Below are 112,562 nucleotides of genomic sequence, written 5' to 3'. Positions count from 1 at the left end.
CCGCCTTCCACGTCCCCGCCACGATCTCCGGCTGGCGGAACACGGCGCGGAGCTGGTCTATGACGGCGCCCTCGATCTCCGCGGCAGGTACGCGGCCTACAGGGCAGGCTCCAGCGCCGTGCTTCAGCACGGTCTGGCTGACGTAGTAGCGGTAGAGCCTGTCGCCCTTGCGGGTGTGGGTCGGTGAGAAAGCGGCGCCATCGGGCCCGAACAGCAGCCCCTTCAGCAGCGCGGGCGTGTCGGCGCGGGTGCGCGCGGCGCGCTTGCGCGGGCTCTCCTGCAGGATGGCGTGGACGCGGTCCCAAATCTCGGGATCGATGATGGCGTCGTGCTCGCCGGGATAGCTGTCGCCTTTGTGGACCGCCTCGCCGATGTAGGCGCGGTTGCTGAGCATGCGGTAGATGTATTTCTTGTCGATCCGGTTGCCGCGCGGCGTCCGGAGGCCGCGCGCGCCGACCTCCCGCGCCAGTTCCGTGCAGGACCCGATCTCGAGGAATTGCGCGAAGATCCAGCGCACATGCGCGGCGCTCTCGTCGTCGATGACCAGCTTCCGGTTCTCGACGCGGTAGCCGTAAGGCGGCACCCCGCCCATCCACATGCCCTTCTTTCGACTGGCGGCGACCTTGTCGCGGATTCGTTCGGCCGTAACCTCGCGCTCGAACTGGGCGAAGGACAGCAGGATGTTCAGCGTCAGTCGCCCCATGGACGTGGTCGTGTTGAACGACTGGGTGACCGAGACGAAGGTCACGCCGTTCCGGTCGAACACCTCGACCAGCTTGGCGAAGTCGGCCAGCGAGCGGCTGAGGCGGTCGATCTTGTAGACCACCACCACGTCGACCAGCCCGTCCTCGATGTCTTCGACCAGCCGCTGAAGACCGGGCCGTTCCAGCGTGCCGCCGGAGATGCCGCCGTCGTCATACTGATCGCGGACCAGCACCCAGCCCTCGGATCGCTGGCTGGCGATATACGCCTCGCAGGCCTCGCGCTGGGCGTGGAGCGAATTGAACTCCTGCTCCAGCCCTTCCTCAGACGATTTACGGGTGTAGACGGCACACCGCAGCTTGCGGACGAGCTTCGATTTTTCGGGCGGCTTCGTCATGTCCGCCCCCTGTGGTTCTTGAGTCCGAAGAACACCCAGCCGTTCCACCGCGTCCCGGTGATGGCCCGCGCGATGGCGGACAGCGACTTGTAGGGGCGCCCCTGCCATTCGAAGCCTTCGGCGGTGACGGTGACGATCTGCTCGACGCCCTGCCACTCGCGCAGCAGCCGCGTGCCGGTGATCGGGCGGTCACGGTCGGCGCGTAGGCTGCGCTTCGTCCTGTCGCCGCCGTCCAGTTTCTCGCCCAGCCGCTCCAGCCGCCGGACCGTTTCGGGCTTCAGCCCGCCATAGGCCAGTTCCTGGATGCGATAGGCGATGCGGCTTTCGAGGTAGCGCCTGTTGAACGGCGGCGGTTCGCTGTCGAACAGATCGCGCCACTGCTTCTTCAAGTCGGGCGTTGAAGTTGTCTTGAGCGCGGCCAGGCGCGCGGGGATGGGGTCGGGTTTGTTCATGCATTTCTCCGGCAAGTTGGAGTTGCATGACGGCATTGGTCGGGCGGATAGTGTAGGCAACTTTCTCCGGTATCGTCATATACTTCGCCCGTCTCCCGCATCCGCAACCGAACCAGCCCGAGCGCCAGCAGGCCGCACAGCTCGGTGCGGCGCTCTGCGGGCGTCATCTGGTCGGGCGTGAGCGGATTGGGGCGCTTCATGTCTTGGTACCCGTGATCGGTGGTGCTGTTACCGATCAAAAGCCACCTGACGGCTGCCGATGGGACAGCCCCATGTCGGAGCGGGAGAAAATCTATTGATGGGCGAGTGCCCCTGCGGGATGCTGCGCTTATAGTTGCCTTGGCGTCTTTAGCGAGAGGAAGTGATGGCCCCTTCATCGAAACGTAGCTTGCGGTCCCTTCAGACAGTAATTGAGAACGCATCACCCGAATCGCTTCGGGGCTTCTTTTTTCAGGACGATGAGAATTTCGTTGCGATTGCCTCGGAGATCGCTGAACCTTTTCAGCCCCTCGAAGAAGAAGACAACGAAGAGAGCCGAAATGCGGTGATCGCAGCGATCAACGACATGAAACCGGAGGTCACGCTTCCTGTCGAAATCGAGGCGCAACGCGTTTTACTTTTGACGAACGGAAAGGGCCCGTCCGCTCTCAAGGTGATTGCCGAAGAGGAACTCTCCAACGAGGAGTACGAAGCTGCGTTCACTCAGCTTGGTGAGTTGGCCGTCGCACTACACGTTCACGCTCATCATCGTCGGGCATTCGATGACGCCGTGAGCTTCCGAAATGCACGCCTATGGCGAGATGGAAAGCTGTACAGCGCATTCGATGTGGATCTCGAGCACCCCAAGCCGGTGGACGCAAACGCGATACCGAAGGAGAAACTCCTCGCTGCTGTGCGGTTGCGCCTCAAGCTTTCCGTAGATTGTGGAATGAGCGTCGTCGACCTCCCGGCCACGGAAGCGTACAAGCCGTCGGTTCTGGTGATTATCCGGATTCCAAAGGACATCACAGGTATTCCCGAACATCTCGACAATGGAGGCAGGCGCCTTCGCTTTCTGCGACCGCAAAAGGAAGTTCTGCTGATCTACACCCCTGTGGAACAAAGGATCGAGATTTGTGCTGATACAGCCCCAGAGCGCGCGTTGGTTTCTGAGTGTTTTGCAACCGAGGTCCTGGGGCACGATGTATCGACGAAGCCGCTGACGTGGGTGAATTACGATCTTTCGCAGTTCTTCAGGACGCTCACGCTTGACCCACCTGCCGTGCCCGGGTTCCTCGTGGACAAGACTGCGCTCGTCGAAATCGAGGTGCGCCTCGCCAGGTGGAAGCAAAGGCTTCGTCTTTCTGTCCCGTTTGGCGACGAGATCGAGAAGACAGCGCAAAGCTACCTGGCGCCCGCCCGCGTACTTCAGCGCGCGTCGGGGATCTCCCGAGCCGTCATCGCGGTGCGCTACCGGCGCCAGGAATCCGACCCTCCGTCCCTCCTGGAGATCACGATCTCCGACCGTAACCGCTGCAGCCTGCTCAGCGATCCCGATCCCGAGCTTCGCAGGCTGGGGCGGACGCTTCTCACCGAGTGGAAGATCCAGCATCCCTTCCGAGACCTCAGCTCCGGCGAGCTCGGCGACTTCCTCCCCTTGCTGCTGGAACTGCATGACCGAGGGGAAGACACAGTCCCCGCAACATTCTTCTCGGAGAGGAAAAGCGACCCGGATCGCCTCGTCGAGGCCAAGCTGATCGTGCGCAAGGACGTCGATGACAGCGTGATCGACGACTTCGACGACGAAGACGTACCACCAGCGAAGGACCGGATGCTCTATGCCATCAGCACGGAATGGCTCGAGCAGCGGATCATCGAGGCTCTGCAGAGCGTGCTGTCAATTCAGGGGAAGCAAGAGATCACAACGAGGCTCTTCTTCATCGGCAGCATGTCCATCGATGGAAAAGATGTTCCCTGCTACCTCGCGCGCGGATTGGGCGAACAGAAGTGGTTCGTGGATGCCGAGGTCCAATTGCGCATGCGATCCGGAGCGGGCCCCGGCATCGTGTTCTGCGGGAAGGATCCCGGCTGTAAATGCATCGCCGCGAACCTCATCATGACCCTTCCCCGGGCCATCGATGGCTCGGCAGGATTTGCCAGCCTCGATAAGAGCTTCGTCCAGACTTTCTTCCGTTCGAACCTCGGACTTGCGCTCGGCGGCACGGCCCTGACCCTCGTGGAAAACGCGGATGGGGAGTCAGGAACACTTCACGTGCCCGGAAAGCCGGAGTTGCCTTTGTTCAGCGAGCAGCAGGTCCACTGTTTCCGGCTGCTGGTCGACGCGAAGAAGAAAGGTCTACCCGGGGTGAAGACCCGCGATCTCATCGACGGTTCGAAGTCGACCGGCATCCAGCAGATGCTTGGAAAAAAGCGGTGGCCGATCTTCCAAGACTACATCGAAGACCTCGGCCAGTCTTGGTGGGGGTTGAAGACAAACTGATCTCTCCTCGATCCATGCCGGGCGTGCAACCGCCCCGTCGATGAACCGTCGATGATTGGGGGGTTAGACGGTCGATGATTCTGTCGGCCAATGGGGGTGCTCACTCAGTCAGAGGAGCACCCCGATGCCGACTCCCTTCCCCCCGCGCCAGGCAGCCCAGACGAGCTGGTCCGGCGCCGCGAAGACCAAGCCCACCACCCACAACTCGGAATGGCGCTGCACGCGCTGTGACAAGCTGCTCGGCGTCTGCCGGGACGGCCGCATGCACCTGCGCTTCGCGCGGGGGCACGAGTATCTCGTGGGCTTCCCGGTGCAGGCCACCTGTCGGGGCTGCGGCACGCTGAACAACGCGACCGCACCCGCGCGCTGACACGCGCTTTCACCCAACACCCTGAAATCGCAGAGACGCGCGACGTCCTGACCTGGCCACGAGAAGGCGCCGGACGCCTGGCCGCAAGGCAGGCGTCCGATGTCCTTCGCGTGGCACGAGATCCGTGATCACCTCATGCATTCTTCTTCCAACCTTCACTTCCAGCGCAGTTTCGACGCCGTCCGGCGTGCGCAGGCTGCCCTCACACCGTTCCGGGATCCGGCGGCCCTGCTGGACGGGCTGCATCGCACGACCGGCGATCCGGCCCGGAAGAACGTGATCCTCGCCGCGCTGGTCGGGGCGGCGCAGGGCGACGGGCCCACGTCCGACTGCGCCCTGACGGTGCTGTTGCTGGCGCTCTGGCCCGGCCTCGACGCCATCCGGCGCCGGTCGATCTGGCGCAGGATCGGCACCGCCGACGAGGTCGCCTCCGACGTGCTGGGGCGCACGACCGAGGCAGTGCGCGGCCTCGACCTCGGCCGCGTCAACTGGATCGCGGCCACGGTGCTGCGCAACGTGGAGCGCGACATGATCCGCGCCCGCCAGCGCGACCAGGCGCGCGAACATCTCGCCAGAGGCGCCGATCCCGACGAGGTGGCGGACAGCGGCGACAGCGGGATCGGCGCGGCCGGGTACGCACAGCTGAACGGCGCCGTGCGGAAGCTGCTCGGCGACGACGCCCTGCTGGTGATCCGCGTGGCGATCGAGGGCTTCTCCCAGGCCGAGATCGCCGTCGAACTGGGGCTGACCGAGGCCGCCGCTCGCAAGCGGTACCAGCGCGCGATGCGCCGGCTGCACGACGCCCTCCAGGAAATCCCCTGAGCCGATGTCCCGAGCCGGTCTCGCCGGTGGCTTTTCCCATTCGAGCGCCCCGAGCGCCTTCCCTCCAACCGAAAGCAGACACGCATGAACCGCACTGCCGATCTGTCGCTCGAGGATTTCAGGCGTCTTCCGGGGCTCTATCGCCGCTGGGAACTGACCGAGGTCTGCGAGCCCAACCGCAACTATCAGATCGAGGACGCCGGCGCCCACGCCGACGGGACGCCGCTCTTGGCGATCTACGTCGCCGAGCCCGCGCCCGACGTCCGCGAGGCCGCGTGATGCGCCTCCTCGATCACCTCATCTCACGGAGAAAAGCCATGCCGGACCAGCCGGACGACATCACCCGTCTTCGCAAGGCGAGCTACGCTCTCGAAGACCTCCCCGAAACCATCGCCTTCCCGCAGCGAGCCAGTGACGAGCCGCGCGAGCCGCTGCCTGTCATCGAGGCGACCGTCGACGAGATCGCCTTCGCCATCGTGGAGGCGGAGCGCGAGAGCACGGCCGCCTACCGCCGCGCCGACGCGCTGAAGCGCCTCTACAAGCTCGCCCGCGAGGCGGGGTGCATCGGCGCAGATCGCGCCGCCACGGCGGTGATGAAGAAGGAGGGCCAGTGATGGCCCTTCCCATCATCGGCGCCGACGAACGGCTCGCGCAACGCAAGGGCATCAAGGGCGTCATCTTCGGCCGGTCCGGCATCGGCAAGACCAGCCTGCTCTGGACGCTGAACGCCTCGACCACGCTCTTCCTCGATCTCGAAGCTGGCGACCTGGCGGTCGAGGGGCTGGAGATCGACACGCTCCGGCCCCGCACCTGGAAGGAATGCCGGGATTTCGCGGTGTTCATCGGCGGGCCGAATCCGGCGCTGCGTGAGGACCAGCCCTACAGCCAGTCGCATTTCGACGAGGTCTGCGGGCGCTACGGCGATCCGGCGGTGATCGGGAAATACGAGACCGTCTTCATTGACTCGATCACCGTTGCGGGGCGGCTCTGCTTCCAGTGGTGCCGCGGCCAGCCCGAGGCGTTCTCCGAGAAGACCGGCAAGCCCGACATCCGCGGCGCCTACGGTCTGCATGGCCGCGAGATGATCGGCTGGCTGACCCACCTGCAGCACACGCGCGGCAAGCATGTCTGGTTCGTGGGCATCCTCGACGAGCGGCTCGACGACTTCAATCGCAAGGTCTTCCAGCCGCAGATCGACGGCAGCAAGACCGGGCTCGAACTGCCGGGCATCGTGGATCAGGTCATCACCATGGCCGACATCCCGGACCCCGGCGGCCAGCCGCAGCGCGCGTTCGTCTGCCAGACGCTGAACCCCTGGGGCTTTCCGGCAAAGGACCGCTCGGGCCGCCTCGACAGGGTCGAGGCCCCGCATCTCGGCCGGCTGATGGAGAAGATCCAGCGCCCTGCAGCGCCTGCCGCCGAACGCCTGACCTGGCCGCCGGTGACCCCGGCCGATCCCGCCCCCGCGCAGGAGCCCGGCCATGGCTGAGCGCACCGCGCCACGCCCGGTGTCCCGATCCGGTCGCCGGGGTGGCTTTTCCCCACTGACGCCGCTGCGCGTCCCACCCTCCAACTGAAAGGAGCCGCGCAATGTCCGGACCCTGGAACGACTTCAACTCCGCCCAATCCAACACCAACGTCATCCCGAAGGGCACGCTCGCCAAGGTGCGGGCCTCACTGCGGCCCGGCGGCTACGACGACCCCTCGCAGGGCTGGACCGGCGGCTGGGCGCGCCGCGCCGCCACCGGCGCCGTCTATCTTGACGTCGAATATACGGTGCTCGAGGGGCCCTATGCCCGGCGCAAGATCTGGTCGCTGATCGGTCTCTACAGCCCCAAGGGCCCGGACTGGGCCAACATGGGGCGCGGCCTGATCCGCGGCATCCTCAACTCGGCGCGCGGCGTGTCGGACAAGGACAACTCGCCCGAGGCGCAGGCGCGCCGCCGGATCAACGGGTTCGGCGATCTCGACGGCGTTGAGTTCATCGCTCGTATCGACATCGGCACCGACACCAACGGCGAGGACAAGAACGAGATCCGCGCCGCCGTCACGCCCGACCATCGCGACTACGCCGCGCTGATGGGCGCGGTCGCGCCGCAGTTCGCCCCCGCCCCGGCGCAGGGCCACGCCCCGCAGCAGCCAACCACGGCCACCCAGCACACCCAGCCCGCCTCCGCCCCCGGCGCCGCCGGTCGGCCGAGCTGGGCGCAGTAAGGGGGATCCCGGCCATGCGCCTGCGCCCCCGCCAGAAAACCTTCGTCGAGCGCAGCGTGGCTGCGCTCGCCTCCCGCGGCAACACGCTGAGCGTGGCGCCCACCGGTGCGGGCAAGACCATCATGCTCTCGGCGGTCACCGGCGAGATGATCGGCGACGGCGCCAAGGCTTGCGTGCTGGCGCATCGCGACGAGCTGACAGCCCAGAACCGCGCCAAGTTCCAGCGCGTGGTGCCGGGCGTGGCCACATCGGTCATCGACGCCACAGAGAAGTCCTGGGGCGGTCAGGTCGCCTTCGCCATGGTGCCGACGCTGGCGCGGGCTTCGAACCTTGCCGACATGCCGCGCCTCGACCTGCTGGTCGTCGACGAGGCGCACCATGCCGTCGCCGACAGCTACCGCCGCATCATTGACCGGGTGCGCGAGGCCAATCCCGACGCCCGGATCTTCGGGGTCACAGCGACGCCGAACCGGGGCGACAAGAAGGGCCTGCGCGAGGTTTTCGACAACGTCGCCGATCAGGTGCGGCTGGGCGAGCTGATCGCCTCGGGCCACCTGGTGCCGCCGCGCACCTTTGTCATCGATGTCGGTGTCCAGGACGAATTGCGGTCCGTCCGCAAGACCATGTCGGATTTCGACATGGCGGAGGTGGCGGGCATCATGGACCGCGCCCCCGTCACCGACGAGGTGATCCGCCACTGGAAGGAGAAGGCGGGGTCCGAAGGACGGCAGACCGTGGTGTTCTGCTCCACCGTCGCGCATGCCGAACATGTCACCGACGCGTTCAAAGCCGCGGGCGTGTCCGCCGCGCTGATCCACGGCGATCTGGCGGCCGAGAACCGCAAGGCGATCCTTGCCGACTACGCGGCGGGGGACATCCGCGTCGTCGTCAACGTGGCGGTGCTGACCGAGGGCTGGGACCATCCGCCCACCTCCTGCGTCGTGCTGCTGCGCCCCAGCTCCTACAAGTCCACGATGATCCAGATGGTCGGGCGCGGCCTGCGCACCGTCGACCCCGAGGAACACCCCGGCATCGTCAAGACCGACTGCGTCGTGCTGGATTTCGGGACGTCGAGCCTCATCCACGGCACGCTGGAACAGGATGTCGATCTCGACGGCAAGACCGAGACCGGTGAAGCGCCGACCAAGACCTGTCCGGCCTGCGATGCGGAGATCCCACTGGCCGCCACCGAATGCCCGCTCTGCGGCGAGGCGTTTCCGCGCGAGGAAGAAGAGGCCGGTGAAGGCGGCGGTGCCGCGCCGTTGTCGGGCTTCATGATGACGGAAATCGACCTGCTGAAGCGGTCCAGCTTCGCATGGGTCGACCTCTACGGCACGGACGACGCGCTGATGGCCACGGGCTTCGCGGCCTGGGGCGGGATCTTCTGGCTGGACGGGGTCTGGTACGCCATCGGCGGGGCGAAGGGCGAGCGCCCCCACCTGCTGGGTGTCGGCGAGCGCACCGTCTGCCTAGCGCAGGCCGATGACTGGCTGAACACCCACGAGACCGACGAAAGCGCCTTCAAGACCCGTTCCTGGCTCCGCCAACCGCCAACCGAAAAGCAGCTCCAATACCTGCCGCCCGAGTGCCGCCACGACTTCGGGCTGACGCGCTACCGCGCCTCCGCGCTGATGACCTTCGGCTTCAACAAGCGCGCCATCCGCCAGCTGATCGACACGGCGGCCTCTCCCGAACGGAGGGCGGCATGACCCATGGCACCCTCCACCCCCATCACGGCCGAGGACCGGCGGCGACTCTGGCATCCGCGTGGAACGCTCTGTGCTGTCTGCCGGCAACCCACCCGTGGTTTTGGCTGGTTCGATCCGCACCGGTCGAAGCGGCCCCGGCCCTCGGTCTGGTTCTGCTCGATGCCCTGCCAGTCCTTCTGGACGCGCTTGGCGCGGGAGCGTTTCGCCATGGTTGACCTGACCGAGGAAGAGCGCGCCGCGATCACCGCCACCATGAAGCGCGTGGCGCTGCTGATGGACGAGATCGGCTGGGCCACTCCGCTCGCCGACCTGACCGAGCCGCAGGTGCGCGCGCTGATCGAGGAAGCTGTCGAAGGCTTCCGTGAAGCCATGTCCGACATCGCCCGGGCGCAGACGCCGGAGGTGCCGTTTTGACCCTCGATTACAACCATCGCCCCAGCTTCGCCGACCGGGTCAACGCTGCCGTCGATCAGGCGCTCACCGCCGATCAGGCGACGCGTCCGCCGCGCGACTATCTCGGCGGCTCGCGCCTCGGCCATGCCTGCGAGCGCGCCTTGCAGTTCGAGTTCACGGCGACGCCGAAGGACGAGGGCCAGGACTTCAGCGGCCAGTCGCTGCGCATCTTCGCCATCGGCCACGCGCTCGAGGATCTGGCCGTCGCCTGGCTGCGCGGCGCGGGCTTCGACCTCTACACCCGCAAGGGCAACCGTACCGATGGTGGCCAGTTCGGCTTCTCGGTCGCGGGCGGGCGCATCCGCGGTCATGTCGACGGGATCATCGCTGCGGGGCCCGAGGGCTTCGGTCTGGCCGTTCCCGCTCTCTGGGAATGCAAGACCATGAACGCCAAGAACTGGCGCGCCTGCGTCAAGGACGGCGTGAGCAAGTCGAAGCCGGTCTACGCCGCCCAGATCGCGGTCTATCAGGCCTACATGGAAACCAGCGTGCCCGGCATCAGCGCCGCGTCCGCCGTGTTCACCGCGATCAACAAGGACACGGCCGAGATGCACCACGAACTGGTGCCCTTCGACGCCGATCTCGCGCAGCGCATGTCCGACCGGGGCGTGCGGATCCTGCAGGCGACCGACGCGGGCGAGTTGCTGCCGCGCATCGCCACCTCGCCCGACTTCTTCGAATGCCGCTTCTGCCCGTGGTCCGAACGCTGCTGGGGGCTGCCGGCATGAGCGACGACGGCATCCTGCATTTCAACCCATGGATGGACTTCAACGACGGGCCACCGTCCGAGAACCCCTTCGGTTGCGACCCCGACCCCGAGCAGATCGCCGTCTTCCTCGACACCGTGTTCAGCTGGTGCGAGGGGCTGATCCCGCTCCGCGGCTTCGTCGACAAGGGTCAGGGCCGGGATGGCAAGCCGCACAACATCTGGATCCCCGCCGACGACACCGCGCCGGGAAAGCTCGCGACCTTCGCCGCATGGGCCAACCGCGAGGGGGCGGCGGTCTACGTCATTCCCGGCACGGTCGAGGAACAGGGCCAGGCCCGCGCCGCCGACGTGCTGCAGATGCAGGCCATCGTCGTCGATCTCGATGCGGGCGACATCCCGGCCAAGCTGGACCATGTCACCCGCCACCTCGGCGCGCCCACGCTCATCATCGAAAGCGGCGGGCGCACGCCCGAGGGCGCCGCGAAGCTCCATGTCTGGTGGAAACTGACCGAGCCGGCCGAGGGCGAGGATCTGGTCACCCTTTGTCGCCTGCGGGGCGAGATCGCGGTGAAGGTCGGCGGCGATACGCATTTCCGCTCGGCGCATCAGCCGATCCGGGTGCCCGGCACCGTCTATCACAAGCACGGCCATCAGCGCCTCGTGCAGATCCGCGAACATCGCGACGTCGAGGTGGATCTCGTGGATTTCGCCGAACGGGTCGCCGAGATGCCGCCGCTGCCGGGCGTGGGCTTCGCCAGCGACGTTGCCGCACCAGCATCGAAGCCGGGCATCGACGCGGTGCTTACCACGCCGGTGCGCGAAGGCGCGGTGGACGACTGGTCCCGCTTCCAGGGGGCCAGCGCCGCCATCGGCCACTACGTGCGCCTGGTGCACGAGGGCCGCCTCGACCCCTTCGCGGGCTGGGAGGCGATCTGCGGCTACAACGCCGCCATGCTGCGCCCGGCCTGGCCGCTCGATCGGCTGCAGGCCGAGTCCGAACGCCTCTGGGCGCTGCATGTGAAGCGCAACGGTCCGCCGCTCCTGCGCGCGGCCAACGCGGGTGCACCGGCCAGCCCGCTGCCGACCTTCACCCTCGGCGCTCTGCTCGACGACACGAGCCCCATGCCCGAGGACATCATCGGTCCCCGCGTGCTGACCCCGGGCGGGCTCCTGGTGCTAGGCGGCGCGCCGAAGGTCGGCAAGAGCGACTTCCTGATCTCCTGGCTCGTCCACATGGCCGCTGGCGTGCCGTTCCTCGGCTTCACGCCACCCCGGCCGCTGCGCGAGTTCTACCTGCAGGCCGAGATCCAGTATCACTACCTGCGCGAGCGCATGCAGCAGATCGCGCTGCCCGCCGCCGTGATCGCCGCCGCGCGCGACACCTTCATCGCCACGCCGAAACTGAAGCTGCTGCTCGACGCGGAGGGCGTCGCCCGCGTGGCCGAGGCGATCCGGGCCGCATTCGCCGACGCGCCGCCCGATATCATCGTCATCGACCCGATCCGCAACCTCTTCGACGGCGGTCCCGAAGGCGGTGGCGAGAACGACAACACCGCCATGATGTTCTTCCTGAAGGACCGGGTGGAGCTTCTCCGCGAGGCGGTCAATCCGGATGCGGGCGTCATCCTCGCCCACCACACCCGCAAGGCCAGCAAGCACCAGGTCAAGGACGATCCTTTCCTTGCCCTCTCCGGCGCCAGCGCGCTGCGGGGCTTCTACACCTCGGGACTGCTCATGCATCGGCCAGACGAGGACAGTTCCGTCCGCAGGCTGGAGATCGAGCTGCGGAACGGCCCCGCGCTGCCGGGCAAGCTGATCGACAAGGTGAAGGGCGAATGGGTCGAGCTGAACCCGATGAACGAGCGCCTGGTGCGCAAGGAGGTCGGCACCAAACTCGATGCCGAACGGCTCCGCAAGCACGATGTCATCCTCGGCATGCTGCTGGATGAGGCGGCGAGCGAGCGCCTGTACACCGCCATGCAGTTCGCCGAGACCTTCGAGAACCGGGGCGGTCTGGGCAGCAAGCATACGATCCGCGAGCGCCTCAGCGTGCTGGCGACCAAGGGCTTCGTGAAGTTCCTGCGCGATCCCTCGGGGTTCGGCTTCCCCGTCACCCGGTCCCGGTTCGGCTACCTCTGCGTCGAGGGCATGCAGTTCGGCGCACCCGCCGATCATGTCGATCCGGCCACCGGCGAGGTCACCACAACCGCCCGTCCGGTCCTGCCCAGCCACTTCAAATGCCCCCAGTCCGGGCTCTGCCTGCAGGTCGAAAACCCCGCAGTCTGGGTCTACCCGGAGGGGCTTGAGGACGACCTAACTCATATGAGTGAGGCCTGACTCATATGACAGCGCCAACTGTGCACTCAACGAAATCAATGGGTTACGGGCAAATAAGAGTTAGGTCCCTGACTCATGCCCGAAGACTTCATGAAGTCTTATTCCGCAATGATTTCAGCCACTTGTCCTCCTCGGAACAGTTAGGTGTCAAACCCCCATACTTCGTATGGGAGGGCCACCCCACAGGGTTGGCCACTCCTCCCATACGTCCGGGCCAGCCGCGCGCGCCGCCGTGACGGTCTGTTGTGCTTTCCGATCCGACGACGGCGGCCCCGTACCGCCAAGCACCAGACCGCCGTCGTCTTCCACCACCATAGGCCACCGGCAAAGGAGACCCATCATGGCTCAGCCGACTCTGATCCCCAATTGCGACGGCGCAAGGTTTGAATCGCTGCCGCTCGACACGCCCCGCAACCGCTGCATCCTCGCGCTCGACCTCGGCACCGCGACTGGCTGGGCGATCCGCGGCCATGACGGTCTGGTCACCAGCGGCACCGTCTCGCTGCGCCCCGGCCGCTTTGATGGCGGCGGCATGCGCTACCTGCGCTTCACCAATTGGCTGACCGAGATCGACCGGCTGTCCGGTCCTGTCGCCGCGATCTGGTTCGAGGAGGTGCGCCGCCATGCGGGCACCGATGCCAGCCACATCTACGGCGGGCTCATGGCCACGCTGACCGCATGGGCCGAGCTGCGCGGCGTGCCCTACGCGGGCGTCCCGGTCGGCACGATCAAGCGTCATGCCGCTGGCAAGGGCAACGCCGACAAGGCCGCCATGGTCGCCGCCGTCCGCGCCCGCGGCTTCAGCCCGGCCGACGATAACGAGGCCGACGCCATCGCGATCCTGCTCTGGGCGATCGAGACGAAGGGAGGTGTCGCATGAGATGGCATCCCCACGGTTACGGCGGTCGCCGCCGGGATCCCGAGCAGGTCAAGCGCGAGGGCTGGCACGAACAGGGCGTCCTCGCGGTCTCCGCCGATGACGACCGCCTCACCTGGCCCGAGCGTGAACTGGTCCGCCAGCTCGGCGAGAAGCTCTACGGCCCTCGTCCTTCCGACAGCGAGGCGCGCCATGGCTGATCGCGAATGGACCGCCGACTGCGTCGCCGATCATTTCGAGGAGGCGTTCCGCACCCTGCGCAAGCTGCCGCCGGTCAAGGCGCAGGGCTACTTCAACACCTGGCCCGACATCGTGCGGACCAGCCGCGAGATCGCGGCGATGGAACCCCAGCCGATGCGGATCTGGCCCTCGGCCGCCGCGATCACCCGGCTCGAGCAGACCTTCGACTGGGTGCTCTGGATCGAGGAGGCGGAGCGCAAGCTGGTCTGGTCGCGCGCGGCCCGTGTGCCGTGGAAGCAGATCAGCGGGGAACTGGGGTGCGACCGCACGACCGCATGGCGGCGCTGGCAGTTGGCGCTGACCAAGATCGCTGCGCGGCTGAATGCGCAGTGACTCCAATGTGTTGCAACACTTTTTCCTTCGACATCTGCAACAGATCCGTGCTATTCCGAAGGCAAGATGGGGAGAGTGCGCTGGAAAGCTCGCTCTCCCCTTTGCGTTGACGGGGGCCACCTGGACCCCGGTATCCAGCGAGGGTCCGGCCGGGGTCCACCCCGAGGCAGTTTCCGGTTCCTTCCTGGCGAGATTCGTATGCTGGCGGGCGAAGCGCGGCGCATCGCCAGCGACAGGGCCGGATTTTTGGGAAGCCACCCCGGCCGGAAGCCACCACGTAACCTGAAATAACAACGCAATAACAGCGCCTTGGCTGGTGGATTCCGGGGTGGATACCCTGGACTCCGGAATCCAGCTGGAAGCCGGTGGACTCCACCGAACCGGGGTCCACCCCGCCATCATCGACAGGATTCCTCATGACCCTCGCCTTCGCCCCCGAGCGGATCGAGCAGTGGCCGCTTGCGCGCCTGCAGCCCTACGCGAAGAACGCGAAGCTGCACGGTGCCGACCAGGTCGCGAAGCTCGCCGCCAGTATGGCCGAGTTCGGCTGGACCGTGCCCTGCCTTGTGGGCGAGGACGGCGAGCTGATCGCGGGCCATGGCCGGGTGCTGGCCGCGACACAGCTTGGCCTGAACGAGGCACCGGTGATCGTGCTGGGGCATCTGACCGAGGCGCAGCGGCGGGCCTATCGGATCGCGGACAACAAGCTGACCGAACTCGGCAGCTGGGACGAGGCGCTGCTGTCGGCGGAACTGAACGAGCTGCTGGCGGAAGATTTCGACCTGTCGCTGGTCGGCTTCTCCGACGGCGAACTCGACAAGTTGTTGGCCTTCGTGCCGGAAGAGGACGGGCAAGAAGGTGGCGCCGGGGGCTCCGTGCCGCCGGTGACCATTCCCGAACCGCCGCGCAATCCGGCTTCGCGGACGGGCGATCTCTGGATCCTCGGCGACCACCGGCTTCTGTGCGGCGACAGCACCAGCCACGACGACGTGCGCCGGCTGATGAATGGTGAACGGGCGGTGCTGTTCGCGACCGACCCGCCGTACTTGGTGGACTACGACGGCTCGAACCATCCAACACGCAACAAGGACTGGAGTCAGAGCTACGGCGTCACCTGGGACGACAGCTCGCAGGGGGCCGATCTCTACGACGGCTTCATCGCGGCGGCCGTGGCGGAAGCCATCACCGAGGACGCCGCATGGTATTGCTGGCACGCCTCACGTCGTCAGGCGATGCTGGAAGCCTGCTGGGAAAAGGCCGGGGCCTTCGTCCACCAGCAGATCATCTGGGTGAAGGACCGCGGCGTCCTGACCCGCTCCCATTACCTCTGGAAGCACGAGCCTTGCTTCATGGGCTGGCGCCGCCCCAACCGCCCGCCGAAGGTGGCCGAGCAGACGCTGCCCTCGACATGGGAGATGCCGTCCTTCGCCAAGGACGAGCGCCCCGACCACCCGACGCCGAAACCGCTCGACGCCTTCGGAATTCCCATGCGCCAGCACGTGGCGCGGGGCGGCCTCTGCTACGAGCCGTTCTCGGGCTCCGGATCGCAGATCATGGCGGGCGAGGCCAATGGCCGCCGCGTCTTCGCGATGGAGATCAGCCCGGCCTATGTCGATGTCGCCGTCGAACGCTGGCAGGCAGACACGGGGCGCGAGGCGATCCTCGATGGCGATGGCCGGAGCTTCGCAGCCGTAAGGGCCGAGCGGCTGGGCGAGGACACAGACACCGACGCTGCCGCCTGATGGCCGTCTATTACAACGATTCCGACCCCGCCGCCTGCGCCTGGCTGCGGGACCTCATCGCCGCCGGCCACCTTCCGGCTGGCGAGGTGGACGAACGATCCATTCTCGACGTGGAGCCGTCCGACCTGCGGGGTTTTACGCAATGCCATTTCTTCGCCGGGATCGGCGGCTGGCCCCATGCGCTGCGCCTTGCCGGCGTGGCCGAGGACCGGCCGGTCTGGACCGGATCGCCGCCCTGCCAGCCGTTCAGCCAGGCCGGGCAGCGCAAGGGACAGAACGATGACCGCCACCTCGCACCCGCATTCCTGCGCCTCGTTGCCGCCTGCCGTCCGGACCTCGTCTTCGGCGAGCAGGTCGCCAGCGCGGCGGTGCTCGGCCCATCTGGCCGAACGGCTGGAACAGCGGCTGAGGGCACGGCTGACTGGGCGTGGTTCGACGCTCTGGCGACTGACTTGGAAGCGGCATCTTACGCCGTCGCGGCGGCCGATCTGCCGGCTGCGTGCATCGGCGCCCCGCATATCCGCCAGCGGCTGTTCTTCGGCGCCGTCGCAATGGAACCCGGCGATAGCTGGCTGGGCCACGGCCTCGGCGCGGGACCACAAGGACGGATCGGAATGTCCGGCGGTGCCGATCAACGCGCTGCTGGGGAGGCAGGTCTGGCTGGCAGGCTGGCCGACACCGATGGCAGGGACACCGGCTACGGAGCGCTACAACGCGGCCGGCAACACCGATGCCAGCCGCAGGACGGTGAAGTTGTTGACCTGGACGGACCCCTCGTCAATCCCGCCGGGGCCGGCGCGACGGACGGCGTCTGGCGAGACCCTGACTGGCTCCGCTGCCGGGACGGACGCTGGCGACCGGTTGAGCCCGGAACATTCCCGCTGGCTGATGGGATACCCGGCCGCATGGGGCTGCTCAGGGGCTACGGCAATGCGATCGTGCCGCCGCTCGCGGCGGAGTTCGTGACGGCCTTTCTGGAATGCCTGTCGGAGGGATTGCGATGCAGCAGAGCCGCCTGATGTCCTTGGCCGAATCCGTGACGAATGTCGTGATCGGCTATGTGCTGGCCATCGCCACGCAGATCGTCGTGTTCCCGTGGTTCGGGATCGAGACCGGCCTAGGTGAGCATCTGACCATCGGCCTTGCGTTCGTCGGCATCTCTCTGGCACGTGGGTTCCTGCTGCGGCGTCTGTTCGAGGCGATCCGGATGCGGAGCGCCAGATGAGCAACCGCCGACCCCGAGGGACGGCGGTCGTTTTCTCATCGGGTCCGCGTGCGTCAAGCGGCGGGCAACTTGTAGACCCGTCCGCGCCCCTCGACCTTCTCGGAGGTGACTTCGAGCCCCAGCTTTTTCTTCAGCGCCCCGGCCATCGCGCCCCTCGTCGTGTGAGGCCTCCACTGCAGGGCGGCGGAAATCTCGTCGATGGTCGCGCCATCCGGCGCGCGCAGCATGGCAATCAGGGTGGCCTGCTTGGTGCCCTCGCGCGGTGCGCGCGCCTTGGGCGCGGCTTCGGGTCCGGTGGGGGTGTCCGGCGCCGGCTCTTCGGTCGGCGCGTCCGTCGCCCCCGCAGGCGCGGTGTCCGCGTCCTCGGGCTCGATTCCGATTGCGGCGAGGCCTGCGTCGGTGGCGACCAGCGTGACGCCATGGCCGTCGCCGGTCTCGCGCCAGACGGACTCACCCTTGCGCAGATCAGTGTCGACCTCTTCGAGGAAGCCCTTGGTGAGCATCGCGCTGATCACCTTGGCGGCGGCGCCACCCCGCAGGCTCTCGGGCAGCGGCAAGGCGATGCGGTCCTCGCGCTGTGCGGCGGCACTGAGGATGATGGCTTGAGTGTCGGAAAGCTGGGTCATCGTCGTCTCCCGTATCGGGGCGCGCGGAATGCGGGCCCTTCTACGAGGCCGAGCCCGCCAGTCGGCGGGCGGGACCGGGAGCGGGTCGTCTCACTCGGCGTGTTCGCCTTCGCTGAAGGCCATGTCGGTGATCTCGCGCAGCTTGGCGCGGTAGTGGTTCAGGGTGCCGACATGGCCCCAGTTGATCTCGTCGGGGCTGGTCTCGAAATGGTCCGCGCTGAGGGCGGCGAGGCGTTCCAGCATTGCGTCGATCTCGGTCTTCGCGGCGATGAAGGCGTCGAGGGCTTTCGTGTTGTCGGTCGCGCGGCGGGTCATCGGGCTGGCTCCGTGGTGAGTTGCATCGTCCTTCTGGAGACACGTTCCCTCTGTCCGCGACGCTTATCAACTCGATAAGCGCATGAATCTGAATGACAATCGGAGCCGTCGATGCAGGGCATGAGCGAGCGCCAGTACGCCGCGCATGTCGGGTTGTCGCGTGGCGCGATCCAGAAAGCGAAGACGGCCGAGCGGCTGGTCCTTTATCCCGACGGCAGCATCAACGCAGCTGCCAGCGACGCGAGGCGTTCCGAGACGACGGACCCGTCAAAGACCCGCAAGCCGCCAGCGCCGAAGCTGAAGCCGGTCCCCGAGGCGGCGGTGGCCGCGGTCGGAGACACGCTCCGCGAACAGGGGCTGGCGGTCCCGGCGGTCGGCGGCGGCACGACCTTCCTGCAGGCGAAGACCGCGAACGAGGTGCTGAAAGCGCAGGAGCGGCGCATCCGTCTGCAGAAGCTGAAGGGAGAGTTGATCGAGCGGGCCCGCGCGCTGGCGCTGGTGTTCCGGCTGGCGCGGGAGGAACGGGACGCATGGGTGACGTGGCCCGCGCGTGCGGCGGCGCTGATGGCGGCCGAGCTCGGTGTCGAGCCTGCCGCGATGCAGAAGGTCCTGGAGAAACATGTACGCGCCCACCTCGACGAACTCGCCGAGGTCCGGCCCGACTTCCGGTGACGATGATAGCCTGACGGACTTCGACGGCGCGGGCGAGATCCTGCGCGCCTGGGGCAACGGGCTGCGGCCCGACCCGGACCTGACCGTTTCGGAATGGGCGGACCGGCACCGGATGCTCTCGGGCCGCGCATCGGCCGAGCCCGGACGATATCGCACGGTGCGCACGCCCTACATGCGCGAGATCATGGACCGGCTGTCGCCCGGCGATCCGACCCAGCGGATCGTGTTCATGAAGGCCGCGCAGGTCGGCGCGACCGAGGCCGGGAACAACTGGATCGGCTTCGCCATCCACCAGGCGCCGGGCCCGATGCTCGCGGTCCAGCCGACGGTGGAACTGGCCAAGCGCAACTCGCGCCAGCGGATCGACCCGCTGATCGACGAGAGCCCCGAGCTGCGGGAGCGGGTGAAACCCGCGCGCTCCCGCGATGCGGGCAACACGATGCTGTCCAAGGAATTCGCGGGCGGCATCCTGATCATGACAGGCGCGAACTCGGCGGTCGGGCTGCGCTCGACGCCCGCGCGGTACATCTTCCTCGACGAGGTCGACGCCTATCCCGCGTCCGCTGACGAGGAAGGCGACCCGGTCACGTTGGCCGAGGCGCGGTCGCTGACCTTCGCCCACCGGCGCAAGGTGTTCCTTGTGTCCACGCCCACCATCCGGGGGCTGTCGCGCATCGAGCGCGAGTTCGAGGCGTCCGACCAGCGAAGGTTCTTCGTGCCATGCCCGCATTGCGGCGCGATGCAGTGGCTGAAGTTCGACCGGCTGCGCTGGCAGAAGGGCCGTCCGGAGACGGCGGAGTATCACTGCGAGGGCTGCGAGACGCCCATCGCCGAACACCACAAGACGGCGATGCTGGAGGGCGGCGAATGGCGGGCGACCGCCACGGCCGCCGATCCGACCACGGTCGGGTATCACCTCTCGGCGCTCTACTCGCCGATCGGCTGGCTGAGCTGGGAGCGGATCGTGCGGGCATGGGACGCGGCGCAGGGGTCCGACGAGGCGATCAAGGCGTTCCGCAACACGATCCTCGGCGAGACATGGGTCGAGACCGGCGAGGCTCCAGACTGGCAGCGGCTCTACGACCGCCGCGAGCGCTGGACATCCGGCACGGTGCCAGCTGGCGGGTTGTTCCTAACCGCCGGGGCCGATGTGCAGAAGGACCGGATCGAGGTCGATGTCTGGGCCTGGGGCCGCGGGCTCGAAAGCTGGCTCGTCGATCACGTCGTAATCGAGGGCGGGCCGGATCGGCATGACGCCTGGTCGGAACTTACCTCGCTGCTGGACCGGTCCTGGCCGCACGAGCGCAACGCGCATCTTCGGATCGCGCGGCTGGCCATCGACACCGGCTACGAGGCCCCGGCGGTCTATTCCTGGTCGCGGGCGCAAGGCTTCGCGCAGGTGTCGCCGGTGAAGGGGGTCGAGGGGTTCAACCGCTCGAGCCCGGTCTCGGGCCCGACCTTCGTCGACGCGACCGAGGGCGGCAAACGCCTGCGTCGCGGAGCCCGGCTCTGGACCGTGGCGGTGTCGACCTTCAAGGCCGAGACCTACCGCTTCCTGCGGCTGGCGCGGCCGACCGAGGAAGACACGGCAGACGGGGCGGCGTTCCCGCCCGGCTCGGTGCACCTGCCGCACTGGGTCGAGAACGAATGGCTGAAGCAGTTCGTGGCCGAGCAGTTGGTGACGGTGCGTACGAAACGCGGCTTTGCCCGGCTCGAATGGCAGAAGCTCCGCGAGCGCAACGAGGCGCTGGATTGCCGGGTCTATGCCCGCGCCGCCGCCTGGATCGCGGGCGCGGACCGCTGGTCTGAGGCGAAATGGCGCGACCTCGAGGATCAGCTCGGGGCGGCCCCCACCGACACCGATCCCGCCGGACAGATCAACCGGCCGGGACAGGCCCCGCAAGGCAAGCGCCGCTCCGACTGGTTCGGGCGGCGTGGAGGATGGTTTTGAACATGACCGACTGGACGGAAACCGAGCTCTCGGCGTTGCGCAGGGCCTATGCCAGCGGCACGACCCGGGTCAGCTACGACGGCAAGTCGGTGGATTACGGTTCGGCCGAGGATCTGCTGGCCCGCATCCGGACCATCGAGCGCGCCATCGCGGGCGTCAGCCGACCGCTGCCGGTGGCGGGGCTGGCGGGCTTCTCGCGCGGGGATCGATGATGTCGGCGACCTGGTTCGATCACGCCATCGCCACGGTGGCGCCGCGCATGGCCGCCCGCCGCGTGATGGCGCGTCAGGCGTTCGAGACCCTGACGCGGGGCTATGACGGCGCGGCGCGCGGGCGGCGGACCGAGGGCTGGCGCGCGCCGGGATCCTCCGCCGACACCGAGATCGGCGTTGCCGGGGCGCTGCTGCGCGACCGAATGCGCGATCTGGTGCGCAACAACCCGCACGCGGCGAAGGCTGTGGCGGTGCTGGTGAACAACATCATCGGCGCGGGCATCATGCCGCGCGCCGCCAGCGGCGACGACAAGCTGGACCGGAAGGTCGATGCGCTCTTCGAACGCTGGACGGCGGACTGCGACGCCGATGGCCAGCTTGACTTCTATGGCCTGCAGACGCTGATCTGCCGGGAGATGGTCGAGGCGGGCGAGGTTCTGGTGCGCCGCCGCCTGCGGCGCGCGAGCGACGGCCTGCCGGTGCCGCTGCAATTGCAGGTGCTGGAAGCCGACTTCCTCGACGCCACCAAGTCCGGAGCCCTCGGCGCAGGGCGCCTCGTGCAGGGGATCGAGTTCGACCCGGTCGGGAAGCGCCGGGCTTACTGGCTGCATGCCGAGCATCCGGGCGACGCCTACGGGGCCTTGCAGAACGGGTTGCAGAGCCGCCCGGTCCCCGCGACCGAGATCGCCCATGTCTACGAGAAGCAGCGCACGCAAGCGCGCGGCGTCCCCTGGGGCGCGCCGGTGATCCGGTCGTTGCGTGATCTCGACGACTATGAAGTGGCCGAACTGGTTCGCAAGAAGACCGAGGCCTGCGTCACCGCCATCGTCTTCGGCGACGACGAGGCGCAGCAGGGTATCGCGCCCACGGTAGTCGACGCCGATGGCAACCGGGTGGAACAGTTCGAGCCGGGGCTGATCGCCTATGCCCGCGGCGGCAAGGACATCCGCTTCAACCAGCCGTCGGCCACCGGCGGCTACGGCGAATACAAGCGCGCGAGCCTGCACACGATCTCGGCAGGCTTCCGCGTGCCCTACGAGCTGCTGACGGGGGACCTGTCCCAAGTGAACTACTCCTCGATCCGGGCGGGTCTCGTGGAGTTCCGCCGCCAGATCGACGCCGTCCAATGGCAGCTGTTCATCCCGATGTTCTGCGCCCCGGTGTGGCGGTGGTTCACGGAAGCCGCATGGGCGGCGGGGCAGATCCCGTCGCCGATCGTGCCTGTGGAATGGTCGCCGCCGAAGTTCGAGGCGGTCGATCCGCAGAAGGACGCGATGGCGAACCTGCTGTCCATCCGCTCGGGCACCATGACGCTGGCCGAGGTGATCGCCCGGCAGGGCCGCAACCCCGACGCCGTGCTGGCCGAGATCGCGGCGACCAACGCCAAGCTCGACGCGCTGGGGTTGGTCCTCGACAGCGACCCTCGCCGCGTCACCAAGACCGGCAGCGCGCAGACCGGCGATCCGGCGACCGATACCGCTGCCGACGACACCAACGCCAACGATCCCTCCGCCGACGCGGAAACCAATCCGGCGCAGGCCGACCAACAGGACTGACCTTCATGGACACGATGATCGAACTGCCGGCCATGCGCCGGTCGGCGGAGCTTGCGCCGAACACGGCCGATGCCGACAGCCGCACCGTCGAGGTGGTCTGGTCGGCCGGGGCCCGCGTCCGCCGCGCGACCTTCTTCGGCGAGCCCTATGACGAGGAGCTGAGCCTCGATCCCGCCCATGTCCGCCTCGACCGACTGAACGCGGGCGCGCCGTTCCTGAAGGTGCACGAGCTCGACACGCTCGACGCGGTGATCGGCTCGGTCGTACCGGGTTCGGCGCGGATCGAGAACGGCCGCGGCATCGCGCTGGTGCGGATCAGCGAACGCGCCGATGTCGAGCCGATCTGGCGCGACATCCAGGCTGGGCACATCCGCGCGGTCTCCATCGGCTACCAGGTCCACCGCTTCGAGGTCTCGAAACCCGAGGCCTCCCGCGAACTCTGGCGCGCCGTCGACTGGACGCCCTTCGAGGTCTCCGCCGTCGCGGTCGGGGCCGACCCAGCAGCGGGCTTCCGCGCCCAGCATCCCCTTCACGACTGCGTCCTTCACCGCCGGGACGCCCCTTCAAGCACGAAAGGACCGACCCCGATGACGAACAAGACCCAGACCCCGGCGAGCGACGCCGCAACCCCCGCCAACACCCAGCCGACCGAGCCGGTCGAAACCGAGGACACCGCCATGACCGAGCCGAAAGCGGCTGCGCCCGAACCGAACGTCGCGGCCAGCGAACCGAAGGTCCAAGCAAGTGAGACGCGCAGCCAGCCGAAGACGCAGGCAACTCCCGCGCCCGACACCGAAGTCGTCGCGACCCGCGCCCGAGAGGCCGAACGAGACCGCGTCTCCACCATCTACGATCTGGCCGGGCGGCTGAACCTCGAGCGCGGCTTCGCCGAGGATCTGGTCAAGCGCGGCGTCAGCGTGGACGAGTCCCGCCGCCTGATCCTCGATCAGGTCGCCGCCAAATCCGACGAGACCCGGACCTTCCCCCATGTCTCCGTGACCCTCGGCGGCCGGGACGAACACATCACCCGCCGCGACGCGGTGGCGAACGCGCTCCTGCACCGCTACAGCCCGACGCTGTTCCAGCTGGAGGACGCCGCCCGGCAGTATCGCGGCATGACCCTGCTGGAACTGGCCCGCGAAAGCCTCGGCAACGCCGGGGTCAACACGCGCGGCCTGTCGCGCGACGAGGTGGCGACGCGCGCGCTGCATTCGACCTCGGACTTCCCCGAGATCCTGTCGGCCGTCACCAACAAGACGCTGCGGCAGGCCTACGAGGCCTATCCCCGCACCTTCATGCTGTTCTGCCGCCAGGTGCTGGCGACGGACTTCAAGGCCATGCATCGGGCCCAGCTCGGTGAGGCCCCGCAGCTGCTGGAAGTCGGCGAGAGCGGCGAGTTCAAGCGCGGCACGCTCGGCGAGAGCAAGGAGAGCTACAAGGTCAAGACCTATGGCCGGGTGGTCGCCATCACCCGCCAGACGCTGATCAACGACGATCTCGACGCCTTCACCCGTATCCCGGCGATGTACGGAAACTCCATCGCTCAGCTGGAGTCGGACGTGGTCTGGGGGATCATCACCGCCAACCCGGCGATGGCCGACGGCAACGCGCTGTTCCACACCACCCACAAGAACCTCGCGGGAACCGGCGCGGCGCTCGACGTGAGCAGCGTCGGCGCGGCCCGTGCCGCCATGGCCAAGCAGACCGGGCTCGACAAGAAGACGGTGCTGAACGTTCGGCCCGCGTTCCTGATCGTGCCCGCCTCGCTCGAACTGAAGGCCGAGCAGCTGGTCGCCCAGAACCTCGTGCCCGCCGCGACGTCCAGCGTGGTGCCGCAGTCGATCCGCACCCTCGCGCCGATCAGCGAGCCCCGGCTCGACGCCGCCAGCGAGACCGCCTGGTATCTGGCGGCCAGCCCGAACCAGATCGACACCATCGAGTACGCCTATCTCGAGGGTCAGCAGGGCGCCTACATCGAGACCCGCAACGGCTTCGACGTCGATGGGGTCGAGATCAAGTGCCGCCTCGACTTCGGCGCCAAGGCCATCGACTGGCGCGGCCTCTACAAGAACCCGGGCGCGTAAACCGCGCTTCCTGAACTCTGACACACGGGCGGTCCTGACGGGCCGCCCTTCGTCTTTCCACGAGGATCCCCATCATGAAAACCTACGTCCAGCCCGGCAACACCATCACCCTGACCGCGCCCTATGCCGTCGCCTCCGGCGATGGCCTGCTCGTCGGCTCCATCTTCGGCATCGCCGCGGGTGCCGCCGCCATTGGCGAGCCCGTCGAGACCGCGCTCGTCGGCGTGTTCGACATCACCAAGGTCGGCTCCCAGGCGTGGACGGTTGGCGCCAAGGTCTATTGGGACGACACCAACAAGCGCACCACGACCGTCGCGACCGACAACACCCTCATCGGCGCGGCCGTCGAGGCGGTGGCGAGCGGCGCCGGCGACACCATCGGCCGGGTGCGCCTGAACGCGACGTTCTGATGAGCGCCTTCGCCGCCGCGCTCAGCGCGCTCTTCGCCGATCCGAACATCGGCCGGGATGCGGTCTACATCGCCGACGGCGGCGCGCCCGTGCTGGTGCGTGCCGTCGCCAGGCGCGCGGATGTCGTCTCCGACTTCGGGGATGCCCGGCTCTGGTCCGAGACCACGCGGATCGACCTGCGCGTCGCCGAGGTGGCGAACCCGCGCCCCGGCGACAGGATCGAGATCGACGGCGACGCCTTCCTCATTCAGGGCGAGCCGGTCCGTGACCGCGAGCGGCTGGTCTGGACCGTCGATCTGAGGCCCGCGTGATGGCCATGAAACTGAAGCTCGACATCGATCCCGACATCGTCGCGATGATGGCGGCGGAGGTGGCGGCCGGGGAGCGCGCCGTCACCGCCGCCATGCGCGAGGCCGGGAACGGGCTGAAGACCGCGTGGAGGCTGCAGATCACCGGCGCGGGGCTCGGCACACGGCTCGCCAACTCGATCCGGAGCCAGAACTTCCCTAGGTCGGGCGAAAGCCTGGACGCCGCAGCGCTGGTCTGGTCGAAGGCCCCGGTCATCGTGGGCGCACATGACACCGGACCGCTGATCCGCTCCAAGAACGGGTTCTGGCTGGCGATCCCGCTGCCTGCGGCGGGCAAGTCCCTCCGCGGCGGCCGGATCACGCCCGGCGAATGGGAACGCCGTCGCGGGCTGCGCCTGCGGTTCATCTATCGCCGGACGGGTCCGAGCCTGCTGGTCGCGGAGGGACGGCTGAACACGAAGGGCCAGGCGGTGGTATCCCGCTCGAAGACCGGCCGCGGCAAGGTCACCGCGCCGATCTTCCTGCTGGTGCCGCAGGTCAAGCTGCCGAAGCGGCTGGATCTCGCACGGGACGCGGACCGGGCGTTGGATGGTGTGCCAGGGCTGATCGTGGCGAACTGGGTGGAAGCGAGATAGTCAGGCACGCGCGGCGGCCTGTTCATTGCCGCGTGCCGAACGGCGGCGGCGGGGTTCCTCGATCTCACCAAGACCCTCGAGCGCCACCGGCGCCTTGCCGGGAAACTCGACCATGAGCTTCAGGCTGCCCCCCATGGCCTGCACATAGCTTGAAAGCGTCGAGAGCAGCAGATCGCTCTGGCGCTCGTATTTCGCGACCGTCGCCTGCTGAATGCCGAGGGTTTGGGCCAGTTGGACCTGCGTCAGATCCTTGGCCTTCCTAAGCTCCTGAAGCGTCAGATATTCGGTGTGGAGGCGGTCGGCCTCGGCCTCGACGCCCGCGCAACGGGCCGGTTCGAGTGCGGCCAGCTTGTCCTTCAGGGTCCGTGCCATGGTCCTCATCCTTTCCGGCTCAAGAGATGGCGGTCGAACCGCTCATCGGCCCGCGCGATCAGCTGCTTGTAGAAGCGCTTCTCGCTGCCACCTGACTTGTCCCCGCCGACGAGCAGGATCGCCTGCCGGTCGGGATCGAATGCAAAAGCGACGCGCCACACGCCATCAGCGGCGTTGCATCGCAACTCCTTCATGTTCGCATGTTTCGACCCGGTCAGGGTGTCGGCATGCGGGCGACCGAGCGATGGCCCCTCGCGCTCCAGAAGAAGGGCGCGGGCGAGGATTGCATCCTGCACCTCGGGCGAAAGTTCGTCGAACTCCGGCTCGAACTCCTCTGAAAACGAAACGGTCCACGGCATACGGTCCTCATGTCTTGGAAGCTATATAGCCTCGAAGCACTAATTTTGCAATAACGGTCCGAAGCGCACCCCACATGCCCACTCCCCGAGAAACCATCCTCACCGCGCTGCACGCGCGGCTTTCGGCGTTGCCCGCCACCGCGCTGCGGGGGGACGTGCTGCCCGAGCGCGTCCCGGCCGAGGGCTTGCTGATCCTGCGCGACGGCGAGCCGGGGGAGCCGGAAGTCACACTGTCGCCCTTGCGCTACCACTACCAACACCGCGCCGAAGTCGAGGCGGTCGTTCAGGGCGCCGCCAGTGATGCCGCCTTCGACACGCTGACCGCCAGCATCGGCACGGCGCTCGCCGCCGACCGGACGCTGGGCGGGCTCTGCGACTGGGTCGAGGCGGAAGCACCGCGGCCCGTCGATCTGCCGGTCGAGGGCGCGGCCAGCCTGAAGGCGGCGGTGATCTCGATCGTCTTGCATTACTCAACTGACGACCCGCTTGGGTGAACCTGCGGCCAGCCTGAAGGCCGCGTTCGGCGGGACGACAGTCCACTGGACTGTCGTCTGATTCGCCTCACTCCCGGTGGTGCTGCACTATTCCACGGCCGACCCGCTCGGCTGATTCAATCGACAACAGGAGTTGAGACATGGCACGAGCCCAAGGGGCGCGGGCGCAGATGGCGCTTGCGTTCGAGACCACGTTTGGCACGCCGCCCGCTGGCGGCTTCACCCGCATGCCTTTCGCCAGCACGTCGCTCGGCGCCGAGCAGCCGCTCTTGAACTCCGAGCTTCTCGGCTACGGCCGCGATCCGCTGGCGCCGATCAAGGACGCGGTGACGGCCGACGGCGATGTCGTCGTGCCGCTCGATGCCGAGGCCTTCGGGTTCTGGCTGAAGGCAGCTTTCGGCGCGCCGACGACGACCGGCACTGGCCCTTGGACGCACGAGTTCCAGTCCGGCGCCTGGACCCTACCGAGCCTCTCCATCGAGACCGGCATGCCGGAGGTGCCACGCTACGCGATGTATTCCGGCTGCGTGCTCGACCAGATCACCTGGCAAATGCAGCGCTCGGGGCTGCTTACGGCCACCGCGCGGCTGGTGGCACAGGGCGAGACGGTGGGAACGACGACCAGCGCCGGAACTCCGGCTGCGCTGGAGTTGAAGCGGTTCGGCCACTTCAACGGGTCGATCACGCGGAACGGCTCGGCCCTCGGCAACGTGGTCTCGGCCGACATCACCTATGCCAACAACCTCGACCGGATCGAGACCATCCGGTCGGACGGCCGTATCGACGGCGCGGACCCCTCCATCGCCGCGCTGACCGGCCGGATCGAGGTGCGCTTCGCCGACCAGACGCTGGTGACGCAGGCGATTAACGGCGAGGCCTGCGAGATGGAATTCGCCTACGTCCTGCCGTCCGGCGAGAGCTTCACCTTCACCGTGCACGCCGTCTACCTGCCGCGCCCCCGGATCGAGATTTCGGGACCGCAGGGCGTGCAGGCGACCTTCGACTGGCAGGCCGCGCGCGACAGCGTGGTCGGGCGGATGTGCACCGCAACCCTGATCAACGACATCGAGGTGTACTGAGAATGCTGACGCTCGACCTGACCAACGCCCCGCGCTGGCACGATCTCGCTCCCGGTGTGCGCGTGCAACTGCGCCCGCTGACCACCGCGCTGATGGTGGCGACGCGCAGCGATTCCGCCGTCGAGGCGGTGCCGAACGAGGCGTCCGACGAGGAACGCGCAGTGGCCTTCGCCAAGGCGCTGGCCCGCCGCGCGGTGCTCGCCTGGGAGGGCATCGGCGAGGCGGACGGCAAGCCGATCGACCCCAGCCCCGAGGCCATCGACGCGCTGCTTGACGTCTGGCCGATCTTCGAGGCCTTCCAGCTGACCTACGTCTCCAAGGGCCTGCTGCTGGAGCAGGAAAAAAACGCCTCCGCGCTCTCGCCGAATGGTCCTTCGGCGGGGGCGACCGATATTGCGACGCCTGCCAAACGGCCTGCGAAGACTGCCCGGCGCGGCTGAACCGTCCGGAAACTCCGGAGGGTTGGCAGGTCTGGGACCTGGTCGGCCGCCTCGGCGGCCAACTCCGGGTTCTGCCCGGCGCAGTGATCGGCTGGGACATGACGGCGGCGCTGGCGCTCGGTGACGCGCTCGGGGTCCCGTCGCTCGCCATGGCCGAACTGCTGCCCGTCATCGAAGCGGTGATGGTCGCCAAACTCAACGAACAGATGGAACGTCCCAATGGCTGAAAAACGCGTCAGCGTCCGCCTTGCGGCGGTCGGCGGCCGGCAGGTGCGCGCCGAACTGGAAGGCGTCGGCGAAGCCGGTGCCCGAGGCTTCGGACGGCTCAGCCGGGAGATGGACGCTGCGAACGCCCGGCTCGCGGCCTTCTCGCGCCGGGTGCGCGTGGCCGCAGCAGCCGCCGTTGCAGCGGCCGCCGCCGCTGGCGTGGCGATGATCCGCTCGGGCCTGCAGACCGTCGATGCGCAGGCCAAGCTCGCACAATCGCTTGGCACGACCGTCGCCTCGATCCAGACGTTGGAGCGCGCGGGCGAATTGGCTGGCGTCTCGATGTCCGGCATCGAGCAGGCCACCAAGGATCTGACGCGCCGTCTCAGCCAGGCGGCCGCCGGGACAGGTCCCGCCGCTGACGCGCTGGCTCGGTTGGGCCTTTCCGCCAACGACCTGATCGCGCTGCCGCTGGACCAGCGTGTGGGTGCGATCAACGCCGCCATCGAGAACTTCGTGCCCGCGGCCGAGCGCGCCGCCGTCGCGGGACAGCTCTTCGGCGAGGAAGGCTCCATCGCAATGTCGCGCATCGATACCGCGACGCTGCGACAGGCGACCGAGGACGTGCTCGCCTTCGGTGTTGTCGTCTCCGAGCAGGATGCCGACCAGATCGAGCGCACGAACGACGCGATCTCGCGCCTCGGGCTGATCTGGCGCGGGCTGTCGAACCAGCTGGCCGTCGCCGCGGCGCCGGCGCTCGAGGCGGTCGCCAACGCCATGGCGGCCATCGCCAGCCGCACAGGGCCGCTCGGCATCGCCATTCGCGGGCTCTTCGACAATATCGGCCGCCTGACGACCTACGCCGTGAGCTTCGCGACCTTCCTCGCGGGCCGCTGGGTCGCCGGGCTGGCCGCCGCCGCCCTGTCGGTCCGTGGGTTCGCCACCGCGCTGGTCGTCTTGCGCGGGGCGCTGATCCGCACAGGCATCGGCGCGCTGATCGTTGGCGTGGGCGAGCTGATCTATCAGCTTTCCCAGCTCGTCGCCCGCGTGGGCGGGGTCGGCGAAGCCTTCCGGCTGCTCTCCGATTTGGCCTCCGAGGTCTGGTCGCGCATCGGGCTCGCGCTCGACGCCGCACTGGCCCGCATGGCGGCCGGATGGGAGGGGTTGAAGGCCGCCGCACTCTCGGCGCTAGACGGCACCATTGCGGGTGTCGTCGGCTTCGGGGACCGCACAGTCGCGATTTTCCAGGGGGCCTATGATGGCGCGGTGGCGATCTGGGGCAGCCTGCCGGGGGCCATCGGCGATTTCGCCTACCAGGCGGCGAACGGTCTGATCGGCGGGGTGGAGGCGATGCTGAACGGCGTCGTCACCCGCATCAACGGCTTCATCGAGACATTAAACGCCGCACTGGCCCTGCTGCCCGAATGGGCGACCGGCGAAGGCGGGGTGCGGATCGGCACGCTCGATCCGGTCGACCTGAGCCGGATCGACAACCCATTCGAGGGCGCGGCAACGGCGGCGGGTACCGCAGCAGCCGATGCGTTTTCCGCCGCGCTCGCCCGAACCTATATCACCCCGCCCGATCTCGGGCTCGGCGCCATGGCGGATGACGCGCGCGCCCGGGCAGATGCCTATCGCGAGGCTGCGGGCATGCTGACCGATGCCGCGACCCGGCCGCTTGCTGCCTGGCAGGCGCTGAAGGATGCCGTGACCGGGTCCGGCACGGAGGCTGAAACCGCGCTGACGGACGCCGCGACCTCCGCCGATGCACTCGCGGCCGGGCTCGACGACACCACTGCCGCTGCCAATGGTGCCGGAGGTGCTGCCCGCGATGCGGGAACCGCCGCTGGCGAAGGAGCCAAGCGTGCGCTGACCGGATGGCAGGCGGTGACGGCGGCCCTCTCGGACTATGCCAGCCGGGCGCGGGAGATCGGTGGCGATATCGGCCAGAGCCTCGTCAGCGCCTTCCAGTCGGCCGAGGACGCGGTCGGTGAGTTCGTGAAGACCGGCAAGCTGAAATTCCGCGATCTGGTGACCTCGCTCATCGCCGATCTGGCGAAGCTCGCGGCGCGGCGCTTCATCCTCGGTCCCATCGCCAACGCGCTCTCGGGCGCGCTTGGCGGCGCGGGCGGGATCTTCGCCAATATCCTGCACGCGGGCGGCATGGTCGGCACGTCGGGCCCCTCGCGCATGGTCCCGGCCATGGCCTTCGCCGCCGCGCCCCGGATGCATTCGGGCGGCGCTGTCGGTCTTCGGCACGACGAGGTGCCCGCGATCCTGCAACGGAGCGAGCGGGTGCTCTCGCGCCGCGAGGCGCAGAGCTACGGTGCTGGCGGCGGGATCAACGTCACCATCATGGCCCGCGACGCCGAGAGCTTCCGGCAATCCCGCACGCAGGTCGCGGCGGACATCGCCCGGGCGGTCTCGCTCGGGCGCCGGGGGATGTAACCCATGGCGTTCCATGAGGTCCGGTTCCCGGACAACATCAGCCGAGGCGCGCGCGGCGGGCCCGAACGGCGCACCCAGATCGTCGAACTTGCCTCGGGCGACGAAGAGCGCAACGCCAGCTGGGCCAATTCGCGCCGTCGCTACGACGTGGCCTACGGTATCCGCCGGGCCGACGATCTAGCCGCCGTGGTTGCCTTCTTCGAGACGCGGAACGGTCGCCTCCATGGCTTCCGGTTCAAGGACTGGGGCGATCACAAATCCTGCCTTCCCTCGGGCACGCCTTCGCCGACCGACCAGGCGATCGGCACCGGCAATGGCGCGACGACCGCCTTCCAGCTGGTGAAGCGATACGCCTCGGGCAGCCAGTCGTGGGTGCGGACCATCACCAAGCCGGTCGCGGGCTCGGTCACCATCGCCCTGAATGGCGCACCGCAGGCGTCTGGCTGGTCCGTCGATACCACGACCGGCGTCATCACCTTCACCACCCCGCCGAGCGCTGGCGTCGCGGTCACCGCAGGCTTCGAGTTCGATGTCCCGGTCCGCTTCGACACCGACGTGCTCGACGTGACGCTCGACCTCGAGCGGCTGGGCTCGATCACCTCCATCCCGCTTCTGGAGATCCGACGATGAACGACGAAACCGGATTTCTGGCGGCAGCGCTGAAGGAACTGCTCGCCTCCACGGCGGTGATCCTCGCCGCCTGGGGCGCGCTCGGGGGGGCGACCAATGCGCTGACGACGAAGATGCGGCTGCGCGATGCGCTACGCCACATCCTGCTTGGCGGTCTGATCGCGGCCGGGATGGGCAGCCTGTCGATGGCGATCATCACCCGTTGGCTCGGCCTGCCGCCCGAGGCGATCCCGGCCGGGGGCGCGGCCGGATCGGCGGCCTATCTGGTCGGCGTCTTCGGTCCCGCCTTCATCGAGGTGCTGCTCGCCCGTCTGCGCCATGCCGGGAAAGGCGATGGCGATGCATGACCTTCTCCGCCTCGCGCGCTCCCTGCGCTGCGACCCGTCCGATCCCGGCCAGGCCTTCCGCCACCGGCTGGGCGTCGGCATCGCCATCGCCGCGCTGATCCTGATCCTCTCGCTTCTGGGGTGATTTCCATGCAGATGACTGACCGGGGGCTGCTGGCCCTCGTCCGGCACGAAGGCATCGTGCCCGGACCCTACACGGATGTGAAACAGGTCTGGACCTCCGGCATCGGCCACACGGCCGCAGCCGGTCTGCCCGATCCCGCCACAATGCCGCGCGGCATGCCCGTTGATCTCGATGCCGGGATCCGCGAGGCGTTCCGGGTATTCCGCGCCGATCTCACGCGCTACGAGGCCGCCGTCCTGCGTGCCGTGAAGGTGCCGCTCGAACCGCACGAATTCGATGCGCTGGTCTCGTTTCACTACAACACGGGCGGCATCGCCAAGGCGGCGCTGACCCGGCACCTGAACGCGGGCGACCGGGCAGCTGCGGCAACAGCCTTCATGGGTTGGCTCAAACCCGCCGCGATCCGCCCGCGCCGCGAGGCAGAACGCGATCTCTTCGCCACGGGCCGCTATCCCGCCGGAACGATCCCCGTCTGGTCGGTCGACCGCAACGGCCGGGTCGATTTCTCGAAACCGATCCGGCGTCTGACCGAGGGCGAGGCGCTGGCGCTACTTCGGCCGTCGACTGCGTCGGTGCCGACGCAATCCGTTGTCGCTCCGCCGTGGTGGCGGAGGCTGTTGGACCACTTCAAAGGAAAGGCAACATCATGAACTGGAACCTTGCGCGTGGGCTGATCTACCTTGCCTGTCTGGCGGCCTCTGGTCTGGCGATGGCCGGGCTGGCGGATTTCGATCTGGCGACCGGCACCTTCGACTTGAGGCCCTTCAACATCTACGCGCTGACCGGCGCTGGCGGCGGTGTCGTCTCGTCCGCACTGGCCTCTCTGGCGTTGCTTCGCGGCTGGGGGCGGAAGTGAAATCCCTCTCGCCCGCGCTGCAGGCCCATCTCGATGAGGGCACGACGACGCTCGGCTGGTGCTGGCGGATCGCCCGGGCTGACGGCGTCACCTTCGGCTTCACCGACCACGACCGCACGCTGAGCTTCGACGGCACGGAGTTCGAACCGGAAAGCGGACTGACCGCCTCCGAGGTGCGCTCGGGCTCGGACCTGTCGGTCGATGCGCAGGACGCGGAAGGCGTGCTGACCTCCGACCGCATCACCGAGACCGACATTCTCGACGGCCGCTGGGACAACGCGGCGGTGGAGGTCTGGCGGGTGAACTGGGCCGACACCGCACAGCGTGTTCTGATGCGGCGCGGGGCCATCGGGCAGATCCGGCGCGGGCGGCTGGCCTTCGTGGCCGAGATCCGCTCGCTCGCCCATGTGCTCGGGCAGACGGTCGGGCGGACGTTTCAGGGGAGCTGCGATGCCGCGCTGGGCGATGCGCGCTGCGGCGTGAACCTTGACGCCCCGGCCTTCAAGGGGACAGGCGCAGTGATCGATGTGCTGCGCGATCGGTCTTTCACGGCATCCGGCCTCGGTAGTTTCGCGGCGGGCTGGTTCGCCTTCGGGCTGGTCGAATGGTCGACCGGTGCGAACGCCGGGCGGCGCGTCGAGGTGCTGTCGCATGATTTGGTCGATGGCATCGCCATCCTGACCCTGCTCGAAGCCCCGGTGTGTCCGATCACGGCGACGGATGCTTTTGTGGCCCGGGCGGGCTGCGACAAGCGGATGGCGACCTGCAGCGCGAAGTTCGCCAATATCGCGAACTTCCGGGGCTTCCCGCACATCCCAGGCCAAGATGCCGTGCTGCGCTACGCCACCAAGGACGGCGGCCACGAGGGGGCGGTTCTGTGACCGCGCCCGTCTCGACGGCCGATCCCGCCCGCGTCATTGCTGTCGCGCGGTCCTGGCTCGGCACACCCTATCACGACCAGGCCAGCCTGCGCGGGGTCGGCTGCGATTGCCTCGGCCTCGCGCGTGGCATCTGGCGCGAGGTGGTCGGGCCCGAGCCGTTCCTGATCCCGCCCTACAGCCGGGACTGGGGCGAGACCGGGCCGCGCGAAGTTCTGGCGGAGGGCGCACGGGCGATGATGCCGGAGATCGCACCCGCAGATGCGCCACCCGGCGCGTTGATCCTGTTCCGGATGATGCCGCGCAGCATCGCCAAGCATGTCGGAATCCTCACCGGCCCCGACACCTTCCTGCACGCCTACGAGCGCCTCGGGGTCATCGAGGAATCGCTGACACCGACATGGCGACGCCGCATCGCTTTCGCCTTCCTGTTCCCCGCACACTGAGATTTTTCCATGGCGACGCTTGTCCTCGGTGCTGTCGGTTCCGCCATCGGCGGGGCCTTCGGTGGCGCGATCCTCGGCTTCTCTGGCGCTGCCATCGGTGGCTTCATCGGCTCGACCATCGGGTCGGTGGTGGACAGCTGGATCGTGTCCTCGCTGGCCCCGGCGCAGAAGATCGAAGGGCAACGGCTGGATTCCCTGCGGATCACGTCCGCCACGGAAGGCGCAATCATCCCGCGCCTCTACGGCCGGATGCGGATCGGCGGCAACATCATCTGGGCCACGGATTTCCGCGAGGAGACGAAGACCACGACACAGGGAGGCGGCAAGGGCGGGGGCAGCGGAAGGGTCCAGACGACTGAGTATCTGTACTACGCCAGCTTCGCAGTCGCCCTGTGTGAAGGCCCGATCACCGGCATCGGCCGGATCTGGGCCGACGGCAAGCCGCTCGACATGACGGGGATCACTTGGCGCTGGTATCCGGGGAACGAGACCCAGGGGGCTGATCCGTTCATATCGGCGAAGATGGGGTCGGCCAACACGCCCGCCTATCGCGGCACGGCCTACGTTGTCTTCGATGAACTGCCGCTTTCCACCTATGGCAACCGCCTGCCGCAACTGTCATTCGAGGTATTCCGGCCACTCGCGGATCCCGACACCGCCGAGGGGCTGGTGAAGGCGGTGACCATGATCCCCGCCTCGGGCGAGTTCACCTATGCGACGGAGGCCATCCGCAAGACCGTCGGCGCCACGATGACGGTCTTCGGCCAGACGACCGGCGGCACGACCTCGGCCGAGAACCTGAATGCGTTGCCCGACGAGGCCGACATCGTCGTGGCGCTTGATCGGCTGCAGGCCATGGCCCCGGCCGTCGAAAGCGTCAGCCTGGTCGTTGCCTGGTTCGGCGATGACCTGCGCGCCGGGAATTGCACGATCAAGCCCGGCGTCGAGGTGGCGACAAAGGTCACCAGCCCCAAGGTCTGGACGGTCAACGGGGTTTCCCGCTCGGCTGCCCATCTCGTCAGCCGCGATGCCGAAGACCGGCCGGTCTATGGCGGCACGCCTGCGGATTTCGCGGTGGTGCAGGCGATCCGCGAGATGAAGGCGCGCGGGCTGAGGGTGACGTTCTATCCGTTCCTGCTGATGGACGTGCCGCCCGGCAACACGCTGCCGAACCCCTATTCCAACAACGCCGCCACGCCGAGCCAGCCCAGCTTCCCCTGGCGCGGGCGGATCACCTGTTCCCCGGCGGCAGGCTACACCGGGACCGCGGACAAGACCGCCGCCGCCGCAACGCAGGTCTCGGCCTTCTTCGGCGCGGCGACCCCAGCGCAGTTCGCAGTATCGGGCGACAGCGTCAGCTGGACCGGTCCCTCCGGCGATTGGGGCCTGCGCCGGATGATCCTTCACAACGCCCATCTCTGCGCCGTCGCGGGCGGGGTCGATGCCTTCCTGATCGGCACCGAGATGCGCGGACTGACGACGATCCGGTCGAGCGCCAGCGCCTATCCCGCCGTGACGGCCTTCAAGGCACTGGCGGCAGACGTGAAGTGGGTCCTCGGCCCGGTCACCAAGGTGGGCTACGCCTCGGACTGGTCCGAGTATTTCGGGCATCAGCCGGGCGATGGAACAGGGGACGTGTTCTTCCACCTCGACCCGCTCTGGTCCGATGCCAACATCGACTTCATCGGGATCGACAACTACATGCCGCTCTCCGACTGGCGCGACGGCTTCGAGCATGTAGATGCCCTTCAAGGCTGGCCCGCCATCCATGATCGCGGCTACCTGCAGGCGAACATCGCAGGGGGCGAGGGCTTCGACTGGTTCTATGCATCCGCCGCCGACAGGTCGGCCCAGATCCGCACGCCGATCACGGATGGCGCTGCAGGCAAGCCATGGGTCTTCCGCTACAAGGATCTGCGGGCCTGGTGGTCGAACCCGCATTTCAACCGGCCAGCAGGTGTCGAGAGCGGCACGCCCACGGCATGGGTGCCGCAGTCCAAGCCGATCTGGTTCACCGAACTCGGCTGCCCTGCCATCGACCGGGGCACGAACCAGCCGAATGTCTTCTTCGACCCGAAGTCGTCGGAGAGCTTCACCCCGTATTTCTCCCGCGGCTGGCGCGACGACGCGATCCAGCGCGCCTATCTCGAGGCCAGCTATCTCTGGTGGGGCCAAGGGGCGAACAACCCGACGTCGTCCGTCTACGGCGGCCGGATGGTGCATGTCCCAGAATGCGCCGCCTGGACCTGGGACGCGCGACCCTATCCGTTCTTCCCCGAACTGACCGGTGTCTGGACGGACGGCCCGAACTGGCGGCTTGGCCACTGGCTGACCGGACGCTTGGGCGCGGTGTCACTGGCGGCCCTCGTGCGCCACCTCTGCCTGCGCGCGGGACTGGCGGAAGACCTCATCGACGTTTCCGGTCTCTGGGGCGCGGTCGAGGGCTATGTGATCGGCGCGCTGGAAAGCCCCCGCGCGTCGATTTCCACCTTGGCACGGCATTTCGGATTCGACGCCATTGAGACCGAGGGCGTGATCCGCTTCGTCAGGCGCGGCCGGGCATCGCTCGCCACGCTGTCCGTCGACGATCTGGTCGCAAGCCGTGAAGGCGAGGCGCTGGAACTGGTTCGCGCGCAGGAGACCGAACTGCCCCAAGCGCTGAAGTGGCAGGTTGCGCGGGCGGATGAGGACTATGATGCCGCGCTGGTAGAAGCGCGGAGGATCACAGTCGACACCACCCGCATCTCCTCGGAAAGTTTCCCGATGGCGATCCCGCCAGAAGAGGCCGAACGCCGCTGCCGCCGTGCGCTGATGGAGGCCTGGATCGGCAGGGAAAGCGCCACCTTCCGCCTGCCGCCCTCGCGGCTCGCTCTCGATCCAGCCGACGTGATCCGGCTGGCGCATGACGGTCGCGAGGTCGAGTTCCGCCTGGTGTCTGTCGCCGACGCCGAAGCGCGCGGGATCGAGGCCGTGCGCCAGGACCGCGCAGCCTACGACCTGCCGCCCGGCAATCCGCGCCCGGCCTCGCTGGCCAGCCCCCTCGTCTTCGGGACGCCGGAAGTGGTGATGCTTGACCTGCCGCAGATCAGCGAAGACGTGGCCGCGCATCGGCCCCTGATCGGCGCCCATGCCAGCCCATGGCCGGGCGAGATCGCCGTGTTCCGCAGCGCGTCCACCGACGGGTTCAACCTCCTGACCACCTTCGGCAGTCGCGCGCGGATCGGTACGCTGGCCTTCGACCTCTTTCCAGGGCCGACCTCACGCTTTGATCTCGGCAACGCACTGGTGGTCGATCTGCTGTCGGGCACGCTGGAAAGCGTGACGGACGTCGCCCTGTTCGGTGGGGCCAATGCGCTGGCAGTCGAGAGCGCCGCTGGCCAATGGGAGATTGTCCAAGCGGGCGCGGTCGAACTGATCGCCCTCGGCCGCTATCGCCTGACCCGCCTCCTGCGCGGCCAGCGCGGGACGGAAATTGCCAGGGGCAACCCCGCCCCCGCAGGGGCACGGGTGGTCGTGCTGGATGCTGCGCTGGTCTCACTGCCCATCGCCGAAGGCGACCTCGGACTGCCGTGGAACTGGCGTGTGGGCCCGGCCGCGCGTTCTGTCACGGATGACAGCTATGCCGCGCTGGGCTTCACCCCGACCGGACGCGGTCTTGTCCCCTTCGCCCCGGTCCATGTCGAGCAGCCATGGCGAACGACCCGCAGCCCCGGCGATCTGACCATCCGCTGGACGCGCCGCTCCCGCGCGCTCGTGGCCGATGCCTGGGAACAGGTCGAGGTACCACTGGCCGAGGACCTGGAAAGTTATGATGTGCAGATCCTCGACGGGACGACCGTCAAGCGCACGCTGACCAGCAGCACGACCTCCGTCCTCTACACTGCCGCCCAGCAGACCGCCGATTGGGGCGCGCCGCTGGGGCCCGGCCAGACGCTGGCGATCCGCATCTTCCAGCTCTCGAACCGCCTCGGCCGCGGCACGCCCGCGTCCGTGACCCTCCAGTTCTGACGGAATTTCCCATGTGCGACACCACGACCCATCTGGGCCTGCCCTACCTTCTGGCAGCCCAAGCGCAGAAGCATGTCACCCACAACGAGGCCCTGCGCCTGCTCGATGCCATGGTGCAGCTCTCGGTCCTCGACCGCACGCGCACCACGCCCCCGGCCAGCCCCGCGGACGGCAACCGGCACATTGTGGCCTCCGGCGCAACGGGCCTCTGGGCGGGATGGGATCTGAACATCGCCTTCTGGGTCGATGGCGCATGGATCCGCCTCGTGCCGCGCACCGGCTGGCTGGTCTGGGTCGCGGCCGAGGGCCTCTTCCTCGTCTGGACCGGCAGCGCCTGGGAGGTGGTGGGCGAGCCGCGCGATGTTTCGGATGCCGTGTTCAGCTTGGTGAACGATGCGGACCCGACAAAGAAGGCCACCTTCTCGCTGGCGGGGATCAGCACGGCCACCACGCGCAGCTTCACGCTGCCGAACACCTCGTCCGAACTGGCGATCCTCGCGGGGACGCAAACTTTCACCGGTAACAAGACGTTTTCGGGGACACTAACAGCATCCGGAACCGTGACGGTGTCTGCGGCCAGCGCCTCGATCGGCACGGCCACGACGACCGCCACCTACGGGATGGGCACAGGGGCCACGACGACGGGCGTGACCAAAACCGTGAACATCGGCACCGGCGGCGCGTCAGGATCGACCACCGTCGTGAACATCGGCTCTGCCACCGCTGGGGCGGGGGGCACGACGGTGGTGAACACGCCCACGGTCACCTTCGCCAATGCGGTGACGCAGGTCGGAATGCCCCAAGCGAACCTGACCGCGCAGCTTCTCGGCCTCGGTGGGGCCACGGCAGACAGTTACAACCGGATTTCGGTGAACACGCCTGCGGTGCTGCTGAACAACGCAGGCGCCGGTATAGAAGCGACTGTGAACAAGGCGGCCGCCGGCAATGATGCGGCCTTCGCCTTCAAGACCGGCTTCTCCGTCCGCGCGCTGATCGGGTTGCTCGGCAACGACGACTTCAGTTTCAAGGTCAGCCCTGACGGATCTACCTTTTTCGACGCCATCCGCATCGACCGAACCAGCGGCCAGGTAGAACTGCCGCAGCCGACGGTCCTGCCGGGCCTCAGCGCCGCGCCGACCCCGCCGCCCGCAGGGAAGGCCTCGGTCTATGCGCGCAACCGCGCCGGGGCGCCGTGGATTGATGTGATGCGCCCCTCGGGCCGGGACTTTCCGCTCCAGCCGCATTTCGGGGTGAACCGCATCGCCAACTGGTCGCCGTCGGTCAGCACCACGATCACGACAGAAGGCCTACCGATCACCTCGGTCGGCACCGTCTCGCATCCGACGCTGGCCGCCACGAACCTGGCCGCCAGCATGCGCCGCTGGCGTCTGACCTCAGCAGCGGTTGTGGACTCGGTGGCCGACCAGCGATCCGCAGGCTGGGCATGCTGGCGCGGGAACGCGGTGGGCCTCGGCGGCTGGACCTTCGTGACGCGGATTTCGCTGACGACACTGCAGGCGACCGGGATGGGGTTCTTCGGCCTCTACGGATCGACCGCAGCGCTGGCCACCACCCTGACGCTCGCCGCAGCCATCAATTGCATCGGCATCGGCTTCCAGCGCGGCACCCACACACGCTGGCAACTGGTCACGAACGATGGCACCGGCGCGCCGACGCTGACCGACATGGGGGCGAGTTTCGCCATCGCGACGGGTGGGGTGCTGACGCTCTTCATCGCCGCGCCGCCGAACGGAAGCTCTGTCTGGGTGCGGGTGGTCGACGAGGTCTCAGGCGCGGTGTTCGAGCAGGAGATCACCGCCGACCTGCCAGCCGCCGCGCAATTCCTGTCGCCGCGGCTGTTCCTGAACACAGGCGCCACGGCCGTTGCCGTCGCCTACGACTGTGCTGGGGCCTATCTGGAGACGGATTTTTGAGCCACAACCGTTATCAGTTCACTAGCGGATCAAGGAACCGATAGCCAATCCCGGGTTCCGTCGCGATGAACCGGGGGTTCGCGGCATCATCGCCAAGCTTCTGCCGCAACTGGCGGATATAAACCCGCAGATACTGGCTGTCCTCGGCATGGGCGGGGCCCCAGATCGCCCGAAGGATCATCTCCTGTGTGACCAGTCGCCCCCGATGGCTCGCCAGCATCCACAGCAGGTCGAACTCCCGCCGCGTGAGGTGAAGGGGTATTCCGTCCATCGTGGCGGAATGATCGACGGCGTCGATTGTCAGCGGGCCAACCGTCAGAACAGACGGCACAACCTCGGTGCTGCGATCACGCAGCAGGCCACGGATCCGGGCAAGAAACTCCTTCACACCGAAAGGTTTGACCACATAGTCCTGTGCGCCCGCATCTAGCGCCTCGACCTTGTCGCTCTCATCGGCGCGGACCGACAGGATCAGGACAGGAACCGGGCTCCAGCCCCGCAGGTCGCGCAGCACGGACAGGCCGTCGGCATCCGGAAGGCCCAGGTCGAGCACGACCAGCGCCGGCGCCTCGCGGGCCGCCATTGCTAGCCCTTCGCGCGCGGTGCCTGCCTCGATCACGCCATAGCCTTCGGCTTCGAGCGCCACACGCAGAAAGCGGCGGATCGGAGCTTCGTCATCGATGACAAGGATACGGGCAGGGACACTCACGCAGCGACCTCGGGGTTGTGGAAGGGGAGTGCCATCACGATACGCGTGCCGGTGCCATCGGGCCAGCCGGTCTCGGCACGGATCGTGCCGCCCATCGCCTCTACCAGCCCTTTGCAGATGGCAAGGCCAAGGCCGGTGCCCGCGCGCTGACGGTCGCCCCCGGCCACGCGGTAGAACATGTCGAAGACACGGGCCTGATCCTCGGGCGGGATTCCGGGGCCGCGGTCTGTCACCGAAAGCTCCACGCGCACTCCCTGCAATCGGGCGGCGATGCCGATGGCGGTGCCCTCGGGCGCGTACTTGGCGGCATTGTCGAGGATGTTCACGAGCACCTGTTCCAGCAGCACCCCGTCGGCGAGGATCAGCGGGAGATTTGGCGCAAGGTCCACCTGCAGATCATGACCGCGCAGGATGGCCTTCGTCCGCGCTCGTGCGCCCCCAACGATCTCGGCCACGTCCTGCGGGGCCAAGCGAGGCTTCAGCGCACCATGGCCGAGGCGCGTCATGTCGAGAAGGTTCTGCACGTAGCGGTCGAGCCTCTCACCCTCCTCGCGGATGTTCTCGGCCAGATCGCGGCGAGCATCCTGGGGCAAATCGGCTTCCGCCAGGTGGCCAGCAGCACCAATGATCGTCACAAGGGGCGTGCGCAGGTCGTGGCTGACCGAGTTCAACAGAGCCGTTCGCAGACGTTCAGTCTCAGTCGCAAGCTGGGTGGCGGCAAGGTCTTCGGTCAGGCGCAGCCGTTCCAGCGCCAGGGCTATCTGGTCGATCAGCGCATCGAGGAGGCGGCGGTCGGTGCGTACGAGCTGGCGGTCGTCGGCATAGGCAATGCCAAGGACGCCAAGCCGCCGGTCGCCAGCAACCAGCGGCAGGAAGAACCACCGGGCGGTGGGCAAGGTGTCCGATCCCCGGCCAGCTGCTTCGCCTTTCTCCCAGGCGAACTGCGCAGCAGACTGGTCGCGGACGTCCAGCCGATCCTCGGGCGGAAAGCCCCCCACCACCCGCAACTCGGCCCCGCGCGGCATCAGAAGCACCGCCTCGCAACGCAACGTCGTCGCCACATGGCTGACCGAGGCCCAGACGACATCGTCAGCCGTGGCTGCGGCGGCGACACGGCGGCTGAAGTCGTAAAGCTTGTTGGTGCGGTCGGCGATGGCGGCCTGTGCATCCACCCGGGCGCGCAGGCGGGCAGCGAGGTTGCCGGTGACCAGCGAGGCCGCGAGGAACAGCCCCAAGGTCAAAAGCTCGCCCTGCCGCGAGACGTGGAAGGTATAACGCGGGTGGGTGAAGAGGAAATTGTAGGCCATGAAGCCCAGAACGGCCGCCGCAAGGGCAGGCCCCAGCCCGCGGCGGCTGGCCACCACCACCACCGCCGTCATGTAGATCACGCTGAGGCTGGCCACCGGAAACAGCTGTTCGGCGGCCCAGGAACAGGCCGAGGCGATGGCGACGGCCAGCACCGCCTCGCCCCATGCCTTTGGCTCTGACGCCAGACGCGGCAGGCGGAAACGGCTGGCCTTCGGCTTTTCGTCCGGTTCCGAGGCGACGGTCACCTCGAACGGCCCTGCCTTGCGCAGGACATCGGTCGCGACGTCCTCGGACGCCCACTTCGCCCAGAACGGCCGGGGCCGCGGGCGGCCGATCACGATGCGGCGGACGTTGCGGGCCTTCGCAAAGTCGAGGATCGCTTCGGCTACGTCGTGCTCTGCCTCCAGTGTCGCCAGTTCGGCACCAAGCCGTTCGGCCAGGCGCAGGCTGCCCGCCAGCCGGTCCTTGTCAGCCTCGGGCAGCGCCTCCATCCGCGCCTGCGCCACGTTCACCGCGATCCATTCAGCGCGCGCCCGGTCGGCGCTGCGCTTGGCCACGCGGATCGCCTCGCGCGCGGCGGGGCTTTCGTTGATGCAGACGAGGATGCGTTCCTGCGTGGGCCATGGCCCGGCGATGGCGTTCGCGGCCATGTGTTCGCGCAGTTGCGCGTCCACCCGGTCGGCGGCGGCGCGCATGGCAAGCTCGCGCAGCGCCGTCAGGTTGCCCTTGACGAAGAAGGACGACAGCGCGCGGGCCGCCTGATCGGCGGGATAGACCTTGCCCTGCTTCAGCCGGTCCACCAGTTCATCCGGCGGCAGGTCGATCAGCTCGATCTCGTCGGCCGACCCCAGCGCGCCGTCGGGCACGGTTTCGCGCACGCGGACGCCGGTGATGCGGGCCACCGTCTCGTTCAGCGTCTCGATGTGCTGGATGTTCAACGTGGTGTAGACGTCGATCCCGGCGGCAAGCACCTCTTCGACATCCTGCCAGCGCTTCTCGTGGCGGCTGCCATCGGCGTTGGTGTGCGCGAGTTCGTCGATCAGCGCCAGATCGGGCTTTCGGGCCAGAAGGCCGTCAAGGTCCATCTCGGTCAGGGCGCGGCCCTGATAGATCACGGGCTTGCGCGGCAGTTGCGTAAGGCCCGCGAGCTTTGCCTGCGTCTCGGCCCGGCCATGCGTCTCGATCAAGGCGGCGACCACGTCGCGGCCTTTCTCCGCCTCGCGGTGCGCATCATCCAGCATCGCCCAGGTCTTGCCGACCCCCGGGGCTGCGCCCAGAAAGACCTTTAGCCGACCCCGCCCCTCACGCGCGGCTTGCGTGAGAAGTGCTTCAGGAGAGGGGCGAATTTCGGCATCGGGGGTCATTCGGTGGCTTGTCCTTCCCCTCCAGCGGGCGGCATCGGAAAGGCTTCGTCAAGCGCGATGTTGGTGAGCAGCACATTCACCCGCGGTTCGCCGTAAAGGCCGAGGAGCGGGCCTTCGGTTGTGGCTTCGATCAGTCGCCGCACTGCGCCCTCATCCACGCCCCTCGCGGCGGCAATCCGACCAACCTGGGCCAGCGCGTTTTCCGGGCTGATGTGCGGATCAAGACCAGAGCCGGAGGCGGTAACCGCGTCGATAGGCGCGGTTGACCCGTTTGCCGCCTCCCATGCCGCGCGGCGCTCTGCGACCGTGGCGATCAGCGTGGCCGAGGTTGGGCCGAGGTTCGATGCGCCGGTTCCGGCAGCATTCCAGTCACTGGCCGAGGGACGCGGGTGCAGGTAGCCCGCCCCGGTGAACGGCTGCGCGATCACGGACGACCCGATGACGGCGCCATCTGCTTCGATCAGGCTGCCATTGGCGACGGCGGGGAACAGCGTCTGCGCGGCGCCGGTCATGATCAGCGGATAGGCCAGACCCGTCAGCAGTGTGAAGAACGCCGTCAGGGCGATGGCGGGGCGAAGGTGGGTGAGCATGTGTCTCTCCTTCAGGCGAGGTTCAGGGCGACAAGGGCCGCGTCGATGGCCTTGATCCCGATGAAGGGCACGATCAGGCCACCCAAGCCGTAGATCAGAAGGTTCCGGCGCAGCAGTGCGGCAGCGCTGGATGGACGGTAGGCGACCCCGCGCAGGGCAAGCGGCACCAGCGCCACCAGGATTAGCGCGTTGAAGATCACCGCCGACAGGATGGCCGAGGTGGGCGATGCCAGCCCCATGATGTTCAGCGCCCCCAGCCCCGGATAGGCCGCAACGAAGATTGCGGGCAGGATGGCGAAGTATTTCGCCACGTCATTGGCGATGGAGAAGGTCGTGAGCGCCCCGCGGCTGATCAGCAGTTGCTTGCCGACCAGCACCACCTCGATCAGCTTCGTCGGGTCGCTGTCCAGATCGATCAGGTTCGCGGCCTCTTTCGCCGCCGGGGTGCCTGCGTTCATCGCCACGCCGACATCGGCCTGTGCCAGCGCGGGCGCGTCGTTCGACCCGTCGCCGCACATGGCAACCAGCCGCCCGCCCGCCTGTTCGCGGCGGATGAGGTCCAGCTTCATCTCGGGCGTCGCCTCGGCGAGGAAGTCGTCCACCCCCGCCTCGGCGGCGATGGCTGCGGCGGTCAGGGGGTTGTCGCCGGTGATCATCACCGTGCGGATGCCCATGGCGCGCAGCTCGGCAAAGCGTTCGCGCACGCCGGGTTTCACGATGTCCTTGAGGTGGACCGCGCCGAGGATTTCGGTCCCTTCGGCCACCAGAAGCGGCGTGCCGCCCGACCGCGCGATGGCATCGACCTGCGCCTGCAAGGGCTGCGGCGGGGTCTTGCCCGTCAGCCGGATCACTGCATCCGTCGCGCCCTTTCGGAACGTCCGGCCATCAGCGTCCAGCCCCGAAAGCCGCGTCTGCGCCGTGAAGGCGACCGCCTCGGCGCCCTTGGGCATGTCGGGAACCGATCCCAGCACCTCACGCGCCTTGTCCACGATGGATTTGCCCTCGGGCGTCTCGTCGGCCAGCGACGCCAGCGCCGCCGCCTCGGCCAGCCGCGCCAGCGCGACCCCCGGCGCGGGGATCAGCGCATCGGCCATCCGGTTGCCGAAGGTGATCGTCCCGGTCTTGTCCAGAAGGAGCGTATCCACATCCCCCGCCGCCTCGACCGCGCGGCCGGATTTGGCGATGACGTTGGCCTTGACCAGCCGGTCCATGCCCGCGATGCCGATGGCACTGAGGAGGCCGCCGATGGTGGTGGGGATCAGCGTCACGAACAGCGCGCCCAGCACGACCACCGGGATCGTGGTGCCGGAGTAGCTCGCGAAGGCGGGCAACGTGACGACGACGAACAGGAAGATCAGCGTCAGACCGACCAGCAGGATGTTTAGCGCGATCTCGTTCGGGGTCTTTTGCCGTTCGGCCCCTTCGACCAGCGCGATCATGCGGTCGAGGAAGCTTTTCCCCGGCTCGGCGGTGACCCGGATGACCAGCCAGTCCGACACAACCGTGGTGCCCCCGGTGACGGATGACCGGTCGCCCCCTGCCTCACGGATCACTGGCGCGCTTTCACCGGTGATGGCGCTTTCGTTGACCGAGGCCACGCCCCGCACCGCCTCGCCATCCGCCGGGATGATCTCTCCGGCGGCAACATGGACGAACTGGCCTGCCCGCAGCGCGGTCGAAAGCGTCTCGACACCCGTGGCGGGATCATCCTCTGCCGCAGCCAGCACCCGCACCCGCGTCTCGGACTTCGTCGCGCGCAGCGTATCGGCCCGCGCCTTGCCGCGGCCCTCGGCCTGGGCCTCGGCGAAGTTGGCGAAGAGCACGCAGAGCCACAGCCAGGCCGCGATATGCAAGGACGTGCCCGCGCCCGGCACGCCGGACAGCAGGTCGCGAAGGCCCAGGATCGTGGTCATCGCGGCCACCACGGCGGTCACGAACATCACCGGGTTGCGCCACAGGCTGCGGGGATCCAGCTTGGCCACGCTGGCCCGGATCGCCGCCGTGTAAAGGCCGCTCAGGTCGGCCGTCTTTTCATGTTTGGACATCTCTGGTGCCTCAGAAACTCTGCCCGGCCAGCCGCGCGGTCTCTTCCGCGATGGGACCAAGGGCGAGGACAGGGAAGAAGGTCAGCGCGCCGAGGATCAGCACGGTGAGGATGAGAAGCGTCACGAACAGCGGCCCGTCCGTTGGAAAGGTGCCTGAGGTGACAGGGGCCTGTGGCTTGCGCACCATCGACCCGGCAATGGCCAGCATCGGGATGATGATGGCATAGCGCCCCAACAGCATGATGATCCCAAGTGCCGTCGTGTGCCATTGCAGCGCCGCGCCCCAGCCGCCGAAGGCGCTGCCGTTGTTCCCGGTGGCCGACGAATAGGCATAGAGGATCTCGCTCATCCCGTGCGGCCCGGGCTCCTGCACCGCCGCCAGCGCCGCAGACACCGTGGCCGCCACAGCCCCGCCCACCAGGATGCCCAAGGGCATCGACAGGAAGGCCAGTACCGCCAGCGTCACCTCGCGCCCCTCGATCTTGCGGCCGAGGTATTCGGGCGTCCGCCCCACCATCAGCCCGGCCAGGAACACGGCGAGGACGACGTAGAGGAGCATCCCGTAGAGCCCCGCGCCGACCCCGCCGAAGATCACCTCGCCGATCTGCATAAAGACCAGCATCACCAGCCCCGAGAGCGGCATGAACGAGTCGTGCATCGCGTTGACCGATCCGTTCGACGCGGCGGTGGTCTGGGCCGCCCAGAGCGCCGACAGCATCGCGCCAAACCGCTGTTCCTTGCCCTCCATGTTCGCGCCTAGCCCTAGGGCGGGGTTCCCCGCAACTTCGTAGGCATGGATCACCGCAAGGCCTGCCACGAACATCACCGCCATGGCGGCAAAGATCGCCCATCCTTGCCGCCGGTCCCCGGCCATGCGGCCGAACAGGAAACAGAAGGCCACCGGGATCAGCAGGATCGACAGGCTCTGCGCCATGTTCGACGAAATCGTCGGGTTTTCGAACGGATGCGCCGAGTTTACGCCAAAGAAGCCGCCGCCATTGGTGCCAAGCTGCTTGATCGCGATCTGCGCTGCGGCGGGGCCGCGTGCGATGACCTGCTCCTGGCCCTCGATTCCTGTTGCAACCACTGCGCCCTGCAACGTCTGCGGCACGCCCTGCCACGCAAGGAACAGCGCCAGCACCACCGATAGGGGCAGGAGGATCCACAGGACCGACCGGGTCAGGTCCACCCAGAAGTTGCCAAGCGTCGCCCCCTTGGGCGCCACAAAGCCCCGGATCACCGCCACTGCCACTGCCATGCCTGTGCCAGCACTGACGAAGTTCTGCACCGTCAGCCCGGCCATCTGGCTGAGATAGCTCAGCTGCGCTTCGCCCGAATAGGCCTGCCAGTTGGTGTTGGTGACAAAGCTGACAGCGGTGTTGAAGGCGAGGTCGGGCGCCATGCCGCCGATGCCGTCGGGGTTCAGCGGCAGCGTGCCCTGCGCCCTGAGCAGGACGTAGAGCACGACAAAACATGTTGCGTTGAAGGCTAAGACAGCCAGCGCATAGGCCCCCCAGCCCATGCCTCGGTCGGGCGCGGCGCCGCTCAGGCGCAACAGCGCCGCCTCGGTCCGCAGCAGCGCCGAAGGCAGGCTTCCGGAATAGACGCGCGCCATCCAGATCGCGAGCATCCAGGCCAGACCAACAAGCGCGGCGAAGTAAGCAAAGTAGGAAAGCAGGGTCATGATGCGGCACCCCTAGAACCGGTCGGGCCGCAGCAGCGCCGCGCCAAGATAGACGAACAGGCCCGCTGCTACGGCGAGCCCTACGATCAGATCGAACATGATGCCGCCCTCACAACCGCTCGGCGGCACGGATGCCGAAGGCGAAAGCCGCGAAAACAGCGAGGCCGAGAACGATGTAGAGAAGGTCCAGCATTGCAAGGCTCCCTAGGTTGCTGTGCCAGACACTGCAGTAGCGCTGCGTAAAGGCTCCATGCGAGATCGTGCCGGATCGCGTAAGGAACGTGTAAAGCGAGCCATCTCAGGCTCTCACGGGCTGGCTCTTGCCGTATCTGAACTCGTCAACGACGACGCGGTCCTGCGGAAGCTGGCCGAGAAGGAGGGCTCTGGAAGTGGAGAAGGTTCGACGTCAGACCCGCGCCCTCCGCCACATTCAGATACTGAATCCGACCAAGGGCCCCGATTGGGGCCTTTTTTCTTTTTGTTTCAAAGGGCGTTGGCAGGGCCTTCCGCCTTTCGGAGACTGGGCGCTTGACGCGGAATGGGTCTCCGAATGGCCTGCGTCTCTCTTCGAGCGCCCCTCGACGGTCACGGGACGGCGTAAAACATCCTCGCATTTCCAATGGGTTGCCGCGTTCATGGGGTCGTCCCTTTCGCGAGATAATCCGGTGGCGGAGACTGACACGAAGGCGCAGGGCGGTCAGAAGGACGGCTCTGTGGCGGCCGATCCCAAGTCCGGCGGCAGCGTTCGAAGCGAGCCAAGACCCTGCCAGAAGTCTCTGATGACAAACAGACTTCGCGCCATAGCCTGGCGCAATGTCGAACGGCGCGTGGACAGATGAAGAGAACGACCTGATCGTCGCGGATTACTTCGCGATGCTGGCCGACGACATCTCCGCGCGCCGCTACAGCAAGGCCGAACACCGTCGCGCGTTGCTGCCGCTGCTGAACGACCGGTCCGAGGGGTCTGTCGAGTTCAAGCACCAGAACATCAGTGCGGTGCTGAAGGGCCTCGGCGAGGACTGGATCCCCGGTTACAAGCCCGCGTTCAACTTCCAGATGACCTTGGTGGATGCCGTGGCGCGGTGGCTGGCGCTGAACCCGGCCTGGCTCGGGCGCCAACCGAGGCTGCAAACCGCCGCTGGCCTACGCGACGCGCGCATTCACCCAACACCCTGAAATCGCAGAGACGCGCGACGTCCTGACCTGGCCACGAGAAGGCGCCGGACGCCTGGCCGCAAGGCAGGCGTCCGATGTCCTTCGCGTGGCACGAGATCCAGGAACAGAACGGGACCAGAACAAGAAAGTGATAACCAGAGTGATAACCCCCTTGACCGTGACGGATGAAAACCCTAGCAAACGCGAGGCTCCGGCGGGTTGGCGGAGAGGTTACGCAGCGGATTGCAAATCCGTGAAGACCGGTTCGATTCCGGTACCCGCCTCCAAGTCTTTTCAAACGCTTGTGTCATATCGGGCTTTTCTCTCATTCCGGCGTTTACAGTTTCGTTCACTTTGCGCCCCCTTTCGCCTGGGCGAGCTTGACCAGAATGCCGTCCGATTCATCGGGCGGGACGTGGGCGTAATGCTCGATCACGGCTGCCGCGTGGCGGACCGACCAGCCCATGTGCGCCGCGATTTCGGCCAGCGTAAGCCCGGCGTTCAGAAGACGGGTGGCGGCCGTTCCCCAGGTGTTCTGAAGTCACGAGTCATATCCTAGAGCTTCGGGTGTCAGACCCGGCTTGTTGCGCCAGCAGCGCAGGTCGTCTGAGGCATGACGACCGGTCATGGGTCGGCCGCGGTCACTCACCAGGATCAACATGCGGTCGGCCGGCATGGTGTCGATCAGCCCGGCCATGGCCGGCATGACGGGGATCGACATCCTTCCAGTGCTTGTTCTACGGCATCTCTTTCGCCCGCCGTGCGGCTTCATGCACCGTCGGCGGGTAGAAAAGTTCCACGCATCCACCTCGACATTGACCGCGTTCGCACTGCCCTGCCGATTGCCATGCACATGGCCGAACAGGTGCAGCCTGCCCTTCCGGGCGTGGTTCCAGGTCATCATCGGATGGTGGCAGAGCGTCACCGGCCGGTTACTGGCGGGGTCGTCCACCTCCACCAGCCATGACAGGCTGACCATGGCAGCGCCTGGATCGGCGGACCGTCGTGCTTGCCGACCACCAGATGCGTGCCGGGCAGTCGGTCGAAGATGCTCCGCAGCCAGTCCTCGTTCTTCGCCTTCGGCCCGAAGGCGAAGTCGCCGACGAGCCAGAAGTCGTCATCCGGCTCGACCTTCTCCCACAGCCGTTCGATCGGCGCCGCCTTCATGTGGCCGGTATCGCGAAGGGACGGCCGGCGCTGGGGATGGGGTCGTCATGCCCGGAATGCGGGTTTACGGTGTATCAGTAGATCATCGTTACAGATCCAGACGGAAGGGAAGCGGCTTGTGACCCGGCAGGGGAGGCGCGGTGAACGCCTATCGGTCGCCGCAGCCATCGATCCAGCCGCCGCGCACCAGCAGCCGGTCAAGTGCCCAAGCAGCCAGCGTGTCGATCTGCCACCGGAACATCTCCAGTGCCGCGAGGTGGTCGCCATCGTCCCCGATCCGGCGCGGGTCTGGGCAGAGAACACCCGCAAACAGTGAATCGAGAATGCGCGCTGCCATGAAATCCGAGGCCGGGTTGTCGCAGACCTCGGAGCCGTCGCCGTTGTCAATGAAGGCCAGACTGCTGCCGAACTGCTCGTGCAGCGTGGCGGCCTGGCCATCGACATCCACGTCATGGAACCCGGCGATGCAGAAGTCGGAAACAAACGCAATTGTAAGGACTAGCCCTCCATCGCGGCGATCTCGGCCCGCTGCTGCTGCATGCGCAGGAAGATGCGCCAGTCGCGCTCGCGCCGGGTCTGGGCAGCGGGATCCGGACGGGTGATCCGGGCAGGGCGGGCGAAGCGGGCACGGGCCGCGCCCAGCCCGCCCATCAGCGGCGCGGCGGCGGCGATGGCGGTGCCGCGCAGCACCGCGTCCTCGGGCTGCCAATGGATCTCGGCCCCGATGGCATCGGCATAGAGTTGGCGCAGCAGGGCCGAGCGCGCCTGCCCGCCGGCCATGGCCAGCGCAGCGGGGGCCAGGCCCATATGGGCGATGACCTGCCGGGTTCCCAGCGCGATCCCCACCGCCGCGCGCCAGTAAAGCCCGTCCAGCGCCGCGGGGCTGCCGTCAAGCGACAGGCCGTGGATGGTGCCGCGCATCAGCGGATCGGCAAAGGGCGTGCGGCTGCCCTTGAAATCGGGCAGCACATGCAGGCCCGCGCCCGGCTCGTTCTCGGCCTCGGCAAGGCGGGCCAGGATCTCGTCATGGCTGGCCGGGCGCGGATAGAGCCGGCGGATCCGCTCCAGCAGCGCGCCGGTGGCGGATTGCCCGCCCTCGCTGACCGCCTCGCCGGGCAGGATGGCGCCGGGATAAGGCCCCCAGAGCGCCGGAGCCGCCGCCAGCCCGGTCGCCATGACGCAGTTCGAGGTGCCGGCGATCAGCGCCGGCATGCCCGGCGCCGCGCCGAGCGCACCGGAAAAGGCGTCGATCAGCCCGACGGCGACCAGCGTCTCGGGTTCCAGCCCCAGCTCGGCCGCGCCCCGCGGCGACAGCGGGCCGATGCGGCTGCCCGGCGGCAGGACCGGGCCCGGGCGCGGAAAATCCGCAATGCCGATCCGGGCCAGCAAGTCCGTCTGCCAGCCGCCACGATCGGGCAGCCAGGGCCATTTCGCCACCGCCGCGCAATGCGAGCGCGCCTCGATGCCGGTGGCACGAAAGGCCAAGTGGTCGCAGAGATCGCGCAGCCCCCGCAGCGCCGCCCAGACCTCGGGCCGGTGGCGCCTGAGCCACATCAGCTTCGGCGTCTGCATCTCGGGCGAGACCGAGCCGCCGGCCCGCACCACCACCTCATGCGCGATGGCGCCAAGCTCGGCCGCCTCGGCAAGGGCGCGGTGGTCGTGCCAGGCGATCACGTCCGGGGCGAAGCCCGGCGCCTCGACCACCAGTGAGCAGGTGGCGTCGAAGGCCAGGGCGCGGATCTGCGCCGGGCTGGCGCCGGCTTGGCGCCGCGCCTCGGCCAGCGCCTCGGCCACCGCCTGCCAGATCTCGGCGAAATCGTGCATGGCCTGGCGGTCGGGACCGGCGATGGTAGAAAAGCCGCGGCTTGCCCGCGCGACAAGCCGCCCCTCGGCGGTGAACAGCCCCGCCCGCGCCCGGGCCGAGCCCACATCCACGGCCCCGATCAGCAACTCGCCCACTCCCCTCAGCGCAATCCGGCCAGAGTTTTGGGCAAATCCCGGGCATGGTCAATCAGCGCGTCCGGGTTTTCGGCGGCAAGCTTTTCCGCCAGCCGCGCCTGCCCGGCATGGCTGCCGCCCAGAAAGCCGATCACCCGCATCCCGGCGGCGCGGGCGGCGCGCAGGCCGGCCGGGCTGTCCTCGATCACCACGCAATCGCCGGGGGCGACGCCCAGATGCCCGGCGGCGAACAGGAACAGGTCCGGCGCCGGCTTGCCGCGTGCCACCTGGGTCGCGGAATAGACATGCGGACCGAACAGCGGCGCCAGCCCGGTCAGCGCCAGCGAGAGCGCCAGCCGGTCCGGCGCGCTGGAGGAGGCCACGGCCCGCGGCCCGGACAGCTGTGCCAGCACCTCGGCCATGCCGGGCATGGGCCGCAGGTCGCGGCGAAAGCGGCGGAACAGCGCCGCGGAAAAGCCGGGCAGCGCCGGCCCAAGTTCGATGCCGTGATCGCGCGCCGCCTCGACGATGGTCGAGACCGAGCGGCCGAGGAATTCGTCATAGATGCGCGCGCTGGTGATCGGCGCCCCCAGCCCCTGCAGCAGGATCTCGAGTTCCGCCACCGCCAGTGGCTCGGAATCGACCAGCACCCCGTCGCAATCGAAGATCAGCCCGCGCACCGCCGCCCAGCCCCCGCCGCTAGCCCTTGAGATAGGCGTCGAGCGTCGCCCGCGTGCCCTTGTCCCACAGCATCGCCAGCCAGCGCGCGAAAGGCTCGGCAAGGCGCGGGTCGCGGCCGGTCGCGCCATAGATCTCGGCCATGCCGAGCCAGGCCGAGGGATCCGAGCGCGCCGCCTGCGCCACCCGCGTCAGGTGGTCCCAGTTCGGATCGTTCGGCGCGATGGCGGCGCCGGTGTCGGTCACGCCGGCGCAATAGCGGCACCAGAGCGCCGATTCCAGCGCCAGCCCCGCGACCGGCTGGTCGCGCTCAAGCCGGTGGGCGATGGTCGGCACGATGAATTTCGGCTGCCGGTTCGAGCCGTCCAGGCAGAGCCGCCGCACCGTGTCGCCGATCTTGGGATTGGCGCAGCGTTCGGCGACCTTGGCGAAATAGGCCCGCAGGTCGGTGCCGGGCACCGGCGGCACGGCGGGGATGATCTCGTCTTCCTCGATCTTTTCCAGGAAGGCGCAAACCTGCGCGTCCGCCATCGCCTCATGCACGAAATGGATGTCCAGGAGGCCGGCTGGATAGGCGATCACCGCATGGCCGCCGTTCAGGATGCGGATCTTCATCAGCTCCCAAGGCGTCACCTCGGCGACGAATTCGACGCCGGCCCTTTCCAGCGGCGGCCGGCCGGCCGGGAAATTGTCCTCGAGCACCCATTGGATGAAATCCTCGCAGAAGACCGGGGCCTCGTCGGCGATGCCGAAATCCTCGCGCACCATGCGCCGCTCGCGGTCGCTGGTCGCCGGAGTGATACGGTCCACCATGGCGTTGGGGAAGGCGACATTGGCGGTGATCCAGCCGGCCAGCTCCGGATCGCTCAGCCGCGCGGTCTCGGCCACCGCCTCGCGGGTGACGTTGCCGTTATGGGGGATGTTGTCGCAGCACATGACGGTGAAGGGCACATGCCCGGCGGCGCGGCGTGCCTTCAGCCCGGCGACGATCAGGCCGAAGACGGTCTGCGGCGCGTCGGGGCGGGCGGCATCGGCGGCGATGGCGGGATGCTTCGGGTCGAAATGCCCGGTGGCGGCGTCGATGAAATAGCCGCCCTCGGTGATGGTCAGCGCCACGATGCGGATCGCCGGATCGGCCAGCGTGGCGACGACCCGCGCGGGATCGCCCGGCGCGATATAGTCCACGATCGGCCCCAGCACGCGGGCATCCGAGCGCGTCGCCGATTGCTCGACCAGCGTGTAAAGATAGTCCTGCGCCGCCAGCGTGTCGCGCATCCGCGCGTCGCCCGGCATGACGCCGGCGCCGATGATGGCGAAGTCCTGCGCCAGCCCCATGTTCATCAGCCGGTCCAGATAGGCGGCCTGATGGGCGCGGAAGAAATTGCCGACGCCGAAATGCAGGATGCCGGGGCGCAGGGCGGCGCGGTCATAGCCCGGCACCGGCTGGCCGAGGCGGTCGAGGGTCTGGTTGCAAAGCCTGTCCATCCGAATTCATCCCGGTTCTGTCATGCAGGAAACAGGGCCGCGGGCGCGACCCCGAAGGGGCGGCGCGCTTACAGCGCCAGCCCCTGCTGGTCGAAGCGATAGACCCGGCCGTCCTGCGGGGTCAGCCAGATGCGGTCGCCGTGACCGACCGGGAACTCGCCCGCCGCCCGCGCGACGATGGGGATGCCGCCGTCCAGCTCGATATGCAGGAAGGTGTCCGAGCCCAGATGCTCGGCCACGCCCACGGTGCCGGCAAACTGGCCGCCGGTGGTGGACATGGCGAAATGCTCGGGGCGCACGCCGATGGCATGGGCCCCCATGGCGGCGGCCGCCTCGCCCTCGATGAAATTCATGTTCGGGCTGCCGATGAAGCCGGCGACGAAGCGGTTGGCGGGGCTGCGGTACAGTTCCAGCGGGCTGCCCACCTGCTCGACCCGGCCGGCGCGCAGGACGACGATCTTGTCGGCCATGGTCATCGCCTCGACCTGGTCATGGGTGACGTAGACCATGGTGGTGGCCAGCTTCTTGTGCAACTCGGAAATCTCGACCCGCATGTTCACCCGCAGCGCCGCGTCGAGGTTCGACAAGGGCTCGTCGAACAGGAAGGCCGAGGGCTCGCGCACGATGGCCCGGCCGATGGCGACGCGCTGGCGCTGGCCGCCCGACAGCTGGCCCGGGCGGCGGTCCAGGTAGTCGGTCAGGTTCAGGATGCCGGCCGCGTGCTGGACGCGCCGCTCCTGCTCGTCCGCCGCCATGCCGGCCATCTTCAGCGGAAAGGCGATGTTCTTCCTGACCGACATATGCGGGTAAAGCGCATAGCTCTGGAACACCATCGCCAGCTTGCGCCGGGAGGGCGGCGCCTGGGTCATGTCCTGGCCGTCGATGACGACCCGGCCCGAAGTCACGTCCTCGAGCCCGGCGATCAGCCGCAGCAGCGTAGACTTGCCGCAGCCCGAGGGACCGACGAAGACCACGAATTCGCCGTCGTTGATTTCCAGGTCGACGCCCGGGATGACCTCGACATCGCCGAAGCTCTTGCGGACCTGTTGAAGCGTGATGCTACCCATCGTTCCCCCCTTTCATTTCACCGCGCCGAAGGTCAGGCCGCGCACGAGTTGTTTCTGGCTGAACCAGCCCAGGATCAGGATCGGGGCGATGGCCATGGTGCTCGCCGCCGAAAGTTTCGCGTAGAACAGCCCCTCGGGGCTGGAATAGCTGGCGATGAAGGTCGTCAGCGGCGCCGCCTGCGAGGTGGTCAGGTTCAGGGTCCAGAACGCCTCGTTCCAGGCCAGGATGACGTTCAGCAGCAACGTCGAGGCGATGCCGGGCACCGCCATCGGCGTCAGCACATGCAGGATCTCGTTCTTCAGGCTGGCGCCGTCCATCCGCGCCGCTTCCAGGATCTCGGACGGGATCTCGCGGAAATAGGTATAGAGCATCCAGGTGATGATCGGCAGGTTGATCAGCATCAGCACCACGGTGATGCCGAAGCGCGTGTCCAGAAGCCCCCAGTTTCGGAACAGCAGATACATCGGGATCAGCACCCCGGCGGCCGGCATCATCTTGGTGGACAGCATCCACATCAGCAGGTCCTTGGTCCGCTTGGCCGGCTGGAAGGCCATCGACCAGGCGGCCGGAATGGCGATCAGGAGACCCAAGAGCGTCGAGCCGACCGAGATGATGACCGAGTTCAGGAAATGCCGGAAATAGGGCGAGCGCGACTGCACCTCGGCATAGTTCTCGGTCGTCCAGTCGAAGAACAGGAATTTCGGCGGACTGGCGATGGCGTCGGCCTCGGACTTGAAGCTGGTCAGGATCGTCCACAGGATCGGGAAGAAGATCAGCAGCGCCACGCCCCAGGCCAGGATGGTGAAGCCCCAGCGGCGGGTGTCGGAAATCTTGCGGGCCATGGTTCTTACTCCAGCGTCTTGCCGATCATCCGCATCAGGAAGACCGCAACGATATTGGCCAGGATGACGGCGACGATGCCGCCGGCGGAAGCGCCGCCCACGTCGTATTGCAGCAGCGCCTGCGAATAGACGAGATAGGTCAGGTTGGTCGAGGCATAGCCCGGCCCGCCATTGGTGGTGACCAGGATCTCGGCAAAGACCGAGAGCAGGAAGATGGTCTCGATCAGGATCACCACGGTGATGGCGCGCGACAGGTGCGGCAGGATCAGGTGGGTGAACTTGGCGAAGGCGCCGGCGCCGTCCATCTCGGCCGCCTCCATCTGCTCGCTGTCCAGCGACTGCAGCGCCGTCAGCAGGATCAGCGTGGCAAAGGGCAGCCATTGCCAGGCGACGATCAGGACGACCGACAGCAGCGGATATTGCGCCAGGAAGTCGATGGGCTGCGCACCGATGGCCTTGGCGATCCAGGCGAACAGCCCGTTCACCGGGTTCATGAACATGTTCTTCCACACCAGCGCCGAGACGGTGGGCATGATGAAGAAGGGCGCGATCACCAGGATGCGCACGATGCCCTGGCCGAACATCGGCTGGTCCAGCAGCAGGGCCAGCAGGATGCCGCCGCCCACGGTGATGACCAGCACGCCCCCGACCAGCAGCAGCGTGTTCCGCATCGCCGTCCAGAAGGCGGGATCGGACAGGAAATACTTGTAGTTGGTCCAGCCGATGAACTGTTCCATGCCGGGCGAGAGCAGGTTGTAGCTCTGGAAGCTGAACCACAGCGTCATGGCCAGCGGCACGATCATCCAGCCCAGAAGCAGCAGGACCGAGGGCGCGACCATCAGGCGCGCGAGTGTTTTCTGATGTCGGGTAGCCATCGGCGCGCCTCCTCACGCGAGCGACGAGATTGACGGATGAGGTTTCCGGGTCGGGAAGCAAGGGACGGGCGTGCCGTCCCCTGCGTGATCGTGACCGGGTTACCGGTTGACCAGGCTCACTTCGGATAGCCGGCCTTGGCCATCTCGCGCTCGGCGATCTGCTGGGCCATCTGCAGTGCCTGCTCGACGCTGGCCTGTCCGGCCAGCGCGGCCGAGAACTGCTGGCCAACGGCGGTGCCGAGCGCCTGGAACTCGGGGATGCCCACCCATTGCGTGCCGATATAGGGCACTTCCACAGTGGTCGGGTTCTTCAGGTCGGCCGACATGATGCTGTCGAGCGTGGGCTTCGCGAAGGGCGCGGCCTTCTGGTATTCCGGGTTTTCATACAGCGAGGTGCGGGTGCCCGGAGGCACGTTCGCCCATCCCTCTGCCGCCGCGACCTGTTCGGTGTAAGCCTTGGAGGTCGCCCAGGCGACGAACTTCTTCGCCGCATCCGGCGCGTCGGTCGAGGACGGGATCGCCAGCGTCCAGGCCCAGAGCCACATCTGCGGCTTCGCGCCCTCGGGGGCCAGCGCATAGCCGACCTTGTCGGCCACGGTCGATTCCTCGGGGTTCGAGACGAAGCTGGCGGCGACGGTGGCGTCGATCCACATGCCGCATTTGCCGGTCTGGAACAGCGCCAGGTTCTCGTTGAAGCCGTTCGACGAGGCGCCGGGCGGGCCGGCCTCGGTCATGATGGTGACATAATCGGTCAGCGCCTTCTTCCAGGCCTCGCCCGAGAATTGCGGCTTCCATTCCATGTCGAACCAGGGCGCGCCGTAGCTCGCCGCCATCGAGGTCAGGAAGGCCATGTTCTCGCCCCAGCCGGCCTTGCCGCGCAGGCAGATGCCATAGACCTCGGCGGATTTGTCGGTCATCTTGCGCGCCGCGTCATAGACGAAGTCCCAGGTCGGGCGCTCGGGCATTTCCAGCCCGGCCTTCTCCATCAGGTCCTTGCGATACATGATCATCGCCGATTCGCCGTAGAAGGGCGCGGCGTAAAGCTTGCCGTCCAGCGACAGCCCGTCGCGGATCGGCGGCAGGATGTCGTCGGCGTCGTAATCGGCGCCCATGTCTTCCAGCGGGGCCAGCCAGCCCTGCTTGGCCCAGATCGGCACCTCGTAATTGCCGACGGTCACGATGTCGTATTGCCCGCCCTTGGTGGCGATGTCGGTGGTGACGCGCTGGCGCAGCACGTTCTCCTCCAGCGTGACCCATTCCAGCTCGATGTCCGGGTTCGCGTCGGTGAACGGCTTGGTCATCTTCTGCATGCGGATCATGTCGCCGTTGTTCACGGTGGCGATGGTCAGCGTCTCGGCCATGGCCGGAACGGCCAGCGCCGTCATGGCGCAAGCTCCCATCAGGCCGCGCAGCATCATGCTCATTCGATTGTCCTCCCCTACGGATCAGCATTTGCTAATGCGATGGGCAAATGCTCACACATTCGCCGCGGGGCTGTCAAGCGAAATCGGCGCGGCCCGATACCCGGGACCGCGCCGACCGATGGTTTTTTGCAGGATGGTGGGGTTTCAGCCGCGGCCGCGATAGGGCGGCACGCCCTGGTCGGGGATCCAGACCCCCTCGGGCATGGGGCCGGTCTGCCAGAACACGTCGATGGGCATGCCGCCGCGCGGATACCAATAGCCGCCGATGCGCAGCCAGCGCGGTTCAAGGAATCCGGCCAGGCGCCGGCCGATCGAGACGGTGCAATCCTCGTGGAAAGCGCCGTGATTGCGGAAGCTTCCCAGATAAAGCTTCAACGATTTCGACTCGACCAGCCAGTCGCCCGGCACATAGTCGATCACCAGATGCGCGAAATCCGGCTGCCCGGTCATCGGGCAGAGCGAGGTGAACTCGGGCGCGGTGAAGCGCACGTTATAGGACACGTCGGCCTGCGGGTTCTGCACCCGCTCCAGCTCGGCCTTGTCGGGGCTTTCGGGCGGCACGGTGGCCCCGCCCAGCTGCTTGAGGCCGCTGTAGATCGTCTCGGTCATGCTTCTCTCCGGATGTCAGACGCCGCGCCGGTTGCCCCAGATCAGGACATGCAGCTGCGGCAGGATGCGCGGTTTCAGCCAGCCACAGCCGACCGTGTTCTCGACCAGCCAGAGCAGCCGGTCGGCCAGGGCCTGCGGATCGACCGGCAGGGCCGGATCGGTCTCGGGGTTGCCGGGCTGCAGGTAGAGCGGCAGGTGGGGATGGCGGGCGGCGACCGCGCGCGCCCAGTCCAGGTCGCGCCGGTCGAAGATCACGATCTTCAGCACCCGCTGGCCGGCACCCTCGCCGGCCTTGAGGCAGCGGTCGAAGGCGTCCCAATCGACCACCTGTCCGCTGGAGGGCGGTTTCGGCGACAGCACCAGCATGGACAGGTCCGCGAACCAGGGCTGCGCGACCGAGCCCTGCGTCTCGCAGGCGAACCGATAGTCCTGCCCGCGTCCCAGCGCGATCAGCGGCGCGAAATCTTGGATCGCCGGATTGCCGCCCGAAAGCGAGACGGTCAGCGGCTGGCCGCCGGACAGGCGCCGCACCTCGGCCCAGACGGCCTCGGCGCTCATCGGCCGCCATTCGTGGCGATGGTGGCTCTCCACCGCATGCGGGCTGTCGCACCAGACGCAGCGATAGTCGCAGCCGCCGGCGCGCACAAAGACCGTAGGCTCGCCGATCAGCGCGCCCTCGCCCTGGATGGTCGGGCCGAAGATCTCGGCAATGCGCAGCGTCATGGCCGATACTCGGCCCAGGTCTTGGGCGTCTCGGAGACCCGGACCGCCACCGTCTCGGGCCAGCGCGCCTTGCACCAGTCGTGGAAATGCCGCGCCATGGCCTCGGCGGTCGAGGGGCCGTCCAGCACGTCGTTCAGGTGGCGATGGTCGAAATGCGTGTCGATATAGTGCTTCAGGGCCGCAAGCTCGTGATAGTCGCGCACGAAGCCGTCGGCGTTCAGCTCGGCCGCGGCCAGTTCCACCACGACGACATAATTGTGCCCGTGCAGCCGGGCGCATTGGTGATCCGGCGGCAGATGCGCCAGTTGATGCGAGGCCGAGAAATGGAACTCCTTGGCGATGCGGAACATCAGGCCCGCTCCCGTTCCGCGATGGCCTGCCGCCAGAAATCCGCGTCCTCATAGGCGGTCGGGTCGGGGATGCCGGCCAGGTGGAAGGCCTCGCGCCGCTCGACGCAGGTGCCGCAGCGCCCGCAATGCAGGGCGCCGCCCTTGTAGCAGGACCAGGTCTCGGCAAAGGGCGTGTCGTGGCGGGCGCCCTCGGTGACGATGTCGGTCTTGGTGCGATGCACGAAGGGGGTCAGCAGCCGCAGCTGCGCATAGCCGTCCAGCGCCGCGTCCTGCATCTGCTGGAACGCCTCGGTGAAGGCGGGGCGGCAGTCGGGATAGATGAAATGATCGCCGCCATGCACGGCGGTCGCCACCGCCTGATCGCCCATCGCCGCCGCCATGCCGAAGGCCACGGTCAGCATGATGGCGTTGCGGTTCGGGACCACGGTGATGCGCATCGTCTCCTCGGCATAATGCCCGTCCGGCACCTCGGCGCCGCCGGTCAGGGCCGAGCCGGTCAGCACCGCCCCCACCCCGCGCATGTCGATGACGTGATGCGGCACGTCCAGTCGCCGGGCGGCGCTGGCCGCGAAATCCAGCTCCTTGCGGTGGCGCTGGCCGTAGTCGAAGGAAATCAGGCGCGAAAGCCCGCCCTGCGCGGCGATCATATGCGCCAGCGACACGGAATCGAGTCCGCCCGAGCAGACAACTGTCGTCTTCATGATGTGACCCTTGTTTTGATGACCGGGTAGGCTGCGACCGGTATGGGCGCCCGACATAGCGGGCTTTGACGGGCGGCGCAACCGCCCGCCCCGTCAGTCGGACAGATCCAGCGCCGGGGTTTCGCCGCTGTCTTCCAGGTGCCAGACCGACTGCCAGCGCCCCTCCCGCCGGGCCAGGGTCAGGTAGTTCCGCTCGGCCATGTAGCGGTGGCGCTGGCCGGGCAGCGGGTGGATGCGGATCGGGTGGCCTGGCAAGGGCGCCTCTCCCAGCCCGGCGAACAGGCCCAGGCTGCGCGCATAGGCCTTGGGCGGCGCGCGATGCGAGATACCCGAGGCGACCAGCTGATGCACGCGCTGCGCATCCGGCCCCATCACCGCGCGGGTGGCCAGATGGATCTCGCCCGACAGGGCGGTGACAGGCGCGTGGGCGCGCCAGGCCAGCACCTCGCGCAGCATGCGCTGCCATTCCTCGCGATGGGCGCGGCTCTGCCATTGGTCGCGCAGGTCGTCCTCGTAATGCTGCATGCGCGGGATCGCCATCATCAGCCGTTCCAGAAGCGACAGGCGTGGCCCCAGCAGCGGCACGCTGGAAACCAGGAACACATGCGCGCCCTGCGGCGCCAGCGCCTCGACCGCCCGCCAGCCCGCCGGGCCCATGATACGGTGGCGGTTGCGTTCCGACCGCAGGTCCGGCGCGGCGATGGTCAGGCCCGGCAGCTCGCGCTTCCAGCTGAGGCTGGCGCCCGAGGCGTCGAGGAACAGGTCGGGAATGTCGCTTTCCACCGCGCCGTGCTGGAACAGCAGATAGGTCTCGCGCGCCACGGCGAACAGGGTCCGGCCTATGGCCGAGCGGCTGCGCTTTTCGGGCAGCGAGCCCCAGCCGTCGCAGATGTCGTGATCATCCCAGACCGACAATGTCGGCACCCGCGCCGCCATCCAGGCATAGCCGCGCGCCTGCAGCACATGCAGGTAGCGTTCCACGAAGCGGCGACGCAGATGCTCGGCCAGATCGGCCAATGCCTCGGGGTCGTCAACCTCGGGCGCCTTGTCGGGCCAGTCATGGCTCAGCGGATGGCCCTGCGTCGCCTCGTCGGCATAGACCTGATCGCCACCCTGCAGCAGCAGGGCGAAGGGTGCGCGGGCGTGGTCGCGCGCCAGCCGGGCCCACATCCGGTTGCGCTCCTCGCCGTCGCGGTCCAGATCGCCATTCTCCTCGCCATTGCAGGAGACGAAGGCGATGCGCAGATCGCCGTCGAATTCGGTCGCTACCTCGTAGTGCTCGCCCTCGAGCTCATAGCCCGGGTCGCCGGCGGCCAGGGTGAAATCGTAGCGCCAGGCGGTGATGCCGGCGATGGTCGCGAGGCGCTGCGGCGCGATCTCGGCGTCCGAGGCGCGCAGGCTGCCCGGCACCGCGTCGTCGCCGCGGATCACGATGGCCGCAAGCCGGATGGCCCGACCCTCGATGCCGCGAAAATGCAGGATCGGCCCGGCCTGTGCCGGTTGTCGTCCTTCGCCCACGAATGTTCCTTCCCGGTTTTTGCGTTGCAGCGAGATATAGGCGCGACGCGGCGAAGCGCAATTCGACGGCGGTGCGACAGCGGGAAATCGCTGGCCCTGCAGCAGGGATCAGCCGCCCTGCCCCAGCCTTTCCATCAAGGCCATCGCCGCCTGCGGATTGCGCTGCTTGCAGCCGCTGATGACGTAAAGGAACACGTCGCGCGGCGCGTCAGCATCGTTGTCGCCGACATGGTCAAACCCCTCGGGTCGGCCGCCCGCAGCCCATATCCGTGCCCGCTCTGCCCATAAATCCAGCGCGGCAGGCGCATAGCCCAGCGGCTCGTTCTCGCGCGTGCCCATGATGCGGGCATAGACGAAGGGGGCGGTGGGATCGGCGATCTGCGGGAAATCGCCATCGGCGGAAACCACCGCGGCCACGCCCCGGGCGCGGATCAGCTCGATGAAGTCCGGGCTGCGGAAACTTTCGTGCCGGACCTCGACGACATGGCGCAGCGGCCTGCCGTCCAGAGATGCCGGCAGCAGGTCCAGGAAGGCGGCGAAATCCTCGGGTTCGAATTTCTTCGTGGCCATGAACTGCCAGTTGATCGGCCCCAGCTTGTCGCCCAGCAGCAGGACGCCGCTGTCGAAGAAGCGCGCGATGGTCTCGCCCGCATCGGCCAGCACCCTGCGGTTCGTGGCGTAGCGCGGCGCCTTTAGCGAAAAGACGAAATCCTCGGGCGTCTCGTCATGCCATTTGCGGAAGCTCTCGGGCTTCTGCGCACCGTAATAGGTGCCGTTGATCTCGATCGAGGTGAGCTGGCGGCTGGCATGTTCCAGCTCGCGCCGCTGCGGCAGGCCCTCGGGGTAGAAACTGCCGCGCCAGGGCTCGTAGGTCCAGCCGCCGATGCCGATGCGGATCCGTCCCGCCTTGCCCTTGCCGCCGTCCTTGCTTCCCATGCCGTTCCCCCTTCGCCAGCGCTTCGGGCGCAGCATACACGCAATCGCGCCGGGGCTCAGCCCCGCTTGCGCGTCAGCGAGAACTTGTGCGGAGAGATGCCGTAATGCGAGCGGAACACCTTGGAGAAATAGGAGGAGGAGCCGAAGCCGCAGGCCACCGCCACCTCCATCACGCTGAGATTGGTCTCGGTCAGCAGCGAGCGCGCGTGCTGCAGCCGCACCCGGTTGAGATATTGCAGCGGCGTGGTATCCAGGTAGCGCTGGAACAGCCGCTCCAGCTGCCGGCGCGAGATGCCCAGATAGCTGGCGCATTCGCCCAGGTCCACCTCGTCCTCGACATGCGCCTCGATATAGGCGACGGCGCGGATCAGGTGGTCGTTGCGGGTGCCCAGGCGCACGGAAAGCGAGCTGAGCTGCTCCTCCTCGCCGCGCCGGATCTGGCCCAGCAAGCACATGTCCATCACCGCCTGCATCAGCTCGGTGCCGTAGTAATCCTCGATCAGCTTCAGCGCCAGCTCGGTCGAGGCGACGCCGCCGGCGCAGGTGACGATACGCTCGTCGATGCAGAAGATCCGCCGCTCGGGGGCCAGGTCGGGATGCTTCTCGGTGAAGTTGGGGATGTTTTCCCAATGCAGGGTGAAGCGGCGGCCGTTCAGGATGCCGGCCCGGGCCAGCGCATAGGCGCCGGTGCAGAGCCCGCCCACCGTGCGGCCGTGGCGCCATTGCTTGCGCAGCCAGTCGGTCAGTTCCGGGCTGCATGCTGCATCCGGCTCGACCCCGCCGCAGACCAGGACGTAATCGCTGGCCGGGGCCGAGGAAAGCGCGGCATCGGGCACCACCGGCACGCCGTTCGAGCAGCTGATCGGCTGGCCGGTCTCGGTCAGGACGTGCCATTTGAACAGCAGCTTCTCGGTCAGCTGGTTGGCGACACGCAGGGGCTCGATGGCCGAGGTGAAGGCCAGCATGGTGAAACGCGGCATCAACACGAAGGCGACCTCGATCGGCGCCTCGACGGCGGCCGCCAGCTTCACATGGGCGATGCCCCGCGCGATGTAGCGTTCGCTGTCTTGCGATGATTGCATCACGGCCGTCTTTCCCCGATCTGCTGCGGTCCCTATCGCTCCGCATTGCCACAAAGCGCAAACGGCTGCCATGGGCTTGATGCGGTCGCCCTACCGGGCAGGGATGCGCGGATTTCGGAGCCGTGCCGATTTGTCCCCGCTGACGCGGGGTCATCGGCGAAACCCTGCCGATGCAGGTGAACCATCCGGTTCGGCCCCTCGCCCCCAACCCAGCATTCATGCTTTCCCAGGCAGCCATAATGGGCTAGACCCGCGCCCAGCCTGCCGCGGCCCGGCAGGACCACGCACGAACCGGAATGCTGCTGATCGAGATCCAAACCCAGTGACCCAACCGCTTCATATCAGCCTTTACATCGGTCATCACAAGGTCGGCTCCACCTCGCTTCAAGTCTTTCTGTCGCAGAATTTCGCGCGGCTGGCCCGGGCCGGAATTCTCTATCCCTTTACCGAGATGCGCGGCGCCGCACAGGCCATGACGCGCATGATGCGCGGCGACAAGGCAGAGGTGCTGGGCCCGAACGTCCGTGAACCGCACAGCGCGCTGGCCTATCGAATGATGGCCGACACGACCCGCTTCCAGGTTCCTCAGCAATTCCGCATGCTGCCGCATTCGGGGCAGATGCTGCATGCCATCCGCTCCCAGATCGCCGCGATGAATCCCAAGGGCGTCGTGCTCTGCTCGGAGGCCTTCTCGAATTTCGGCCTCTTTAACCCTGAACTGGTCGACCGACTCTGCAACCAGTTCCCGCAGGCAGGCTTCAGCCTTTATTGCGCCTTGCGCCGCCCGGACGAATACATCGTCTCCTGGCACGGACAGCGCATCAAGGTCAGCGAGCCCTGCGAGCAGCTGCGGGACGGTGCCTGGAAGCAATACCTGTCGACCATCCATTTCGACTTCCGCCTGGCGGCCGAGGTCTGGATGAAACGGGTGCCCGGCGACAACAAGGTTCTGCGCAACTATCGCGACGTGCTGGCCGCAGGCGGTTCCGAGGCCGATTACATCGCCCATTCCGGCCTGCAATTCCCCGACGGCCTCTTGCCTGCCGTCATGGCCAACAAGAGCCTGCCGCTGGCGGTTACCGAGATCGCCAGGCGCGGCAACGCTGCCCTGCCCGGGCCGGAAGCCCACCAACTGGTGCGGTTCCTGCTGGATCTCGACCAGAAGGTCGATCTGGTTCCGAACAGGCAGGTCGAAATGTTCGGCGAATCCGGCCGCCGCAAGATGTATGATCGGTTCCTGCCGATCCATGCCTGGTTGTCCGAGACTACCGGCGGCAAGCCGTTCTTCCCGGATCTCGACGACATGCTGGCCATTCGCCCGATCCCCGAGCCCGAAGCCATGCGCGCGGCACTGGATCAGCTGACCCCGGACCTGACCGCGGCGCTGCCAGAGGCGCCGCGCGATTTCATTGCCATGCTGCGCGCCAGCTTCAAACCCTGAGGCCTGTTCTCCATGACATCCATTGTTTCACAGCCTTTGACGCAGCGCACCCACCACACCCTGCAATCCCTGCTCTGGCCCGAGCGCGGGATCTCGACCGAGCACCTGCTCTATCTGCGGCTGTTCGGGCCTGCGGCCTATTCGGACAGCACACACAGCATCGTCTTTTCGGCCGGCGGCACCGCCGAATTCAACACCGCCGCCAACCTGTTCAACCTCGGCAAATGGCGGCGGCATTGCGCGCTCGAGGATTTGGGATTGCGACTCGAGGGCGAGGGGCGCTTCGAGCTGGTGGTGTTCCAGACTCTGCCGCAGCGGTCCTGGGAACGCCCGGTCAACGAGGTGATCGAGCTGCAGGCCGGCGAGCCTTTCCGGCTGGACCTGACGCCGCTGCTGGAGGCCGAGCCGGTGGGGCTGGTCTATTTCACCCTGCGCGCGCTCGGCGAGGGCAAGCTGACCGGCGCCGCCTGGGAAACCCGGCAGGCTCCGCGCCGCCAGCCTCAGCTGGCCCTGTCGATCACCACCTTCAAGCGCGAGGCCGCGGTCGAGGCCAGCGCCGCTCGGTTCGAAGCCTTCATGGCCGAAACCCCGCTGGCGCCGCATCTGCACCTGATCGTGGTGGATAACGGCCGCAGCGCCGCGATCCGGCCCTCGAAACATGTCACGCTGATCGGCAACGAGAACCTGGGCGGCTCGGGCGGCTTCGCCCGCGGGTTGCTGGAGGCCGAGGCCCGCGGCGCCACGCATTGCCTGTTCATGGATGACGACGCCTCGGTGCATATGGGCGCGGTCGAGCGGACCTGGACCTTCCTCGCCTATGCCACCGATCCGAAAACCGCGGTGGCCGGCGGCATGACCATGGCCAACCACCGCTGGGCGCTGTGGGAAAACGGCGCGGTGTTCGAGCGTCATTGCCAGCCGCAATGGCTGGGCGTCGACCTGCGCAATTTCGACCAGGTCGCGCATATGGAGATGGAATCGACCAAGGACAAGCCGCACAATTTCTATGGCGGCTGGTGGTATTTCGCCTTCCCCATCGCCGAGACGACATACCGCCCCTTCCCGTTCTTCGTGCGCGGCGACGACATCAGCTTCTCGATCGCGAACGATTTCGACATCGTGACGCTGCCGGGCGTGGTCTGCTTCCAGGATGCGGATTTCTCGGACAAGGAATCGGCGCAGACGCTCTATCTCGATCTGCGCAGCCACATCGTCCATCACCTCGCCCTGCCGCAGATGGATATCGGCCTGTTCAAGACGCTGACCATGCCCGGCTGGTTCTTCATGCGCAGCCTGTTCCAGTGCCATTACGAATCCCTCTCGGCGCTGAACCTGGCGGTCGAGGACGTGCTGCGCGGCCCCGCCTTCTTCGCCGAGAACGCCGACATGGCCGAGCGCCGCGCCGCCATCGCCGCCTTCCGCAAGGACGAGGCCTGGAAGCCGCTGACGGGTTCGCTGCCGCGGCCGCGCATCCGCTTCAATCCGCACAGGCGGCTGCCGCGGCTGCTGATGAAGTTCACGCTGAACGGCCATCTGCTGCCCTTCTTCCGGCTTTACGGCAACCGGCTGGTGCTGCAATCCGGCCAGCGCGGCCGCATCCGCGAAACCTGGGGCGCGGCCGAGATCACCTATGTCAGCGCCGACGGCAAGCAAAGCTTCACCGTGCGCCATTCCAAGCGCGCGGCGCTGCGCGAAGGCTGGCGGATGCTCAGGAACGGCATCCGGCTGATGCGCGAATATCCGCGGCTGAAGACCGAATGGCGCAAGGGCTATGCCGAGCTGGCCAGCACGGAATTCTGGACCAGGCGGCTGGAAATCGCGCCCGAGCCGGCCCCGGCCCCGGCCCCCATGGCGGCGCAATAACCGCCGATCCGATAGTCAACTGCCCCGGAGAATTTCATGACGAAGCATTGCCTGATGGTGGGAGCCGGCCTGTCCGGCGCGGTGATCGGCCGCATGCTGGCCGAGGCCGGCCATCGTGTCACCGTGGCCGATGCCCGGCCCCATATCGCCGGCAACTGCCACACGACCCGCGACGAGGCGACCGGGGTCATGGTCCATGTCTACGGGCCGCATATCTTCCACACCGACGATGCCGAGGTCTGGGATTACGTCAACCGTTTCGAGACCTTCCTGCCCTACAAGAACCGGGTCAAGACCACCTCGCAGGGCGCGGTCTATTCGCTGCCGGTGAACCTGCACACCATCAACCAGTTCTTCGGCCAGACCCTGCGCCCGGACGAGGCGCGCGCGTTCCTGGAGGCCAAGGCCGACACCTCGATCAGCGATCCGCAGACCTTCGAGGAACAGGCGCTGCGCTTCGTCGGCCCGGAACTCTACGAGGCCTTCTTCAAGGGCTACACGCTGAAGCAATGGGGCTGCTCGCCGACCGAGCTGCCGGCCTCGATCCTCAAGCGCCTGCCGGTGCGCTTCAACTATGACGACAATTATTTCTTCCACAAGTTCCAGGGCATGCCGGAGAACGGCTATACCGCGATGATCGAGCGCATCCTCGACCATCCCGGCATCACGGTGAAACTGGACACCACCGTCAGCCGCGACGAGGCCGCCGATTACGACCATGTCTTCTATTCCGGCCCGATCGACGGTTGGTTCGGCTACGAGCTGGGCCGCCTGGGCTATCGCACCCTGGATTTCGAGCGCTTCGACTATCAGGGCGATTACCAGGGCTGCGCGGTGATGAATTACGGCGACGTGGACGTGCCCTATACCCGGATCACCGAGCACAAGCATTTCGCGCCCTGGGAAAGCCATGAGGGCTCGGTGCTTTATCGCGAATTCTCGCGCGCATGCGGGCCCGAGGACATTCCCTATTACCCGATCCGGCTGGTGGCGGAAAAGGCGATGCTGGCCGATTACGTCGCCCTGGCCGAGGCCGAGCCGAACGTGACCTTCGTGGGCCGGCTGGGCACCTATCGCTATCTCGACATGGACGTGACCATCCGCGAGGCGCTGGATTGCGGCCGGCGCTACCTGGCCACGCTGGATGCAGGCGGCCGGATGCCGGCCTTCGCGGTCGATCCGTTGTAGTGGTCCGCTGACCCGGCGGAATGCGCGCTGCCGCCACTCGCCGGGCTATTGCCGGGACAGCGCGCCGCCGCCAGGTCAGTTGAGTATTGTTTTTACAGATTGGTGCAGGCCATGATCCATAACCTCCCCATGAACGGCAGGATCTTCACGTTTCTCAACCAAGCGGATATCCTGCCCAAAGAGCCGGCGATCGACAACGATCTGAAGCGGATCAAGCGCATCGTCTTTCACGACAGGCTTCGCGTCTCGGTCAGCACACAGCATTTCGTGCGAAACGACAATGTGATGGTTCTGGGTTCGCTGGGGTACATGAGCTATGCCCATTCCCCGGCGCGCGGCTTTGTGACCGGCGCCTTCTGCTCGATCGCATCGGGGGTCAAGATCATGGGCGACATGCACCCGATCGAGCGCGTCTCGACCCATCCGGTCAGCTATGGCCAGGCCTATCGGCGGAAAGCCAAGGACCAGGGCGCGACCGATGTCAGGATCTTCTCGCCCTACCGCCCGCAACAGGGGTTGACGCAGGTCAACCATGATGTCTGGATCGGCGGCGACGTGATGCTGGCGCAAGGCATCACCATCGGCACCGGCGCCGTGATCGCGGCGCGGGCGGTGGTCACGAAATCCGTGCCGCCCTATGCCGTGGTCGGCGGCGTCCCGGCCAAGGTCATCAAGTACCGCTTTCCCCAGCCGCTGATCCGTCGGTTGCTCGACACGCAATGGTGGACCTATTCGCTCAGGGATCTTGCCGGGTTCAGTTTCGACGATCCCGCCGCCTTCTGCGACGCATTCCAGCGCCGTAAGCACGAGTTCACGCCGCGGCAGCCCAGAATGATCCGGGCTGCCGATATCCTGGCCCTGCGCTGACCGGCGCCGCGCGGCGTTCTCAGACCGCCGGCACGCCCACGCCGCCCGCCGAGGCCGCGCTCAGCTTGATGAAGTTCACCGCCTGATCGCGCAGCGCCGCGGCCAGTTCCTGGCGGGCTGACAGCAGGCTGCGCTCGGCGTCCAGGACCGGGAAGAAATCCGACTCGCCCAGCTCGTAGGAGCTGCGGGTCAGGTTCACCGTCTCGCGGGCGTTCTCGACCAGCCGCGATTGCGCCGAGACGGCGCGGGCGTCGCGGTTGTAGCCGGCCAGCGCATTCTCGACCTCCTCGACCGCGTTCAGGACCGAGGCCTGCCAAGCCAGCCGCGCCTGCTCGGCCCGCGCCTGCGCCGCCGACAGGTTGGCCTGGTTCGCGGCGTTGAACAGCGGCAGGGTGATCTGCGGGCCGAAGCTCCAGGTCTTGGTGCTGCCGCCGCCGATATTCGCCGGCGTGATCGAGCCCGAGAGCGTGAGCTTGGGATAGAAGGCCGCCTGCGCCTCGCCCACGCCGGCGACGGCGGCGGCCAGGTTGCGCTCGGCCACGCGCACGTCGGGGCGCACGCGGATCACCTCGGCCGGCACGCCGACGCTGGCGCTGTAGCGGGCGCGCGGCTGGCCGCCGCTCTTGCGCAGCTGCGCGGCGATCTCGGCGCTGCGCCCGGCGGTCAGCGTGGCGAGCCGGTTCACCGACTGGTCGAAGCCGACCTCCAGCCCCGGCAGCGCCGCCTCGGCCTGGGTCACCAGCTGCTCGGCCTGCAGGACCTCCAGCCGGGTGGCGCTGCCGAATTCGTCCTGGGTGCGGGTCATCGACAGCGAGCGCTTGCGGCTGTCGAGGCTCTGCCGGGTCAGCGCCAGCGCCTCCTGGTAATAGCGCGCATCGACATAGGCCTGGGCGATGGCGCTGGCCACCGTCAGGCGCGCGACTTCGGCCGAGAGATAGGCGGCGTCGAGCTGCGCCGAGGCCCCGGCCCGCGCGGCGCGGTTCTGGCCGAAGAGATCGATCAGCCAGGACACACCCAGCGTGGCCGAGCTGGTCTCGCCGACGCTGCCCGTCTCGCTGCGGCTGCGGCCGGCGGCGCCCGAGGCATCGACCTGCGGCAGGTCGCCCGCGCCGACCAGCCGGGCATTGGCCTGGGCCTCGCGGATGGTGGCGACGGCGGTCAGCACGTCGAGGTTGCGCTTCAGCCCCGCCGCGATCAGCGCGTCCAGCTGCTTGTCGCGAAAGGCCGCCCACCAGGCGTTGGCCCCGGCGCGGCGCGCGGGGGAATTGCCGGCGAAGGCGTTGGCCAGTTCGGCCTTGGGCGCGGTGTAGCTCACCTGCGCGCAGGCGGCCAGCGCGAGCGTCGAGGCCAGCCCGGCCAGGATACCACGGCGGGAAAGGGAAAAACTCTGGGTCATCGGTTCTCTCTGTCTGTCGCGGCCCGAGAGGCGCCGCCGATGGGAAATGGCTGCGGGCGGCCGGCTGGACCGCCCGCAGCGCGGCGAGGCCGGAGCTCAGCCCGCCGGATGGGTCTCGGCCGTCTCGCCCTGCCGCCGCGGCTTGCCGCCGATGCGGCTGAACAGGCCCAGCACGAAGACGAAGAACACCGGCACGAAGAAGATCGCCAGCACCGTGGCCGCGACCATGCCGCCGATCACCCCGGTGCCGATGGCGTTCTGGCTGGCGGCCGAGGGTCCGGTGGCGATGGCCAGGGGCAGCACGCCCAGGGTGAAGGCCAGCGAGGTCATCAGGATCGGCCGGAAGCGCAGCCGCGCCGCCGTCACCGCCGCCTCGATCAGGCTTTGCCCCTGCTCGCGCAGGTCCTTGGCGAATTCGACGATCAGGATGGCGTTCTTGGCCGACAGCCCGATGATCGCGATCAGGCCCACCTTGAAATAGATGTCGTTCGGCATGCCCCGCAGCATCACCGCGGCGACACAGCCCAGCACGCCCAGCGGCACCACCAGCATCACCGACAAGGGGATCGACCAGCTTTCGTAAAGCCCCGAGAGCAGCAGGAAGACGAAGACGATGCTCATGGCGTAAAGCAGCATCTCCTGGCTGCCGGCCTGGATCTCCTCGAGCGACTGCCCGGTCCATTCATAGCCGAAGCCCTGCGGCAGTTCGGCGGCCAGCCGCTCCATCTCGGCCATGGCGGCGCCCGAGCTGTGGCCCGGCGCGGCCTGGCCGGCGATGCGGATCGAGGGATAGCCGTTATAGCCCACGACCTGCGACGGCCCCTGTTCCCAGCTGACGCTGGCGAAGGAGGAGAAGGGCACCATGCCGCCGTTCGCGTTGCGCACGGTCAGCGCCAGAATGTCCTCGGCCTGCATGCGGTTGTCATCCTCGGCCTGCATGACCACGCGTTGCATCTTCCCGGCATTCGGGAAGTCGTTGATATAGGCCGAGCCCAGGTATTGCGAGATGGTGGCCGAGATGTCGGCGAAGGTCACGCCGAAGGCATTGGCCTTTTCGCGGTCGATGGTGACGAAGACCTGCGCCGCCGAGGGCAGGCCCTCGATGCGCAGCCCGGTGACGATGCCGCCCTCTTGCGCCTTGGCAATGATCTGCTGGGCTGCGGCCAGCAGCGCCTCCTGACCCTGCCCGCCGCGGTCCTGCAGGCGGAAGCTGAAGCCGCCGGTGGTGCCGAAGCCGGGGATCGGCGGCGGCGACAGCGCGAAGGCCTGCGCGTCCTGATAGCCGAACAGCTGCATGTTCGCGGCATCGGCGATGTCCTGCGCCGATTGCTCGCGCTCGGCCCAGTCCTTGAAGGTGACGAACATCAGCCCCGCGTTCGGCCCCTGGCCCGAGAAGCTGAAGCCGCGGATCGAGACGACGTTCTCGACCGGCTCCATGCCCTGATACATCCGCGTGGCCTGGGCCAGCACCTCGTCGGTGCGGTTCGAGCTGGCGGTGGCCGGGGTCTGCACGTCGGTCAGTACGAAGCCCTGGTCCTCGTTGGGCAGGAAGCTGGTCGGCAGGCGCAGGAAGCCCATGCCGGTGGCGACCACCAGCCCGACATAGAACACCATCATCACCAGCCGCCGCCGCGCCACCAGCCCCACCGCGCGCGCGTAGCGCCCGGTCAGCCGGTCGAAATTGCGATTGAACCAGCCGAAGAAGCCCTTCCTTTCGTGATGGCCGCGGATCGGCTTCAGGAAGGTCGCGCAGAGCGCCGGGGTCAGCGTCAGCGCCAGGAAGGCCGAGAACAGGATCGACACCACCATGGTCAGCGCGAATTGCCGGTAGATGATCCCCGAGGAACCGGGGAAGAAGGCCATCGGCACGAAGACCGCCGCCAGCACCAGGGTGATGCCGACGATGGCGCCCGAGATCTGGCCCATGGCCTTCTGCGTCGCCTCGCGCGGGGGCAGGCCCTCGGTCGCCATGATGCGCTCGACATTCTCGATCACCACGATGGCGTCGTCGACCAGGATGCCGATGGCCAGCACCATGGCGAACATGGTCAGGACGTTGATCGAGAATCCCGCCGCCAGCATGACCGCCACCGTCCCCATCAGCGCGATGGGCACCACGATGGTCGGGATGAGGGTATAGCGGAAATTCTGCAGGAACAGGAACATCACCACGAAGACCAGCGCCACCGCCTCGACCAGGGTGTGCAGCACCTTCTCGATCGAGGCCTCGACGAAGGGGGTGGTGTCATAGGGGATGGCATAGGTCACACCCGGTGGGAAGAAGCGCGACAGCTCCTCCATCTTCTCATGCACCGCTTCCGAGGTGTTCAGCGCGTTGCCGGTGCTGGACAGCTGGATCCCCAGCGCCGCCGCCGGCTTGCCGTCCAGGCGCGAGGCGAAGCTGTAGGTCTCGGCCCCGACCTCGATGCGGGCGACGTCGCGCAAGAGCACCGTCGAGCCGTCGGGATTGGCGCGCAGCACGATGCGGCCGAACTCCTCGGGATCGGCCAGTTGGCCCTTGATCAGCACGGTCGCGGTCAGCTGCTGGCCGATGGGGTTCGGGTCCGCCCCGACCTTGCCGGCCGCGACCTGGGCGTTCTGCGCCCGCACCGCGGCGACGATCTCGGCCGAGGACAGGTTCAGCCCGGTCATCTTGGCCGGATCGACCCAGATGCGCAGCGCGCGTTCGGGCGCAAAGACCTGCGCCCGGCCGACGCCCTCGATCCGCCGCAGCTCGCCGGCGACGTTGCGGTTGATGTAATCGCCCAGCGCGATGTCATCCATCGCCCCGTCTTCCGAGGTCAGCGCCACCATCATCAGGAAACCCGAACCGGCCTCCTCGATCAGCACGCCCTGGTCGACCACGCTTTGCGGCAGGAGCGGCTCGACCCGCGAGACCGCGTTCTGCACGTCCACCTGGGCGCGGGCCACGTCGGTGCCGGGCTCGAAGGTCGCGGTGATCTGCATGGCCCCCGAAGAATCCGAGACGGATTCGTAATAGGCCAGCCCCTCGACGCCGTTCAATTCGTCCTCGATGGGCTGGGCGACGGCCTGGTTGATCTCGCCCGGCGCGGCGCCGGTGTAAGAGGTCGAGATGGTGATCTGCGGCCAGGCCACCTGCGGATATTGCGCCACCGGGATGTTCGGCAGCGCCAAGAGGCCGGCGATGACGATGAAGATCGAGATGACCCATGCCAGCACCGGCCGGCGGATGAAGAACTGTGCCATGCCGCTATTCCCCGGCCTTGGCGTCGCCGGCGGGCAGCGGCGCTTCGGGCGCCTCGGCCGCGGCGGCGGCCCCGGCGGGCACGGGCTTGGCCGCGACCGGCTGCGCCACCACCTTGGCGTCGGGATAAAGCTTCTGCGCCCCGGCCACGACCACCCGCTCGCCGGCCTTCAGCCCGGCCTCGACCAGCCAGCGGTTGCCGCTGGTCTGGCCCAGGGTGACGTCGCGCCGTTCGACCGTATCCTTGTCCTTCAGCACATAGACATAGGCCTGGCCGGACTGGTCGCGCTGCACCGCCATCTGCGGAATGGTCAGCGCATTGTCCCGTATCGCCTGCTCGATCCGCACCCGGACGTAAAGCCCGGGCAGCAGGTCGCCATCGGGGTTGGGAAACTCGGCCCGCAGGGTGATCTGCCCGGTCGAGCTGTCCACGCTGGCTTCCGAGAACAGCAGCTTGCCGGGATGGGCGTATTCGCTGCCGTCGTCGAAGATCAGCCGCACCTCGGCCTGATCGGCCGACATCATCGCCAGCTGCCCCGCTGCCAGCGCCCGGCGCAGCGCGAACAGCTGGGAGGAGGACTGGGTGAAGTCCACATAGACCGGATCGAGCTGCTGGATGGTCGCCATGATGTCGGTCTGGGCGTTGACCAGCGCGCCCTCGGTCACAAGGGCGCGGCCGACCACGCCGGCGATGGGCGCCGTGACCTCGGTATAGCCGCGGTTCAGCTCGGCCTCCTGCAAGGCGGCGCGGGCGATGGCGACATCCGCCTCGGCCTGGGCCAGCGCCGTGGTGGCATTATCCAGATCGACCCCGGCCGTCACCTTGCGCTCGCGCAGGGCGCGGGCGCGCCTTTCCTGGTCAGCGGCATTCAGCGCCGTGGCCTGGGCGCGCGCCAGGGTCGCCCTGGCGCTGGCGACGCGCACGTCATAGGGCGCGGGGTCGATGCGATACAGCACGTCGCCCGCCTCGACCTTGCCGCCCTGCTCGAAGACGCGCTCGACGACGATGCCGCCGACCCGCGGCCGCACCTCGGCGATGCGGGTTGCGGCCACCCGGCCGGGCAGTTCGTTGACGACCGGCAGCGCCTCGGGCGTCAGTTCCTGAACGCTGACCTGCGGCGGCGGCAGCTGCTGCGCCGCCAGAGGAGAGGCCACCATCAGGCAGCAAAGCACCAGCCCGGCGCCGAGGCCGGGAAAAGATCTGTTCGTCATGGGAGGGGTCTTTCCTGGGGGGAGGTCTTTAGGGGTCCGGGTCTCCGTCGGCACCGGGATCGCTTTCCGCGACCACCATCAGTTCATCGAGGATCTCGTTGCGGGTCTCGTCATCGAAACGGTAGAAGCCGAAGAACTCCAGGAAGGCCATGCCATGCAGCGTCAACAGCGCGCGCAGCATCTTGGCCTTGTTGCCCGCCTCGGCGGCTATCTGGTCGACGTCCTCGGCCATGCATTCGCGCATGATCTCGCGGCATTCGGCGTTCTCGCCCATGCTGGCAGAAACCAGCATGGCCATGGCGATCTCTTCCTCGGTCGGCGCGGTGCGGAACTTCTCGATCACCGCGCGCAACCGGGCGTTGGGTTGGCCTTGGTGGCGGGCCAGCATTTCCTGGAAATCGGCGCGGTGCTGGGACATGCGGTGGCGCGTGAAGGCGGCAAGCAGCCCGGCCTTGCTGTCGCAGTCATAGACCACGCTGGACTTGCTGATCCCCGCCTCCCTGGCCACGGCGTCGATGCTCAGCCCGGCAATGCCGGCGCGGCGGGCCACCCGCTCGATGGCCTGCATCAGTTCGTCCCGGTCGATCGAGCGTTTGCGTCCCATGGCGGTCCGGATAATTTCAGCACGACCGTTCGTTTATAATCTGGACCCGGGCCTGTCAACCTGCCGCGGCCGTCTACAATGGCACCGGGCCTGCCACCGCCGGCATGACCCTAGTTTTTCTAATGCCCGATCCATGAACATTCTCCTTTGCGGGCTTCGGGCCTGTGGACTTACCTCATGGCAGGGATACGCCCCGGCCGGGGCGGTTGCAGAGGAATGGAGGCCGCGACATGACACCCCGCATGGTTCTGGAAGGCATTTACACCCCGGTGATCACCCCGTTTCACGCCGATGGCGCGATCGACCACGACGCCCTGGCCGATCTGGTCGAGCGGCTGGTGGCGGCGGGCGTCCACGGGTTGATCTCGGGCGGCTCGACCGGCGAGAACTATGCCGAGACCGTCGAGGAGCGGCTGGAACTGGCCCGCTTCATCACCGAGCGCGCCGATGGCCGGCTGCCGGTCATCGTCGGCACCGGCGCCATGCGCACTCCCGATTCCATCGCGCTGGCGGCGGGCGCGCGCGAGATGGGGGCGGATGCGATCCTGCTGGGCACGCCGCCCTATTCGGTGCCGACCGAGGCCGAGAACGCCGCCAATGCGCTAGAGATCGACCGCGCCGCCGACCTGCCGGTCATCCTCTACAACTATCCCGGCCGCATGGGCGTCAGCATGGGGCGCGCGTTCCTGGACATCGTCAGCCAGTCGAAGAACGTCATCGGCATCAAGGAAAGCTCGGGCGACGTGAACCGCATCCACCTGCTGGCCTGCGACTATCCGAACATCCAGCTGAGCTGCGGCATGGACGACCAGGCGCTGGAATTCTTCGCCTGGGGCGCGCGCAGCTGGATCTGCGCCGGCTCGAACTTCCTGCCCGAGGAGCATGTCGCGCTTTACGAAGCCTGCGCCGTGCGCGGCGATTTCGCCAAGGGCCGCAAGATCATGGCGGCGATGATGCCGCTGATGGCGGTGCTGGAACAGGGCGGCAAGTTCATCCAATGCGTCAAGCACGGGGTCGAGGTCTCGGGCCTGCGCGCCGGTCCGATGCGCCCGCCGCTGCAAGGCTTGAATGCCGAGGAAAAGGCCGAACTGGAAGCCGTGATCGCCACGCTGAAAACCACCGTCGCCGCCATTGTCGAGGGGAAGTGAGATGAGCGACCTGCTGACCACCGAGGAATACAAGGCCATCGCTGCCGGCCTGATCTTCCCGAAGCTGGCCTTCATCGACGGCACCTTCCGCCCGGCAATTTCGGGCAAGACCTTCACCACGACCAACCCGGCCACGGGCGAGGCGGTGGCCGAGATCGCCGCCTGCGGCCCCGAGGACGTGGACGTTGCCGTCGCCGCCGCCCGCGCCGCCTTCGAGGACGGCCGCTGGTCCAAGCTGCATCCCGGCGAGCGCAAGGAAACCCTGCTGCGCCTCGCCGCGCTGATGGAGGAGAATGCCCGCGAACTGGCGGTGCTGGAAAGCCTCGACGCCGGCAAGACCATCTTCGATTGCGAAACCGTGGATGTGCCCGAGACGATCCATGTCATCAAGTGGCATGCCGAGCTGATCGACAAGATCTACGACCAGGTCTCGCCCGCATCCGACAACCACATCGCCATGGTGGTGCGCGAGCCGGTGGGCGTCGTGGGCCTGGTGCTGCCCTGGAACTTCCCGCTGCTGATGCTGGCCTGGAAGATCGGCCCGGCGCTGGCCGCCGGCTGCTCGGTGGTGCTGAAGCCTGCGGGCGAGACCACGCTGACCGCGCTGCGCGTGGCGGAACTGGCCGCCAAGGCCGGGCTGCCGGCCGGGGTGCTGAACATCGTCACCGGCTCGGGCCGCGAGGTGGGCGAGCCGCTGGGCCGGCACGCGGATGTGGACATGGTCAGCTTTACCGGCTCGACCGCGACCGGGCGTCGCTTCCTGAACTATTCCGCCGACAGCAACCTCAAGGAGGTGGTGCTGGAACTGGGCGGCAAGAACCCCTGCATCGTGCTGGACGATGCCGAGGATCTGGACGCGGTGGCGGCGCATGTCGTCAACGGCGCCTTCTGGAACATGGGGCAGAACTGCTCGGCCGGATCGCGTCTGATCGTGCAGCGCGGCATCAGGGACCGGCTGCTGGAAAAGGTCCGGGCCGAGGCGGCCGGCTGGCTGGTCGGCGATCCGCTGGATCCGGCCAACCGCGTCGGCCCGCTGGTCAGCCAGGCGCATTTCGACAAGGTCAGCAGCTATCTGGATGCGGCGAAATCGGAAAACGTGCTGGTCGGCGGCAATGTCGTCAGCCCCGGCTTCATCGAGCCCACGATCGTCGAGACCGAGCGGGATTCGAAGCTGGCGGTCGAGGAGATCTTCGGCCCGATCCTGACGGTGATCGTGGTGGACAGTTTCGAAGAGGCGATCACGGTGGCGAACGACACCGAATACGGGCTGGCGGCCTCGATCTTCTCGGCCAACGGCAAGCGGGCGCTGCGCGGCGCCCGCGCCCTGCGCGCCGGCACGGTGACGGTCAACAGCTTCGGCGAGGGCGACGTGACCACCCCCTTCGGCGGCTACAAGCAATCGGGCTTCGGCGGGCGCGACAACTCGATCCACGCCCATGACCAATATACCCAGCTGAAAACCATCTGGCTGGACCTGACCGACACCGCCGAAGCGGGCCTCGACTGACATGGCCCGGCACCAGGCCGTCCGCACCCCGGTCTTCAACGGCCCGGCCGGGTGGAGCGCCATCCTGCCCCCGGTCGCGCCCCGCGCCCGGCTGGAAGGCAGCACAGGCTGCGATGTCGCCATCGTCGGCGGCGGCTTCGCCGGGCTCTCGGCCGCCCGGCGCCTGCACCAGATCGACCCGGGGCTGGATGTCGTGATCCTGGACGCCGCGCGGATTTCCGAAGGCGGCACCGGGCGCAATTCCGGCTTCATGATCGACCTGCCGCATGAGCTGACCTCATCGGACTATGCCGGCTCGGGCGACAGCCACGACCGGCAGCTGACGCGGCTGAACCGCCATGCCATCGATTTCGCGGCGCAGGCGGTGGCGGAATACGCCATCCCCGAGGGCTGGTTCCAGCGCAGCGGCAAGATCAACGCCGCCGCCTCGGCCGCCGGGCTGGCCGCGAACGAAAGCTATGCCAGGCACCTGCGCGACCTGGGCGAGGCGCATGAGATGCTGGACGCCCGCGCCATGCGCGAGATCACCGGCACCAGCTATTATCGCGGCGGCCTCTACACCCCCGGCACGGCGATGATCCAGCCGGCGGGCTATGTGCAGGGCCTTGCCGCCGGGCTGGAGCGCGGCGGCGTGCGCATCCATGAGAACGCGCCGGTGCTGACCATCGAGACCGCGCCGCAGGGCTGGCGGCTGGCGACGGCGCAGGGCGAGGTGCGGGCGCAAAAGGTCATCATGGCCAATAACGGCCATCTGGAAAGCTTCGGCTTCAAGCGCGGCCGGCTGATGCACATCATGCTGAACGCCTGCATGACCGAGGAGCTGTCGCCCGACGCCCTGCGCGCGCTTGGCGGCCAGGAATGCTGGGGCGCCACCCCCTCGGACCCGATGGGCACCACGGTGCGCCGGATCGGCCCGGCACAGGGCGGCAACCGCATCGTCATCCGGCAGGGCGGCTATTACCGGCCGCAGATGCGCACCAGCGCCGCCGACCTCGCCCGCCTGGTCCGGCAGATGCGGCGGAAATTCGACGCGCGCTTCCCGATGCTCAAGGGGCTGCGCTTCGAATATTGCTGGTCGGGGCATCTGTGCCTGTCCAAGAACGGCGTCTCGGTCATGCGCGAGCTGGAGCCGGGGCTGTTCGCCGCCTGCGTGGACAACGGGCTGGGCACCACCCGCAGCACCCTGACCGGCATCGGCGCGGCCGAGATGCTGTGCGGGCGGTCGAGCATCATCACCGAGTTCTTCACCGCCGAGGCCGAGCCGGGCCGCCTGCCGCCGCATCCTTTCGACACCATCGGCGCCAATGCGTATATGCGCTGGAAAGAGTGGCAGTCCCGGCTAGAATGACGCTCCGTCCAAGGGGAAGCATCGCCGCCATGCCGCCGATCAAGCGCCGATACCTGCCTTCGCTGGGGGCCTTCGCCACCTTCGAGGTCGCGGCCAAGCATCTGAGCTTCACCCTGGCGGCGAAGGAACTGAACGTGACCCAGGGCGCGGTCAGCCAGCAGATCCGCCTGCTGGAGCGCGCGCTGGAGGTGCCGCTGTTCGTGCGCAAGCACAATGCGCTGGAGCTGACGCCCGAGGGGGCGGGGCTGTTCCAGGCGGTGACGGCGGGGCTGGACACGATCAGCGCCGCGGTGTCGATGCTGGCGGGGGACGAGGGGCCGCAGACCGTGACCGTCTCGGCCACCGACGGCATGGCGCTGTTCTGGCTGCAGCCGCTGATCGACAGCTTCCGCACCCAGCATCCGGATATCGGTTTCGTGGTGCTGGCCTCGGATGCCGACGACACCCTGCGCAACTATTCCGAGGTGGACATCGCCATCCTCTGCGGCAACGAACGCTGCGAGGTCGGCGAGGAGCTGCATTTCCTGTTCCAGGAGATCGCGCAGCCGGTCTGCTCGCCCGGTTTCCTGGCCGAGCACGGCCCCTTCGACACCGCCGACGCATTCAACCGGGTGAACCTTCTGCACCTGCACGACCGGCATTGGAGCGCGGACGCCATCGGCTGGCAGCCGCTGGGCTGGGCGGAATGGTTCCGCGCGCAGGGCGCCGAATGGGCCAAGGCGCCGTCGAGCCTGTCCACGAACAAGGTCAGCCTGCTGATGAACGCCGCGCTGCGGGACGAAGGGGTGATGCTGGGCTGGCACCACATGGTGCGCGCCCCGATCGCCGAAGGCCGGCTGGTCTTCGCCCATCCGGCGCCGATCACCGCGGGGCGCGGCAACTTCCTGAATTGCAAGAAGAAGTCTCTCAAGAGACCCGGTGTGGCGGCTTTTGTCGAGCATGTGCTGGCCACGCTGCGGGAACAGGCTGGCTGATCTCTGCGGCCGCGCGCCGTAGATTTTCTAATGCCCAGCCGAAGCAAATTCTCGTTTGCCCGCGCCCCTGTGCCCGGGGATAAATCGTCGCATTCAGGATCGGGGGAATCCTGAGGCAATCGACCCGTAACCCTCTGGAATAACGCGGCCCCTGCCGGGCCGCGCCGGAACAATCCCGCCGTGGCGCGTGTCACGGCGAAGGCCGGGTGATGTCCATGGCCTGGACCAAGGACGACCAATCAGCGGAGGAATCTGAATGCGCAGACTGTTCAAAGCCATCCTTGCCGGCGCCGTGGCGCTGGGGCTCGCCTCGCCGGCGCTGGCGCAGGACAAGGCAATCAGGATAGGCACCCTGTCCTGGGAGGACCTGACGCCGATCACCGGCATCACCAGGAAGGTACTGGAGGACAAGGGGTTCACCGTCGAGGTGACCGAGTTTTCCGAATGGGGCATCGCCTATGCGGCGCTGGCCAAGGGCGACGTGCAGATCCTGGCCTCGCAGACCGATTACGTCGCCCAAGACTACTGGCAGCGCAACAAGAACCGGCTGGAGAAGATCTCGCCGGTGTCGCACGGGCTCTATCAGGGCATCGCCGTGCCGAAATATGTGCCCGTGGATTCGATCGAGCAGCTGAACGACAATGCCGAGAAGTTCGGCGGCAAGATCGTCGGCATCGAGCCGGGATCGGGCCTGATGCGCGAGGCCAGCGATGCGGTATCCGCCTATGGGCTGAACCTCCAGCTGGTCGAGGGCAGCTCCGCCGCCATGACCGCCGCCCTGAAATCGGCGACCGACCGGCAGGAATGGATCGCGGTGACGATCTGGGAACCGTCCTGGATGGTGCAGAAATTCGACACCAAGTTCCTGGCCGATCCCAAGGGCGTCTTCGCCCCGCCGCAGGGCTATTACTGGATCGGCCAGAAGGGCTTCTCGGAAGAAAACCCCGAAGCGCGCGAGGCCATCGCCAGCGTCTACGTGCCGATTGCCGAGGTCACCGCAATCAACACCGCCGTGAACGAGGGCAAGACCATGGACCAGGCCATCGCCGACTGGATCGAGGCCCATGCCGACCTGATCGGGTGCTGGGAAAACATCAAGTCCTACTGATGCCTCCGGCACGGGCGGCCCGATGCGGGCCGCCCGGCAATGGCACGACAAAAGCCGCGACAGGGAAATGGAAATGACGCAAGCAGACACCAGCGACGTCCTGATCGACTGCCGGTCGGTCTGGAAGGTCTTCGGCGACCGCAATGCCGAGGCGATCCGCGCGATCACCGAACGCGGCCTGACCAAGAAGGACATCCTGCAGGAATACAACTGTGTGGTCGGCGTCTCGGACGCCACGCTGCAGGTGCGACGGGGCGAGATCTTCTGCATCATGGGCCTGTCGGGCAGCGGCAAGTCGACGCTGATCCGACTGCTGAACCGGCTGATCGAGCCGAGCCTGGGCCAGGTCCTGGTCAAGGGCCGTGACATCGCCGCCATGGACGCCGCCACCCTGCGCGAGACCCGCGCCCACCATATCGGCATGGTGTTCCAGTCCGTCGCCCTGCTGCCGCAGCGCACGGTGCTGGAGAACGCCGCCTTCGGGCTGGAGGTGCAGGGCGTGCCGAAGGACGAGCGCAACCGTGCCGCCGAGGCCGCGCTGGCCAAGGTCGGCCTGTCGGACTGGAAGGCGCGCTACCCGTCGGAGCTGTCGGGCGGCATGCAGCAGCGGGTGGGCCTGGCCCGGGCGCTGACCTCGGACCCCGAGATCATCCTGATGGACGAACCGTTTTCCGCCCTCGACCCGCTGATCCGCCGGCAATTGCAGGACGAGTTCCGGCAGCTGACCAAGGACCTGGGCAAGTCGGCGGTGTTCATCACCCACGACCTCGACGAGGCGATCCGCATCGGCGACCGCATCGCCATCATGAAGGACGGCGTCATCATCCAGACCGGCACCGCCGAAGAGATCGTGATGAACCCGGCCGACCAGTATGTCGCGGATTTCGTCGCCGGCATCTCGCGGCTGCACCTGGTCAAGGCGCATTCGGTGATGATCCCGGCCGCTGAATGGCAGGGAACCGCGGAGGGTTTGCCGCGCTGCTCGCCCGAGGCCGATATCGACACGCTGATCGGCCAGATCACCGAGACCGGCAGCGATGCCATCGCCGTCGAGGACGCCGGCAAGCTGGTCGGCATCGTCACCATCCGCAACTTGCTGCAGGGCGTGCGGGGCGATGCCGTCGCCGCCGCGGCCTGAGGGGTGGCCATGGAAAACTTCGTGACCGCCTTCGATACGGCCGTTGACAACGCGCTGTTCTGGCTTTCCGACCACGCGGCCTTCGTCTTCGACTTCTTCCGGCTGCTGCTGGAAGGGCTCTATGACGGGGTGCTCTGGCTTCTGATGCTGCCGCCCTTCCACGTCATCGCCGCGCTGGCCGGACTGCTGGCCTGGCGGATGCTGGGCCTTGGCGCCGGCATCGCCACCGCCGTCGCGCTGATCGCCTGCGCCGCCATGGCGCGCTGGCCGGAAACCATGAGCACGCTGGCGCTGGTCATCGCCGCCACCGTCATCGCCCTGGCGATCAGCCTGCCGCTTGGGGTGCTGGCCGGGCTGATGCCGCGCCTCGACCGGGCGCTGACCCCGGTGCTGGACCTGATCCAGACCATGCCGCCCTATATCTACCTGCTGCCGGCCATCGCGCTGCTGGGCTACGGCCCCGCCACGGCGCTGGTCGCCACGGTGATCGTTGCCATGCCGCCGACGATCCGTCTGACCGCGCTCGGCATTCGCCAGACGCCCAACGAGTTCATCGAGCTGGGCCACGCCACCGGCGTGACGCCCATGCAGATGTTCTGGAAGATCCGCCTGCCCTTTGCCGTGCCCTCGATCATGGCCGGCATCAACCAAAGCCTGATGATGGCCTTCGGCATGGTGGTGATCGCGGGCATCGTCGGCTCGGGGGGCCTGGGCGAGACCATCTACGGCGCCATCCGCACGCTGGACATCGCCACCTCGATCAACGCCTCGATCGCCATCGTCGTGCTGACCATGGTGCTGGACCGCGTGACGCAAGCCGCAGCGAGGGTGAAATGACCTTCAATCCCGGAGCCGTGCTGGCCCCCGTCGTCGATTGGCTGAACGCCAATTTCCACCCGTTCTTCGCCCTGGTCACGCAGCTGATCGAGGCGGTGCTGGGCGCCCTCGAGGCCGCCTTCCTGACCCTGCCGCCCGCCGGGCTGATCGCCCTGGTGGTGGCACTGGCCTTCTTCGCGGCCGGGCTGCGGGTGGCGATCCTGGTCGGCTGCTGCCTGGGCTTCTGCTGGCTGATGGGGCTGTGGCAGGCCTCGATGCAGACCATCGCGCTGGTGCTGGTCGCGGTGCTGATCGCGGTCGCCATCGCCTTTCCGCTGGGCATCCTTGCCGCCCGGCGGCCGCGGGTCGAGGCGGCACTGCGCCCGATCCTCGACGTGATGCAGACCGTGCCGCCCTGGGTCTACCTGATCCCGGCGGTGATGATCTTCAGCCTGGGCCGCGTCCCGGCGATCATCGCCACCATCGTCTATGGCATCCCGCCGATGCTGCGCCTGACCACGCTGGCCTTCCGCGGCGTGCCCGCGGACCTGAAGGAGCTGGGCCAGGCCATCGGCGCAAAGCCCCGCACCATCCTGTGGAAGATCGAGTTCCCGGCCGCGAAGCCCACGCTGCTGGTCGGGCTGAACCAGTGCATCCTGCTGTCGCTGGCCATGGTGGTGCTGGCGGGCCTGGTCGGCGCCGGCGGTCTTGGCGCCGAGGTGACGCGCGGCCTGACGCGGATGGAGATGGGCCTCGGCCTGCGCGCCGGCCTCGCCATCGTCGCCGTAGCGCTGCTGATGGACCGGCTGTCGCGCGGCGCCTTGCAGCGCGAACGCCGGAAACGCTGACATGCGCCACCGCTTCTTCTGCATCGACGCGCATACCTGCGGCAACCCGGTCCGGGTCGTGGCGGGCGGCGCGCCGCTCTTGCCGCATCTGCCGATCTTCGAGCGGCGCGATCTGTTCCTGCGCGAGCACGACTGGGTGCGCACCGCGCTGATGTTCGAGCCGCGCGGCCATGACATCATGTCGGGCGCGATCATCTATCCGGCCCATCGCGAGGATTGCGACTTCGCCGCGCTCTTCATCGAGGTCTCGGGCTGCCTGCCGATGTGCGGCGCCGGCACCATCGGCCTTTCCACCGTCGCCATCGAAGAGGGGCTGGTCACGCCGAAGACCTCCGGCCGGCTCGCCATCGAGACCCCGGCCGGCCGGGTCGACGCGGAATACGCCATGGAGGGCGGGCGCGTCGCCTCGGTGCGGCTGTTCAACGTCCCGAGCTTCCTGCACAGCGCCGATATCCGCGTCGATGTCCCCGGCCTTGGCCCGCTGGTGGTGGACATCGCCTATGGCGGCAATTTCTACGCGGTGATCGAGCCGCAGGACAGCTGGCCCGGTCTGACCGGCATGAGCGCCGCCGAGATCGTGACCCACAGCCGGGCGCTGCGCGATGCGCTGGCCGGGTTCGGCGAAACCGTCGTCCATCCCGAGGACGACCGAATCCGCGGCGTCCATCACGCCATCTGGTGCGACGGCCCGGATGGGCCGGATTGCGACGGCCGCGACGCGGTCTTCTATGGCGACAAGGCCATCGACCGCTCGCCCGGCGGCACCGGCACCTCGGCGCGCATGGCGCAGCTTCACGGCAAGGGCCGGCTGGCGGTGGGCGAAAGCTTCCGCAACAAGAGCCTGATCGGCACCGTCTTCGAGGGCCGGGCCGAGCAGGCGGTGACGGTTGGCCCCCATGCCGGCATCCTGCCCAGCATCGGCGGCTGGGCCCGGATCACCGGCCACAACACCATCCTGGTCGATGACGACGACCCGCTGCGGCACGGTTTCCAGATCGCCTGAACCGCCGCTCGGGGAACATCGCGCCGCGGTTCCGGGTTCCGCCTGACAGCGATCCGGCAGGAAGGGGCCGCCGATGGCAGAGCAGATCCCGTTCACCCTGGGCATCGAAGAGGAATACCTGCTGGTCGATGCCGAAAGCGGCGCGCTATGCGAGGCGCCCGAGGCGCTGATGCGGGCCTGCAAGGCCGATCTGGCCGGCCAGGTCGGGCCGGAATTCCTGCGCTGCCAGATCGAGGTCGGCACCCCCGTCGCCGCCGGCCTGGCCGAGGCGCGGGCACATCTGGCGCGGCTGCGCGACGGTATCGCCCGCCATGCCGCCGCATTCGGGCTGGCCCCGATCTCGGTCGCCTGCCATCCGGTCGCGGACTGGCGGGCGCAGGGACGCACCGACAAGGACCGCTACAACCGGATCTCGCGGGAAATGGGCGGCGTCGCCCGGCGCATGCTGATCTGCGGCATGCATGTCCATGTCGGCATCCCCGACCGGGACATGCGCATCGACCTGATGAACCAGTTCTCGTGGTTCCTGCCGCCACTGCTGGCGCTGTCCGCGTCCAGCCCGTTCTGGCTGGGCGAGGACACGATGCTGGCCTCGTATCGTACCACGGTCTTCGCCGGCTATCCGCGCACCGGCCTGCCGCCGCGCCTGGCCGGCTGGGGCGGCTTCGCGCGCTCGGTCTCGGCCCTGACCGAAAGCGGCATCATCGAGGATGCCAGCAAGATCTGGTGGGACCTGCGTCCCTCGGCCCGGTTCCCGACGCTCGCGACGCGGATCTGCGACGCCTGCCCGCGGCTGGACGACACCATCACCCTGGTGGCGCTGGTGCAGGCGACGCTGCGCATGCTGTGGCGGCTGTCGCGCAGGAACCTGCGCTGGCGGCAATACGACAATTTCCTGCTGGCCGAGAACCGCTGGCGCGCCGCCCGCTATGGGCTGACCGAGGGGCTGATCGACTTCGGCACCGGCCGCATCATCCCCTTCGAGGCGCTCGCCGAGGACTGGCTGGCGGCGATCGCCGAGGATGCCGATGCGCTGGACTGCCAGCCCGCCGTGGCCGGCCTGCGCCGGATCATCGCCCGCGGCAACGCGGCCGAGCAGCAGCGGGCGATCTTCGCCAGCGCGCTGGCCGCCGGCGCCAGCCGCGAGGAAGCCTTCCGCGCGGTGGTGATGTGGCTGATCGCCGAGTTCCGCCGCGACCTGTAGGCGCCGGGCCGCCAAGCGCGCGCGGACCGGCAGGGGCGGACTGGCTGGGCGGGGCACGCAGGACGAAGCCGGGAACAACCCGGCCGCCGAGGGGTTCGGTTCCCGACCCCGGGCGAGGGCCGCCAGACGGAAAAGGAGATTCCCATGTCCGCACCCCGCACCAATATCGCCAGGCAGAGGCGCCGCCACCTGGTGCCGATCATCGGCATCGCCGCCGCCGTGCTGATCGCCATCCTGGGCTTCCTGTGGTGGTTCGCCGACGAAACCAGCAATCCCGAGATCCCGGGCGAAATCCCCGGCCCGGCCGACGAGGTGCCCGCCCCGGCACCCGAAACCGGAACCGCGCCCGCCCCGGATCCCGCGCCCGATGCCGGCGCAAGCCCGGCGCAATGAACCGCACCCTGCGCGGCAGGTCCGGGGACCGTCCCGGCGCCTGCCCGCAAGCCCGTTCCGCGCCGGCGGGGACCAGGCGGCCCCGCCCGGCCCCGAGGCTTCCGTCGCCCGCTCCCGCTTCCCGCGCGGATTTTCTGCAGCCCGTCAAGCGGCTGACATATTATCTTCATCAACTCCCCGCATAGGCATCGGGACAGGATGAAGCGACCGACCATGACCGACAGGACCGAAGAAGACCGGGACGGCAAGGCAGCGATTCCGGGCCTGCCCCGGGCCGGCGACCCTTGCGCGCCCGGATGCCCGATCACCACCGAGGCGCTGCAGCTGGACCTCGGCCCCGATGCGGCGGCGGTCCTGGCCGGGTCCGAGCTGCTGCCGGGCGTGCCGCAGCCGATCGCGCGGCGCACCACCTATTTCGACAGCTCCGGCGGCGACCTGGCCGCGGCCGGCTTCACCCTGCGCATCCGCGAACAGGGGGGCGACCGGCAGCAGATCCTTCAGGCGCCCGGCGCGCCGCCGGGACTGTTCGCGCTGCCGGAGTGGCGCCGCGAGGTCGCGGGCGACCGGCCGGTTCTGGACGATTCCATGCCGGTCCCGGCGCTGCTCGGCATCCGCGCGCAGGACCTGGGGCCGATCTTTGCGCTTGCCACGCAGCGCCGGCTCTGGACCCTGGCCTGGGAGGGCGCGACCATCCGGCTGGTGCTGGACCAGGGCGATGTGACGGCCGATGGTCGCCGCGCGGCCCTGTGCAGCCTGGGGCTGGAGCTGCTCGACGGCCCACCGGCGACGCTGTTCTCGCTGGCGCGGCGCCTGGACGCCATCGCGCCGCTGCGCCTCGGCCTGCTGGACGAGGCCGGGCGCGGCTTCCTGCTGCGTGGGCCCTTGCGGCGCATGCACAAGGCCGCCCCGGTCGCCCTGACCCGGGACATGACCGCCGGCGACAGCTTCCGCCGGATCGCCGCCGCCTGCCTGCTCCAGTTCCGGCTGAACGAGCCGCTGATCGACCGCGCCAACCCCGAGGCGGTGCATCAGGCCCGCGTGGCGCTGCGCCGCCTGCGCTCGGCGCTGTCGATCTTCCGGCCGATGCTGCGGGACGAGACCGCCGGCCGGCTGGCCGAGGAATGCCGCTGGCTGGCCGCCACGCTGGGCGAGGCGCGCGACCTGGACGTGCTGCGGGCGCGCGATGAAGCCGTCGCCTTGCTGGCCAGGATCGAGCCGGCGCGCGAGGCGGCCTATGGGCGGGCCCAGGCGGCGCTGGCCTCGCGCCGCGCCCGGCTGCTGATGATCGACCTGGCGGAATACCTGGCCATCGGTCCCTGGCTGGCCCTGCCCGCGGCGGCCGAAAGCCGCGACATGGCGGCGCGGGAATTCGCCGCCGCCGCCTTGGACCGGCTGCGCCGCAAGGTCAGGAAGGGCGGCGCCGACCTGGCCGAACTGCCGGACCCGGCCCGGCACGAGGTGCGCAAGGACGCCAAGAAGCTGCGCTATGCCGCCGAGTTCTTCGCGCCGCTGTTCCCCGAGAAGCGCCGCAGGCGCCGGGCGGCGCGGTTTCTGGACGCGCTCGAAGCGCTGCAGGACCGGATGGGGGCGCTGAACGACCTGGCGACCGCGCCCGCGCTGATCACCCGGCTTGGCCTGCAGGACGATCCGGCCACGGCCGTGCTGGCCGGCCATGCCGACAAGCGGGTGCTGATCGAGGCCGCGGCCGAGGCGCATGACGCCTTCGCCGATGCCAAGCGGTTCTGGCGCTAGGCTTCAGGACCGCTTGCTGGCCTTGCGGCCCTTGCGCCGCGGCGGCGGGACGCCGCCGGCCAGCGCCGCCGGCTGCAGCGTCAGGGCCGGGACCGGATCGGCCGCGCCCGCCCGCACATCGCCGTCGCGCAGCGCCGCAGGAAACTCCAGATGCGTCAGCGCCTCGACCTCGCGCACCGTGGACAGGAATTCCGAGACCCGGGCCAGTTCCTCCTCGTCCTGGAAGGCCTCGGCGCCGATCGCCTCGGGCATGACCTCCAGCACCGGGCGCTGGTCGGCGATCAGCGCGATGGCGCGCAGCGCGGTCCCGTCGTTCCAGACCGCGATCTTCCAGAACCGCATCGGCACCCGGGCGCCGAAGCGATAGACCGGGTCGGCCGCATCGTCGAAGATCGGGCCGGCGAAGACGCTGATCCTTTGCCGCATGGTCACGGCATTGCGCAGCACATAGGTCTCGACCGCGCGCCAGCGCAGCTTGCCCTTGGCGCCTGGCCGGTCGAGCGCGCTCCCTTGGTTGAAGAAACCGACCTGCGGCGCGGCATTGGTATAGAAGAAGGTGTCGCGCTCGGCGGCGCGGGCCTCGGCCTCGCTGCCCCAGGCCGGATCGCCGCGCAGGATGATATGGCCCTTCTGGAACATCCGGGCGATGCGCCCGGCCGAGCTGGGGTCCGGGAAGCCCGGCACCACCTGGTCCGCATAGAAGGGCCGGTTCATCTGCTCCTCGGGCAGGATGCGGCGGTCGGGGCGGAAATCGTCGCTGGCCTCGGCCGATTCGATGCCCAGCTGGGCCAGCGTCGGGTCGGCGATGACGGTCTTGTCGTCGCGATTGACCGCCCGGATCCGGGCGCCGTCGATATTGACGGCGGTGCAGCAGGCCAGCCGGCGGTCGGCATTCATCAGGATCGAGAAATGGTGATAGCGCAGCTCGTGCGGATCGTCGCCCGCGGCCGCCAGCTGGTTTCGGGCCAGCCGCCAGGGCAGCGCATCGGTGCCGGGCAGCGGCACGATATGGCCGGGAATGAAGCCCGGCTCATAGCCGCCGCGGTCGGCGAAATCCTCGCTGCGCCAGGTGCCCGCCTCGGCGCCGCCGGGCGGCGGCACGGGCGCGGCAGCACCGGCCAGCCAGGGCGCGCGCAGGGTGATCTCGATGGGCAAGGTCCAGGTCACCGAGCCGTCGCCATGCCTCGACACCGGCGCAGGGGGCACGGGCGCGTCGGCCACGGGCGGCCCCGCCGGCGACATGGGCCCGGGGCTGCGACCGGCGGCATCCCAGGCGGCCAGCGCCTCCCGGATCGCCGCCGCATCGACCGCTGCCGCCTCTGCCCGGGCGCGCAGATCCCGGACGATGGCGCTGATGCGGATGCCCTCGTTGATCTCGCGCGCCAGGGGCCGGCCGGCGCTGTCCATCACCTCGCGCCAGGGGCCGCCCCAGTGATGCAGGGCGATCGGCTCCCATTCGTTGTTGAACACCGGCGCGCCCGATGAGCCCTGCTCGGTATCGGCGACGTAATGCAGCACCTGCCGGGTCTCGTCGCGGGCGACCAAATGGTTCTCGCGCAGCACCAGTTCCTTGAAGCGGCCGTCGGGATGCTGGATCAGGTTGGCGATCTCGCCCAGCATGTGCTTGTCGGTGGCCTCCGACAGCGGGATGAAGCCGAATTCCGCCAGCGCCCGGCTGCCCTCGCGGCGCGGGCCGACGCCGATCAGCGTATAGTCCAGCCCCTCGATCCCGTCGGTGACGAAGCACCGCTCCGGGTCGAACAGGAAGCCCGAGACCGCCCGCACCCGCCCCAACCGGTCGTGTTCATAGTCGAACTGCACCTGCAGGCGGGCGGCGGCCGCGGGTGTCTCGATGACATGGTGGTTGGTCAGGAACAGGTTCGGCGCCACCAGAAACCCGGTGCCCTGCGGCCCGCCGTTCAGATGGGCGACCCGGCCCACCGCGTCGGCGGCGCGCCGGCCGCGTTCCAGGAAGGCCACGCCCACGAAATCCAGCGTGGTGCCCCGGATCGCCTCGGGCCCCGGCTGCTTGCTGCGGGTGGTGGCGAGGCCGGCGCCGGCCATGTCGATGGCGGCCGACAGCAGCGCCGCCTCGGCCCGGCTGCCGCCGGTCTTGGCCTGCAACCGCTCCAGCCGGCGCGGGATCGTGGTTTCGGCCGCCAGCGGATTGCCCTGGGCGATATGGGCCAGCGAGGCCTCGATTTCCGGCCGGGCCCGCCGCAGCCGCTCGCGCACGACATTCTCGACCTCGGCCTGGACGCGCAGATCGACCATGGCACTCCCTTCCGCTGACGGCATTTGCGAAAAGGTAGCATGAAAGCCGCGATATTTCCGTGACCGTTGGACGAAACGGGAAAAAATCGCGCCGCAGGGCGGGCTCGGCGGGGCTTACCCGGTCCGCAGGCCCGGTTCGAGATGGCGCAGCTTGTCGGGATTGCGGACGATCCAGATGGCGGCGATGCGGCCGTCCCTGATCGCCAGCGCCGTGGTCTGGACCACCCCGCCCAGTTCGACCGAGACGAAGCCGGGCGAGCCGTTGATCCGGCAGAACCGCGGTGCGGGCGCTTGCGGATAGGGCCATTTGCGCGCCAGCCCGGCGAAGAACCCGGCCGCCCGCCGCCGCCCGCGCAGCACGTTGATCGCCGAGGGCACCTTGCCGCCGCCGTCGCTATGCACCTCGATCTCCTCGGCGAAAAGCCGCAGCAAGCCCTCCATGTCGCCCTGCCGGCTGGCCTGCCAGAAGGCGGTGACGATGGGCAGCGCCTCCTCCTGCGCCACCGGCCTCGGCATCTCGGCCCCGGCCAGCCGCCGCCGCGCGCGCGAGACCAGCTGGCGGCAGGCGGCCGGGCTGCGGCCGACCACCGCCGCGATCTCCTCGAAAGCATAGTCGAAGGCATCGCGCAGGATGAAGGCCGCGCGCATCTCGGGCGACAGCGCCTCCAGTGTCAGGACCAGGGCGATGCCCACATCCTCGGTCACCATCCATTGCCGCTCGGCGCCGGGGTCGTCGTCCTGGACCAGCGGCTCGGGCAGCCAGGCACCGACATAGGTCTCGCGCCGCTTCCGCGCCGATTTCAGCTGGTCGAGGCAGAGCCGGGTGACGGCGGCGCCCAGCCAGCGCGGCGGCTGCGCGATCGCCGCCAGATCCTGGCGGGCAAAGCGCAGCCAGGCCTCTTGCAGGATATCCTCGGTATCGGCGACCGAGCCCGTCATGCGATAGGCGAGCCCCGCCAGCCGGCGGCGCTCGTTTTCGAAGATCTCGCTGTGGCGATCAGCGGCCATCGCCCTCGGTCCGTTCGGGATGCAGCGCCCGGAAACCGACCGCGAAGCGGTTCCAGGCATTGATGGTGTTGACGACCAGCGTCAGCTCGACACATTCCACCGCGCTGAACTGCGCGGCAAGGGCGTCGTAATCGCCCTGCGGCGCGCCGCTGGCCTCCAGTCGGGTCAGCGCCTCGGCCCAGGCCAGCGCCGCGCGTTCGCGCGCGTCGAAGGCCGGACTTTCCCGCCAGGCCGCCAGCACGTCCAGCTTCTGCTGCGAAATCCCGGCCGCCCGCGCCTCGGGCGCGTGCATGTCGAGGCAGAAAGCGCAGCCGTTGATCTGCGACACGCGCATCTTCACCAGTTCGCGCAGCGCCAGCGGGATCGAGAGCTGCCGGGACGCCATCTCCAGCGCCAGCATCGCCTTCATCGCCTCGGGGGCGGCCTTGAAATAGTCGAGACGTGGGGTCATGGTCGGTTTCTCCATCATGCTTCCTACAGAACCATGACGAGCCGGGGCGCCGGTTTGTGACAGGCGCCGCGATTTTTTTTTTCGGCGAAGGCTTCAGACGCCGCGGACCAGGGCCGCCGGCTTCGGCCCGCCGGTCGCCCAGTCCAGCAGTTCGGCGGTATGGACCACCGGCACCCCGGTGCCCGAGCCGATCTGCATCATGCAGCCGATATTGCCGGCGCTGATGACCTGCGGGGTCAGGGCCTCCAGCGTCTCGACCTTGCGGCGCCTGAGGTCGGCCGAGATCGCTGGCTGCATCAGGTTGTAGGTGCCGGCCGAGCCGCAGCAAAGATGCGCGTCCTTCGGCTCCAGCACGGTGAAGCCGGCGGCGGCCAAAAGCTCCTTGGGCGTCGCGCGGATCTGCTGGCCGTGCTGCAACGAGCAGGCGGCGTGATAGCCGACGCGCAGCGGCTCGGCATGGCCGGGCTCGCGCAGGCCCAGATCGGCCATGATCTCGGTAATGTCCTTGGCCAGGGCCGCGACCCGCGCGGCATCGGCCGCCAGCGGATCATCCGCGAACATATGCCCGTAATCCTTGACCGTGGTGCCGCAGCCCGAGGTGTTGATGACCACCGCGTCCAGCCCCTCGCCCGCCACCTCGGCCATCAGCGCGCGGATATTGGCGGCGGCCATGGCGTGGCTTTCGCCGGTCTTGCCCATGTGATGGGTCAGCGCGCCGCAGCAGCCCAGCCCCCGCGGGATCACCACCTCGCAGCCGTGCCGGCGCAGCAGGCGGATGGTCGCGTCGTTGATGTCGGTGTTCAGCGCCCTTTGCGCGCAGCCGATCAGCAGCGCCACCCGCTTGCGGCGCGACCCCTCGGCGGCAAAGACCTGCGGGCGGTCGTTCAGGCTGGGCGGCGGGATGTCGCGGGGCGCCATGTCCAGCATCGCCCGCAGCCGCGCATCCGGCACCAGCCGGCGAAACGGCCGCGCGAGTTTCGCGCCCATGAGCGCCAGCCGGAAGCGCCCTGGATAGGGCAGGATCTTCGCCAGAAGCCAACGCAGCGCCCGCTCGCCCAGGGGCCGGCGATAGGTCTTTTCGATATAGTCGCGGGCGTGATCGACCAGGTGCATGTAATGCACGCCCGAAGGACAGGTGGTCATGCAGCTGAGGCAGCTGAGGCAGCGATCGATATGGCCGACGGTCTTGGCGTCGGGCACCTTGCCGTTTTCCAGCATGTCCTTGATCAGGTAGATGCGGCCGCGCGGGCTGTCCAGCTCGTCGCCCAGCACCTTGTAGGTCGGGCAGGTCGCGGTGCAAAAGCCGCAATGCACGCAGCTGCGCAGGATCTCGTTGGCGCGGGCGGTGCCGGGGTCGGCCAGTTGTTCAGCGGTGAAATTGGTCTGCATGTCACTGATCCATCAGGCCGGGATTGAGGATGCCGGCGGGGTCGAACCTCTGGCGCAACCCGGCCGAAAGCCGGGCGACGGCCGGGGCCTCGGCCGGGAAGGCCGGGCCGGCAAGCCCGCCGCGCCGCACCAGCGTGGCATGGGCGGCCACCTGCCGCACCGCCTGCGCGCCGCCTGGCCCGCAATACCAGACCAGCCCGCCGCCCCAGTCGAGCGACGCCTCGCCGCCAAGCGCCTGCAAGGCCCGCGCCGTGGCCGGTGCGTCGCTGGGCTTGACCAGCACCCGCCAGAGCGGCGCGTCCGAGCCGGCGAAATGCGCCAGGTCGCGCAGCTCGCGCCACAGGGCCAGGGTGGCCTCGGCATCCAGCAGCTCGGCCTCGCGCGGTGCCAGCAGCCCCAGCAGCCGGTCGCGCCGATAGTCCATCTGCGGCCCCAGCCCCTCGACCCGCAGCCAGGCGGTGCCGTCGCGGAAGGCCGCGCCCGAGACCTCGAAAGGCGTCGCCAGCGCGGCCGAGAAGATCGCCACCGCCTCCTCGACCGTGACGCCGTGAAAGCCCAGCGTGCAGCGGTCGGGCAGATGCGGCAGGGTCTTGAGCGCCACTTCGGTCAGGACGCCCAGCGTGCCATGCGCGCCGCAAAGCAGCTTGCCGAGGTCGAGGCCGGTGACGTTCTTCATCACCCTTCCGCCGTTCTTCAGCACCCTGCCCTGCCCGTCGACGAAGCGCAGGCCCAGCAGATGGTCGCGGCAGGCCCCGGCCAGCAGCCGGCGCGGGCCGCTGGCATTGGCCGCGACCACGCCGCCGATGGTCGGCGTGCCATTGCGGCCCAGAACGCCGCGCATGTCGGCGGGCTCGAAGGCCAGCGCCTGGCCCTCGGTGGCCAGCATCGCCTCGATCTGGTCCAAGGGCGTGCCGGCGCGGGCGATCAGCGTCATCTCGCCCGGCTCATAGGTCACGACGCCCGAGATCGCGGCGGTCGAGAGGGTGTCGCCCGGCAGATGCCCGGTTTCGACCCGCGTGCCGCCGCCAGCGATGCGCAGCGGCTGGCGGGCGGCAAAACGCTCGGCGATCAGGGCGCCAAGCTCGGCCTCGCTGGCGGGGGTCAGTCCCGCGCGGCTGGGAGTCTCGGGGATCATCGGGCCGTTGCCTCCTCGCGCCAGGGCTGGCTTGCGTCCAGCGGAAAGACCTTGGCCGGGTTCAGCAGCCAGCGCGGGTCGAAAACATCCTTGACCGCCATCTGGATCGCCAGGTCGGGGCCGTCATATTGCTTGCCCATCAGGTCGCGCTTTTCGATGCCCACGCCATGCTCGCCGGTCAGGCAGCCGCCGACATCCACGCAAAGCCGCAGGATGTCGCTGCCGAAGGCCTCGGCGCGTTCCAGGTCGCCGGGCTTGTTGGCGTTGAACAGGATCAGCGGGTGCATGTTGCCGTCGCCGGCGTGAAACACATTCGCCACCTCCAGCCCGTGCTGGCGCGAGAGTTCCCCGATCATCTTCAGCGTATGGGGCAGCTGCCCGACCGGCACCGTGCCATCGAGGCAGATATAGTCGCCCAGCCGGCCCATGGCGCCGAAGGCCGATTTGCGGCCCTTCCAGATCGCCATGGCCTCGTCGGCATTGCGACTTTCGCGGAACTCGACCGGATTCAGGGCATCCGCGATCTCGCGGATGCGGGCGATCTGGTGGTCGATCTCGGCCGGCGAGCCCTCGACCTCGACGATCAGCACCGCGGCGCAATCAGGATAGCCGGCATGGGCGAAGGCCTCGACCGCGCGCAGGCAGACATCGTCCATGTATTCGATGGCGACCGGCAGCACGCCCGAGCGGATGATGCGCGCCACGCATTCCCCCGCCACCTCGGCGCCGTCGAAACCGATCAGCACCGGGCGCGCGCCCTCGGGCCGCGGCAGGATGCGCAGGGTGGCCTCGGTCACGATGCCGAGCTGGCCTTCGGAGCCGCAAAGCAGCCCCATCAGGTCCAGGCCCGTCGGTCCCATTTCCGGCCCGCCCAGCTCGACCACCTCGCCGGTGGGCAGCACCACGGTGGCGCCCATCAGGTTGTTGGTGGTCACGCCGTATTTCAGGCAATGCGCCCCGCCCGAATTCATCGCGATATTGCCCGCAATGGTGCAGGCCAGCTGCGAGGACGGGTCGGGCGCATAGAAGAAGCCATGCGGCTCCAGCTCGGCGCTGACCGACAGGTTGGTTACCCCGGTCTGCACGCGGATGAAGCGGTTCGCGGTGTCGATCTCCAGCACCTCACGCAGGCGCAGGGTGGCGATGATGACGCTGTCCGCCGTGGGCAGCGCCCCCCCGGCCAGCGAGGTTCCCGCGCCGCGCGGCACCACCGGCACCCGCAGCTCGTGGCAGATGCGCATGGCGGCCGCGACTTCCTCGGTCGTGCGCGGCAGCACCACGGCCAAGGGCGGGCAGCGATAGGCGGTCAGCGCGTCGCATTCATAGGCGCGCGTCTCCTCGGGGTCCCAGATCACGGCATCCTCGGGCAACACCGCGCGCAGGGCCGCGACGATCTGCGGCGCGCGGGCCAAGATGCCCGCATCGGGCTGGGGCATGGCGATACCGGACAAGCTCTCCTCCCTCGGTCGGCGACACTGTCATTTGGTATAATTTTCATACCATGATAGTCAATCGGTATTTTTCTGGACCGAAGCCTTGCCCTGTGCTTACATGCCGCTAGTCCGACAACCGCATGAGTGCCGATGACCCAGGCTTCCGTGAAATCCGAACGCGCCGCCGAGGCGGTGGCCCAGCATATCGAGGCGCTGATCCTGGAAGGCTCGCTGCGCCCCGAGGAGCGGCTTCTGCCCGAGCGCGAACTGGCCGAGCGGCTGAACGTCTCGCGCTCGACCCTGCGCGACGGGCTGAAGATCCTGGAAGAACGCGGGCTGCTGACGGGTGCCGGCGGGCGCGGCAACCGGGTGGCAGCTCTGGGCCAGGCGGCGATCACCGACCCGCTGCTGGCCATGCTGGCCCGCCATGCCGAGGCCGCCGACGACTACCTGGAATTCCGCGGCATCGTCGAAAGCGCCGCCGCGGCACTGGCGGCCAAGCGCGCCACCAAGATCGAGTTGGCGCGCATCCGCGACTGCCTGGAGCGCATGGACCGCGCCCATGCCGGCGCCGATCCCAGCGAGGAAGCCGAGGCGGATGCCGAGCTGCATCTGCTGATCTACGAGGCCAGCCACAATCTGACGCTGCTGCAGATCATGCAGGCGCTGGCCGGGGTGCTGCGTTCGGACGTGATGCAGAACCGCAGCCGGCTGTTCGCGGTGCCGGCCATCCGCGAGCTGCTGCGCCGCCAGCACCGCGCCATCGCCGAAGCCATTCTCGCCGGGGACGCGGAAGCCGCGCGGCAGGCGGCGGAGGAGCATATCGGCTATCTGCGCCAGGCCAGCCGCGAGATCCGCGAAGCCGAGGCGCGGCTGGACCTGTCGCTGCGCCGCCTTAACGGTGGCCATGCGGCGGCCCGGCGCTAGCCGGACCGGCTGGACCAGGCAGCACAAACCAAAACATTCTTGCCATCCGCCGCAATTGTCCTAATTTCATTTCATGACAATCTGGACCCCCGATCCCGGCACCCTGCATCGGCCGGCCTATCTCTCGCTTGCCGAGCAATATGCCCGCGCGATCCGCGAGGGCCAGCTGCCCGCCGGAACCCGGCTGCCGCCGCACCGCCGGCTGGCCGACGATCTGGGCCTGTCGGTGCAGACCGTCTCGCGCGCCTATGAGGAGCTGATCCGCCGCGGCCTGGTGGTCGGAGAGATCGGCCGCGGCTCTTTCGTGCTGCCGCCGGGGGCCGAGAACACGCCGCCCTATCTGGCCGAGCGGCCGGGCGAGATGGTCGACCTGTCGATCCTGAAACCCGTCACCGAGCGGATGCATGTCGAGACCTTCCGTGACGGGCTGCATTGGGTGGCCGAGAACCTGACCGCCCCCGCCGCGCTGTCCTTTCGGCCGAACTCGGTCCTGCCGCAGCACCGGCAGGTCGCGGCCGACTGGCTGCGCCGCAAGGGCATCGAGGCCGCGCCCGAAAACATCACCATCACCGACGGCGCCACATCCGCCATCACCACCGCGGTGATGAGCGCGGTGCCCGCCGGCGGCACGCTGGCGGCGGCGGCGCTGACCCATCACCTGCTGATGCCGCTGTGCAAATACCTGGGCCTGCACCTGGAGGGCCTGCCGGTCGACGAAGACGGCATCATCCCCGAGGCGCTGGATCACCTGGCCCGCAAGGGCAGCCTGCGCGCGCTTTACATGCAGCCGGCGGCGATCAACCCCATGGCGATCATGACCAGCACCCAGCGCCGGGCCGAACTGGCCGAGATCGCCCGCCGCCACGACCTGTTGATCGTCGAGAACGACATGCTGAACGCGATGGTCCCGGACCGCCCGCCGCCCATGGCCGTGTTGGCGCCCGAGCGGGTGCTGCACATCAACGGCTTCACCAAGACCACGCTGCCCGGCCTGCGGGTCGCATGGCTGCTGTCGCCGGCGCGGCTTGCCTCGGCCACCGCCAACCGGCATCTGGTGACGAACTGGATGGCCACCCCGGCCATGGTCGAGCTGCTGAGCCACTGGATCAGCGACGGCACCGTCGACCGGCTGATCGACTGGCAGCGCGCGGCGCTGGCCGCCCGCCACCGCATCGCCCGCGAGGTGCTGGGCGGCACGCCCTTCCGCGCCCATCCGCAAAGCCTGCATATCTGGCTGGAACTGCCGCCCGGCCGTGACGAGGAGGAATTCGTCGCCCAGGCCCGCCAGCGCGGCGTGGCCGTCGCCTCGGGCCGCGCCTTCCGGCTGAGCGAGCGCGGCCGGCGCGACGCGGTGCGAATCGCGCTCGGCTCGACCAGCGCCGAGGAGTTGCGCCGCGGCCTGACCCTGGTGGCCGAGACCCTGGGCGGCACGGCGGAGCCGCTGCTGCCGCTGATCTGACAGGCAGGACAAAGCAAAAATTGTAATGATATTATTTTAATATTGACCTGATTTGATCGGGCTGCAAAGGTCCATCCGACAGCAAGGGGGACGCCTTTGGACCAGCCGATCATCCGCATCCAGGACCTGCGCAAATCCTTCGGGACGCTGACCGTCATCGACGGGCTGAACTTCGACGTGATGAAGGGCGAGAAGCTGGCGCTGATCGGCCCCTCGGGCTCGGGCAAGACCACCATCCTGCGCATCCTGATGACCCTGGAAGGCATCTCGGGCGGGCGTATCGAGGTCTGCGGCGAGCCGCTGTACCACATGCAGAAGCACGGCGCCGAGGTGCCCGCGGACGAGGCGCATCTGCACAGGATGCGCCGCCATATCGGCATGGTGTTCCAGCATTTCAATCTGTTCCCGCACAAGTCGGTCTTGCAGAACATCACGCTGGCGCCGATGCTGACCAAGGGCGAGTCGCGGACCGTGGCCGAAAAGCGGGCGCGCGAGTTGCTGGACATGGTGGGGCTGGCCGACAAGGCCGACTACATGCCCAGCCAGCTGTCCGGCGGCCAGAAGCAGCGCGTCGCCATCGCCCGCGCCCTAGCGCTCCAGCCGCAGATCATGCTGTTCGACGAGGTGACATCCGCGCTCGACCCCGAGCTGGTCGAGGAGGTGCTGGAGGTGATGAAGCGCCTGGCCGCCGAAACCGACATGACCATGCTGCTGGTCACGCATGAGATGGGCTTCGCCCGTGACTTCGCCGATCGCGTGCTGTTCTTCGACAAGGGCCGCATCGTCGAGCAGGGCCCGCCCGCCCAGCTATTCACCGCGCCGCAAGAGGACCGCACGAAGTCCTTCCTGCGCAAGATCATCGCCGCCGGACAGCGCGTGTGATGCCAACCCGACAGGAGAGAATGATGAAGAAATGCCTGATTGCCGCGGCGCTGCTGGCCGCGCCGCTGCCCGCCCTGGCAGACAAGCTCGACGATCTCAGGGAACAGGGCTATGTCCGCATCGCCATCGGCAACGAGCCGCCCTATACCGCCGTCGCCTCGGACGGCAAGGTCTCGGGCGCGGCGCCGGACGTGGCCCGCGCGGTCTTCGAAAAGCTGGGGATCAAGGACCTGGAGGCCTCGATCGCCGAATATGGCGCGATGATCCCCAGCCTGCAGGCGGGGCGCGTCGATGCGATCACCGCCGGCCTGTTCATGAAGCCGGAACGCTGCCAGGCCGTCGCCTATTCCGAGCCGATCCTCTGCGATGCCGAGGCGCTCCTGGTGCCCAAGGGCAATCCCAAGGGCTTCAAGTCCTATGCCGACATCGCCAATGACCCGGCCGCCAGGCTGGGCGCGCCCGGCGGCGGCACCGAGGAAAAGCTGGCGCTGGATGCCGGCGTGCCGCGCGACCGGCTGGTGGTGGTGCCCGACCCGCAATCGGGGCTGAAGATGGTGCAGGACGGCCGCATCGACGCCTATTCGCTGCCGGTCCTGTCGCTGAACGACCTGCTGGCGAAGTCCGGCGACGCCAATCTGGAGGTCTTCGCCCCAGTCGAGGGCGCCCCGGTCTATTGCGACGGCGCCGCCTTCAACAAGAAGGACACCGCGCTGCGCGACGCCTTCGACGTGGAACTGGCCAAGCTGAAGGAATCCGGCGAATTCGCCAAGATCGTCGAGCCCTACGGCTTCTCGGCCGAGGCCGCGATGTCCACCACCCGCCACAAGCTCTGCGCCGCGCAGTGACAGCTCTGGCGGGGCCCGGCCCCGCCCTTCCATCAGCGAAAGAGGCAGGCTTCGGCGCATGGGCGACTGGGCAGGATATCTGACACTCATCCTTCAGGGGGCATGGGTCACGGTCGAGCTGACGCTGATGGGCTCGGCCCTGGCGCTGGTGGTGGCCTTCATCGCCGGGCTGGGCCGCATCTCGCGCCATGCCTGGATCCGCTGGCTGGCGACCGGCTATATCGAGTTCTTCCGCGGCACCTCGATCTTCGTGCAGCTGTTCTGGATCTATTTCGTGCTGCCGATGACGGGGGCAGAGCTGACGCCGATGCAGGCCGGGGTCATGGCGCTGGGGCTGAATGTCGGCGCCTATGGGGCCGAGGTGGTGCGCGGCGCCATCCTGGCGGTGCCGCGCGACCAGCACGAAGCCTGCGTCGCCGTCAACCTGACCCGCTTCCAGCGCATGCGCCATGTCATCATGCCGCAGGCGCTGCCGCTGATGCTGCCGACCTTCGGCAACAACGCCATCGAGCTTCTGAAGGCCACTTCGGTCGTGTCGCTGATCTCGTTGTCGGACATGACCTTTCAGGCGCAGGTGGTGCGCTCGCAGACCGGCAGCACGCTGATGCCCTTCGTCACCATCCTGCTGCTGTATTTCGCCATGTCCTCGGCCATCTCCTTCGGCATGCGCCGGCTGGAACGGCGGGTGACGCGCGGCCTGGACGGAGTGCGCTGAGATGGAATGGGATTGGGATTTCGCCTGGTCGATCATGCCGACCCTGCTGGCCGGGTTTCGCATCACCCTGGTCGCCACCTTCCTTGGCGCCATCGTCGCGGCGGTGCTGGGGCTGGTCTTCGCTATCCTGCGCCGCTCGGCCAACCGCGCCGTCGCCCGCACCACCGGCTTCCTGGTCGAGTTCATCCGCGGCACGCCGCTGCTGGTGCAGCTTTACTTCATCTTCTACGTGCTGCCCGACCTCGGGCTGCGCCTGCCGGCTCTGGCCGCCGGGGTGATCGGCATGGGGCTGCATTACGCGACCTATGCCGCCGAAGTCTATCGCGGCGGCATCGAGGCGGTGCCGCGCGGGCAATGGGAGGCGGCCAAGGCCACCAACCTGACCACGCGCCAGACCTGGCTGCATGTGGTGCTGCCGCAGGCGGTGCCACCGATGATCCCGGCCATGGCGAACTACCTGCTGGCCATGTTCAAGGAAACGCCGCTGCTGTCCGCGATCACCGTGCTGGAGCTGATGAACCAGGCCAAGTCGGTCGCGAACAGCTCGTATCGCTATGTCGAGCCGATGACGCTGGTCGGGGTGATGTTCCTGGTTGTCAGCCTGATCTCGGTGGTGGTGCTGCGCTGGCTGGAACGCCGTTACGGGAGGATTTCGCGGTGACTGTCCTGTCCGTTCCCCTCGTGCTGGACGACCGCCCGCTGCCGCGCCGGGTCGGTCTGGTGACGCTGGCCACCGACCACACGACCGAGGTCGATTTCGCCGCCCTGCCGGCGCATGGCGTGGGCGTCTATGCCACCCGCATCCCCTTCGCCAACCCGGTGACGCCGGAAACCCTGGCCGCCATGGCCCGCGACGTGACCGCGGCCGCGGCGCTGATCCTGCCGGAGGAGGAGCTGGACGCGGTGGTCTATAGCTGCACCTCGGCCTCGGTGGTGATCGGGGACCGGGCGGTGCGGGACGCGATCCGGCTGGGCAAGCCTTCGGCGGAACCGATCACGCCGATCTCGGCCGGCTTCGCGGCGCTGCGGGCGCTGGGGGCGGAGCGGATCACCCTGCTGACCCCCTACACACCGCGGACGACCCAACCGATGGCGGAATGCTTCGAGGCGGGCGGCTTCGCCTTGCAGGGCGTATCCTGCCTGAACCTGACCGACGACCGCGAGATGGCGCGGATTTCCCATGCAACGATCATCGAGGCCGCACGCGCCGCGCTGGCGCCGGGCAGCCAAGCGCTGTTTCTTGCCTGCACCGCCGTCCGCGCCTGCGCGATCATCGACCGGATCGAGGATGCGGTCGGCGTGCCGGTGGTCTCGGCCAATTCCGCGACGCTCTGGGCCGCGGCGCGGGCCTGCGGCGTGACCGGGCCGATCGCTCCGGGCCAGTTGATGAGGCAGCCATGACCGTGACCCTGGACGACATCCGCACCGCCGCCGAACGCATCCGCGGCCATGTGGTGGAAACCCCGCTGCTGCGCGACGAGCTGCTGTCGGCGCGGCTGGGCCAGCCGGTCTGGCTGAAATGCGAATACCGCCAGACCACCGGCGCCTTCAAGCTGCGCGGTGCGACCAATGCCATGCTGTCGCTGCCGCCCGAGGCGCTGGCGCGCGGCGTCGTCACCGCCTCGACCGGCAATCACGGCCGCGCCCTGGCCCATGCCGCCCGGGCACTGGGCGTGCCGGTCACCGTCTGCCTGTCGCGGCTGGTGCCCGAGAACAAGGTGCAGGCGATCCGCGAGTTGGGGGCCGAGGTCCGCATCACCGGCGCCAGCCAGGACGAGGCGATGCAGGAAGTCGCCCGCGCCGTGGCGGAAGAGGGCATGACCGAGATCCCGCCCTTCGACCATGAAGCGGTGGTGGCGGGCCAGGGCACCATCGGCCTGGAAATCGGCACGCCCGAGGCGGTGCTGGTGCCGCTGTCCGGCGGCGGCCTCGCGGCCGGAATCGCGGTGGCGATGAAGGCGCTGTCACCCGCCACGCATGTCATCGGCCTGACCATGGAAAACGGGGCCGCCATGGCCGCGAGCCTGGCCGCCGGCCATCCGGTCGAGGTCGCCGAAAGCCCCAGCCTCGCCGACAGCCTCGGCGGCGGCATCGGGTTGCGCAACCGCGTGACCTATCCGCTGTGCCGCGCGTTGCTGGACGATGTGATCCTGCTGACCGAAGCCGAGATCGCCGAGGGCATCCGCCATCTCGGCCGTGCCGGCCATGTCGTCGAGGGCGCGGCCAGCGTCGGCACCGCCGCGCTGCTGGCCGGCAGGTTCGTCCCGCAAGGTCCGACCCTCTGCATCCTTTCCGGCGCGAATATCGACCCCGCGCTGCATGCCCGCATCATGGCGGAGGCCGCATGAGACCGCCCGTGACCATCCTGACCGAGACCGAGCTGCGCGCCCTGGTGCCGCTGGACGGCGAGGCGGTCGCCTGCATCCGCGACGCCTTCGTGGCGCTGGCGACCAAGCCCGTCGCCATGCCGCCGATCCTGCGCCTGGACATTCCAGAACACCGGGGCGAGGTCGATGTGAAGACCGCCTATGTTCCCGGCCTCACGCATTTCGCCATCAAGATCTCGCCCGGTTTCTTCGGCAATCCGGCGCTTGGCCTGCCCTCGACCAACGGCATGATGGTGGTGCTGTCCTCGCGCACCGGGCTGGTCGAGGCGCTGCTTCTGGACAACGGCTACCTGACCGATATCCGCACCGCCGCCGCCGGGGCGGTGGCCGCCGATGCGCTGGCCCGGCCGGATGCGGTCACGGCGGCGATCCTGGGGGCCGGGATGCAGGCGCGGATGCAGCTGCAGGCACTGGCGCTGGTCCGCCCGCTGACCGGCGCGCGGGTCTGGGCGCGCGATCCCGTCAAGGCGCAGACTTTCGCGACCGAGATGACCGCCGCCCTGCGCATCCCGGTGATCGCCGCTGGCACCGTGGCCGGCGCCACGCGGGCCGCCGATCTGGTGGTCACCACCACGCCTTCCGAAAGGCCCATCCTGACCGCCGCCGATATCGCCCCCGGCACGCATGTCACCGCCATGGGCTCGGACGCCCAGCACAAGAACGAGATCGCGCCGGACCTGATCGCGCGCGCCCATTACGTCGCCGACCGCCTGTCGCAGACCCGCGAGCTGGGGGAGCTGCATCACGCGCCGCTGGCCGGGCGGGACTTCCCCGAACTGGGCCAGGTCCTGGCCGGGCAGGCCGCCGGCCGGACCGACCCGGCGCAGATCACCCTGGCCGACCTGACCGGCACCGGCATCCAGGACACCGCCATCGCCACCCTGGCGCTTGCCCGCGCGGGCAAGGCCGGGGCCGGCCGCAGCTTCACCCTGTAAGAGAAACCGCCATGACAGATGTCGCATTGAAGTTCACCCGCGAGGAATATGCCGACCGCCTCGCCAAGACCCGCCGGGCGATGGACAAGGCGGGCGTCGATCTGCTGATCGTCACCGATCCCTCGAACATGAACTGGCTGACCGGCTATGACGGCTGGTCCTTCTACGTCCATCAATGCGTCGTCGTGCCGCCCGAGGGCGAGCCGGTCTGGTATGGCCGCGGCCAGGACGCCAACGGCGCAAAGTTGACCGCCTATCTGAAGCAGGAAAACATCATCGGCTATCCCGACCATTACGTGCAGAACCCCGAGATGCACCCGATGGATTACCTGTCAGGTATCCTGCGCGACCGCGGCTGGGGCGCGAGGCGCATCGGCGTCGAGATGGACAATTACTGGTTCACCGCCGCCGCCTTCGCCAGCCTGACGCGGAACCTGCCGGACGCGCGCTTCACCGATTGCACGGCGCTGGTGAACTGGCAGCGCGCGGTGAAGTCGCCGCAGGAGATCGCCTATATGCGCAACGCCGCCCGCATCGTCGAGGCGATGCACGCCCGCATCCTCGACAAGGTGCAGGTGGGGATGCGCAAATGCGACCTGGTGGCCGAGATCTATGACGCCGGCACCCGCGGCGTGGACGGGATCGGCGGCGACTATCCGGCCATCGTGCCGCTGCTGCCCTCGGGCCGCGATGCCTCGGCCCCGCATCTGACCTGGGACGACAGGCCGATGAGGTCGGGCGAAGGCACCTTCTTCGAGATCGCCGGCTGCTATCACCGCTATCACGTGCCGCTGTCGCGCACGGTGTTCCTGGGCCAGCCGACGCAGGCTTTCCTCGATGCGGAAAAGGCCACGTTGGAGGGGATGGAGGCCGGGTTGGCCGCCGCGAAGCCCGGCAACACCTGCGAGGACATCGCCAAGGGCTTCTTCGAGGTGCTGGCGAAATACGGCATCGTCAAGGACAACCGCACCGGCTACGGCATCGGCGTCAGCTATCCGCCGGACTGGGGCGAGCGCACCATGTCGCTGCGCCCCGGCGACCGCACGGTGCTGCAGCCCGGCATGACCTTCCATTTCATGACCGGCCTGTGGCTGGAGGACATGGGGCTGGAGATCACCGAGTCGATCCTGATCACCGAGACCGGCGTGGAATGCCTCGCCAATGTCCCGCGCCAGCTGTTCGTGAAGGACTAGCGCCATGTTGCAGATGCAGCCTGCGCCCTCGCCCATCGCGGCGACGGTGGATTACGCGGCGCCGGGGGTTCACCACGGCTTCCTGCGCCTGCCGCATTCGCGCGACGACGCGGCCTGGGGCTCGGTCATGACGCCGATTACCGTGGTCAACAACGGCGAAGGGCCGACGGCGCTGCTGACCGGCGCCAACCATGGCGACGAATACGAGGGGCCGATCGCGCTGTTCGACCTGGCCGCGACCGTGCGGGCCGAGGACGTCACCGGCCGCCTGATCATCGTGCCGGCGATGAACTACCCGGCCTTCGCGGCAGGCACCCGCACCTCGCCCATCGACCGGGGCAACCTGAACCGCAGCTTTCCGGGGCGGCCGGACGGCACGGTCACGCAGAAGATCGCGGATTACTTCCAGCGCGTGCTGCTGCCGATGGCGGATGTGGTGCTGGATTTCCATTCCGGCGGCAAGACGCTGGATTTCCTGCCCTATTGCGCCGCCCATGTCCTGCCCGACAAGCGGCAGGAGGCGGCGGCCTTCGATCTTGTGTGCGCCTTCGGGGCGCCCTGGTCGGTCAGGATGCTCGAGATCGACGCGGTCGGCATGTATGACACCGCGGCCGAGGAGATGGGCAAGGTCTTCGTCACCACCGAGCTGGGCGGCGGCGGCACTGCCAGCGCCCGCACCGCCGGCATCGCCAGGCGCGGCCTGCGCAACCTGCTGGTCGCAGCCGGCGTGATGCGGGGCGAGGTCGTGGCGCAGCCGACGCGCTGGCTCGACATGCCCGACGCGGATTGCTTCACCTTTGCCGAGGATGGCGGGCTGATCGAGTTCCTGGCCGACCTGGGCGATGCCGTCGAACAGGGCCAGCCCGTCGCCCGCATCTTCCCGGTGACGCGCACCGGCGTGGCCCCGGTCGCGGTCCATGCCCGCCGCGGAGGCCTGATGATGGCGCGGCATTTCCCCGGCATCGTGAAACCCGGCGATTGCGTCGCCGTCATCGGCGAGGAGGTTCAGCCATGATCACCGACAAGACCCTGTTGCGCGAGGATGCCTTCGTGAACGGCGCCTGGGTGGCCGGGCCGCGCTTTGCCGTCACCGACCCCGCGACGGGCAGGCCCGTGGCGCAGGTGGCGCGGCTGGACGCCGCGCAGGCGCGCGCGGCGGTCGATGCGGCGCAGGCGGCCTTTGCCGGCTGGGCGGCGCTGTTGCCGCAGGAACGCGCCGCGGTGCTGATGCGCTGGCACCGACTGATTGTCGATGCGCGCGAGGATCTGGCGCGGATCATGACCGCCGAGCAGGGCAAGCCGTTGTCGGAAGCCCGCGGCGAGATCGACTATGCCGCCAGCTTCGTCGAGTTCTATGCCGAGGAGGCCAAGCGCCCGAACATCGAAAGCGTGACCTCGCATCTCTCGACCGCCGAGATGGAGCTGTGGCGCGAGCCGCTGGGCGTCGCGGCGCTGGTCACGCCCTGGAACTTTCCCTGCGCCATGATCACCCGCAAGGCGGCGGCGGCCTTGGCGGCGGGCTGCACCGTGGTCGTGCATCCCTCGGCCGAGACGCCGCTGTCGGCGACCGCGCTGGCGGTACTGGCGGATCGGGCGGGGTTCCCGGCCGGCGTCTTCAACGTGGTGACGGGCGACGCGCCCGAGATCGTCGGCGAATGGTGCGCCGATCCGCGGGTGCGGGCGCTCAGCTTCACCGGCTCGACGCAGATCGGCAAGCTGCTTTATCGCCAAAGCGCCGAGACGGTGAAGCGGCTGGTGCTGGAACTGGGCGGGCACGCGCCCTTCATCGCCTTTGCCGATTGCGACCTCGACCTGGCGGTGGATGAGGCGATCAAGGCCAAGTTCGCCACCTCGGGCCAGGACTGCCTGGGCGCCAACCGCTTCCTGATCGAGCGGCCGGTCTATGACGAGTTCTGCCGCCGCTTCACCGCCGCTGCCGCCGCGCTGACCCTGGGGCCGGGGGTCGAGGATCGCGACCTTGGCCCCCTGATGAACGAGGGCGCGGTCCAGAAGCAGGAGGAGCACGTGGCCGATGCGCTGGCCCGGGGCGCGCGCCTTCTGACCGGCGGCAGCCGCGATCCGCAGGGGCCGCTGTTCTATCGTCCGACCGTGCTGGCCGACGTGCCGGCCGAGGCGCGGATCCTCCACGAGGAGACCTTCGGCCCCGTCGCCGCCATCGCCCCCTTCGACACCGAGGACGAGGCGGTGCGCATCGCCAATGCCACCGAATACGGCCTTGTCGCCTATGTCCACAGCCGCGACCCGCGCCGCATCTATCGCCTGTCGCGCGCGCTGGAATTCGGCATGGTCGCGGTCAACCGCACCAAGGTCACCGGCGCGCCGATCCCCTTCGGCGGCATGAAGCAATCGGGCCTGGGCCGCGAGGGCAGCCGCCACGGGCTCGAGGCCTTCACCGAGATCAAATACGTCTGCCGCGACTGGGCAGAGACAAGGAGAGCATGATGCTGACCAATGACCAGCTGTCCAAATGGGACCGCGAGAGCCTGTTCCACCCCTCGACCAATCTGGGCCAGTTCGCACGCGGCGAAGGCGCGCAGCGCATCGTCTCGGGCGCGGAAGGCGTCCATATCACGGATCGGGACGGCAACCGGCTGCTGGACGGCTTCGCCGGGCTCTATTGCGTGAACGTGGGCTATGGCCGGCCCGAGATCGCCGAGGCCATCGCCGCGCAGGCGCGCGAGCTGGCCTATTACCACGCCTATGCAGGGCATGGCTCGGAAGCCTCGATCACGCTGGCGAAAATGGTCATGGACCGTGCGCCCGGGCACATGGCGCGGGTCTATTTCGGCCTCGGCGGTTCGGATGCCAATGAGACGAACATCAAGCTGGTCTGGTATTATAACAACATCCGCGGGCTGCCGCAGAAGAAGAAGATCATCTCGCGCTGGCGGGGCTATCACGGCTCGGGGCTGATGACCGGCTCGCTGACCGGGCTCGAGTTGTTCCACAGGAAATTCGACCTGCCGCTGGCGCAGGTGATCCATACCGAGGCGCCCTATTACTATCGCCGCAAGGACGCGGCACTGTCCGAGGAACAGTTCAGCGCCCATTGCGCCGAGGAGCTGGAAAGGCTGATCGCCGCCGAGGGCGCCGACACCATCGCCGCCTTCATCGGCGAGCCGGTGCTGGGCACGGGCGGCATCGTGCCGCCGCCCAGGGGCTATTGGGATGCGATCCAGAAGGTGCTGGCGCGCCACGACATCCTGCTGATCGCGGACGAGGTGGTGACGGGCTTCGGCCGGCTGGGCAGCATGTTCGGCTCGGATCATTACGGCATGACCCCGGACATCATCACCATCGCCAAGGGCCTGACCTCGGCCTATGCGCCGCTGTCGGGCAGCATCGTCGGGCAGAAGGTCTGGGAGGTGCTGATGCAGGGCAGCGACGAATATGGTGTGCTGGGCCATGGCTGGACCTATTCCGCCCATCCCATCGGCGCGGCGGCGGGCATCGCCAACCTGGAACTGATCGACAGGCTGGGGCTGGTCGAGAATGCCGGCCGGGTCGGCCGCATCCTGAACGACCGGATGCGCGCGGCAGTTGGCGATCATCCGAACGTGGGCGAGATCCGCGGCGAGGGGATGCTCTGCGCCGTCGAGCTGGTCCGCGACCGCGACAGCCGCGGCTTCTTCGACGCGGCCGAGGGCATCGGCGGCAAGGTCGTCGCCGCGATGCTGAAGCGCGGCGTGATCGCGCGGGCCATGCCGCAGGGCGACATCATCGGCCTGGCCCCGCCGCTCTGCCTGACCGAGGCCGAGGCGGATGTGATCGTCGAGGCCACCGCCGACGCGCTGCGCGAAATCCTGGGCTGACCCGTGGCGGCGATCCCCGAGACGATGTGCGCCATGGTCCTGACCGGCCATGGCGGGCCCGAGTGGCTGGAATGGCACGAGGACTGGCCGGTTCCCCGCCCCGGTCCGGGCGAGGTCCTGGTGCGCATCACCGCCTGCGCCAAGAACAACACCGACCGCAAGGTGCGCGAGGGGCTTTACTCCACCGCCGATGACGGCGCCGTCACTTCCTTCGCCATGGCCGGGAACACGCTGGCCTTTCCGCGCATCCAGGGCGCGGATGTGGTCGGCCATGTCGTCGCGGTGGGCGAGGGCGTCGCGCCGCAGCGCATCGGGGAACGGGGGCTCTTGGATTTCAACATCTATCCCGACACCCGCGACGACCTGAACCTGGCGCCCGACTATTTCGGCCATGGCGCCGATGGCGGTTTCGCAGAATATGGCTGCTTCCCCTCGGAGCAGTTCCACGCCATCGCCAACCCGGCGCTGAGCGATGCCGCGCTGGCGACGCTGGGCATGTGTTCCTGGCAGACGGGTTACCGGATGCTGACCGCGGCGGGGGTCGGGGCGGGCGAGCATGTGCTGGTCACCGGCGCCTCGGGCGGGGTCGGCACCGCGCTGCTGCAGCTCTGCCGGGTGATCGGCGCGGTTCCCCACGCCATCGCCAGCGCCGGCAAGGCCGAGGCCCTGCACACGCTCGGCGCCGAGACGGTGATCGACCGCGGCGGCGTCACCGACTGGCCGCAGGCCATCGACCGCGCGACCGGCGGGGTCCGCATCGACGCGGTGATGGATCTGGTCGGCGGCGAGATGACCGTGCCGCTGATCCGGGCCATGTGCCGCGACATGCGCAGCCGCACCACCCTGCCCCGGCTGTCCATCGCCGGGGCCGGGGCCGGCAACGTGACGGCGCTGCCCTGGACGCTGGTCTATCTGAACCAGGTGCAGATCTTCGGCATCTCGCATGGCAGCCGCGCCGAGGCCCGGCAGCTGGTCGGCTGGATCCGCGACGACCGGCTGCGGCCGGTGCTGGCCGGGATCATGCCGTTGTCCCGCCTGCGCGAGGCCGAGCACCTTTTCGTCGAGCGCGACCGCGATTTCCTCGGCAAGCTGGTCATCGTGCCGGACCGGGTGATGGAGGAACAGGCGCTGCGGGCGATGGCCTGAGACGGGCGGCCGACGATTGGCGCCTAGCCCTGCGCGGCGGGCTGCCAGTCTGCGGCGGGGATGGTGTTGATCATCCAGGGCACCCCGAATCTGTCCACCAGCGAGCCGAAGCCGGGCGACCAGAAGGTCTCGCCGAAGGGCATGACCGGCTTGCCGCCTTCGGCCAGCCGCTCGAACCAGCGCCGGCCTTGCTCGAGATCCTCGGTATGCAGGGTGACGTCGAAGCCGTTCTTGGGCTTGTCGATATTGGGCGCCCAGGCCTTGTCCATGTCGGCGCCCATCAGCGCCTGGTCGCCGACCTCGAGCCAGCAATGCATCAGCCAGGTCTTGTATCGATCGTCGGTAATCGGCATGCCGGGCGGCGCATCGCCATAGGGCATGGCGGCGGTGATCTTGCCGCCCAGCACCTCGGCGTAGAATTCGAACGCCTCGCGGCACTGGCCCTGGAAGCTCAGGCTGGTCACGATCTTCATCATCCCCTCCCTTTCGTCGAGTTTCGGCCCGGGCCCGGCTCGGGCCGGCCGAGAATGGCCGCGGGTCGGCAGGAAGGCTGCGGGCGATCATGCCGGCGCCGGTCGACTCATCGTCATGGGCGTCGATGTCACCGTATCCGGCCCGCGCCTGTCAAGCCTGCCGGTGCAGACAGGATGCGCTGCGCCCCCTCTTGGCGGCAGGTCGCCAGGGTTCCGGAACGACCGGCGCCGCCCACGAGGGGGCGGCGCAGGACAGTTGCAGCCGGGCCTTTCCGGCGAAGCATCGCGACATTGGCCAATGCAGATGCGGCCGGGATGCCCGATCAGCGATCCTTCCC

General features: G+C 68.3%; 109 protein-coding genes, 1 tRNA gene and 1 pseudogene (1 of these 111 running past the window's edge). 71 read left to right on the top strand and 40 right to left on the bottom strand.

What is annotated here, in order from left to right; all coding sequences use genetic code 11:
* Together I9P22_RS00550 and I9P22_RS00545 are read right to left on the bottom strand one after the other, a co-directional pair.
* Positions 1-1,099, bottom strand: the 5' portion of a protein-coding gene (locus I9P22_RS00550) for a recombinase family protein (RefSeq protein ID WP_199257479.1). 227 nt of this gene lie to the left of the window's left edge; only the first 1,099 of its 1,326 coding nucleotides appear in the window; the start codon lies at positions 1,097-1,099; its stop codon lies beyond the left edge, outside the window.
* Entirely contained in the window at positions 1,096-1,551 is a 456-nt protein-coding gene (locus I9P22_RS00545) for a DUF2924 domain-containing protein (protein WP_199257478.1), read from the bottom strand. The genes I9P22_RS00550 and I9P22_RS00545 overlap by 4 nt, the downstream gene beginning before the upstream one ends.
* A 364-nt stretch (positions 1,552-1,915) precedes the next feature.
* Between I9P22_RS00545 and I9P22_RS00540 the strand changes: the two genes are divergently transcribed.
* The 17 genes from I9P22_RS00540 to I9P22_RS00460 all read left to right on the top strand — a co-directional run bounded on the left by I9P22_RS00540 (position 1,916) and on the right by I9P22_RS00460 (position 17,061).
* Positions 1,916-4,030, top strand: coding sequence for a hypothetical protein (locus I9P22_RS00540; RefSeq protein WP_199257477.1), 2,115 nt, complete (start codon positions 1,916-1,918; stop codon positions 4,028-4,030).
* 124 nt (positions 4,031-4,154) lie between these two features.
* The gene (locus I9P22_RS00535) at positions 4,155-4,400 is read left to right on the top strand and encodes a hypothetical protein (RefSeq protein WP_199257476.1); all 246 of its coding nucleotides are present in this window, start codon (positions 4,155-4,157) and stop codon (positions 4,398-4,400) included.
* A 99-nt stretch (positions 4,401-4,499) separates the two neighbouring features.
* On the top strand, positions 4,500-5,222 hold the full coding sequence (locus I9P22_RS00530) for an RNA polymerase sigma factor (RefSeq protein WP_199257475.1): 723 nt from the start codon (positions 4,500-4,502) through the stop codon (positions 5,220-5,222).
* Between the two features lie 84 nt (positions 5,223-5,306).
* On the top strand, positions 5,307-5,501 hold the full coding sequence (locus I9P22_RS00525; RefSeq protein WP_018303655.1) for a hypothetical protein: 195 nt from the start codon (positions 5,307-5,309) through the stop codon (positions 5,499-5,501).
* 38 nt (positions 5,502-5,539) lie between these two features.
* Positions 5,540-5,836 carry a hypothetical protein gene (locus tag I9P22_RS00520; RefSeq protein WP_199257474.1) on the top strand — a complete coding sequence of 99 codons (297 nt, stop codon included), beginning with the start codon at positions 5,540-5,542 and terminating at the stop codon, positions 5,834-5,836.
* Positions 5,836-6,711: an ATP-binding protein gene (locus I9P22_RS00515; RefSeq protein WP_199257473.1), complete on the top strand. Its 876-nt coding sequence runs from the start codon at positions 5,836-5,838 to the stop codon at positions 6,709-6,711. The genes I9P22_RS00520 and I9P22_RS00515 overlap by 1 nt, the downstream gene beginning before the upstream one ends.
* Before the next feature lie 101 nt (positions 6,712-6,812).
* Positions 6,813-7,436 carry a hypothetical protein gene (locus I9P22_RS00510; RefSeq protein ID WP_199257472.1) on the top strand — a complete coding sequence of 208 codons (624 nt, stop codon included), beginning with the start codon at positions 6,813-6,815 and terminating at the stop codon, positions 7,434-7,436.
* 14 nt (positions 7,437-7,450) lie between these two features.
* Entirely contained in the window at positions 7,451-9,145 is a 1,695-nt protein-coding gene (locus I9P22_RS00505; RefSeq protein WP_199257471.1) for a DEAD/DEAH box helicase, read from the top strand.
* Positions 9,146-9,352: 207 nt separating this feature from the next.
* Positions 9,353-9,559, top strand: a complete 207-nt coding sequence (locus I9P22_RS00500) for a DUF6511 domain-containing protein (protein WP_050474573.1) — start codon at positions 9,353-9,355, stop codon at positions 9,557-9,559.
* A complete protein-coding gene (locus I9P22_RS00495) occupies positions 9,556-10,326 on the top strand; it encodes a PD-(D/E)XK nuclease family protein (RefSeq protein WP_199257470.1) in 771 nt (256 codons plus the stop codon). Before I9P22_RS00500 ends, I9P22_RS00495 begins: the two co-directional genes overlap by 4 nt.
* A complete protein-coding gene (locus I9P22_RS00490) occupies positions 10,323-12,644 on the top strand; it encodes an AAA family ATPase (RefSeq protein WP_233253106.1) in 2,322 nt (773 codons plus the stop codon). Before I9P22_RS00495 ends, I9P22_RS00490 begins: the two co-directional genes overlap by 4 nt.
* A gap of 340 nt (positions 12,645-12,984) precedes the next feature.
* Positions 12,985-13,524, top strand: a complete 540-nt coding sequence (locus tag I9P22_RS00485; RefSeq protein ID WP_233253105.1) for a hypothetical protein — start codon at positions 12,985-12,987, stop codon at positions 13,522-13,524.
* Positions 13,521-13,721 (top strand): hypothetical protein, encoded by a 201-nt coding sequence (locus I9P22_RS00480; RefSeq protein WP_199257468.1) that lies wholly within the window; start codon positions 13,521-13,523, stop codon positions 13,719-13,721. The genes I9P22_RS00485 and I9P22_RS00480 overlap by 4 nt, the downstream gene beginning before the upstream one ends.
* Positions 13,714-14,094: a DUF6362 family protein gene (locus I9P22_RS00475; protein ID WP_199257467.1), complete on the top strand. Its 381-nt coding sequence runs from the start codon at positions 13,714-13,716 to the stop codon at positions 14,092-14,094. The genes I9P22_RS00480 and I9P22_RS00475 overlap by 8 nt, the downstream gene beginning before the upstream one ends.
* 416 nt (positions 14,095-14,510) lie before the next feature.
* Positions 14,511-15,836, top strand: a complete 1,326-nt coding sequence (locus tag I9P22_RS00470; RefSeq protein ID WP_199257466.1) for a site-specific DNA-methyltransferase — start codon at positions 14,511-14,513, stop codon at positions 15,834-15,836.
* Positions 15,836-16,855, top strand: a complete 1,020-nt coding sequence (locus I9P22_RS00465; protein ID WP_199257465.1) for a DNA cytosine methyltransferase — start codon at positions 15,836-15,838, stop codon at positions 16,853-16,855. The genes I9P22_RS00470 and I9P22_RS00465 overlap by 1 nt, the downstream gene beginning before the upstream one ends.
* Positions 16,837-17,061, top strand: coding sequence for a DUF7220 family protein (locus I9P22_RS00460; protein WP_089412756.1), 225 nt, complete (start codon positions 16,837-16,839; stop codon positions 17,059-17,061). Before I9P22_RS00465 ends, I9P22_RS00460 begins: the two co-directional genes overlap by 19 nt.
* Positions 17,062-17,114: 53 nt before the next feature.
* Here the strand turns inward: I9P22_RS00460 and I9P22_RS00455 are convergent, their stop codons facing one another.
* Positions 17,115-17,687, bottom strand: a complete 573-nt coding sequence (locus tag I9P22_RS00455; RefSeq protein WP_199257464.1) for a DUF3489 domain-containing protein — start codon at positions 17,685-17,687, stop codon at positions 17,115-17,117.
* 90 nt (positions 17,688-17,777) lie between these two features.
* The gene (locus I9P22_RS00450; protein ID WP_085378164.1) at positions 17,778-18,002 is read right to left on the bottom strand and encodes a hypothetical protein; all 225 of its coding nucleotides are present in this window, start codon (positions 18,000-18,002) and stop codon (positions 17,778-17,780) included.
* Positions 18,003-18,113: 111 nt separating this feature from the next.
* Here I9P22_RS00450 and I9P22_RS00445 point away from each other — a divergent pair, with 111 nt between their 5' ends.
* The 8 genes from I9P22_RS00445 (at position 18,114) to I9P22_RS00410 (ending at position 25,830) form a co-directional block, all read left to right on the top strand.
* Positions 18,114-18,674 (top strand): hypothetical protein, encoded by a 561-nt coding sequence (locus I9P22_RS00445; RefSeq protein WP_199257463.1) that lies wholly within the window; start codon positions 18,114-18,116, stop codon positions 18,672-18,674.
* A complete protein-coding gene (locus tag I9P22_RS00440) occupies positions 18,622-20,625 on the top strand; it encodes a phage terminase large subunit family protein (protein WP_199257462.1) in 2,004 nt (667 codons plus the stop codon). Before I9P22_RS00445 ends, I9P22_RS00440 begins: the two co-directional genes overlap by 53 nt.
* A gap of 2 nt (positions 20,626-20,627) precedes the next feature.
* A complete protein-coding gene (locus tag I9P22_RS00435) occupies positions 20,628-20,837 on the top strand; it encodes a phage head-tail joining protein (protein ID WP_023851464.1) in 210 nt (69 codons plus the stop codon).
* Positions 20,837-22,393, top strand: a complete 1,557-nt coding sequence (locus I9P22_RS00430) for a phage portal protein (protein ID WP_199257461.1) — start codon at positions 20,837-20,839, stop codon at positions 22,391-22,393. The genes I9P22_RS00435 and I9P22_RS00430 overlap by 1 nt, the downstream gene beginning before the upstream one ends.
* 5 nt (positions 22,394-22,398) lie before the next feature.
* Positions 22,399-24,477: a prohead protease/major capsid protein fusion protein gene (locus tag I9P22_RS00425; RefSeq protein ID WP_199257460.1), complete on the top strand. Its 2,079-nt coding sequence runs from the start codon at positions 22,399-22,401 to the stop codon at positions 24,475-24,477.
* A gap of 74 nt (positions 24,478-24,551) precedes the next feature.
* Entirely contained in the window at positions 24,552-24,887 is a 336-nt protein-coding gene (locus I9P22_RS00420) for a DUF2190 family protein (RefSeq protein ID WP_062563543.1), read from the top strand.
* Complete coding sequence (locus I9P22_RS00415; protein WP_199257459.1) at positions 24,887-25,198, top strand: head-tail joining protein; 312 nt, start codon at positions 24,887-24,889, stop codon at positions 25,196-25,198. Before I9P22_RS00420 ends, I9P22_RS00415 begins: the two co-directional genes overlap by 1 nt.
* Before the next feature lie 5 nt (positions 25,199-25,203).
* The gene (locus I9P22_RS00410) at positions 25,204-25,830 is read left to right on the top strand and encodes a DUF6441 family protein (RefSeq protein WP_199257566.1); all 627 of its coding nucleotides are present in this window, start codon (positions 25,204-25,206) and stop codon (positions 25,828-25,830) included.
* Here the strand turns inward: I9P22_RS00410 and I9P22_RS00405 are convergent, their stop codons facing one another.
* Both I9P22_RS00405 and I9P22_RS00400 read right to left on the bottom strand, forming a co-directional pair.
* Positions 25,831-26,202, bottom strand: coding sequence for a helix-turn-helix domain-containing protein (locus I9P22_RS00405; RefSeq protein ID WP_233253104.1), 372 nt, complete (start codon positions 26,200-26,202; stop codon positions 25,831-25,833).
* A 5-nt stretch (positions 26,203-26,207) separates the two neighbouring features.
* Positions 26,208-26,561, bottom strand: coding sequence for a type II toxin-antitoxin system RelE/ParE family toxin (locus tag I9P22_RS00400; RefSeq protein WP_199257457.1), 354 nt, complete (start codon positions 26,559-26,561; stop codon positions 26,208-26,210).
* A 74-nt stretch (positions 26,562-26,635) separates the two neighbouring features.
* Between I9P22_RS00400 and I9P22_RS00395 the strand changes: the two genes are divergently transcribed.
* From I9P22_RS00395 to I9P22_RS00335, 14 genes are all read left to right on the top strand, one after another.
* Positions 26,636-27,055 (top strand): acyl-CoA transferase, encoded by a 420-nt coding sequence (locus I9P22_RS00395; protein ID WP_199257456.1) that lies wholly within the window; start codon positions 26,636-26,638, stop codon positions 27,053-27,055.
* A 140-nt stretch (positions 27,056-27,195) separates the two neighbouring features.
* Positions 27,196-28,134 (top strand): phage tail tube protein, encoded by a 939-nt coding sequence (locus tag I9P22_RS00390; protein ID WP_199257455.1) that lies wholly within the window; start codon positions 27,196-27,198, stop codon positions 28,132-28,134.
* A gap of 2 nt (positions 28,135-28,136) precedes the next feature.
* On the top strand, positions 28,137-28,574 hold the full coding sequence (locus I9P22_RS00385; RefSeq protein WP_199257454.1) for a hypothetical protein: 438 nt from the start codon (positions 28,137-28,139) through the stop codon (positions 28,572-28,574).
* Between the two features lie 98 nt (positions 28,575-28,672).
* The gene (locus I9P22_RS24775) at positions 28,673-28,801 is read left to right on the top strand and encodes a DUF7697 family protein (RefSeq protein WP_269846610.1); all 129 of its coding nucleotides are present in this window, start codon (positions 28,673-28,675) and stop codon (positions 28,799-28,801) included.
* Positions 28,794-31,229 carry a phage tail tape measure C-terminal domain-containing protein gene (locus tag I9P22_RS00375; RefSeq protein ID WP_199257453.1) on the top strand — a complete coding sequence of 812 codons (2,436 nt, stop codon included), beginning with the start codon at positions 28,794-28,796 and terminating at the stop codon, positions 31,227-31,229. The genes I9P22_RS24775 and I9P22_RS00375 overlap by 8 nt, the downstream gene beginning before the upstream one ends.
* Before the next feature lie 3 nt (positions 31,230-31,232).
* Positions 31,233-31,859, top strand: a complete 627-nt coding sequence (locus tag I9P22_RS00370) for a DUF2460 domain-containing protein (protein ID WP_147427897.1) — start codon at positions 31,233-31,235, stop codon at positions 31,857-31,859.
* A complete protein-coding gene (locus I9P22_RS00365; RefSeq protein ID WP_058248933.1) occupies positions 31,856-32,206 on the top strand; it encodes a hypothetical protein in 351 nt (116 codons plus the stop codon). The genes I9P22_RS00370 and I9P22_RS00365 overlap by 4 nt, the downstream gene beginning before the upstream one ends.
* On the top strand, positions 32,199-32,330 hold the full coding sequence (locus tag I9P22_RS24770; RefSeq protein ID WP_269846609.1) for a hypothetical protein: 132 nt from the start codon (positions 32,199-32,201) through the stop codon (positions 32,328-32,330). Before I9P22_RS00365 ends, I9P22_RS24770 begins: the two co-directional genes overlap by 8 nt.
* Before the next feature lie 5 nt (positions 32,331-32,335).
* A complete protein-coding gene (locus I9P22_RS00360) occupies positions 32,336-32,980 on the top strand; it encodes a lysozyme (RefSeq protein ID WP_199257452.1) in 645 nt (214 codons plus the stop codon).
* Positions 32,977-33,186, top strand: a complete 210-nt coding sequence (locus tag I9P22_RS00355; protein ID WP_041375644.1) for a hypothetical protein — start codon at positions 32,977-32,979, stop codon at positions 33,184-33,186. The genes I9P22_RS00360 and I9P22_RS00355 overlap by 4 nt, the downstream gene beginning before the upstream one ends.
* On the top strand, positions 33,183-34,067 hold the full coding sequence (locus I9P22_RS00350) for a DUF2163 domain-containing protein (RefSeq protein ID WP_199257451.1): 885 nt from the start codon (positions 33,183-33,185) through the stop codon (positions 34,065-34,067). The genes I9P22_RS00355 and I9P22_RS00350 overlap by 4 nt, the downstream gene beginning before the upstream one ends.
* Complete coding sequence (locus I9P22_RS00345; protein WP_199257450.1) at positions 34,064-34,510, top strand: NlpC/P60 family protein; 447 nt, start codon at positions 34,064-34,066, stop codon at positions 34,508-34,510. The genes I9P22_RS00350 and I9P22_RS00345 overlap by 4 nt, the downstream gene beginning before the upstream one ends.
* A 9-nt stretch (positions 34,511-34,519) precedes the next feature.
* A complete protein-coding gene (locus I9P22_RS00340) occupies positions 34,520-38,518 on the top strand; it encodes a baseplate multidomain protein megatron (RefSeq protein WP_199257449.1) in 3,999 nt (1,332 codons plus the stop codon).
* Positions 38,519-38,529: 11 nt separating this feature from the next.
* A complete protein-coding gene (locus I9P22_RS00335) occupies positions 38,530-40,452 on the top strand; it encodes a DUF2793 domain-containing protein (protein ID WP_199257448.1) in 1,923 nt (640 codons plus the stop codon).
* A gap of 13 nt (positions 40,453-40,465) precedes the next feature.
* Here the strand turns inward: I9P22_RS00335 and I9P22_RS00330 are convergent, their stop codons facing one another.
* From I9P22_RS00330 to kdpF, 6 genes are read right to left on the bottom strand one after another with little or no spacing between them, the layout of a single operon-like run.
* On the bottom strand, positions 40,466-41,161 hold the full coding sequence (locus I9P22_RS00330) for a response regulator (protein WP_199257447.1): 696 nt from the start codon (positions 41,159-41,161) through the stop codon (positions 40,466-40,468).
* Positions 41,158-43,833 (bottom strand): sensor histidine kinase, encoded by a 2,676-nt coding sequence (locus tag I9P22_RS00325; protein ID WP_199257446.1) that lies wholly within the window; start codon positions 43,831-43,833, stop codon positions 41,158-41,160. The genes I9P22_RS00330 and I9P22_RS00325 overlap by 4 nt, the downstream gene beginning before the upstream one ends.
* Positions 43,830-44,423: a potassium-transporting ATPase subunit KdpC gene (kdpC, locus tag I9P22_RS00320; protein WP_155046057.1), complete on the bottom strand. Its 594-nt coding sequence runs from the start codon at positions 44,421-44,423 to the stop codon at positions 43,830-43,832. The genes I9P22_RS00325 and kdpC overlap by 4 nt, the downstream gene beginning before the upstream one ends.
* 11 nt (positions 44,424-44,434) lie before the next feature.
* A complete protein-coding gene (gene kdpB / locus I9P22_RS00315; RefSeq protein WP_155046058.1) occupies positions 44,435-46,468 on the bottom strand; it encodes a potassium-transporting ATPase subunit KdpB in 2,034 nt (677 codons plus the stop codon).
* Positions 46,469-46,478: 10 nt separating this feature from the next.
* A complete protein-coding gene (gene kdpA, locus I9P22_RS00310) occupies positions 46,479-48,152 on the bottom strand; it encodes a potassium-transporting ATPase subunit KdpA (RefSeq protein WP_155046059.1) in 1,674 nt (557 codons plus the stop codon).
* Between the two features lie 12 nt (positions 48,153-48,164).
* Complete coding sequence (kdpF, locus tag I9P22_RS24425; RefSeq protein ID WP_230383177.1) at positions 48,165-48,350, bottom strand: K(+)-transporting ATPase subunit F; 186 nt, start codon at positions 48,348-48,350, stop codon at positions 48,165-48,167.
* A 615-nt stretch (positions 48,351-48,965) separates the two neighbouring features.
* Between kdpF and I9P22_RS00300 the strand changes: the two are divergent.
* Both I9P22_RS00300 and I9P22_RS00295 read left to right on the top strand, forming a co-directional pair.
* Positions 48,966-49,325: pseudogene (locus I9P22_RS00300) on the top strand (DUF3883 domain-containing protein); the annotation flags it as partial.
* A 195-nt stretch (positions 49,326-49,520) separates the two neighbouring features.
* Positions 49,521-49,594, top strand: a tRNA-Cys gene (locus I9P22_RS00295).
* A 254-nt stretch (positions 49,595-49,848) separates the two neighbouring features.
* On the opposite strand, the gene I9P22_RS24420 is transcribed toward I9P22_RS00295, so the two are convergent.
* The 17 genes from I9P22_RS24420 to I9P22_RS00210 form a co-directional block, all read right to left on the bottom strand.
* Positions 49,849-50,286: a metallophosphoesterase family protein gene (locus tag I9P22_RS24420; RefSeq protein ID WP_233253102.1), complete on the bottom strand. Its 438-nt coding sequence runs from the start codon at positions 50,284-50,286 to the stop codon at positions 49,849-49,851.
* Positions 50,229-50,474 carry a metallophosphoesterase family protein gene (locus tag I9P22_RS24415; protein ID WP_233253101.1) on the bottom strand — a complete coding sequence of 82 codons (246 nt, stop codon included), beginning with the start codon at positions 50,472-50,474 and terminating at the stop codon, positions 50,229-50,231. Before I9P22_RS24415 ends, I9P22_RS24420 begins: the two co-directional genes overlap by 58 nt.
* Before the next feature lie 148 nt (positions 50,475-50,622).
* Positions 50,623-50,922: a hypothetical protein gene (locus I9P22_RS00280; RefSeq protein ID WP_199257444.1), complete on the bottom strand. Its 300-nt coding sequence runs from the start codon at positions 50,920-50,922 to the stop codon at positions 50,623-50,625.
* Between the two features lie 50 nt (positions 50,923-50,972).
* The gene (locus I9P22_RS00275; RefSeq protein ID WP_199257443.1) at positions 50,973-52,424 is read right to left on the bottom strand and encodes an FGGY-family carbohydrate kinase; all 1,452 of its coding nucleotides are present in this window, start codon (positions 52,422-52,424) and stop codon (positions 50,973-50,975) included.
* Between the two features lie 14 nt (positions 52,425-52,438).
* The gene (locus I9P22_RS00270; protein ID WP_332908981.1) at positions 52,439-53,092 is read right to left on the bottom strand and encodes an HAD-IA family hydrolase; all 654 of its coding nucleotides are present in this window, start codon (positions 53,090-53,092) and stop codon (positions 52,439-52,441) included.
* Positions 53,093-53,111: 19 nt separating this feature from the next.
* A complete protein-coding gene (locus I9P22_RS00265; RefSeq protein ID WP_199257441.1) occupies positions 53,112-54,575 on the bottom strand; it encodes a mannitol dehydrogenase family protein in 1,464 nt (487 codons plus the stop codon).
* A gap of 68 nt (positions 54,576-54,643) precedes the next feature.
* The gene (locus tag I9P22_RS00260) at positions 54,644-55,642 is read right to left on the bottom strand and encodes an ABC transporter ATP-binding protein (protein WP_199257440.1); all 999 of its coding nucleotides are present in this window, start codon (positions 55,640-55,642) and stop codon (positions 54,644-54,646) included.
* 12 nt (positions 55,643-55,654) lie between these two features.
* Positions 55,655-56,485 (bottom strand): carbohydrate ABC transporter permease, encoded by an 831-nt coding sequence (locus I9P22_RS00255; RefSeq protein WP_199257439.1) that lies wholly within the window; start codon positions 56,483-56,485, stop codon positions 55,655-55,657.
* Between the two features lie 5 nt (positions 56,486-56,490).
* A complete protein-coding gene (locus I9P22_RS00250; protein WP_199257438.1) occupies positions 56,491-57,360 on the bottom strand; it encodes a carbohydrate ABC transporter permease in 870 nt (289 codons plus the stop codon).
* A gap of 116 nt (positions 57,361-57,476) precedes the next feature.
* A complete protein-coding gene (locus tag I9P22_RS00245; protein ID WP_199257437.1) occupies positions 57,477-58,784 on the bottom strand; it encodes an ABC transporter substrate-binding protein in 1,308 nt (435 codons plus the stop codon).
* Positions 58,785-58,928: 144 nt separating this feature from the next.
* A complete protein-coding gene (gene queF / locus I9P22_RS00240) occupies positions 58,929-59,393 on the bottom strand; it encodes a preQ(1) synthase (RefSeq protein ID WP_199257436.1) in 465 nt (154 codons plus the stop codon).
* Positions 59,394-59,408: 15 nt separating this feature from the next.
* On the bottom strand, positions 59,409-60,116 hold the full coding sequence (gene queE / locus I9P22_RS00235; RefSeq protein ID WP_199257435.1) for a 7-carboxy-7-deazaguanine synthase QueE: 708 nt from the start codon (positions 60,114-60,116) through the stop codon (positions 59,409-59,411).
* Entirely contained in the window at positions 60,113-60,466 is a 354-nt protein-coding gene (locus I9P22_RS00230; RefSeq protein ID WP_199257434.1) for a 6-pyruvoyl trahydropterin synthase family protein, read from the bottom strand. Before I9P22_RS00230 ends, queE begins: the two co-directional genes overlap by 4 nt.
* On the bottom strand, positions 60,466-61,167 hold the full coding sequence (gene queC / locus I9P22_RS00225) for a 7-cyano-7-deazaguanine synthase QueC (protein WP_199257433.1): 702 nt from the start codon (positions 61,165-61,167) through the stop codon (positions 60,466-60,468). Before queC ends, I9P22_RS00230 begins: the two co-directional genes overlap by 1 nt.
* 93 nt (positions 61,168-61,260) lie before the next feature.
* Positions 61,261-62,685 carry an alkaline phosphatase D family protein gene (locus tag I9P22_RS00220; protein ID WP_199257432.1) on the bottom strand — a complete coding sequence of 475 codons (1,425 nt, stop codon included), beginning with the start codon at positions 62,683-62,685 and terminating at the stop codon, positions 61,261-61,263.
* A 108-nt stretch (positions 62,686-62,793) separates the two neighbouring features.
* Complete coding sequence (locus tag I9P22_RS00215) at positions 62,794-63,621, bottom strand: DUF72 domain-containing protein (RefSeq protein ID WP_199257431.1); 828 nt, start codon at positions 63,619-63,621, stop codon at positions 62,794-62,796.
* A 56-nt stretch (positions 63,622-63,677) separates the two neighbouring features.
* Positions 63,678-64,703: a GlxA family transcriptional regulator gene (locus I9P22_RS00210; protein WP_233253100.1), complete on the bottom strand. Its 1,026-nt coding sequence runs from the start codon at positions 64,701-64,703 to the stop codon at positions 63,678-63,680.
* Positions 64,704-64,782: 79 nt separating this feature from the next.
* Between I9P22_RS00210 and I9P22_RS00205 the strand changes: the two genes are divergently transcribed.
* The 4 genes from I9P22_RS00205 to I9P22_RS24765 all read left to right on the top strand — a co-directional run bounded on the left by I9P22_RS00205 (position 64,783) and on the right by I9P22_RS24765 (position 70,062).
* Positions 64,783-66,144 carry a hypothetical protein gene (locus I9P22_RS00205; protein WP_199257429.1) on the top strand — a complete coding sequence of 454 codons (1,362 nt, stop codon included), beginning with the start codon at positions 64,783-64,785 and terminating at the stop codon, positions 66,142-66,144.
* Positions 66,145-66,156: 12 nt separating this feature from the next.
* The gene (locus tag I9P22_RS00200; protein ID WP_199257428.1) at positions 66,157-68,007 is read left to right on the top strand and encodes a glycosyltransferase; all 1,851 of its coding nucleotides are present in this window, start codon (positions 66,157-66,159) and stop codon (positions 68,005-68,007) included.
* A gap of 36 nt (positions 68,008-68,043) precedes the next feature.
* The gene (glf, locus tag I9P22_RS00195) at positions 68,044-69,195 is read left to right on the top strand and encodes a UDP-galactopyranose mutase (protein ID WP_199257427.1); all 1,152 of its coding nucleotides are present in this window, start codon (positions 68,044-68,046) and stop codon (positions 69,193-69,195) included.
* Between the two features lie 111 nt (positions 69,196-69,306).
* Positions 69,307-70,062 carry a CatB-related O-acetyltransferase gene (locus I9P22_RS24765; RefSeq protein WP_269846608.1) on the top strand — a complete coding sequence of 252 codons (756 nt, stop codon included), beginning with the start codon at positions 69,307-69,309 and terminating at the stop codon, positions 70,060-70,062.
* 19 nt (positions 70,063-70,081) lie between these two features.
* On the opposite strand, the gene I9P22_RS00185 is transcribed toward I9P22_RS24765, so the two are convergent.
* The 4 genes from I9P22_RS00185 to I9P22_RS00170 all read right to left on the bottom strand — a co-directional run bounded on the left by I9P22_RS00185 (position 70,082) and on the right by I9P22_RS00170 (position 76,500).
* On the bottom strand, positions 70,082-71,458 hold the full coding sequence (locus I9P22_RS00185; protein WP_199257426.1) for an efflux transporter outer membrane subunit: 1,377 nt from the start codon (positions 71,456-71,458) through the stop codon (positions 70,082-70,084).
* Between the two features lie 96 nt (positions 71,459-71,554).
* Positions 71,555-74,686 carry an efflux RND transporter permease subunit gene (locus tag I9P22_RS00180; RefSeq protein WP_199257425.1) on the bottom strand — a complete coding sequence of 1,044 codons (3,132 nt, stop codon included), beginning with the start codon at positions 74,684-74,686 and terminating at the stop codon, positions 71,555-71,557.
* Between the two features lie 4 nt (positions 74,687-74,690).
* Positions 74,691-75,896 carry an efflux RND transporter periplasmic adaptor subunit gene (locus I9P22_RS00175; protein WP_199257424.1) on the bottom strand — a complete coding sequence of 402 codons (1,206 nt, stop codon included), beginning with the start codon at positions 75,894-75,896 and terminating at the stop codon, positions 74,691-74,693.
* Between the two features lie 28 nt (positions 75,897-75,924).
* Positions 75,925-76,500 (bottom strand): TetR/AcrR family transcriptional regulator, encoded by a 576-nt coding sequence (locus tag I9P22_RS00170; protein WP_199257423.1) that lies wholly within the window; start codon positions 76,498-76,500, stop codon positions 75,925-75,927.
* Between the two features lie 230 nt (positions 76,501-76,730).
* On the opposite strand from I9P22_RS00170, the gene I9P22_RS00165 reads away from it, so the two are divergent.
* The 12 genes from I9P22_RS00165 to I9P22_RS00110 all read left to right on the top strand — a co-directional run bounded on the left by I9P22_RS00165 (position 76,731) and on the right by I9P22_RS00110 (position 89,739).
* Complete coding sequence (locus I9P22_RS00165; protein WP_408635134.1) at positions 76,731-77,648, top strand: dihydrodipicolinate synthase family protein; 918 nt, start codon at positions 76,731-76,733, stop codon at positions 77,646-77,648.
* A 1-nt stretch (position 77,649) separates the two neighbouring features.
* Positions 77,650-79,155 (top strand): aldehyde dehydrogenase, encoded by a 1,506-nt coding sequence (locus I9P22_RS00160; RefSeq protein ID WP_199257422.1) that lies wholly within the window; start codon positions 77,650-77,652, stop codon positions 79,153-79,155.
* A 1-nt stretch (position 79,156) separates the two neighbouring features.
* The gene (locus I9P22_RS00155) at positions 79,157-80,503 is read left to right on the top strand and encodes an NAD(P)/FAD-dependent oxidoreductase (RefSeq protein WP_199257421.1); all 1,347 of its coding nucleotides are present in this window, start codon (positions 79,157-79,159) and stop codon (positions 80,501-80,503) included.
* 29 nt (positions 80,504-80,532) lie between these two features.
* On the top strand, positions 80,533-81,477 hold the full coding sequence (locus I9P22_RS00150) for a LysR substrate-binding domain-containing protein (RefSeq protein ID WP_199257420.1): 945 nt from the start codon (positions 80,533-80,535) through the stop codon (positions 81,475-81,477).
* A 256-nt stretch (positions 81,478-81,733) separates the two neighbouring features.
* Positions 81,734-82,585 (top strand): glycine betaine ABC transporter substrate-binding protein, encoded by an 852-nt coding sequence (locus I9P22_RS00145; protein WP_199257419.1) that lies wholly within the window; start codon positions 81,734-81,736, stop codon positions 82,583-82,585.
* Positions 82,586-82,658: 73 nt separating this feature from the next.
* Positions 82,659-83,723, top strand: a complete 1,065-nt coding sequence (locus tag I9P22_RS00140; RefSeq protein ID WP_199257418.1) for a quaternary amine ABC transporter ATP-binding protein — start codon at positions 82,659-82,661, stop codon at positions 83,721-83,723.
* Positions 83,724-83,732: 9 nt separating this feature from the next.
* Positions 83,733-84,560 (top strand): ABC transporter permease, encoded by an 828-nt coding sequence (locus tag I9P22_RS00135; protein ID WP_199257417.1) that lies wholly within the window; start codon positions 83,733-83,735, stop codon positions 84,558-84,560.
* Complete coding sequence (locus I9P22_RS00130) at positions 84,557-85,387, top strand: ABC transporter permease (protein WP_199257416.1); 831 nt, start codon at positions 84,557-84,559, stop codon at positions 85,385-85,387. The genes I9P22_RS00135 and I9P22_RS00130 overlap by 4 nt, the downstream gene beginning before the upstream one ends.
* 1 nt (position 85,388) lies before the next feature.
* Positions 85,389-86,390 (top strand): 4-hydroxyproline epimerase, encoded by a 1,002-nt coding sequence (locus tag I9P22_RS00125; protein WP_199257415.1) that lies wholly within the window; start codon positions 85,389-85,391, stop codon positions 86,388-86,390.
* A gap of 73 nt (positions 86,391-86,463) precedes the next feature.
* Positions 86,464-87,594 (top strand): carboxylate-amine ligase, encoded by a 1,131-nt coding sequence (locus I9P22_RS00120; protein ID WP_199257414.1) that lies wholly within the window; start codon positions 86,464-86,466, stop codon positions 87,592-87,594.
* A 144-nt stretch (positions 87,595-87,738) separates the two neighbouring features.
* The gene (locus tag I9P22_RS00115; RefSeq protein WP_199257413.1) at positions 87,739-87,987 is read left to right on the top strand and encodes a hypothetical protein; all 249 of its coding nucleotides are present in this window, start codon (positions 87,739-87,741) and stop codon (positions 87,985-87,987) included.
* Between the two features lie 213 nt (positions 87,988-88,200).
* Positions 88,201-89,739: a CYTH and CHAD domain-containing protein gene (locus I9P22_RS00110; protein WP_199257412.1), complete on the top strand. Its 1,539-nt coding sequence runs from the start codon at positions 88,201-88,203 to the stop codon at positions 89,737-89,739.
* A gap of 3 nt (positions 89,740-89,742) precedes the next feature.
* Here I9P22_RS00110 and I9P22_RS00105 read toward each other — a convergent pair whose 3' ends face one another.
* The 6 genes from I9P22_RS00105 to I9P22_RS00080 form a co-directional block, all read right to left on the bottom strand.
* On the bottom strand, positions 89,743-92,013 hold the full coding sequence (locus I9P22_RS00105) for a DNA/RNA non-specific endonuclease (protein ID WP_199257411.1): 2,271 nt from the start codon (positions 92,011-92,013) through the stop codon (positions 89,743-89,745).
* A gap of 114 nt (positions 92,014-92,127) precedes the next feature.
* Positions 92,128-93,021 carry a sigma-70 family RNA polymerase sigma factor gene (locus tag I9P22_RS00100; protein ID WP_199257410.1) on the bottom strand — a complete coding sequence of 298 codons (894 nt, stop codon included), beginning with the start codon at positions 93,019-93,021 and terminating at the stop codon, positions 92,128-92,130.
* Positions 93,011-93,487, bottom strand: coding sequence for a carboxymuconolactone decarboxylase family protein (locus tag I9P22_RS00095; protein WP_233253099.1), 477 nt, complete (start codon positions 93,485-93,487; stop codon positions 93,011-93,013). Before I9P22_RS00095 ends, I9P22_RS00100 begins: the two co-directional genes overlap by 11 nt.
* A gap of 78 nt (positions 93,488-93,565) precedes the next feature.
* Positions 93,566-94,861: a glycolate oxidase subunit GlcF gene (gene glcF / locus I9P22_RS00090; protein WP_199257409.1), complete on the bottom strand. Its 1,296-nt coding sequence runs from the start codon at positions 94,859-94,861 to the stop codon at positions 93,566-93,568.
* Position 94,862: 1 nt separating this feature from the next.
* Positions 94,863-95,996, bottom strand: a complete 1,134-nt coding sequence (locus I9P22_RS00085; protein ID WP_199257408.1) for an FAD-binding protein — start codon at positions 95,994-95,996, stop codon at positions 94,863-94,865.
* The gene (locus I9P22_RS00080; protein ID WP_233253115.1) at positions 95,993-97,432 is read right to left on the bottom strand and encodes an FAD-linked oxidase C-terminal domain-containing protein; all 1,440 of its coding nucleotides are present in this window, start codon (positions 97,430-97,432) and stop codon (positions 95,993-95,995) included. The genes I9P22_RS00085 and I9P22_RS00080 overlap by 4 nt, the downstream gene beginning before the upstream one ends.
* A 147-nt stretch (positions 97,433-97,579) precedes the next feature.
* Between I9P22_RS00080 and I9P22_RS00075 the strand changes: the two genes are divergently transcribed.
* The 14 genes from I9P22_RS00075 to I9P22_RS00010 all read left to right on the top strand — a co-directional run bounded on the left by I9P22_RS00075 (position 97,580) and on the right by I9P22_RS00010 (position 111,751).
* Entirely contained in the window at positions 97,580-98,356 is a 777-nt protein-coding gene (locus I9P22_RS00075) for a FadR/GntR family transcriptional regulator (protein WP_199257407.1), read from the top strand.
* Positions 98,357-98,429: 73 nt separating this feature from the next.
* A complete protein-coding gene (gene ehuR, locus I9P22_RS00070) occupies positions 98,430-99,815 on the top strand; it encodes a MocR-like ectoine utilization transcription factor EhuR (RefSeq protein ID WP_199257406.1) in 1,386 nt (461 codons plus the stop codon).
* 96 nt (positions 99,816-99,911) lie between these two features.
* Positions 99,912-100,697 carry an ectoine/hydroxyectoine ABC transporter ATP-binding protein EhuA gene (gene ehuA / locus I9P22_RS00065; protein ID WP_233253098.1) on the top strand — a complete coding sequence of 262 codons (786 nt, stop codon included), beginning with the start codon at positions 99,912-99,914 and terminating at the stop codon, positions 100,695-100,697.
* A gap of 23 nt (positions 100,698-100,720) precedes the next feature.
* The gene (gene ehuB / locus I9P22_RS00060) at positions 100,721-101,542 is read left to right on the top strand and encodes an ectoine/hydroxyectoine ABC transporter substrate-binding protein EhuB (protein WP_233253097.1); all 822 of its coding nucleotides are present in this window, start codon (positions 100,721-100,723) and stop codon (positions 101,540-101,542) included.
* Positions 101,543-101,600: 58 nt separating this feature from the next.
* Positions 101,601-102,257: an ectoine/hydroxyectoine ABC transporter permease subunit EhuC gene (gene ehuC / locus I9P22_RS00055; protein ID WP_199257404.1), complete on the top strand. Its 657-nt coding sequence runs from the start codon at positions 101,601-101,603 to the stop codon at positions 102,255-102,257.
* Between the two features lies 1 nt (position 102,258).
* Entirely contained in the window at positions 102,259-102,918 is a 660-nt protein-coding gene (gene ehuD / locus I9P22_RS00050) for an ectoine/hydroxyectoine ABC transporter permease subunit EhuD (protein WP_199257403.1), read from the top strand.
* Complete coding sequence (locus I9P22_RS00045) at positions 102,915-103,658, top strand: aspartate racemase/maleate isomerase family protein (RefSeq protein ID WP_199257402.1); 744 nt, start codon at positions 102,915-102,917, stop codon at positions 103,656-103,658. The genes ehuD and I9P22_RS00045 overlap by 4 nt, the downstream gene beginning before the upstream one ends.
* Positions 103,655-104,605, top strand: coding sequence for a hydroxyectoine utilization dehydratase EutB (gene eutB, locus I9P22_RS00040; protein WP_199257401.1), 951 nt, complete (start codon positions 103,655-103,657; stop codon positions 104,603-104,605). The genes I9P22_RS00045 and eutB overlap by 4 nt, the downstream gene beginning before the upstream one ends.
* Positions 104,602-105,579, top strand: a complete 978-nt coding sequence (locus tag I9P22_RS00035) for a cyclodeaminase (protein WP_199257400.1) — start codon at positions 104,602-104,604, stop codon at positions 105,577-105,579. The genes eutB and I9P22_RS00035 overlap by 4 nt, the downstream gene beginning before the upstream one ends.
* A gap of 11 nt (positions 105,580-105,590) precedes the next feature.
* Positions 105,591-106,772, top strand: coding sequence for an ectoine hydrolase DoeA (gene doeA / locus I9P22_RS00030; RefSeq protein ID WP_199257399.1), 1,182 nt, complete (start codon positions 105,591-105,593; stop codon positions 106,770-106,772).
* Between the two features lie 4 nt (positions 106,773-106,776).
* On the top strand, positions 106,777-107,787 hold the full coding sequence (doeB, locus tag I9P22_RS00025; protein ID WP_408635133.1) for a N(2)-acetyl-L-2,4-diaminobutanoate deacetylase DoeB: 1,011 nt from the start codon (positions 106,777-106,779) through the stop codon (positions 107,785-107,787).
* Positions 107,784-109,235: an NAD-dependent succinate-semialdehyde dehydrogenase gene (locus tag I9P22_RS00020; protein WP_199257398.1), complete on the top strand. Its 1,452-nt coding sequence runs from the start codon at positions 107,784-107,786 to the stop codon at positions 109,233-109,235. Before doeB ends, I9P22_RS00020 begins: the two co-directional genes overlap by 4 nt.
* Positions 109,235-110,605, top strand: coding sequence for an aspartate aminotransferase family protein (locus I9P22_RS00015; protein WP_199257397.1), 1,371 nt, complete (start codon positions 109,235-109,237; stop codon positions 110,603-110,605). The genes I9P22_RS00020 and I9P22_RS00015 overlap by 1 nt, the downstream gene beginning before the upstream one ends.
* A 3-nt stretch (positions 110,606-110,608) precedes the next feature.
* Complete coding sequence (locus I9P22_RS00010) at positions 110,609-111,751, top strand: alcohol dehydrogenase family protein (protein ID WP_332908980.1); 1,143 nt, start codon at positions 110,609-110,611, stop codon at positions 111,749-111,751.
* Between the two features lie 23 nt (positions 111,752-111,774).
* On the opposite strand, the gene I9P22_RS00005 is transcribed toward I9P22_RS00010, so the two are convergent.
* Entirely contained in the window at positions 111,775-112,224 is a 450-nt protein-coding gene (locus I9P22_RS00005) for a VOC family protein (RefSeq protein WP_199257396.1), read from the bottom strand.
* Positions 112,225-112,562 lie beyond the last annotated feature (338 nt).

Source organism: Paracoccus binzhouensis (assembly GCF_016446475.1).
GTDB classification, from domain to species: Bacteria; Pseudomonadota; Alphaproteobacteria; order Rhodobacterales; family Rhodobacteraceae; genus Paracoccus; species Paracoccus binzhouensis.
This window is presented reverse-complemented; position numbering and strand designations above follow the sequence as displayed.

What these genes read in the sequence shown, in the direction of transcription:
- I9P22_RS00545 (WP_199257478.1), bottom strand. Translation starts at nt 1,551, where the DNA reads ATGAACAAACCCGACCCCATCCCCGCGCGCCTGGCCGCGCTCAAGACA.
- I9P22_RS00540 (WP_199257477.1), top strand. Translation starts at nt 1,916, where the DNA reads ATGGCCCCTTCATCGAAACGTAGCTTGCGGTCCCTTCAGACAGTAATT.
- I9P22_RS00535 (WP_199257476.1), top strand. Translation starts at nt 4,155, where the DNA reads ATGCCGACTCCCTTCCCCCCGCGCCAGGCAGCCCAGACGAGCTGGTCC.
- I9P22_RS00530 (WP_199257475.1), top strand. Translation starts at nt 4,500, where the DNA reads ATGTCCTTCGCGTGGCACGAGATCCGTGATCACCTCATGCATTCTTCT.
- I9P22_RS00525 (WP_018303655.1), top strand. Translation starts at nt 5,307, where the DNA reads ATGAACCGCACTGCCGATCTGTCGCTCGAGGATTTCAGGCGTCTTCCG.
- I9P22_RS00520 (WP_199257474.1), top strand. Translation starts at nt 5,540, where the DNA reads ATGCCGGACCAGCCGGACGACATCACCCGTCTTCGCAAGGCGAGCTAC.
- I9P22_RS00515 (WP_199257473.1), top strand. Translation starts at nt 5,836, where the DNA reads ATGGCCCTTCCCATCATCGGCGCCGACGAACGGCTCGCGCAACGCAAG.
- I9P22_RS00510 (WP_199257472.1), top strand. Translation starts at nt 6,813, where the DNA reads ATGTCCGGACCCTGGAACGACTTCAACTCCGCCCAATCCAACACCAAC.
- I9P22_RS00505 (WP_199257471.1), top strand. Translation starts at nt 7,451, where the DNA reads ATGCGCCTGCGCCCCCGCCAGAAAACCTTCGTCGAGCGCAGCGTGGCT.
- I9P22_RS00500 (WP_050474573.1), top strand. Translation starts at nt 9,353, where the DNA reads ATGGTTGACCTGACCGAGGAAGAGCGCGCCGCGATCACCGCCACCATG.
- I9P22_RS00490 (WP_233253106.1), top strand. Translation starts at nt 10,323, where the DNA reads ATGAGCGACGACGGCATCCTGCATTTCAACCCATGGATGGACTTCAAC.
- I9P22_RS00485 (WP_233253105.1), top strand. Translation starts at nt 12,985, where the DNA reads ATGGCTCAGCCGACTCTGATCCCCAATTGCGACGGCGCAAGGTTTGAA.
- I9P22_RS00480 (WP_199257468.1), top strand. Translation starts at nt 13,521, where the DNA reads ATGAGATGGCATCCCCACGGTTACGGCGGTCGCCGCCGGGATCCCGAG.
- I9P22_RS00475 (WP_199257467.1), top strand. Translation starts at nt 13,714, where the DNA reads ATGGCTGATCGCGAATGGACCGCCGACTGCGTCGCCGATCATTTCGAG.
- I9P22_RS00470 (WP_199257466.1), top strand. Translation starts at nt 14,511, where the DNA reads ATGACCCTCGCCTTCGCCCCCGAGCGGATCGAGCAGTGGCCGCTTGCG.
- I9P22_RS00465 (WP_199257465.1), top strand. Translation starts at nt 15,836, where the DNA reads ATGGCCGTCTATTACAACGATTCCGACCCCGCCGCCTGCGCCTGGCTG.
- I9P22_RS00460 (WP_089412756.1), top strand. Translation starts at nt 16,837, where the DNA reads ATGCAGCAGAGCCGCCTGATGTCCTTGGCCGAATCCGTGACGAATGTC.
- I9P22_RS00455 (WP_199257464.1), bottom strand. Translation starts at nt 17,687, where the DNA reads ATGACCCAGCTTTCCGACACTCAAGCCATCATCCTCAGTGCCGCCGCA.
- I9P22_RS00450 (WP_085378164.1), bottom strand. Translation starts at nt 18,002, where the DNA reads ATGACCCGCCGCGCGACCGACAACACGAAAGCCCTCGACGCCTTCATC.
- I9P22_RS00445 (WP_199257463.1), top strand. Translation starts at nt 18,114, where the DNA reads ATGCAGGGCATGAGCGAGCGCCAGTACGCCGCGCATGTCGGGTTGTCG.
- I9P22_RS00440 (WP_199257462.1), top strand. Translation starts at nt 18,622, where the DNA reads ATGTACGCGCCCACCTCGACGAACTCGCCGAGGTCCGGCCCGACTTCC.
- I9P22_RS00435 (WP_023851464.1), top strand. Translation starts at nt 20,628, where the DNA reads ATGACCGACTGGACGGAAACCGAGCTCTCGGCGTTGCGCAGGGCCTAT.
- I9P22_RS00430 (WP_199257461.1), top strand. Translation starts at nt 20,837, where the DNA reads ATGTCGGCGACCTGGTTCGATCACGCCATCGCCACGGTGGCGCCGCGC.
- I9P22_RS00425 (WP_199257460.1), top strand. Translation starts at nt 22,399, where the DNA reads ATGGACACGATGATCGAACTGCCGGCCATGCGCCGGTCGGCGGAGCTT.
- I9P22_RS00420 (WP_062563543.1), top strand. Translation starts at nt 24,552, where the DNA reads ATGAAAACCTACGTCCAGCCCGGCAACACCATCACCCTGACCGCGCCC.
- I9P22_RS00415 (WP_199257459.1), top strand. Translation starts at nt 24,887, where the DNA reads ATGAGCGCCTTCGCCGCCGCGCTCAGCGCGCTCTTCGCCGATCCGAAC.
- I9P22_RS00410 (WP_199257566.1), top strand. Translation starts at nt 25,204, where the DNA reads ATGAAACTGAAGCTCGACATCGATCCCGACATCGTCGCGATGATGGCG.
- I9P22_RS00405 (WP_233253104.1), bottom strand. Translation starts at nt 26,202, where the DNA reads ATGGCACGGACCCTGAAGGACAAGCTGGCCGCACTCGAACCGGCCCGT.
- I9P22_RS00400 (WP_199257457.1), bottom strand. Translation starts at nt 26,561, where the DNA reads ATGCCGTGGACCGTTTCGTTTTCAGAGGAGTTCGAGCCGGAGTTCGAC.
- I9P22_RS00395 (WP_199257456.1), top strand. Translation starts at nt 26,636, where the DNA reads ATGCCCACTCCCCGAGAAACCATCCTCACCGCGCTGCACGCGCGGCTT.
- I9P22_RS00390 (WP_199257455.1), top strand. Translation starts at nt 27,196, where the DNA reads ATGGCACGAGCCCAAGGGGCGCGGGCGCAGATGGCGCTTGCGTTCGAG.
- I9P22_RS00385 (WP_199257454.1), top strand. Translation starts at nt 28,137, where the DNA reads ATGCTGACGCTCGACCTGACCAACGCCCCGCGCTGGCACGATCTCGCT.
- I9P22_RS24775 (WP_269846610.1), top strand. Translation starts at nt 28,673, where the DNA reads ATGACGGCGGCGCTGGCGCTCGGTGACGCGCTCGGGGTCCCGTCGCTC.
- I9P22_RS00375 (WP_199257453.1), top strand. Translation starts at nt 28,794, where the DNA reads ATGGCTGAAAAACGCGTCAGCGTCCGCCTTGCGGCGGTCGGCGGCCGG.
- I9P22_RS00370 (WP_147427897.1), top strand. Translation starts at nt 31,233, where the DNA reads ATGGCGTTCCATGAGGTCCGGTTCCCGGACAACATCAGCCGAGGCGCG.
- I9P22_RS00365 (WP_058248933.1), top strand. Translation starts at nt 31,856, where the DNA reads ATGAACGACGAAACCGGATTTCTGGCGGCAGCGCTGAAGGAACTGCTC.
- I9P22_RS24770 (WP_269846609.1), top strand. Translation starts at nt 32,199, where the DNA reads ATGCATGACCTTCTCCGCCTCGCGCGCTCCCTGCGCTGCGACCCGTCC.
- I9P22_RS00360 (WP_199257452.1), top strand. Translation starts at nt 32,336, where the DNA reads ATGCAGATGACTGACCGGGGGCTGCTGGCCCTCGTCCGGCACGAAGGC.
- I9P22_RS00355 (WP_041375644.1), top strand. Translation starts at nt 32,977, where the DNA reads ATGAACTGGAACCTTGCGCGTGGGCTGATCTACCTTGCCTGTCTGGCG.
- I9P22_RS00340 (WP_199257449.1), top strand. Translation starts at nt 34,520, where the DNA reads ATGGCGACGCTTGTCCTCGGTGCTGTCGGTTCCGCCATCGGCGGGGCC.
- I9P22_RS00335 (WP_199257448.1), top strand. Translation starts at nt 38,530, where the DNA reads ATGTGCGACACCACGACCCATCTGGGCCTGCCCTACCTTCTGGCAGCC.
- I9P22_RS00325 (WP_199257446.1), bottom strand. Translation starts at nt 43,833, where the DNA reads ATGACCCCCGATGCCGAAATTCGCCCCTCTCCTGAAGCACTTCTCACG.
- kdpC (WP_155046057.1), bottom strand. Translation starts at nt 44,423, where the DNA reads ATGCTCACCCACCTTCGCCCCGCCATCGCCCTGACGGCGTTCTTCACA.
- kdpB (WP_155046058.1), bottom strand. Translation starts at nt 46,468, where the DNA reads ATGTCCAAACATGAAAAGACGGCCGACCTGAGCGGCCTTTACACGGCG.
- kdpA (WP_155046059.1), bottom strand. Translation starts at nt 48,152, where the DNA reads ATGACCCTGCTTTCCTACTTTGCTTACTTCGCCGCGCTTGTTGGTCTG.
- I9P22_RS24420 (WP_233253102.1), bottom strand. Translation starts at nt 50,286, where the DNA reads ATGGTCAGCCTGTCATGGCTGGTGGAGGTGGACGACCCCGCCAGTAAC.
- I9P22_RS24415 (WP_233253101.1), bottom strand. Translation starts at nt 50,474, where the DNA reads ATGAAGGCGGCGCCGATCGAACGGCTGTGGGAGAAGGTCGAGCCGGAT.
- I9P22_RS00265 (WP_199257441.1), bottom strand. Translation starts at nt 54,575, where the DNA reads ATGGACAGGCTTTGCAACCAGACCCTCGACCGCCTCGGCCAGCCGGTG.
- I9P22_RS00260 (WP_199257440.1), bottom strand. Translation starts at nt 55,642, where the DNA reads ATGGGTAGCATCACGCTTCAACAGGTCCGCAAGAGCTTCGGCGATGTC.
- I9P22_RS00255 (WP_199257439.1), bottom strand. Translation starts at nt 56,485, where the DNA reads ATGGCCCGCAAGATTTCCGACACCCGCCGCTGGGGCTTCACCATCCTG.
- I9P22_RS00250 (WP_199257438.1), bottom strand. Translation starts at nt 57,360, where the DNA reads ATGGCTACCCGACATCAGAAAACACTCGCGCGCCTGATGGTCGCGCCC.
- I9P22_RS00245 (WP_199257437.1), bottom strand. Translation starts at nt 58,784, where the DNA reads ATGAGCATGATGCTGCGCGGCCTGATGGGAGCTTGCGCCATGACGGCG.
- queF (WP_199257436.1), bottom strand. Translation starts at nt 59,393, where the DNA reads ATGACCGAGACGATCTACAGCGGCCTCAAGCAGCTGGGCGGGGCCACC.
- queE (WP_199257435.1), bottom strand. Translation starts at nt 60,116, where the DNA reads ATGACGCTGCGCATTGCCGAGATCTTCGGCCCGACCATCCAGGGCGAG.
- I9P22_RS00230 (WP_199257434.1), bottom strand. Translation starts at nt 60,466, where the DNA reads ATGTTCCGCATCGCCAAGGAGTTCCATTTCTCGGCCTCGCATCAACTG.
- queC (WP_199257433.1), bottom strand. Translation starts at nt 61,167, where the DNA reads ATGAAGACGACAGTTGTCTGCTCGGGCGGACTCGATTCCGTGTCGCTG.
- I9P22_RS00215 (WP_199257431.1), bottom strand. Translation starts at nt 63,621, where the DNA reads ATGGGAAGCAAGGACGGCGGCAAGGGCAAGGCGGGACGGATCCGCATC.
- I9P22_RS00210 (WP_233253100.1), bottom strand. Translation starts at nt 64,703, where the DNA reads ATGCAATCATCGCAAGACAGCGAACGCTACATCGCGCGGGGCATCGCC.
- I9P22_RS00205 (WP_199257429.1), top strand. Translation starts at nt 64,783, where the DNA reads ATGCGGTCGCCCTACCGGGCAGGGATGCGCGGATTTCGGAGCCGTGCC.
- I9P22_RS00200 (WP_199257428.1), top strand. Translation starts at nt 66,157, where the DNA reads ATGACATCCATTGTTTCACAGCCTTTGACGCAGCGCACCCACCACACC.
- glf (WP_199257427.1), top strand. Translation starts at nt 68,044, where the DNA reads ATGACGAAGCATTGCCTGATGGTGGGAGCCGGCCTGTCCGGCGCGGTG.
- I9P22_RS24765 (WP_269846608.1), top strand. Translation starts at nt 69,307, where the DNA reads ATGATCCATAACCTCCCCATGAACGGCAGGATCTTCACGTTTCTCAAC.
- I9P22_RS00185 (WP_199257426.1), bottom strand. Translation starts at nt 71,458, where the DNA reads ATGACCCAGAGTTTTTCCCTTTCCCGCCGTGGTATCCTGGCCGGGCTG.
- I9P22_RS00180 (WP_199257425.1), bottom strand. Translation starts at nt 74,686, where the DNA reads ATGGCACAGTTCTTCATCCGCCGGCCGGTGCTGGCATGGGTCATCTCG.
- I9P22_RS00175 (WP_199257424.1), bottom strand. Translation starts at nt 75,896, where the DNA reads ATGACGAACAGATCTTTTCCCGGCCTCGGCGCCGGGCTGGTGCTTTGC.
- I9P22_RS00170 (WP_199257423.1), bottom strand. Translation starts at nt 76,500, where the DNA reads ATGGGACGCAAACGCTCGATCGACCGGGACGAACTGATGCAGGCCATC.
- I9P22_RS00165 (WP_408635134.1), top strand. Translation starts at nt 76,731, where the DNA reads ATGACACCCCGCATGGTTCTGGAAGGCATTTACACCCCGGTGATCACC.
- I9P22_RS00160 (WP_199257422.1), top strand. Translation starts at nt 77,650, where the DNA reads ATGAGCGACCTGCTGACCACCGAGGAATACAAGGCCATCGCTGCCGGC.
- I9P22_RS00155 (WP_199257421.1), top strand. Translation starts at nt 79,157, where the DNA reads ATGGCCCGGCACCAGGCCGTCCGCACCCCGGTCTTCAACGGCCCGGCC.
- I9P22_RS00150 (WP_199257420.1), top strand. Translation starts at nt 80,533, where the DNA reads ATGCCGCCGATCAAGCGCCGATACCTGCCTTCGCTGGGGGCCTTCGCC.
- I9P22_RS00145 (WP_199257419.1), top strand. Translation starts at nt 81,734, where the DNA reads ATGCGCAGACTGTTCAAAGCCATCCTTGCCGGCGCCGTGGCGCTGGGG.
- I9P22_RS00140 (WP_199257418.1), top strand. Translation starts at nt 82,659, where the DNA reads ATGACGCAAGCAGACACCAGCGACGTCCTGATCGACTGCCGGTCGGTC.
- I9P22_RS00135 (WP_199257417.1), top strand. Translation starts at nt 83,733, where the DNA reads ATGGAAAACTTCGTGACCGCCTTCGATACGGCCGTTGACAACGCGCTG.
- I9P22_RS00130 (WP_199257416.1), top strand. Translation starts at nt 84,557, where the DNA reads ATGACCTTCAATCCCGGAGCCGTGCTGGCCCCCGTCGTCGATTGGCTG.
- I9P22_RS00125 (WP_199257415.1), top strand. Translation starts at nt 85,389, where the DNA reads ATGCGCCACCGCTTCTTCTGCATCGACGCGCATACCTGCGGCAACCCG.
- I9P22_RS00120 (WP_199257414.1), top strand. Translation starts at nt 86,464, where the DNA reads ATGGCAGAGCAGATCCCGTTCACCCTGGGCATCGAAGAGGAATACCTG.
- I9P22_RS00115 (WP_199257413.1), top strand. Translation starts at nt 87,739, where the DNA reads ATGTCCGCACCCCGCACCAATATCGCCAGGCAGAGGCGCCGCCACCTG.
- I9P22_RS00110 (WP_199257412.1), top strand. Translation starts at nt 88,201, where the DNA reads ATGACCGACAGGACCGAAGAAGACCGGGACGGCAAGGCAGCGATTCCG.
- I9P22_RS00105 (WP_199257411.1), bottom strand. Translation starts at nt 92,013, where the DNA reads ATGGTCGATCTGCGCGTCCAGGCCGAGGTCGAGAATGTCGTGCGCGAG.
- I9P22_RS00100 (WP_199257410.1), bottom strand. Translation starts at nt 93,021, where the DNA reads ATGGCCGCTGATCGCCACAGCGAGATCTTCGAAAACGAGCGCCGCCGG.
- I9P22_RS00095 (WP_233253099.1), bottom strand. Translation starts at nt 93,487, where the DNA reads ATGGAGAAACCGACCATGACCCCACGTCTCGACTATTTCAAGGCCGCC.
- glcF (WP_199257409.1), bottom strand. Translation starts at nt 94,861, where the DNA reads ATGCAGACCAATTTCACCGCTGAACAACTGGCCGACCCCGGCACCGCC.
- I9P22_RS00085 (WP_199257408.1), bottom strand. Translation starts at nt 95,996, where the DNA reads ATGATCCCCGAGACTCCCAGCCGCGCGGGACTGACCCCCGCCAGCGAG.
- I9P22_RS00080 (WP_233253115.1), bottom strand. Translation starts at nt 97,432, where the DNA reads ATGCCCCAGCCCGATGCGGGCATCTTGGCCCGCGCGCCGCAGATCGTC.
- I9P22_RS00075 (WP_199257407.1), top strand. Translation starts at nt 97,580, where the DNA reads ATGACCCAGGCTTCCGTGAAATCCGAACGCGCCGCCGAGGCGGTGGCC.
- ehuR (WP_199257406.1), top strand. Translation starts at nt 98,430, where the DNA reads ATGACAATCTGGACCCCCGATCCCGGCACCCTGCATCGGCCGGCCTAT.
- ehuB (WP_233253097.1), top strand. Translation starts at nt 100,721, where the DNA reads ATGAAGAAATGCCTGATTGCCGCGGCGCTGCTGGCCGCGCCGCTGCCC.
- ehuC (WP_199257404.1), top strand. Translation starts at nt 101,601, where the DNA reads ATGGGCGACTGGGCAGGATATCTGACACTCATCCTTCAGGGGGCATGG.
- ehuD (WP_199257403.1), top strand. Translation starts at nt 102,259, where the DNA reads ATGGAATGGGATTGGGATTTCGCCTGGTCGATCATGCCGACCCTGCTG.
- eutB (WP_199257401.1), top strand. Translation starts at nt 103,655, where the DNA reads ATGACCGTGACCCTGGACGACATCCGCACCGCCGCCGAACGCATCCGC.
- I9P22_RS00035 (WP_199257400.1), top strand. Translation starts at nt 104,602, where the DNA reads ATGAGACCGCCCGTGACCATCCTGACCGAGACCGAGCTGCGCGCCCTG.
- doeA (WP_199257399.1), top strand. Translation starts at nt 105,591, where the DNA reads ATGACAGATGTCGCATTGAAGTTCACCCGCGAGGAATATGCCGACCGC.
- doeB (WP_408635133.1), top strand. Translation starts at nt 106,777, where the DNA reads ATGTTGCAGATGCAGCCTGCGCCCTCGCCCATCGCGGCGACGGTGGAT.
- I9P22_RS00020 (WP_199257398.1), top strand. Translation starts at nt 107,784, where the DNA reads ATGATCACCGACAAGACCCTGTTGCGCGAGGATGCCTTCGTGAACGGC.
- I9P22_RS00015 (WP_199257397.1), top strand. Translation starts at nt 109,235, where the DNA reads ATGCTGACCAATGACCAGCTGTCCAAATGGGACCGCGAGAGCCTGTTC.
- I9P22_RS00005 (WP_199257396.1), bottom strand. Translation starts at nt 112,224, where the DNA reads ATGAAGATCGTGACCAGCCTGAGCTTCCAGGGCCAGTGCCGCGAGGCG.